Origin of the sequence: Bacillus sp. FSL R9-9492, assembly GCF_038007365.1 — a bacterium.
Taxonomy (GTDB): Bacteria; Bacillota; Bacilli; order Bacillales; family Bacillaceae_G; genus Bacillus_A; species Bacillus_A mycoides.
In genome coordinates this window covers 317,501-432,843 of record NZ_JBBOXC010000001.1, presented here as the reverse complement: position 1 = coordinate 432,843, position 115,343 = coordinate 317,501, and the positions used below count along the sequence as shown (strand labels likewise).

The window sequence follows — 115,343 nt, the reverse complement described above, 5'->3', positions numbered from 1 at the left end:
GTGCTTTAGTGCCACTTGGACTATCACTTGGTATTCCGCCGGCATTACTTATTGCGATGTTCCCTGCAGTAAATGGATATTTCTTCATTCCAAACTACGGGACAATCGTTGCTGCAATTAACTTTGACCGTACTGGTACAACAGGAATTGGTAAATATGTTTTAAATCATAGCTTTATGATTCCGGGCCTGATCGCAACCTTTACTTCTATTGGAATTGGAATGCTCTTAATTTCAATTATGTTTTAAATAAACGCACAAACCTACAATTTTAAAGGGTTTGTGCGTTTTTGATCAAACGTTTGTTTAATTTTTTTCAATCAATAACTTCTACAACATACCCTTTCTTTTTTAAACCACCCAATATTTCTTCAATATGATTTCTATTTTTCGTTTCTAATGACAAGTGCAATTGCGCATATCCTGGAAATACCTTTGTACCAATCCGTTCTAAATGTATATTTAATACATTCGCTTCAAAACTTGTTACAATCTCAAGTAAATGTTGCAAATAGCCTGGCTTATCTTTAATCATTGTCGCAATGTGAATGAAGCGTCCTGCTTCAACCATTCCATGCTCAATAATACGCGAGATAAAGTTTACATCGACATTTCCACCACTTAGTACGGATACGACCTTTTTTTCTCTTATTGGGATTTTGTGATAAAGCAAAGAAGCTAATGAGCTCGCACCAGACCCTTCAACCAACAATTTATTCCGTTCAAGAAGCATTAACATCGTTCGTGCGATTTCCATTTCATCTACACAAAACACATCATCCACATAGCGTTGTACAAGTTCAAAAGTTAAATCACCTGGCCTTTTAACCGCGATTCCATCCGCCATAGTTGGCGCAGAATCTACTGTTATTACTTTCTTTTCCTCAAGTGATTGTTTCATTCCTGGGCAAGCAAGTGTCTGCACACCGTATATTTTTACTGATGGCTTTTGTTCTTTAATTGCCATCGCAACCCCTGCAATTAATCCCCCACCTCCAATAGGACAAATAACAGCCTCTACATCTTCCAGCTGTTGTAATATTTCCAGACCGACTGTACCTTGACCAGCAATTACTGCTTCATCATCAAATGGATGTACAAATTTCGCTCCTGTCTTCTCTTTTAAATCTAGTGCAAAAGCTAATGCATCATCAAATACATCACCTTGCAATTCTACACGCGCGCCATACCTTTTTGTCGCAAGCACCTTACTTAACGGAGCACCTTTTGGCATCACAATCGTACAAGGAATACTAAGCATATTACTAGAATAAGCGACTCCTTGCGCATGATTTCCAGCAGATGCCGCAACAACACCATTTTCTAAATCACCTTTCTCAAGAGAAACCATTTTATTATAAGAACCACGTACTTTAAAAGAGCCTGTCTTTTGTAAATTCTCCAGCTTTAAATACACTTCATTCTGTGATAATTCACTAAATGTACTTGAATAATCTAATGGTGTCATATGTACAATGCCCTTCATTTTTTCATACGCAGCTATAATATCCTGAAATACAATCATGCTTTCGCCTCCGAAACAATCTATGTTTATACATACTAGTTTAGGCGGCATATTTTATTTTATACGACAAAAGACCACGCAGTATTTTCATACTACATAGTCTTTTATCTACAAACTCTTATTTACTTCCTCAGCTAATTTCTTCGTACTTTCATACGCAGATTCCGCTAAGCTAATCGCTGAAATAACTGAAACACCATCCGCACCCGCTTCTATAACAGAAGCTGTATTTTCAATTGTAATCCCACCAATCCCAACGATCGGTATTGTAATCCCTTGTTCCCTAAAATACTTTAGACCTTCCGTTCCTTGAACCGCTTTCGTATCTTTTTTCGTACTCGTCGGGAAAATTGGACCAACTCCTAAATAATCAGCTCCATTTTCAATCGCCCAGCGTGCCTCTTCAATTGTATGTGTAGATACTCCAATAATCTTATCTCCCATTTTTTTACGAACAGATGTAATTCCTTCATCATCTTGTCCAACATGCACGCCATCTGCATCTAACTCGAGGGCTAGTTCCACATCATCATTTACGATGAATGGTACACCGTACTCCTTGCAAAGCGCTTGTTGTTCTTTCGCAAAATCAATACGTTTCTCTCCCGTTAAAGCCCCTTCTCCCTTTTCACGAAGTTGAAAAATTGTTATACCGCCTTCTAGTGCCTCTCTCAATACTTGTAGTGGCTCCTTCGTACAATTGTTACTTCCCATAATAAAATATACTCGTAATAACCTAGACATTTCATCCATTGTAATACGCGACATCTAGTTCCCCTCCTTACTGTATAACCTCAATCTTTCCATACTTCTCAATATCATCTGAAGTTGTATTCGCTAACTGATTTAAAAATTCAATTTGGAAGCTTCCTGGTCCATTCTCTACTGTTTTCGAAGCCGCTATTTCTGCTGCTACTCCATAGAATGTTAATGCGGCTACTGCTGCCTTTACATAATCCTTTTCTACCGCTACAAATGCTCCTATTACAGAAGTTAGTAAACAACCTGTTCCAGTAACTTTCGTTAAAATAGGATGGCCATTTCGAATAATAATAGCTCGCTCTCCATCTGTAACAACATCCTCTTCTCCAGTAATTACCGTAACTGTATTTAATTCATCTGCTGCCTGTTTTGCAATATTTATAACATTACCATTTCCAGTACCAGCGTCTACACCTTTAATTTCCCATTTCTCATTAATAACATTAGCAATTTCAGCTGCATTCCCGCGGATTATCGCTAAATCGATTTCAGCTGGAATATATCTCGCAACTTCTGTTCGATAAGAAGTTGCTCCTGCCCCAACTGGATCAAACAATACTGGTACATCATTCTTATTTGCTGATTTACCAGCAAGTAACATCGCTTCTACCTCTTCAGGACGAAGTGTACCCATATTTAAAACAAGGGCTCCCGCAATGCTAGCCATTTCTGCTACTTCTTCTTTTGCATACGCCATTACAGGTGATGCTCCTAATGCTAACAAACCATTTGCTGTAAAATTTGTTACAACAACATTTGTAATATTATGCACGAGTGGATTAGACTCTCTCACCAAATCCACTACTTTACTAATTTCTTTCATATTCATCCTTTTCATCTCCTAACTATAGTAATGGGAGATACACAAAAAGGCACTTTGCGCGTACGCAAAGTGCCTGAACATGTGCTTTTACACTCTCCCTACGCTGGCATTATCCAACAGGTTCAAATGGTCAATGACGGACTAGTCATACTCTCAGTTTGCATCCACAAACTCCCATGTGTTTATTATTCATCTACTTCAAAGTCTACTCTTATTCTAGTAAAATAACAAGTTCTTTACTTTTATAGAATGATAGAGATCAGAACTCTCCTGGTTCAACCATTCTTCGCCTTTATATAAGTAAAACTCTCACACGTATATTTCACCACAAATAACTCAAACCGTCAGCAAGACTGAATAGAACAAAGATGTATGCTATATTTAACGTATGGAAATTTGAAAGGATGTTTTTAAATATGGCAAAAAGTATTGTAATTGCTGAAAAACCTTCTGTTGCACGTGATATCGCACGTGTACTGAAATGTGATAAAAAAGGGAACGGCTATCTTGAAGGTAGTAAATATATTGTTACTTGGGCTTTAGGTCATCTCGTTACATTAGCTGATCCAGAAAGCTATGATGTGAAATATAAACAGTGGAATTTAGAAGATTTACCAATGCTACCGGAGCGTTTAAAACTAACCGTTATTAAACAAACAGGGAAACAGTTTAACGCTGTAAAAAGTCAGCTTCTTAGAAAAGATGTAAATGAAATCATTATAGCTACTGACGCCGGTCGTGAGGGCGAGTTGGTCGCACGCTGGATTATCGATAAAGTTAAAATGCAGAAACCGATTAAACGTCTATGGATTTCATCTGTTACCGATAAAGCAATTAAAGATGGCTTCGCAAATTTAAAACCAGGAAAAGCATATGACAATCTATACGCTTCAGCTGTCGCACGTTCAGAGGCTGACTGGTATATCGGACTTAATGCGACTCGAGCATTAACTACTCGCTTTAATGCCCAACTAAATTGTGGTCGTGTTCAAACACCTACTGTAGCCATGATTGCAAGCCGTGAAGATGAAATCAAACATTTCAAAGCTCAAACTTACTATGGTATCGAAGCTCAAACAGCTGAGAGATTAAAGCTAACTTGGCAAGATACAAAAGGAAATAGCCGTAGCTTTAATAAAGAAAAAACTGATGCAATCGTGAACAAAATTAGTAAACAAAATGCTACTGTTGTAGACATTGATAAAAAACAAAAGAAATCGTTCGCTCCTGGTCTTTACGATTTAACTGAGCTACAACGTGATGCGAATAAAATATTTGGTTACTCTGCGAAAGAAACATTAAACATTATGCAAAAATTATATGAACAGCATAAAGTTTTAACGTACCCTCGTACAGATTCACGCTATATTTCATCTGATATTGTCGGAACACTTCCAGAGCGTCTGAAGGCTTGCGGAGTTGGAGAATACCGTCCTTTAGCACATAAAGTATTGCAGAAACCTGTAAAATCTAATAAATCATTTGTTGATGATAGTAAAGTAAGTGATCATCACGCAATTATTCCAACAGAGAGCTATGTAAACTTCTCAGCTTTCACAGATAAAGAACGTAAAATTTATGACTTAGTTGTAAAACGTTTCTTAGCTGTTTTATTCCCGGCCTTTGAATATGAACAACTAACATTGCGCACGAAAATTGGTGACGAAACGTTCATCGCACGCGGAAAAACGATTTTACATGCTGGTTGGAAAGAGGTTTATGAAAATCGATTTGAAGATGATGATGCAAGCAATGATGTAAAAGAACAAATCTTACCTCGCATCGAAAAAGGCGATACATTAAACATAAAACTAATTGTCCAAACATCAGGTCAAACGAAAGCACCTGCACGTTTTAATGAAGCAACATTACTTTCAGCGATGGAAAACCCAACAAAATACATGGATACGCAAAACAAACAACTTGCTGACACGTTAAAGTCAACTGGTGGATTAGGTACTGTAGCTACACGAGCTGATATTATCGACAAGTTATTCAATTCGTTCTTGCTTGAAAAACGTGGTAAAGATATTCACATTACTTCAAAAGGCCGTCAGTTACTTGATTTAGTGCCAGAAGAACTGAAATCTCCTACACTAACTGGTGAATGGGAGCAAAAGTTAGAAGCTATCGCTAAAGGAAAATTAAAGAAAGAAGTATTCATTTCAGAAATGAAGAACTATACGAAAGAAATTGTTGCTGAAATTAAATCGAGTGATAAGAAATATAAACACGACAACATTTCAACGAAGTCTTGTCCAGACTGTGGTAAACCAATGTTAGAAGTAAACGGTAAAAAAGGTAAAATGCTTGTATGCCAAGATCGCGAATGTGGTCACCGTAAAAATGTATCCCGCACTACAAATGCACGCTGTCCTCAGTGTAAAAAGAAACTAGAACTTCGTGGTGAAGGAGCAGGCCAAATTTTCGCATGTAAATGTGGCTATCGTGAGAAACTTTCTACATTCCAAGAGAGACGTAAAAAAGAATCCGGCAGCAAAGCTGATAAACGCGACGTTCAAAAATATATGAAACAGCAGAACAAAGAAGAAGAACCATTAAACAATCCATTCGCAGAAGCATTAAAGAAATTAAAATTTGATTAAACAAAAAGGTTCCTACCACTATCGGTAGGAACCTTTTATTTTTAATGAATAATTTTACTTCCTTTTGCGTTCTCAACAAACTTTTCACTTGATTTGTTAATTGGTTTTTTCAGTACTAATGCAGCCACAACTATGACTACTACGAAAGCACTTAACACAAGTAAATCTCTAATTACTATATCCCAAAGTATTCCGCCTACTGTTTCACGAATTGCACTAATTGCATATGTGAATGGTAAGAATGGATAAATCGCTTGGAAGAATGGTGGTGTCATTTGAATTGGGAACGTACCACCCGATCCTGCTACTTGTAGTACAAGTAAAATAATCGCCATCGATTTCCCAACGTTTCCGAAAATAGAAACGAGTGAGTATACGATACAAACAAATACTCCCCCAATAAATAAACTAAATAACACAAACCAGAACTTATCGACTACGTACGTACCAAGTAAGAATATATCTCCCATTGATACGATAAACGCTTGTGAAAGACCTATCGTTAAGAATGTTAATAAACGTCCGAAGTATACTTCATGGCTCTTATAATTAGCGCCCTCTTCATGTACTTCTACCGTTAATAACGAAACCATTAATAGTGCGCCTACCCATAATGCAAGCACTGTATAGAATGGTGACATTGCTGAACCGTAGTTCGGCATCGCAAATAATTTATTCTCTTTTAAATTTACTGGATTCGCGAAGTAATCACTTTGCTTTTCAACATCATTCTTTAATAAGCTTATGATGTCTTTTATATCCTCTTCTGATTCAAAATCACGAATTTTATTTGCTAATTCTTTAATCTTTTTCTCAGTAGCTGGCATTTCAGCTTTAATATCTGCAATTTTCTTTTGACCATCTACTAAGCCTTTTGATGAGTCTTCAAGTAATTTTTTCACATCTGGAAGCTTCTTATCTGCCTCGCCTAAAATTTGAGATGTATTTTTAGACATCTCTTTTGTACGAGCAATTGCTGCATTGAAATTTGGAGTGATTTCTGAGTCATATTTAGCTAAAATGTCACCAATTTGGCCCGAAACATTTTTAGACACTTGATTAATACTTTCAATAACATCTGCTGCTGGTTTTTGACCTTTATTAATAGCGTCAATTCCTTTATCAGTTAAATCCATTCCTTTTTGCAAACCATCTTTTGCTTTATTTAACTTAGCAATTGTGCCATTAAGATTTTTATCACTATTCACATCGCCCAAAACTTTATTTGTACTTTCCATAACCGGAATCATATCATTAACTAAATTCCATCCTGCTTGGAACTGTCCATTTAAATCATTTAAGGCTACTTTTGTAGAATCTAATCCATTAACACCTTTATTATTTAAATCTTCTCTTGCTTTTTCAAGATTAGTTTTTAGTTTTGCATAATTCGTTACAGCCTGATCATAGTTCTCTCTACCATTGTTTAATATCTCATTAGCTTTGTTTATATCTTGATTTAAATTGCCTCTTAGCTGCTGAGCATCCTCTTTTACATTTTCACCCTTATTTTTCAATTGTTCAGCTGTGCTTACTGCTTTTTCAAAATCTGCTACAAACGTCGCATTATAATCTGCTTCCGCTTGATTTACCAAGCTATTTATTGCATCTAACTTTTTATTAGCGGCATCTCTTGCGTCTTGTTTCACTTCTTGCCCTGTACCAATAATATTAGCGATATCTTTAACACCGCCATTTGCATTTTCTATAGCTGATTTAAGATTCGTTAATTTATCTATTCGTTTTTGGAAGAAATCTTTTCCAGAATCAGTTGGTGCAAATTCTTTAAATTTAGTAAAGATATCAGTTAAATATGAAACACTATCTGCACGACCTTGAAGATTCTCGGAAACTTTATTAAGGTCTTGTTTTGCTTTTTCGGGATCAAAATTACCATTTTGTAACCCGTTTATAACTCCTTGTGCATAAGTTGTTCCAACACGTATTGAGCTGAAAACATTATTTACAGTTTGATCAATATTTTTAGCAATATTTTTATATCCTTCACCATTCACTTGCGGTAACTCTGGAAGCGTTGGTATTTGCGGGATGGTTACATTTGGTAACTCCGGAAGTTTAGATGGATCTGGAAGTGCCAGATTGAAATCAACTGATGGATTCTTTAAGAAATCCGTAATTGCCGCTGCACTATCTAAACCTTGTTGCATTACAATTAAATTATTCTTAATTGTTCCAGGTGCACGTTTCAATGTTTCATCATTTCTCGCAAAGAATTTATCTAAATTCCCTAACGCCTCTTGCCCATCATTCATAACACTTTCTACAACTGGCAACTCTTTTTGCGCTACTTTCACAACATCTTCTGCCCGAGTCGCATCATCTAATGCCTTATCCACAAGTGTATTCATTTCTGGGAACTGTGCTTCTAACTTAAATACAAGATCTTTTACCTTTTCGATACTTGGTAAGTTTGTTTCTAAATCGATTCCAAGGTCATTGAAGATTTTAAAAATCTCACCGTTTGCTGTTTTAACAAAGTTTTTACTAACCTCTTCTGTAAGACCCGATGCACCTTTAGCTGTAATTTTCGGTGCAATCGCATTTACTTTTTCATTTACATAGTAATCAAGTTCTGGCTTCTGTGGGTTTTCATTCAAGACTGTTGCAATCTTTTCAGAAAAATCTTTTGGAATAGTAATACTTGCGGAATAATCTCCATGCTCTACTCCATAAATTGCTTGCTTTTCATCAACAAACTTCCACCCGAAATTTTTGTCCTTCTTAAGTGAATCTACAATTTCTTCCCCGATGTTAATATCTTTCCCTCTTAAATTTGATCCAACATCTTGGTTAGAAACTGCAATCTGGATTCCTTTCATATCTCCGTAAGGATCCCAAGAAGCTTTAATGTTAAACCATGCATATAACGATGGTAAAATCATTAATCCTAAAACAATAACAATTGCAGCCCAATGTTTAGCTACATTCCGTAAATCTGTCTTATAAATACGCCAAATTTGTTTCATAGAAGTTATCACCTAATTATATATTTTTCCTTCTTTAGAAAATGATACATACATTTTGCAATTATATCACTTTCTACATCGTGTATTAACCAAAAACGAACTATTTTTTTCCATTAACTTTCACTTACTTCATTATATAACGAAGTAAGGCAAAGTATGAATACAAAATGACCAAATCGGTTTTACATTCATTAATAACAAATATATATGAAATGTCATAAAAAATACAAGTATTTTCTCTTGGAAATACTTGCATTACTAAAAAATCCTCACAGCTTTTATTCTCTGTGAGGATTTCTTCTATTATATATCCAATTGAACCTCTACACCGAAATGATCTGAAATTACATTTCTGTTTGTACCATTAAAAATAACTTTTGAAGAATGAACTTTTTTACTTTGGTTACACAATATTAAATCGATTCGCAAATTATGTTTATTTTCATCCCAACCAGCAATCTCACCTTGGACAGTTATTCCTTCATCCTTCTCTATCGCTAGTTCGTATGTGTCATATAAACCTTTTTGCATCACATACTCATAACCCTCTCCTTCCAAACGAGCATTGTTATTAAAATCACCCATTAAGAAGGAAAGTTCATTGCTATTTACACGCTCCATTAAACGATCAACTTGGTCTTTGAATGATTCTTCTTCATCATTCCACCAACCGAGATGGCAAGAATAAAACGTTATATTCTTATCATTATAAGCAATTGTTGCACTTACAATTTTGCGTGTTTTCCAATACGTTGTATCCTTATTTTCTGAGACAAAGAACGTATCTTCCTTTACAATGTTGTGCTTTGTTATAATTGCTAATCCTTCTTCGTACACATCATATCCAATATGAGAGAAATCCCAAATAATATTGTATTCTTTTACATTTAATGCTCTTAACTCTTCTAGCAGTAAAAGCCCAAAATTATCTTTTTTCTTGTTACCGCATACATTTTCAGCTTGTATAGACTGACTTACTTCTTGCAATGCGATCACATCATAATCTTCTTCTTGAATTGCTTTAGCAAGATACTTTATTTTTTCAATTTGATTCTCTTCTTGCCAAGAGTGACAATTTAAAGTTAGCAATTTCATATTATTACGCACCTAACATATCTTGAATGTCTGACTTTAGTACATCAGCTTTCGGGCCATATACTGCTTGTACACCTTTATCTTTTACAATAAGTCCTAAAGCACCATTTTGTTTCCATTTTGCTTCTGGTGCAACGGCATCTAAATCTTTTACTGTTACACGTAAACGTGTCATACAAGCATCTACGTCAGCAATATTATCTTTTCCACCCAATAAATCAATAACTTTTGTTGCTAATGAACCATCTTGTACATTTCCTGTTCCTTCTGTTGACTCATCTTCATTATCAATATAGTTACCTGCACGCCCTGGCGTTGGTAAATTGAATTTTTTAATTAAGAAGTTGAATAACGTAAAGTTAAGGCCGAAGAACACTAATGAAACAATGACAAAGTTGATTAAATCTCTCGTTAAACCTGCATTGATCATCATTGGTGTACGTGTAATTAACTCAATAAATCCAAATGCATGAACACGTAAATTAATTAAATCCGCTAATGCGAATGCAAGTCCTGTTGTAATTGCATACACAACATATAATACTGGTGCAATAAACATGAACATGAATTCAATTGGTTCTGTTACACCTGTTAAGAATACTGCTAATGCAGCTGATAAGAACATTGGTTTATATTTTGCACGTTTTTCTTTATCAACATTACGGAACATCGCAAACGCAATCCCCATTAACGCTGCCGTTGAGCCGATAACTTGTCCAGCTTTGAAACGAGCTGGTACAACGTTATTTAATAAATCGTTATATGCTTTCGTATCTCCATTTGCTAATAAGTTATTTAAATCTGTAATCCATGCAAGCCATAACGGATCTTGTCCCGCTACAATTTGTCCAACCTTTGAGCCTGTTAACATCGTATATGTTCCGCCTAGCTCTGTGTAGTTCATCGGAATCGTTAACATATGATGTAATCCAAATGGTAATAATAAACGTTCTAACGTTCCATATACAAACGGTGCAATAACTGGTGCACTATCTTTAGATGCTGCAATCCAGCGACCAAATTCATTTAATCCACTTTGGATAAATGGCCATACAAGTGATAATACAATCGCAGTGACTGTAGACCAAACAATTACAACGAATGGTACGAATCGTTTTCCATTAAAGAATGCTAATGCCTGTGGCAGTTTATTATAATTGTAGTATTTGTTATATAAAGTAGCTCCTAAGAAACCTGTGATAATCCCTACGAAAACTCCCATGTTTAATGCTGGTGCACCAAGTACAGAAGTAAAGTAATCTTTTACAAGTAAATCTCCTGCTAAAAATGAAGAAACTGTCGCTTTTGAATCCGTTAACATTTGAGCGTTTACGCCAAATATAGCTCCTGTAATTCTGTTTGTTAAGACGAATGCTAATAGTGCTGCAAATGCACCACCTGCTCGATCCTTCGCCCAAGATCCCCCAATTGCTACTGCGAATAAGATGTGTAGATTTGTAATAATTGCCCAACCGATGTCTTCCATTACTCGAGCAATGGTATGAACTGCGTTAACATCCCCAGCAGACATCCCAATTAACTTACCGATGGAAATCATTAAACCAGCTGCTGGCATTACAGCTACAACAACTAGTAACGCTTTCCCGAACTTTTGCCAAAAATCAAAAGACGTAATTTTCATCTGTTTTTCCTCCCCTTTATTTATAACAACATAATGATTTAAATTATAATTTCTGTTTCTCTTATGAAAACGATTCCTTATGTTTCTTTTTCTCTTTACGCAACCGTTTTCATAAATCTATTTTAATAAAAGCGTTTTCACATTGCAATAGAAATTTATTTTTTTTCATAAAAAAAGATGCTCAAGGAGCATCTTTTTTCATTATGAAATGCGATAAACCCTTGTTTCATAAGGTTTCAACGTGATTGTAATTATTTGTTCATGTTCCGCAACTTCATAGTTATTTAAAAGCAAACGTTTGCGTTCTAATGCGAATAAACTCTCATTATACACAGATTCCTCTTTTGAGATATTACTAATTACAATGACTTTTTCATCCTGTAGCGTACGTGTATATGCATAAATTTGTGGATCGTCTTCTAAAAGTAAATCGTACGTACCGTAGTTCAGTACATCGTGCTCTTTTTTCAAGGCAATCATTTTCTTATAGAAATTGAAAATAGACTTTTCTTCATTTTTTTGCTTTTCAACATTAATTTCTTTGTAATTTGGATTCATGCTAAACCAAGGTGTACTTGTTGTGAAGCCAGCATTCATTTCATCGTTCCACTGCATAGGTGTACGTGAATTATCGCGGCAAGAAGCCCATATAATTTCCATCATATCTTGATGTGATACGCCCTCTGCAATTTTCTCACGATATAAATTTTTAATTGCTACATCATCGTAATCTTCAATATTCGGGAACTGAACATTTGTCATACCAATTTCTTGTCCTTGATAAATAAACGGTGTGCCGTGCATAAAGAAATACATCGCTCCTAAAGCCGTTGCACTTTCACGCCAATATTCTTTATCATTTCCCCAAGTAGACACAATACGTGGCTTATCATGATTTTCAATATATAAAGCATTCCATCCCTTATTTTCTAAACCTTTTTGCCACTTTGTTAATACTTTTTTCAACTCAACAACATCAAGATCTTTCTTCTTTTCTGCATCCCATAAGCTTAAATGCTCAAATTGGAATACCATATTGAATTTACCATTCTCTTCTCCAACCCAAAGATCAGCATCTTCAACTTTCACACCATTTGCTTCTCCAACAGTCATAATATCGTATTTAGCAAATGTGTTTTCTTTTAATTCTTCTAGTAATGGCTGAATACCATTTACATTCATATGTTTGTCAAAAGAAGGCACATACTTTAACCCTTTTGGATTTGGCATATCCTTGAGGCCATCTTCTTTTTTTATATGACTAATCGCATCGACGCGGAAACCATCAATACCTTTATCAAGCCACCAATTAACAGTATCATATAAAACTTCACGAACTTCTTTATTCTCCCAGTTCAAATCTGGTTGTTTACGCGAGAATAAATGTAAATAATATTGCTCTGTCACTTCATCATATTCCCATGCAGAACCATTAAAGATACTTTCCCAATTGTTTGGTTCCGCGCCGTCTTTACCATCCTGCCAAATATACCAATCACGCTTCGGATTGTCTTTAGAAGAACTTGATTCAATAAACCATGGATGTTCATCACTTGTATGATTAATAACTAAATCAATAATAAGCTTCATGTCACGCTTATGAACTTCATCTAGTAGCATATCAAAATCTTCCATCGTACCAAATTCATCCATAATATCTTGATAGTCACTAATATCATAACCATTATCGTCATTAGGTGATTTATACATTGGACAAATCCAAATTACATCTATACCTAAATCTTTTAAATAATCCAGCTTTGCAATAATCCCCTGTAAATCTCCAATACCATCACCATTTGAATCCATAAAGCTACGTGGATAAATTTGATAAGCGACAGCTTCTTTCCACCATGTCTTATTCATACTAATTCTCTCCTTTTGCATCCCATCGGATTTTTTATGCAAACGTTTTCGTAACACTATCATAACAAAATATGAATAGTTTGCAACTGTTTTCATTGAACTCTATGTAGTTTCCTTATTCTTATGCATTATTTATTTCTCACAAAGATAAAGTGAAACTTTAATCGTTAAGGAGGTGTCCATTCCCCGCTGATTATTAGCCCTTACCAATCGAGATTTTACGAGCAGCCCTATCTTCTTTTTTTCAGCCGGATTGTCTTACCGCTCGCAAATAACGGGATAAATCTAACCCTTCTCTTCTTCTCGTCCATGCGTGTTAAATACACTCTTCATATACTAATACAAGCTCATATTATTTCAGAAAGGAGATATAAATTGAAACAAACAAAATTAACTGGTCGTATCGTCGTTCCCTCGGATCCTGGGTATGACATAGCCCGAATAAATTTAAATTTAAGCATTCCAAAATTTCCTTGTATTATTGTTTTTTGTCAAAATAAAAATGATGTGTGTAACGCCTTAAAATGGGCACGTGAGCGTCATATACCATTTCGCTTAAGAAGTGGACGACATAGCTACGAAAATTTCTCTCTTTTAAATGGCGGGCTTATTATTGATGTGAGTGAAATGAAGCAAATTACGGTTAGTACAGGAAAATTAACAGCAACAATTGAAGCGGGTGCAAATCTTGGCACTGTGTACAAAAAACTTTGGAAATATGGTGTTACAATACCAGCTGGCACAAGTGCAAGTGTCGGAATTGTGGGGTTAACACTCGGCGGTGGCATTGGCATGCTTTCACGCTTATTTGGACTAACATGTGATCAATTAGTAGAAGTCGAAATGGTACAAGCGTGCGGGAAATTTGGTGCAAAAATCATTCGTGCAAATGAACAAGAAAACCCTAACCTATTTTGGGCATGCCGTGGCGGTGGCGGTGGAAATTTCGGGATTATTACTTCCTTAACCTTTCGAGTCCACCCTATTAAAAACGTATCAATTTTCTCACTTACATGGGAATGGAAAGACTTTATTGCTGCATTTCAAGCTTGGCAAAACTGGGCACCTTATATAGATGAACGTCTCACTTCATCAATTGAATTATTCTCTAAACAACGAAATAAAATCGAGGTGAAAGGTGAATTTGTCGGCTCTCCTTCTGAACTCTATCATCTATTATCTCCTCTTCTTGAAACTGGTAATCCTTCTCTCTTTATAGATGAAGTCCCGTATATAAAGGCTGTTCAATTCTTTAATAGCGGCAATATTCCTGAAAAATTCAAACGCTCTGGTTCCTACGTATATAAACCTATCCCTCTTAAAGGTATTCAAATCTTACAATATTTTCTTTCTCATGCACCAAATAAAGATGCGAGTATTTGGCACCAATCACTCGTAGGTGCTGTAGAAAACATTTCGCCTAATGAAACAGCTTATTTCCACCGCAAGGCAATTATTGCTCAAGAATATATTACTTCTTGGAAATGCAACGATGAAGAAAATCGAAATATACGCTGGGTTAAAGATTTACGGGAAAGCTTAGATCCTTACACACTAGGAGACTATGTCAATTGGCCCGATATCGACATAAAAAATTGGCAAACTAGTTATTATGGCTCTAATTTTCAAAGGTTGCGTAAAGTGAAGACAGCATATGACCCTTGTAATGTTTTTCGTTTTCAACAAAGTATCCCACCCTTTCATACGTAAAAAAGGGGATAAAATAAAAAACCATCCAATATGCCGTTACCTCACAGCATGTTGGATGATTCAAGTTGATTTTCTATATCTTTTCAAATTATTGCTCCTACTCATAAACTTTCAATTACGGATTAATTGTATTTCTCATCATTTTTATGCAATGAATGTAATTTAATATTTGGTACTTTATCTTTTTCAATACCGCTATTATAAGCAACAGGAATTTGAAATTCGAATTGTTTTGTCTCATGTTTTTGTAAATAGACTGGTTTCGGTACTGGATAACCTTTTGAATTCTCGTTTGCATTATCATATAAAACAACTTTTAATGCCTGTGAATGATTACGATAATTTTTTAAAGTCACAATGCATTTTTGTTCGATACCCTCTCCATTTTTCTCCATTCTACACTGGCTATCTTCTTTTTTATATTCTATCGCCTCTACCCCTGTTTTTCCTGCGTAGTACCATGTTTTATTCAATGTATGGAGAATGTTATTTAAAATAAACGGCATCATTAAAATCAAAATACTAATGCCTACTACTTTTATCTTATTCATTGTTCTAAATGTACTAGATTTCTTTTTTACTAGCCATTTTACAAATAATATAAATGCGATTATATGTAGTACGAAAGAAACAATTAATATATTTGAAACTTTATAACCCATATAAATATATGTATATACCGGAACCTTATAGAAATTGAATAGTTTTTCCCCAATTAATTCATTATCGTTTGGAATTTTTAATAATAACAAAACCCCTATACTGTAACAAATAGCTACTAATCGATCATACTCAATTCGAACCATTCCTTCTCCCCTTCCTTTTGCTTTTTTATTATCGATTTTAGCTATTATTACCATAATATACAATCATTTTATAGAGGATAACGTAAAAAAGTTCCTTATAAATATATAAAGAACCTTATTAATATACAATATGAATTAGAAAATCAATATGCAATTTTCACATAGAGATCTCCTCAAAATATGTTGGATTATGTATTGTAATTTTTTTATCCAGAATTGTAACAATACTATCGTTTTTTAATTGTTTTAATACGCCGCTAACCGTCTCTCGGGACGTCCCAGATATTTTTGATATTTCAATTGTTGTAAGTGGGCATGAAATTACAATCGTTTCGCCACTCTGTTCTCCTAAATCTTGCATTAAATAATTTAATGTTTGAATGACTCGATCTTGTGCATTAGGAATTGTAATATTTTGCACTCGATTTTCGTTTAGTTTTAATATTGATGATAATTGCTGAACAACGTACATTAATTGCGTCCTACTAGATTTCACCATATCTTCGAAAATTACTGCCGGAATATAATATACTTCTACATCTGTCATCGCTTCTGCCGTATAGTTATATCCTCTGTCTGTAAACATACCACCATAAGGAAAAATAGAATACCGCTTTACATAGTCATCATATAATAAATTTCCACTTTGATTTACCCGCTCTAACTTTACAAAACCATCTAACATGAAGTAAATTCTTTCTCTTGAATCCCCTTCTAAAAATAAAAATTGACCCTTTTTATAAGTTCGCCAATAGACAAACTCCGCCAAACCTTTCAATTTCTTTTCTGTTAAATGAGCAAATAATTCAAATTGTTTTAAGTCTTTAACTACGTTCCGTCTATTCATAAAATTCCCTCTCTCTTGCTGTATGTTGGAGCGAAAAATCAAGAAAGCGTATTCAAATTAAATTTTATCATAATTAACTTATATGTTAAGATTTCATCATGAAAACTTTATGAACAATGAGTACAAAAAATATTAATAAATAAAAAGAATGAAGTTACTACCTCCATTCTTTTTTTACTAATAAATAGCGCACACAATTATTTAAACATACATGCATACATTCTGTTTAGAAATAATAGTACCAGCTTTTTCTTCTAGTGCTTCATATACTTTTTCTAAAGACGTAATAATTGTTTTTCTTTTTGGATTTGTATTAACAAAATTAATAGCAGCTTCAATTTTTGGAAGCATACTTCCCGCAGCAAATTGTTTTTCCTCAATGTATTCTTCTAATTGATTCACTGTGACATGCTCTAATTTCTTTTGATTCAGTTGATTATAATTTACATACACATGATCAACTGCAGTTAAAATTACGAGCGTATCAGCATCTACTAATTCAGCTAATTTCTGCGCAGCGAAATCTTTATCGATAACCGCTTCAGTTCCTTTTAACCCTTCTTCGGAATCAATTACTGGAATTCCACCACCACCAACAGCTATCACTATATTTCCATCCTCAACTAAAGAATTAATTACTTTATGCTCATGAATACTTACAGGCTTCGGTGATGGAACAACACGTCTCCACCCTCTGCCAGCATCCTCTTTAAACACTGCTTTTGTTTCTTCCATTAATCTTCTTGCTTCTTCTTCCGTATAAAAAGGACCAATTGGTTTAGTTGGATTTTTAAATGCCTCATCTTTTTCATCCACGACAACGCGTGTTATAACCGTTGCTACGTCTTTTTTTATATTCCGTTTTTTCAATGCCTTTTCAATCGCATTTTCCATCCAATATCCAATCATCCCTTGGCTCATTGCACCACAAGTATCTAATGGCATTGCAGGTGTCTTTTCCGTTTCTGCAGCTTTTTGCTGTAATAAAATATTCCCCACTTGCGGGCCATTTCCGTGCGCAATTACTATATCTACATCATTTTCCATTATTTTCACAAGTTGTTCCGCTGTTTTTTCTAATGCTTCTTGCTGTGCCCCTGCAGTAGCTTTTCCAGACTGTATCGCATTTCCCCCTAGTGCAACTACAATTTTTCTTCGTGCCATATTTCAGCCCTCCAGTTAATTTCGCTTTCACAGCGCTTTATAAAGTAATACTGCCTGTAATTAATCCATAAATCGCAAAGAATGCTAAAGCACCAATTGCTACCGATGATGCTAATTCCACTCGAGTAAATATTTGCTTCGAACTCTTTTGCTTTTGAACATTGTAAAAAATAAAAATACCTGGCGCATATAAGGTCATTGTTAATAATAAATACTCTAAACCAGCTGCATAAACTAACCACACACCATAAATACTTGCTATCAAACCAATTATTATATTTTTATTTCGATCCACTTCTTCAGACTTTAAGCTATGCTTCAGTTGATAAAATGCTGAAAAAGCATATGGGATTAAAATAGCTGAAGATGCTAAAGAGAATGCAAAGTTATACGCCTGATCGGAAACGACGAATGTTAATAAGAACATTTGAATTAAGCCATTTGTTATCCATAATGAATTTATTGGAGCCTTATTTTTATTTTCTTTTGCAAACCATTTTGGAAATACTCCGTCTTTAGCCGCCAAATATGGAATTTCAGATGCGAGTAAAGTCCAGCCTAACCAAGCACCTAATACAGAGATGACTAAACCTAAATTAATAAAGATAGCCCCCCATTTTCCAACAACACTTTCAAATAAATAAGCCATAGACGGATTTTTCAAATTAGCAATATCTGCTTGCTGCATAAGTCCAAGAGACAGTAATGTAATTAAAATGTAAATGATGAGTGTACCAATTAAGCCAATAACCGTTGCTTTCCCTACATCACTTCTATTTTTTGCTCGACTAGATAAAACAACAGCCCCTTCTACCCCAATAAACACCCATAAAGTTACAAGCATTGTACTTTTAACTTGGCTGCCAACCGCTCCCCATGAAAAAGAACCAGTTTGTCCCCAAAATCCATCTAGAAACGTATCAATATGAAACGCGAAGATTCCTATAACCATAAATACAAATACAGGTACTAATTTTGCGATTGTAGTTACTAAATTCACAAGTGCTGCTGATTGAACTCCACGTAAAATTAACATGTGAACACACCATAATAATACGCTTGCACCAATAATGGATGCTACATTTTGACCGCCTTCAAAGATTGGGAAGAAATACCCTAATGAAGAAAACAATAATGTACCGTAAGCTACATTACCAAGCCAGGCAGATAGCCAATATCCCCACGCACTATTAAATCCCATGAAATTACCAAATCCTGCTTTTGCATAGCTAAAAATACCGCCATCTAAATCTGGCCGTTTTACAGTTAGATTTTGAAAAGATAATCCAAGCGCAATCATCCCAATTCCTGTTATAACCCAACCAATAATAACGGCTCCAGCACCAGCACCTTTTGCCATATCACTTGCTAAATTAAATGCTCCACCGCCAATCATAGACCCCACTACAAGCGCCGTTAATGTAAACAACCCTAATTTCTTATCTTCATCCATTCCACTCACCTCTCTTTAATTGCAATAAAAATACGAAAGCCATAGTGAATGATAGTGTCTAAAGGAGGAGAAAGAAGAAAGGAAGACTCCTTTTCTTCTTTACTCCATGTTTCCTAAAGTAGCTGCCATAACCGCTTTAATTGTATGCATTCTATTTTCAGCCTGATCAAATACTTTTGAATGTTTACTGCGAAATACTTCGTCAGTTACCTCCATTTCCCTCAACCCATATTTCTCATAAACTTCCTCACCATACATCGTTTCAACATCATGGAATGCGGGTAAACAATGTAAGAAAATCACATTTTCATTTCCTGTTTCTTTAATCATTTTCATATTTACTTGATAAGGTTTCAATAACTCGACACGTTCAGCAAATTTTTCTTCCTCCCCCATAGACACCCATACATCTGTATAAATTACATCTGCATTTGCAACAGCTTCTTCCACATTACTTGTTATCATTACCTGTTCATTATATTTTTTTGCTAAATCAATTACTTCTTGCTCTGGCCATAAAGATTCCGGTGTACAAATACGTACATCCATTCCAACGATCGCTCCACCAACTAGTAAGCTATTAGCAACATTATTTCGTCCATCTCCAACGTAAACGAGCTTCACATTTTTTAATTTCCCTACATGTTCTCTAATTGTTAATAAATCTGCAAGTGTTTGTGTTGGATGCCACATATCTGTTAATCCATTCCAAACCGGCACACCAGAATTTTGTGCTAAAGATTCTACAGTTTCATGATTAAATCCACGAAACTCAATTCCGTCAAACATGCGTCCTAACACTTTTGCTGTATCCTCTACGGATTCTTTTTTCCCAAGCTGAATATCACCTTTCCCTAAATATTCAGGGTTCGCCCCCAAATCTGTACATGCTACTGTAAATGCACATCGCGTACGAGTAGAGGTTTTTTCAAATAATAGCGCTACATTTTTACCTTCTAAATAATGATGCGGGACACCGTTTTTCTTTTTCTCTTTTAATTCTGCTGCTAAATCTAGAAAATATAATAATTCTTCTTGTGTAAAATCTTTTTCAGCTAGAAAACTTCTTCCTTTTAAATTTGATCTAGTCATTAACATACTTCATCCCTACTTTCTCCGTTATTTATACTAAATATCTTTACGAACAATTGGCATACTCATGCAACGTGGACCCCCACGACCACGAGATAATTCCGAACTTAGCACCTCAATGACTTCTATACCATGTTCCCGTAATAAAGTATTGGATACATAGTTGCGATCATATGTAACAACTACACCTGGCGCAATTGCTAATGTATTAGAACCGTCATTCCATTGTTCACGAGCGGAAGCAATTGCATCTCCTCCTCCACAAGGAATAAGAACTAATTCACTTAAACCTAATACCTCTTTTAATGCTGCCATTAAAGAAGTACGATGTGTAATTTTAAGAGTTTCCACATCTGGACCTTTTTCTAAAATATAAATATTCATATTTCCTTTTGGCCCTTGAATGGCTGGGTGAATTGTAAACTTGTCATAATCAACCATTGTAAACACTGTATCTAAATGCATAAATGCTCGGCATTTTGGAATTTCTATTGCTAACACTTTCTTAATCTTATTTTGTCGGCTAAAAAGATTTTTAGCTAAACGTTCAATTGCTTTAGCTGACGTACGGGCAGATACTCCAATTGCAATTGTTTCTTCATTTAAAATTAGCTCATCGCCACCTTCAATTGGAAACTTATAATCACGATCTAGCCAAATTGGCACATTGTGATTTGCAAATCTTGGATGATATTTAATGATGTACTCCATGAATAATGATTCACGTCTACGCGCCGGTTCTCTCATCTTATTTATCGTTAAACCATCGCCCACGCTAGCTGCTGGGTCACGAGTAAAATATAAATTAGGCATTGGGTCTAAGTAAAACGGATAATGATCTTCCATTAATTCGTATAAATGTGTCTTCTTACTTGTTTCAATTTCGTTTTTCCGTACACCACCCATAATTTTTTGAATTAATTCTTCATTTGAAAAGGAAAGTAAATATTCTTTTAAAGTTTGATGTGCAACATTTACGTCAGCCTGTCCTTCTTCTAAAATACGATCAACAAATTCTTCTCGAAGTTTTTTATCTACTAATGCCTCAGCAGCTAGTTTTTCTAAATAAAGAACTTCAACACCCCGATTGCGTAATGTTTGTGCAAAATAATCATGCTCTTTTTGAATAATTGGTAAGTATGGAATATCGTCAAATAATAATTGTTGCAAATAATCTGGCGTTAAGTTTTCCACTTCTTTACCAGGTCGTTTTAATAACACCGTTTGTAATTCCCCAATTTCTGAAGTAACATGTATCGGATGCTTCATTTGTTGTACCTCCTTTTAAATATGTTTGATGTCTTACAAGTACATAATAAATGCTACGCGCTTTCATCTTTGTGAAAACATCCACATTATCATTGTGAAATATTAAACAAGTTATTTTTTTAAAATCATATAAATTTGTATTTTTATAACATTCCATCCCGCTTTTTCAATAAAAAAATACATATATTACGCATATATGCTGAATATTTAACTTCCGTATTTTAAAAAAAATCCTGTTTTTAATTTTTATTAAAAACAGGATTTTGCATCTAAATAATTAAATTTAACCTTTCTTCTAAAATCTCCCTATCTGATTTCGACTGAGAAATTATAAGGCATGTATCATTTCCACATATACATCCTATTTTTTCTTTCCAATCTAACTCATCAAACAAAGCACCAATAACATGTGCATTACCGGGTAATGTTTTAATAACCATTAATTGATCTACACAATCAATTTTTACAACAACCTCTCGTAATTTTTTCTTTAACTTTATATCAGTTTGTAAATGCTCTTCTGAGAAAAATTTATATATCATTAATCCTTCTTGAGAAGGTACCTTCGTTAAGTTTAACTCACGAATATCTCGAGAAACTGTAGCTTGTGTTACTAATACATCTTTTTTTGCTAACAATTCTACTAATCTTTCTTGCTTCTCTATTTCATACTCCTTTACAAATTGTTTAATTAATCGTTGTCTTTTTTCTTTTTTCATAAAAGACACCCCTTTTAATATTATAGCTCGCTATAATTTTCATCCGAAAGGGACAGAAAAGAATGTTGCGGAAACGTTCATAGTTTATACTTTTTAACTGTAGATATTAAATCTAGCTAAAAAAGAGAAGAACAGCATTCTGTTCTTCTCTTTTACATTGAAAACCGTTCAATTGTTTGTTTTAAATCCGCTGATTGCTTCTCTAAGTCTTTTAATAATCGATCGATTACCACCATGTTTTTCGATTGTTGTCTCGTTACACGTGTCACTTCTTGTGAACCAGCTGACGTTTCCTCAGCAATTGCTGCTACAGCTTTTGTTTGTGCTCCTGTCTGACGCATGTGACTCACTTGTTCATTCATATAACTACTAATTTGCTTGGTTGCATCGGCTACTTCCATAACACTTGATGACATTTCTTTTAAAATTAATTCTGTAACTTCTCCACGTTTCGCCTCTTCTTTAGCTTTCTTCACCTGCTCTGTCATTTTCAATGCGACTTGCTGTACTTCATCTTGCATATTCCGTAATAACTGCGATATGTTTTTTGCGGAATGATCACTTTCATCAGCCAATTTACGTACTTCTTCTGCTACAACCGCAAAGCCTCTTCCATGCTCTCCTGCACGAGCTGCCTCAATAGAAGCGTTGAGTGCTAATAAATTTGTTTGGGTAGCAATCTCACTCACAACAGAAACAATGTGTTCAACTTGTTTCATTCGCTCTTCTAATTTCTGTACATTTTCCATCGAATCTTCATTTTCTCTCGCCAATGTTTGAATACCTTGAATTAAAGAAGTAAATACACGTGTACTTTGTCCTAAAGCTTGAACCATTTCTGAAGACAACTCGTCAGACTGTTTTGCTTTTCCTTCTACTTCATTTGCAATAGAAGTCGTTGTATCAACAGTAGAAACGATCGCTTGAATCGATGCCGCTGATTGCTCGGCACCGGAAGAAATCTCCGCAAGAGTTTCAGACACATCTTGTGCTTGTTTTGTCGCTTCACCTGTTTGTTTTCTAATTTGCTGAACTTGATTATTTGTATACGAAAATGTAGTATCGATATTTTTTACCATGCCCCTTAAGTTCCCTAGCATCATATTAAATGCAACACTTAAAGATTTAATCTCATCATCGGTCTTTGGCAATGGGACATCTTCACGAATATCACCTTCAGCCGCTTTCCTTGCTGCTTCTTCCAACTTTCGAAGTGGTTTAATTAAAAATATTGCTGCCCCATACGCTAAAATTCCAGACCATACTACACCTAATAACATAACGATAATATTATAAACAGTTTGACTTACATAACTTTGAAAATAATCATATATAACGTAAATGAAAATTAAACTTGTTGAATATGTAATTAAAGCTAAAACTGTAGTGAATAGCATAAGTTGTGTACGTAAGCCAAAAGAAAATGTTTTTCTTTCTTTTCCCATCTCTTCTTTCCCCCTTCTTATAAGCAATATAAGTACTACCTATATATTATTATCCATATTTTCGTTATAGAAAGATATAGGGATTTTAAAAACCATTATTTCTTTGAATATCAAATTATACGAAAAAAATAAAGGATTCTGACAATTTATGACTAATAACAGAAATACGGGGCAACATTTGTAAATATATTTTTGACTGGGGGTTTTGTATGATTCAAGTTCGAAATCTAGTAAAATCATTCGGATCACTTGATGTTTTAAAAGGAATTGATTTAGAAGTAAAAGAAAAAGAAGTTGTTGTTTTAATCGGCGCCAGTGGTTCCGGCAAAAGTACATTACTTCGCTGTCTTAACTTTTTAGAAATGTACGATGAAGGTGAAATTCACTTACAAGGTGAACGAATTGATCCAAAGCATTCAAATTTAAACAAAGTCCGTGAAAATGTCGGTATGGTTTTTCAACACTTTAACCTCTTTCCTCATATGACCTCACTAGAAAACATCATAGAAGCACCTATTCACGTAAAAAAATTGGAGACAGCAGACGCGAAGGATGTTGGGAATCAACTCCTACAAAAAGTCGGCCTACAAGATAAGGCGGATGTAACTCCTCACCTACTTTCAGGTGGTCAAAAACAACGCGTTGCGATTGCACGAGCTCTTGCTATGAATCCTAAAATTATGCTATTTGATGAACCTACCTCAGCCTTAGACCCTGAACTTGTTGGAGAAGTATTGCAAGTTATGAAAGAACTTGCTGAAGAAGGAATGACCATGATTATTGTTACTCATGAAATGAATTTCGCAAGAGATGTAGCTGATCGCGTCATATTTATGGATGACGGAAAGATTGTAGAGGACGCTCCGCCAGCACAATTCTTTTCAGCTCCATCACATGAACGAGCAAAACAATTTTTACGTAACGTTTTATAATGTAACTTCTGTTTCAAATGAAAAGAAATACATCCATACGGTGCACAACTAATTGTCCAAATAAAATATCTCAGTAACATACTTAAAACCATCCGTATGATCAATATATAGGAGGGGTTTTATGAAAAGAAAACTATTAACCATTGTTGCGAGTATTACATTATGTACATCCTTCATACTAGGAGCCTGTAGTAAGGAAAGTGCTACTACTTCTTCAAATGGTGAAAAAGAATTTCGTTATGCGATGAGTGGCTTATATAAACCTTTTAACTATAAAGAAAATGATGGAAAGCTTGCCGGTTTTGATGTGGAAATTGGTGAGGCACTTGCGAAAAAAATGAATATGAAACCCACTCCTATTACAAATCCATGGGAAACGCTAATTCAAGGTCTACAATCGAAAAAATATGATGCTATATTGGGCAGTATGGCAATTACAGAAGAACGCTTAAAAGCTGTTAGTTTCTCCAATCCTTATTATCGTTCTGGTGCCCAAATTTTTGTGGCTAAAAAGAATACATCTATCTCTTCTCCAGAAGATTTGAAAGGTAAGAAAATTGGTGTTGTAAAAGCTAGTACCTTTAAAGACCTTGTTGCAAAACATACAGATCAAATCACAGAATATGATAGCGATATTACTGCACTTATGGACTTAGAGCCTGGACGTATTGATGCAGTAATCACTGATCAAATGGTCGGTTTACGTATGATCAAAGAAGGTAAATCAAATATAAAAGAAGCTGGAAAACCATTAAATCTTGATGAAATGGGAATTGCTATTCGTAAAGATGATAAAGAAATGGTTGAGAAAGTAAATAAAGCTTTAGATGAAATCATTAAAGATGGTACGTATGAAAAGATCAGTAAAAAATGGTTTGGGCGTAATATTCTCGGTGAAGAGGAAAAAACGAAGTAAATTAGCTATTCAAATGTTTCATACATTATGCCCCACTTTTTATGTGGGGTATTTCATTCCCTACTAAAATCCATACAATATGAGGTGACACATATGTTTGAAATTTTTATGTCTACTTATCCCACACTCTTAAAGGCTACTATTGTCACATTACAATTAACACTAACATCCCTATTACTCGGTTCACTAATTGGATTACTATTCGCTTTTTTTCGAATCTCTAACAATAAGATTTTAAATAGTATTGCTCATGTATATATCGCCATTATTCGTGGTACACCTTTAATTGTTCAAATTGCCATTCTCTATTTCGGTATTACATCGATTATTGTCTTCACTCCTTTTTGGGCAGGAGCAATTGCTTTAGCAATTCATAACGGTGCATATATTACTGAAATTTTCCGCGGATCCATTCAGTCCGTTGACCGTGGACAATTGGAAGCTGCTCGCTCTTTAGGTATGCCTTACCCTTTAGCTATGCGCCGAATTATATTACCACAAGCATTTCGTCTGTCTCTTCCCCCTCTAGGGAACCAATTTATTATTGGATTAAAAGATTCTTCTCTTGTTGCTTACGTAGGATTGTCCGAATTATGGGGATCAGGTTTATCAATTGCTGCAAGTAACTTCCAACAATTAGATACATACATAATTGTTGGTTTATATTACCTCGTACTTGTTCTTCTATTTACTTATTTTGTTAATCTTTTAGAAAAACGACTTCAACGAAAAGAAAATAACTCTGTCCAGGTCAAGACGAAGAATAAGAAAGAAGTCTCTTTATAACAAAAAGCAAGCTCTAAGAGAGCTTGCTTTTTCATCGTAAAATATGTCTATTATTGATTTACTTTTTTTATAGTCTCTTTTTCCTCTATATGTTCCTCACGATATGAAATATTATGAGGATCCAATCCATTTCCTAAAGAACCATAGAAATGCTCCCTATGCGGATCAACTAATTCACTTCCGTGATAATACACACGTGGTGTATTCCAAAGTGCTGCCAAAGCTTTTGTCATCGGCATTTCGTGATAGCGTTCCGGCCACATTTCTTTAATTTTATCTTTTACTAATGGATAGTATTTAGAACTCATAGCAGGAAACAGATGATGTTCTGTATGGTATGAGAAATTGAAATGTAAAACGTCTACCCAGCGCGGTACTGTTACTGATAAACAGTTTGCTAAAGGATCATTTACTGGAACAATAGGATTTAAGCGGTGATTTGTTGCGATATACGCCATTACAATAAAGTTAGCAATTAACAACGGAATCACGTATGCAAAGAACCACTTTGTAGGTCCCATAATAAACAATAAACTAATCCAAACTGTCCAGGGCAAAAGAAGTTGAAGCCATACAGATTTTTGATTGGATGACTTAAATTCTTTTATAAAATGAAAGAACATTCGAGTCGAATGTAACGTAAATTGAATTGTTAGTGACAGGAAACTAAAGAATGAACGTACATGAAGAGGCATGCGATATACCCAACTCAAAAACTTACTCTTTTTCAGTTTCTCAAATGTCGGCCATGCATCTGGATCATTCTCTTCATGCTGTGTGTGAACATGATGCGTTGCATTATGCCACTTTCTCCAAAGTTTTGGGCCAGTTGATAATGGCATAAATGCTATCGCACCTAAAAAATCACGAAGCCATGCCTTTCTTACAACTGTTCCATGTAAAATTTCATGTCCTAAAAATCCAAGTGAAGCAAAACATAATCCAAGAACAATTGCAATTCCTAGATTTGCCCACACATTCAATTCAAATACACCGATCGTTATTAAACCAGCCAATGCCACAAGTAAATAAGCCAGTCCACCAAATAATCGATTAGGAACTGGTTTAAATGCTTTTTTCGGCAAATGTGGTGCTACACGTGCTGCATACCACCCAAACGTATGAAGCTCCTTCATCCTTTTGCCCCTTTCTTATGCCGCGCCCCGCGCAACTTGCATATATCAATTCTTGCTTCCAGATTGATTTTACTACGTGATCCAAAAAGCATTTATCATAAGGAAAATATACTCACTCTATCGTCACTTAATTTTCGCTTTTATTATCAATGAAAAACATTTCTCTTTTTACTCTCTATCAACCTTTCCACATGATGAATCATAACAATAGAATTTCTATATTGTCAACAACTTTTATGACCTAGTAATAAAAGTTGGTTATATTTTTATAATTATACTTTATTTCACTAAAGAAAAAGCATAGATTTCATAAGGCTTTATCAGGTATATATACATATCCACTTAAACAACATAGACTCTATCTTATTCAAGAACTCTCTATGTAATCAACAAATGGAATCACTTGAATTTAGCTTTATATAAATCCTACTTCTTCATACTGCCCCAATAAAATAATTATATTAAAATATTTTTTCTTTCGTTTAGTAAGAATAGAACGCTACGAAAACAACATACATGAATTCCATATAATATGGAAATATTAAAAGGAAAATTGTTCTAATTTGGAGGTTTTCAAAATGACAGATGACACATTTCCGCAGTTACCATCATCCTATTGGATTGAATCTACTCAATTTCCTACTTTTCCTCATTTATCCGAAAATATAAAGACAGAAGTTGCTGTTATCGGAGCTGGTATTACAGGCATTACCACCGCCTATTTACTCGCTAAAGAAGGAATGAAAGTCGTTTTAATTGATTCTGGTTCTGTTTTAAATGGAACAACTGGGCATACAACCGCAAAAGTAACAGCTCAACATGATCTTATTTATGATGAATTAATAAACAATTTTGGTGTTGAAAAAGCCAGGCTTTACTACGAATCAAATAGTAAAGCTCTACAATTCATAAACGAGACTGTACAAACATATAAAATCGACTGTAATTTCACAAATGAAGATTCGTATTTATATACAACTACCAATAATGGCCTGCGAAATTTAACGAAAGAATATGAAGCCTATCAAAAATTAAATATTCCTTGCGACTATGTTCAATCCCTGTCGATTCCTATTCCCGTACAATCTGCACTTGTGATGAAAAATCAAGCGCAATTCCATCCCCTCCTTTATTTAAAAGTACTTTTAGAAAAGTTTGTGGAGATGGGCGGAAAGGTTTATGAGCAAACAACAGCTATTGATGTGGAAAAAGGAGATTATCCACAAGTAATTTCAAAGGGTGACCATCGCATCACTTGTAAATATATTGTCTCTTGTTCACATTTTCCTTTTTATGATGCTAATAGCTTTTTCTTTACGCGAATGTACGCAGAACGCTCCTATGCTCTCGCAATAAAAGCAAAAACGGATTATCCAGGGGGCATGTATTTAAGTATCGATGATCCAAAACGCTCCATACGTTATACGACAAGCAATGGAGAAAAGTTGATATTGATTGGCGGAGAGAGTCATAAAACAGGACAAGGAATAAATACGATGCTTCATTACGAAGCACTCTATTCTTTTGCTGAAGCAACTTTTGGAGTAAATGAAGTTCCCTATAGATGGTCAGCACAAGATTTAATCACGCTAGATAAGCTTCCTTATATCGGACATATTAACGAAAGGAATCCAAATATATTTGTGGCAACTGGATATCGTAAATGGGGAATGACGACTGGAACTGCAGCAGCTCATTTACTGAAGGACTCCATTCTAAGAGTCCACAGTCCATATAGAGAACTGTTTGCACCATCACGCTTTCATGCAAATCCGGATATAAAAACTTTCCTCTCTCAGAACATTGATGTTGCTAAACACTTAATTGAAGGAAAAATTGAAACCGCATTACGTAAGCCAGAAAATCTTGAAGTTGGCGAGGGTTCTGTTGTACATGTCAACGGTAAACGAGCAGGTGCTTATAAAGATAAAGAAGGAAAATTACATATCGTCGATACAACTTGCACACACCTCGGCTGTGAAGTTGAATGGAATAGCGGTGATTGTACTTGGGATTGCCCTTGTCACGGTTCCCGTTTTTCAATTGATGGGGATGTTATGGAAGGTCCAGCAGATCAACCATTAAAGCGAGTTGATAACGAATAAAAAAACAAAGAAGTTCAACGGGAATCCTGTTGAACTTTTTTGTTTTCATGACACCTTTTCATATAAATTTCGACATACGCAGGGAAATATTAACATTAAATAAAATAATATATTCATCTACAAATAAAAGGAGTGAATACTATGCACCCTTCTGCTCCACCTCATCTAGAATCTACAGAAACTATCTTTTCAAGTTCTATTACAAAACTTGTTGTTTTTATTTGTTGGCTAGCCATTCTAGCTGACGGATATGATTTAGGTATTTACGGCGCCGTTCTGCCAAAGCTCCTAGAAGACAAAAGCTGGGCACTATCACCAGCCCACGCTGGAACAATTGCCAGCTATGCTTTATTTGGGATGTTTATTGGTGCTATTCTAGTTGGAACCATTACAGATCTAATTGGACGAAAATGGACACTTATATGCTGTTTAGCCCTTTTTTCTATCACAATGGGCTTAGCTGCAATTGCTCCTTCTCCTGAATTATTTGGGTTATCTCGATTTATCGGAGGAATCGGATTAGGCGGTGTTATCCCAACGGCTTCAGCACTTACTGTTGAATATTCACCCAAAAAACGGCAATCTTTTATTTATGCTCTTATGTTTACCGGCTATCCTTTAGGTATCGTGTTAGGCGCTATTTTATCCATGTTTATGCTAGAAGATTTCGGATGGAGAATTATGTTTGGCATCGGAATGATTCCGCTACTCCTCATTCCTTTCATTATTCGTTATTTACCTGAGTCCATTCAATTTTTATTATCGCGAAATCGACAAGAAGAAGTGAATAAAATTCTTAATCGCTTTCAAATTGAATTCCATGTAAAAGATGAAATTCCTGAAACACCATCTAATATACAAAAGAAAAATGGATTTCTTACGTTATTCTCAAAAGATTACATAAAAGCAACGCTACTTTTTTGGCTCACTTATATAATGGGAATGTTTTTAATATACGGTTTAAATACTTGGCTACCACAGATGATGCGCCAGGCAGGATACCCTCTTGGATCTAGTTTATCATTTCTACTTATACTAAATATTACTGCAGCTATCGGTGCATTATTTGCTGGGGCGATTGCCGATCGTATAGGAGCAAAAATTGTTATTAGTATCTCCTATCTTATGGCAGCCATATGTATTGGACTATTAACAATTAAACCATCTGTTACAATCATTTATCTTTTAATTGGTCTTGCTGGAATTGGATCAGTCGGTATTACTCAAATATTAAATGCTTATGTAACACAATACTTCCCATCACATATACGAGCTACCTCCTTAGGCTGGGGACTTGGACTTGGCCGAGTTGGTGCAATTGCTGGCCCTATTCTTGTCGGTATTATTATGACAATGCAATATGACTTGGCGTGGAATTTTTACTTATTCTCCTTTGCAGGTCTTATCGCAGCTATATCTGTTTTCTTTATTCCTACAAAATAAAGTGAAACTTTAATCAGCCCTCACCAATCGGGCGTTTACGGGCAGTTGACCTCCCACCTAACTTCTTCGCTCCAGCCGAATCTTGAGGTGGGAGTCTTACTGCCCGTTAATGCGGGATAAAAAAGAGCACAAACTCACTTGTGCTCTTTTTCATATACTTCAAACAATATATTTCGAAATAATGTATTCAAACTCTCAATATCAATCCCTAATCTCTTTTCAATGTTTTTCACATATTGCTGATAATAATTAATTTGTTCTTCTAAAAATTGATTTAACACCTGAACTTTCAATCCAACATCTAATTCCGTACCCGCTTTTTTCTTTACTAACAACTTCTCAATCTCACTCAATACACTACGTTCTATAGATAGTTCTATAAGTAATCGGTCAAATTCTACTGGAGGTAATGTCCCTTTCTCTTCTAGCCACTGACAAGCTAAAATAGGACGTAATACATAAAAGTACTTTTTCAACTTTACATTCTCGCCTTGCAAAAATTCACGATAATTTTTTGAAGCCATATGTAAGTAATGATATATCGTTGCTTTTGGATCAAAATTCTTTTCACTCATTTGCTGAAGCTGCTCTGGAAAGTTAGAGTTTTTCGAATAAAAAATTGGTGATCGAATCCACTCAAGTAAAGCTGGATTTGACTTCGCGAATAGTTGCAATGCCTTTTTAATATCCCAACCACTTATGTCTAAATCATCACTAATTGGATATTCGATTACATCACGCTTATCATGGATTGATAAATACCATTCTACAGGGTGTATATAAACAAACCTAACATCATAATCGCTATCTTTCGATGGAAATCCCCAAGCACGACTCCCTGATTCCACTGCAAATAAAATTTTCACATCATTCTCTTTTTCAATTCTTTCTAACTCTAATTCAATTTTCCCTCTCATTTCATACCATCTCCATTTTTTGATTATTTCCTTGGAAATTCGACAAATATACGACTAATTTTACTATATACCAAAACAGCTGTCAGACAATTTCTGACAGCTCAATAAAGCACTTATTTTTTCTTTTCAATTACAGTAGCAGTAATTCGTTCAAACTCTTTTTGAATTTCCTCTTTATATGCATCCACTTTTGAAAAATCCATAGCAGCAATATAAATTCGTTCTAATTTATCACGAACTGATTTTGCTTTTGCTAAGAAAGACATCGCCTCATTCATTTTTGCTTTATATTGAATGGAAACGTCACGAATTTCTGTAGCATACTTCTCATCCGTCCCTGGTTTAACAATAAGAGCATACATATCTATAATCTCATCACCTTCGCGACTTGGAAAATATTCATGTGGTGCGGTACTATCAAAAATTGCAAATCCTAATTCTCTTACGATAACCATATCAAGACTATTCGGGTCAAATCCGCAATGATATACTTCAACGTCAAAACCTTTTTCTTCTGCTGCCTTCGATAACTTTTTAAGCATTGTTGATTTTCCAGAACCCGGGCGTCCTTTTATAAAATAACGATGTGGTAATCCTTCTGTTAAATTAGGAACAAAATCAACTGCTCCTTTCGGTGTAGCAGCTCCTAAAAAACGATGTTTCACAATCGATTGTTTTCCCTTTTTATCTGCAAATAATTTCTGAATTAGCTGATCTGTTAGTTCATTTGCTTTATTAAAATCAATGTTATTAATATATATTTTCTCCCACTCATCATGTATAACTAATGCCTCTTTAAAACATCCGTAAGCAGATTTGAAAGCCTTTCCCGCTTCTGATACAAACCGTTCAATTTCTAACTTCTGCTTTCTTAATTTATCTGAGTCCCAAGCAACTCCTAAATTTATATACTCTTCAATAACTCCTGGCATTTTCGGCTCAATAACATGCGGTGATGTTCCATCAACAATTCCTACTTTTAATTTCGGAATAATCACTCCATCAACTGACTTATTATCAGAAGAACAATGCAAAAGTTCAATATCATATCCTTTTTCAACCCATTCACGACCTATTGCCTTAATTAAAGAAGATTTTCCCGTTCCTGGGCCTCCCTTTAAAATAAACAACCTGTCTAGCCCCTTCAAATTCTCTTCGTATAAGCTGTGAAATCCTCTAGCTGTATTTCCACCGGCATAATAATTCAATACATTCCCTGTCACTGCACTCACTCCTTCGCAGCATTCTACTTACATAAGCTACAATATGCGAGCAACTTTATTTGGGTGAACACCTAATTTGTATTGCGCGAAAAAAGGAAATGAATTACAATTTAAATATCACAAATATTCCGAATTTAAAACCGAATAAACCTTTAGCAAGAGAGGCAGAGGGACCGGTCCTTTGAAGCCCAGCAACCTCAGTTTATGCAAACTGGATAGGTGCTAATTCCTGCAAAATGCATTGCATTTTGGAAGATAAAACTCAACTAGTATGTAAAGCTCATCTTTCTTGATTATGAAGGGTGGGCTTTTTATTATTTGAAAAAAATATATTGGAGGTATGTAAAATGAAAGTAATTGATCTATCACAAACGTTTGAAAATAATATGTCTCAATTTCCTGGAACACCAAAAATCCAACTAGAAGCCATTACAAGCGTTGAAGAAACAGGTTATCAAGTTACGAATTTTCATTCTGTCGTTCATGTTGGTACGCATTGTGATGCGCCTGCTCATTTCATTTCAGGCGCAACCACTATTGATCAATTACCCCTAAATCAATTTGTAGGCGAAGCTGTTCTTATCGATGTGACTCATGTTCAAGAGCGAAAATTACCTAAGGAAGTATTACATACTGTCGACATAAAAGAAGGCGATATTGTCATTTTCCATTCCAATCTATCTAATAAATGGAATACCGAAGCTTATGAGAAAGAAGCGTTTTATCTTTCCGAAGAATTAGCTGAAGAACTAGTTCAATTAAAAGTAAAATCTGTCGGTTTAGATTTTATTTCTCCTGATGAGGTAACGACAGAAACATCACCGATTCATCACATACTGTTAGGAAATAATATTTACTTAATTGAAAACTTAACAAACTTAGATGCCATTAAAGCGAAACGATTCTTTTTCTCAGCAGCACCTTTAAAAATTAAAAATAGTGACGGTGCTTTCGCAAGGGCATTCGCTGTTATTTTTTAAACATGGTCTACAAAAAAAGCAAAGATCACTTTTGACCTTTGCTTTTATATTTTTTATTTAAGTTAAAAAAGAATTGCTCCACCTTTGGTCGTATCCACGCTAAATAATCTTTATCTTTCTTCTTTGTACAAGCTATCTCTTCTCCATCTACCATTTCGACAAGTTCTAGCTCTAACAGTTGCCTCGTAAATGCTACCATATTTACTTCTTCTGCTGGATATTCTTCTTTTAATTTCTCCTCAATTTCTCCCAATAAAAAACCGTCACGCATCATTGCTAGTGCATCAATCCAAAGTGGCGGCATTTCATATGTCTCTCCTGTAATCGTATCTTTTACAATATAGTTCTTTTGCTCTTTTCGAAATTGAATCGTGTGTAAACATACAGTCGAATTTAATGTTAATTCCATCATACCACCCCTTTCATCATATCCGCATAGAAAAAAGGATGCGCGTGCACCCCTTCTTTTCTTTTCATAACACTACTGAACCGTTACATGAGCTAAAAGCTCTATGTCGATATTTTCCTCCATTATAAACGAAGTTTTTTATAAAAAAAACCCTTCTTGAAACATTTTATAAAATGTTTATATTTACACAACAAGAACACTTTTCTGAAAAGTAATTTCGTCTAATGCACTACACTGTTGGTAAATAAATTTCCACTTTCGTTCCTATCCCCATACTACTTTCAATCGCGATACTCCCTTGATGTTCTTCAATAATTTTATATGTAATCATTAATCCAAGACCTGTACCATTCTCTTTTGTTGTATAAAAAGCTTTTCCGATCTTTTCTATTTTCTCATTTTCTATCCCAAGACCTTGATCTTCAACAGAAATACACAAGTTCTCTCCAGCTTTTTCATATGCCAGAATCCGAATATTCCCGCCTCCTGGCATCGATTCAATTCCATTTTTGATGATGTTTAACAACACTTGTTTTAATTGCTTATCATCACCATTTATAACGGGTAAATTTCCATCTACTTGCAAATTAAATTTAACTTTATATTGAGTCGCATAGCTTTCCATTAACTGTACAACATATAAAAGGATTTCCCCTATATTACACCATTCATAATTTGTTGGTTTCGGTTTTCCTAATAACATCAATTCACTAACAAACCCATTAATTCTCTCAATTTCTTGCAGCATAATCTCATAGCTCATCGTATCTTCAGGATTTCTTTCTTTTTGAATTTGTGTAAATCCTTTTAAAGCTGTTAATGGATTTCGAATTTCATGAGCGATTGTTGTAGACATAGTCCCAATAACCGCTAAATTTTCTGTCTCTTTCATACTGTTCATCATCTCAACAACTGTCCTTACATAAGATTGAAATCTCTTTAATAAAGAATGCGAAATGATGAAAAAGAATATACATAATACAAGCGGAATCACAACTTTTACATCTTGTAATATCAAAGCAAAAAATACATATTTTCCAATTACACTACAGGAAACGAAATAAAAATATTTTCTGTTCACGAAAATCGGTGCAAATAGAATTAAAAATATTTCAACCATATTTCCATTTTCAAAAACACGATCACTGTGTAAATAAATCATTAAGTTATTAATAAGATCAACAAGCATGTACCCAATTAAAAATAAGTATTTCACAAAATATACATAACCTTGTTTTTGAAGATATATTGAAATAGGAAATAAAGATATTACTAATATATATACACCTATTCCCATACCACCTTCTGGCCACCCTACCCTTGCTTCATTAATATTCATAGCGGGATAAACAAAATAATAGATAACGTCATATAAATAGAATATAATATAGAATAATAATATAAATACTTTTAAAGCTTCTCTTTCTTCATAAATCAAGCTCTTGTATTTGTTCATATAAAAACTCCTCTTGATCAATACAAAAAAACATTTCAAGTGTTATCTCTTTAAATTATAATTATGAAATTGCTTTCAGGGCAACATGTAACCTTCTAATACTAAAAGGAAGGAGATACAGCTCCTTCCTTTTCAGTTACAATTTATATCCATCTTACCCTATCATTTAGCAATCCATCTGTAAAATTATTATATCCTACTACAAAATCCTTCATATATAAATTTAAATATTCCCCGTACTTACTTTCAGTATTTAATAATAATTCTTCTACATAATAAGCGCCTTGTCCAAAAGTATCTAACAGTAAACTACATAAGCCAGCATAAATTCCACACCCCACTTGGAAGTACGTCGCATTTGTTTTATATTTTTGAAAAACTTGGCTACTATTCATTACATTATACATGTATGTCTCATTATGTTCATAAACGAGTAACACACCGACTAAATCTTCTCCTATAATATCATCTTCTGCTGGATTAAATACTTTACGATTCCAATTCCATAAATCTTCCACTTTGTCTAAGTTCTGTCTAATTAAGTTTGTTGTATACTCATTGATCCGATAAAGAAAACCCACTTCCATATTAAAAGATTTCCCTAAAATTAAAACTTCTTCATGTGGCATTAAGCAACCATAAAATTCTTTTTCACCTAACTTTACTTTATACTCTGAAGCATATACATCCTCATAAAAGTAAAGTGGACGATGATGACTCATATACATAGGATAACTCCATATCGCTTCATCAAGAAAACGCTCAACTGCCCATGATGCATAAAGTGTATGAGGTTTTATAAGCTCTTTATCATTCAAAAATGAATTATCATGTTCTACAATATAGCATGCTCGCGGCTTTTCATTTGGACGTTCTTTCATAAGCTCAACAACCATCCATTGAACAACACCAGGATTCATACCTGAGCCTATAATCGCTCTTGTATTTGTAAATGTTTCTTTCTCCTTTTCAAACCTCGTATACCTTTCCGTAAGCTGAAAACCAAGTAAACTATCGTCTTGATCTACTGCCTCATTTTCCAAAGCCGAATTAATATAACAAATGCCAAGGTCATTACAACAACTCAGTACCCTAATTGTATCTGCACCTGAAACATCAATAACAACCTTCGTTCTTTTTTCCTTTAAATGATGTTTAAATTTGACTACATCTTGAAGGTCTATTTCATATAAAAAAAATTGCTCTTTCAAATTTGGAAACAACTCATCATAATAACTTTTATCTTTTTGTTTTATATCCACCAAATGGAAGTTCACATTCTTTATCACTTCATAAATTGGATCTTTTTCATTTACTACCGCTTGATTCAAAATTGCTAACACTGCTTTTGCTGCTCCACCCGCACTGCCAAGTAATGTAATCGAAAACGAATCTGGAAACTGCTCCACAAACAAAACCCCTTTAATAAAGTAGTTGAGCAGCACTTCCTCAAAAGTGAGTTGAATACACCAAAAGGTAGCTCGTACATCTTTAGTACAAGATTGCCCCTTCAAAGATCACACTAACATACCTATATGATATTCAATTCATTTTCCCCCTCATATCCAAATCGAATTAAACAAATAGGCTCGACCTTTTCTTCCCTATATAAGAAAAAGCCAGCCCTTTCAACTAGTCTACGGACAATGGACAGATTTTACATGTTGAATATTTACATACATTTTTGCATCACGTGCTTTTAATATTTCAATATGCCCTTCATCAATTTTCGCCATCTTTCCGATTTTATTAGACTCTTCACCTAAATCAAACACCATAATTTTCCCAGACATTTTAATAAGCTGTTCTTCAAACGTTCTCGCTAAAGTAATATTTAATGGATTTACGGGGAGTTCATTTTTATTGAGGGAATAAGGGACTTGGTTCTCTTTATAAGGAATTAGCCATTTCAAATGCTTTAAAGATATATATACCGTTTTATAAACTGGACTATAAAAAACAATATAATCGTTCATTACACTTGTAACATAACCGTGTATCGGAACATTTCCTGCCACATAAATTTCTGTAAAAATCCCTTTAGATGTGATTAATACTTTTCTCAAAGAAATTGAAGGTGATTCCCTCTTAATTACAGAGTCCACACCAGGCTTTAATATTTCTTCATCATGCTCTCTTAAAAATTTATAATACTGGATATGGTATAAAGATATATATACATAGTCTTGTCCATTGTAAAGAACTACAATATCATTTCCTACATCAATTAATACACCTTTAAATTTTTTTTCACCGATCAATTTAACGTATATGTTTTCTCCAATATTTTTATTTAACTCATTCATCTATATCCTCCTTCCTATGAAATACTACTTTTCCTGTCTTACATTTCTAAAAAATAATCAGGGGCAATGTTCTATCTTTTAATAGTAAGAAATTCTTTTTCATATACCGCAAAATAATTGCAGCGAAATAAGAAATTATTCTTCACTTTCAATCATAATGCCCCTCTTATTTATTAAACATTATTCATCTTCATTCTTTTTACATTTAACTACTTGACTCACACTCTTAATATGATAATTAATTATATAAATGACTTCATCACAGTTTACTAGTGTAATACATTCTTCATGCACATCACTTAATAAACCTTCTACACACTCTGGTCCACCGCGATTAATCTTTACCCACTTATACTTCAGGTCACGTAATACATCGACAAAAGTATCATCATCAGAGCAGAAACATGAACTATAGCAATCGCCACATTTACTTTCTTTCACTTTCTTCACTAAACTCTTCACATGTTTCAATTGGTAATATACTAATTCACCAAGAGGAAGTTGTAATGTAAGGTAATCTCTCCCTAACGATACAAGTATCCCCACCCGACTCTCTGGTCCACCAAGATTTACTTTTACAGTCTCACCGACTAAACACTTAATTTGCTCACAGCATAATACACTCTCCAAGGTTGTATCCTCCTTTCTTATTATCTTCCTCTATTTGATTGTCTTTGTGCGCGAGCTCGACCCGAATTATCACTTTCACTATTGCTTTCACTATTACTTTCTTCGCTCTCTCTGCACTCTACTGTGACACTCTTTATATGGGACACTGCAATTAATATAATTTCTTCTTTTGCAATTAATGTCACAAACTCACAAGAAACATCTTGTAAAATACCTTCAACTTTTTCTGGACCACCGCGATTAATTTTCACCCAGCGATATTTAAAGCTTTGAAGTAGCTTTTCAAAGTCATATTCACATTCAAACCATCCACAATCATCCGCTTCACAATCTTTCGTGTTTTTTGTAATGCTTTTTAGATGGCGAAGCTGATAGTAATACAGCTCTCCTTTTTCATTCTTTAATACAAAGTAATCCGAACATACTCCAACTATTATTCCTTTTTGAGATTCTGGACCACCCCTATTTACTCTCACGTAAGATCCAATTAAGTCTTTCAAAAAATCACAATGAAATAAACTCACGAGAAAACCCCTTCCATTAATTTATAAGCTTTTGCACTGATAGTATATGTATCTGTACAGGTTATGTTCGCTATGTTTGTCCCCGCTATGAAAAAATATGCTTTTAACTAATAGTACTAATCCCTATAAAATCTTCTTTCCCTTAAAGTAACTCTAGGATTTCGGATGACTTTTTCATCCCTTAATATAAAAAGCCCCCGTATTAAGATACATTTCTGCATATCTTAATACGGGGGCTTTTTATAAATTTAATCTTCGTCTTTAACATCCATATCTTCTGGAATTGGTTCATTTAATATTTCTTCCACTAACTGCTTATATTTCTCCATTTGTTCTAAATGTGTATTAAACTGTTCCTTATTTATTAAATATTGCTCTCCATCAAACAATGTACGAACTTTCTTTTGCTGAATTAAGTCTTCAACATACGATTTTGGTAATTTCAAATACTCCGCAGCCTCTTCTATCGTTATATACAATGTGTTCATTCCTTTATTATTTTTTCATATACATAATGTATCTTACTTTATTTTTGTAAACAAATAAAAAAGATTTTGTAAATACAAATTAAAAAGCAGGTAGATGCATTCCATATATTGTATAATAGTATAGTAAGTATTTTTTTAAATATAGAATGGTATTACCCATTTACACAAAGGAGAGTTAACATATGGCTACTCGTCACATCATTACAATGTTAGAAAAAACATTACGAGTTGAAACAGAAAACACAATTTCTCATCTATCTAAATCTTTATCCGATCGTATTCTTTCACAAAGTGCAGCAGTACATGAAAATAATTGTTATCATACGATTGGTGAATGGTACAAAAATCATTTCTTATTCCAACAAGATGATTTCCTTTGGGCTAAATACGTTTTCTATGATGCATATTGTGAAGCTATAAAAAAACAAGGCAATCTTACAAAACGCGTTCGTCAAATATTAGAATCATTAGCTCGACAACATGGAAAACAATATATTATTTCTATACAAAATATTCCATTTCCTAATGAACAGGAAAAAGGGACAGCATAATTTAATAATGGTCCGCACAAACCAACTATAGATTCATTGTTTCCTAGAAAGATTTACAAATAAAATGTTCAAGTCTTTGTATTCCCTTTTTATAGAAATACATTCATATGACATGAACTAATGAAAACGGTGTCATGAAAATGATTGAAAATATAGTAAACAGGAAAAACCCCATTTGTATCTCTCATCCATAGAAATAGAGATGTAAATGGGGGTATACTTGTTCCTTTATTATTTCATCATCTGCTTAATCAATTCTCGATTTCTCTTCTTAAATACTTCATTATGGGAAGAAACCATTCCGTACTCACTTGCATCAGGTTGAATAAATTGTTTCGCTTTATTCACAGCGTTTCCAGCATCTTGGAATGCCCCTGCAATTAAATGTAATTTTCCGTCATGCTTTAAAATATCTCCAGCGGCATATAATCCGTCTACAGAAGACTCACTATTTGCATTACCTGCAATATAATAATTATCTATAATCGCAACGTCTAACTCACTATTTTCCAATAATGTAATGTCACGTTCATATCCATGATTAATAATAACTTCATCGATAGATAAATGAGAAACTTCTCCAGTTTCATGATTTGTTAATTCTACATATTCAATCGCTTCATGGTTATCACCAGCAATTAATTTTGTAATCGATGTATTAAAGAAACATTCTGCTGAACTGTTCATAAGTTGTTTTACTTGTGCTTCATGACCAGATAATTCTTCTTTTCTATATGTTAAATAAACTTTTTTCGCGATTGGTTCTAATTCGTTCGCCCAATCAATTGCGGAGTTCCCTCCGCCTGAAATAATTACCGTTTTATCTTTGAAACGTTTTAACGATTTAACTGTATAATTTAAATTTGAGACTTCGAATCTCTCAGCACCTTCAATTGATAACTTTTGTGGATTCAATATACCACTCCCAGTTGCGACGATCACTGTTTTTGAAAAATGTTCTTCCCCAGAGCTTGTTGTTAACGTAAAAATGCCATCCTGATTACGAATAATTGATTCTATTTTTGTATTCAATACAACTTCAGGCTGAAATGTTAATCCTTGTTGTACAAGTTGCTCAATTAATTTCTCACCAGTAACCGGTAATAATCCGCCAATATCCCAAATCATTTTCTCCGGATAAACATGTATTTTTCCACCTAACTGTGGTTGAAATTCTATTATTTTCGTTTTCATCTCTCTTAGTCCACTATAAAAAGCTGAATAAAGCCCTGCAGGTCCTCCGCCTATCACAGTTACATCAAACAATTCTTCTTGATTCATTCGTGTCACTCCTCAGCTACTAATAATTGATTATCATTCTCAATAAAATATAACTTGTTTTTATAAATTTTACAATCAAAATCACTATTGACAATACACCTATATAAAATTATAGTATTTAAAGAATCAATAGTGATAATCATTATCAATTTGTTAATTATTAGCAACTGTGAGGTTACATCTTCTTCTATTACTATGGTGAATACTACATGGTAAAATCTCAAGTTCAAGATTGTTAATAAGACTTTTGTATTACCACTAACTTTTCAAAAAATCAAAGCTAAACAATTTATTGTATATCACATATCATCTATCAAAAGGAGAAAGACGATGAAAAAATTATTTATTTCACTAACAGTTCTGTTCGTCCTTGTTATGAGTGCTTGTAGCAACGGTTCAACAGACAAGAAGAACGACGCAAAAGGTAAGAAATCAGAAACAATTACATACCAATCTGAAAATGGTAAAGTAGAAGTTCCAGCAAATCCACAACGTGTTGTTGTCCTATCATCATTCGCTGGTAACGTAATGTCATTAGGTGTAAATCTTGTTGGGGTAGATTCATGGTCTAAACAAAACCCACGTTTCGATAGCAAACTGAAAAATGTCGCTGAAGTATCAGATGAAAATGTTGAAAAGATTGCAGAATTAAATCCAGATTTAATCATTGGTTTATCAAATATTAAAAATGTTGATAAGTTAAAGAAAATCGCTCCTACTGTAACATACACTTACGGAAAAGTTGATTACTTAACACAACACTTAGAAATCGGTAAATTATTAAATAAAGAAAAAGAAGCAAAAACTTGGGTTGATGATTTCAAGAAACGCGCACAAACAGCTGGAAAAGACATTAAAGCGAAGATTGGTGAAGATGCAACAGTTTCTGTTGTTGAAAACTTCAACAAACAGCTTTACGTATACGGCGAAAACTGGGGCCGCGGAACAGAAATTCTTTACCAAGAAATGAAATTAAAAATGCCTGAAAAAGTAAAAGAAAAAGCTTTAAAAGAAGGATATTACGCATTATCTACTGAGGTATTACCTGAGTTTGCTGGTGATTACTTAATCGTAAGTAAAAACAAAGATACTGATAACTCATTCCAAGAGACAGAATCATATAAAAACATTCCAGCAGTAAAAAATAATCGTGTATATGAAGCAAACATGATGGAATTCTATTTCAATGATCCACTTACATTAGATTTCCAACTAGACTTCTTCAAGAAGAGCTTTCTTGGTCAATAATACAAACATGAGGAATTCTTAATTTAAGAATTCCTCTTCCTTTATTCTATGAAAAGAAAAGATGTGAAACGAATGAAAAAAGAGCAAGACAACCTACGTTCCAACGCTTTTACATACAAATTAATTTTGAGTATCATTGCATTCTTTCTTATTTTTATGTTTGCAATGGTGTTAGGCGCTGCAGATACTTCTATAAAAGACGTATGGTTAGCACTTACTTCCTCTGCTAAAGGAGATAAGCTATCCATCCTTCGTGAAATACGTTTACCACGTGAAGTTGCTGCTATTTTTGTAGGAGCTGGACTCGCTGTTTCTGGTGCAATTATGCAAGGATTAACGCGAAACCCACTTGCCGATCCTGGATTACTTGGCCTAACTGGTGGCGCAAATGCTGCACTTGCACTAACACTTGCCTTCAATCCTTCTATAAGCTACCTTTACTTAACACTAGCTTGCTTTATCGGTGCTGCAATTGGCGCTATTATGGTATTTGGAATTGGCATGGTGAAAAAGGGCGGACTTTCCCCTCTTCGAATTGTATTAGCTGGTGCTGCTGTTTCAGCATTTCTACTTGCAATCTCAGAAGGTGTTGGCATTTACTTTAAAATTTCACAAGATGTATCAATGTGGACTGCCGGGGGAGTAATTGGAACGAGTTGGAGCCAATTAAAAATTATTATTCCGGTTATTTCAATAAGTATATTTCTCGCTATCTTACTTGCGAGAAAATTGACAGTCCTTAGTTTCAGTGAAGAAGTTGCTGTTGGACTCGGCCAAAAAATTATCGTCATTAAAACAATTTTATTTATCATTATTATCTTGCTTGCAGGTGCTTCTGTAGCGCTTGTCGGAAACATGGCATTTATCGGCTTAATGATACCTCATATGGTTCGTCCAATCGTTGGACCAGATTACCGTTTTGTTATACCGATGTCAGCGATCGCTGGTGCTTCCTTTATGCTGCTCGCAGATACAATCGGACGTACAATTAACGCTCCGTATGAAACACCAGTTGCTGCAATCGTCGCAATTGTAGGATTACCATTCTTCCTATTTATTGTACGTAAAGGAGGAAGATCTTTCTCATGATGCAATCTATTCTAAAGAAACAACGCCTTATCATACTTGCATTACTCATACTTACCATCACAACAATTGTAATTGGAATGGGACTCGGTTCTGCCGCTCTCTCCTATGACAGATTAATCCCAACACTTATGGGACAAGGTACATTTAAAGAAGAATTCGTTTTATATTCTTTAAGGCTACCTAGAATCGTCATTACATTATTAGCCGGTATGGCACTCGCTTTATCAGGTGCTATATTACAAGGTATTACCCGAAATGATTTAGCTGAACCTGGTATTCTCGGCATTAACGCTGGTGCTGGTGTTGCAGTTTCTGTTTTCTTTCTATACTTCCCGATAGACGTAGGTTCATTTCTTTACCTACTACCAGTCGTTGGATTTATCGGTGCGTTTCTAACAGCTGTTCTAATTTACGTATTTTCATATAGCAAATCCACAGGCCTTCAGCCAATAAGATTAACATTAACCGGCATCGGTTTTTCATTTGCACTATCTGGCGCGATGATTGTACTTATTTCATCTGCAGATCGTATGAAAGTAGACTTTATCGCTAAATGGATTGCCGGAAACATTTGGGGAGATGACTGGACATTTGTTTTAGCAATGCTTCCATGGCTAATCGTATTAATCCCATTTGTCTTCTATAAAGCAAATCGATTAAATATACTAGCATTAAACGAACCAGTAGCAATCGGTGTTGGAATTGAAATTGAAAAAGAACGAAGATACTTATTAATCGCCGCCGTTGCACTTGCTGCCGCTGCTGTTTCCGTAACAGGAGGCATTAGCTTTATCGGACTTATGGCTCCTCACATCGCCAAATCTTTAGTAGGTCCAAGGCATCAAATATTCATCCCTATCGCCGTTTTAATCGGCGGATGGTTATTACTACTAGCGGATACAATTGGACGAAATATCGTCGAACCTAGCGGTATTCCAGCTGGTATTGTCGTTGCTTTAATTGGTGCACCCTACTTTATGTATTTGTTATTGAAGAAGGCATAGAGAAACACCCTCAAGATTTTTTTCTTGAGGGTGTTTTCATTTCATTCTACTGCTGCCCATACCCTTCAAACTTCTTCGCCAAATTCTCCATCTCGTCTTCTGGCAGTAATTTCGGTTCTCCGACACTTTTCGTTTGATAATAAATTTGAGCACAAAACTCTATTTCTTCTGCAATAGTAAACGCCATTTTTATATTATTCGCTCCGGCCATTAAACCATGGTTCGCAAGTAAAACTGCACGGCGATCAATCATGCCCTCGAAAGCAGCCTCTGCTAATTGCTCCGTACCAAATGTTTCATACGGTGCACAGCGTACATTCGGGCCTGCAAAAGCAATTAAATACGATACTGCAGGAAGTTCCCACCCTAATGATGCGATTGTCTTCGCGTAAGGAGAATGTGTATGCACAAGCGCATTTATATCTTCACGATTTCTATAATAGATAAGGTGCATATCTAATTCGCTTGATGGTTTTCTCTCTCCTTCTATCACTTCACCATCTAAATTCAATATAACTACATCTTCAGGCGTCGTTTCATAATAATCTAGACCACTTGGGCTAATTGCAACAAGACCTTGTTCACGATTGAAAATACTAATATTACCGCCAGTCCCCTTTGTTAAACCACTAGAAATCATTTTCTTTCCGTACGCTACAACTTCTTCTCTTTCTTTTTGCAGTAACATATACATCCCCCTAGTAAGAAACTTATGATGACTATTTTTCTAAAAACTATCTACTTATTGAAATAGCTTTTTTAAATTCTCCATAAACGGTGCTTTTACAATCCCTTTTTCCGTAATAATCGCTGTTACATTTTCATATGGCGTGACATCAAATGCCGGATTGTATACTTTACTTTCTTGCGGAGCAGAGTATTGTCCGAAACGATTGATCACTTCAGAAGCATCTCTTTCTTCAATTGGAATTTCTTTTCCTGTCAGTGTTTTCAAATCAATTGTCGGCGTTGGTGCTGCTACATAAAATGGAATGTTATAATATTTAGCCAAAATCGAAACACCTAATGTTCCAATTTTATTTGCTACATCCCCGTTTGCTGCTACACGATCACATCCAACGATTACTGCATCGATTTTCCCTTGTGACATGACCATTGCCGCCATATTATCTGTAATGACCGTGACATCAATTCCCGCTCGCTGCAGTTCTAATGCCGTTAACGTTGAACCTTGTAATCTAGGGCGTGTTTCATCGGAATAGATTTTTAAGTCCCATCCTTTTTCTTTCGCTAAGTACATTGGAGCTGTCGCAGTTCCATACTTAGTCGTTGCTAACGCACCTGCATTACAATGCGTTAATACCCCCATACCATCATGGAATAATGTTAATGCATGTTCTCCAATTTGACGGTTAATTTCTTCATCTTCTCTATGAATCTCTTTTGCTTCTTCTAATAATCTATCTTTCAACTGCGCAATTGATAAGTGAGCATTCTCTTTCGCGACACTTTCCATTCTTTCAAGCGCCCAAAATAAATTTACTGCCGTCGGTCTTGATGTCGCTAAGTATGCACATACCTTTTTTACTTCCGCTATGAATTCTTCCGCCGAACTTTCCGCAACTTCCTTTACTCCTAAATACACACCGTAGGCTGCTGAAACCCCTATTGCCGGCGCTCCTCGTACTTTCATTACTTGAATCGCATCCCACACACCCTCAGCCGTTTTAAAAGATTCATAGACTACTTCGTTCGGTAATACCGTTTGATCCAATAACACTAAAGCATCATCTTTCCACTGAATTGGTATTAATTGCTCTGCCATCATCTTCTCCCCTTATTTCGCACTATGCATTGACTGTTTTTTTAACGTTTCTACAAAGCTACTACCTGTTTCATATTGATTCGCTTGTAAAATAAACTTCCTCGCTGCCTGAAGACAAATCCGCTCCGCTCTAGCACGCGCTGCATCATTCTCAATACAAGTAATATCCTTTACCTTCGCTAGACCAACAATACGACGAATTAGCTCAAGACCCGTCACTGCAGATGTATCCTCTAATACAGATTGTAAATAAACTCGGTTAAAGCCTTCTTCTTTCGCCATAATCTCTGTCACATGAATATCCCAAGCATCTAAAAACTTCTTCTTAAATAAATCAATTACATCTATCATGGTAGATTCTATCCAGTTCATATATGTATCTTTCTCAATACCAGATTGCATCACTGCATCTGCATTCACCCAAGCAAACATTAAATTCGCCATTATATTCCCAACGTCATATCCCATAGGTCCATAAAAAGCAAATTCAGGATCAATAACCTTTGTAGAATCACTTTTTACAAAAACAGAACCAGTATGTAAATCACCGTGAAGCAACGCTTGTGCATTCGTCATAAAAGAAAACTTAAGTTTTGCTACTTCCATACGAAGCTCTTTATCACTATAAATATGCTCCCTAATCCATCCTTCATTTAATTGAAACAATTCGTTGCGTTTATTATGGTTTGTGAATGGCTCTGAATATACGAGGTCCTCTGTAATCTCACATAACTCAGGATTTATATAATTCTTCACGAGTTCCTTCTTCTCTTTATGATTCATTACAACATCTGATGTTAATAGAAGAGTATTTACCATAAAAGTAGTTAAATCATCAGCAAGCCTCGGAAACATTTGATGATTTATGAGTGCTGTACGCAATATTGTGTGATCTGATAAATCTTCCATCACGCAACAATTCATCACACTATCAAACAAATATACATTTGGCACGAGTCCAGATGCTAACTCTCCTTCTAATCGCAAAACATCTGATTCTATACGGATTCGATTCGTCGACAACTTAAACTCATCTGAAATACGCGCTGTATCCCCAGCTTGCTTTACAATGACAGAAATGTTCTTCTGTTCATCCCAAACGCGGAACACATAATTTAAATTACCATCACCTATTTCTTTACACTTTAGCCCCTTTGCATGCTCGAACTTAGGTAATTTCTCTTGCACATATGCAATCACATCTTTAGCTTCCATTAAAAAATACTTCGTGAACTTAGACATGGTTTCCCCTCCACACTAAATGTAAACGTTTTCTAAAAGCCGTAAAAAATAATAGACTGAAACTTTTTCAATCTATACTACATCTTCTCTATTGCAATACATATCTCGCTTTTATTATATCTTGTTAGAAATGAGCGTCAATGTTTCTATTTCTCATTGCAATATGCTTCTTATTATATATATTTATGATGACAATAATTGTTCACAAAGATTCCGATACATTTTGTTTTATTTATTACACAATTCTTTGTAAAATAGAAGTAAGCAGTTCCTTTTCAAATCCACAACTTCTAAGAAATATTTCCTTCCTAAGAATTTATACTTACACCATGTCTCTAACATACACACTACTCTTTCAAACACTCATTGAAAATTTATGACTTGAAAATTACCTTTTAATTCCCTAGCAGCCTTAATTGAGAATAAATATTAATTAAATTGGTATAAAGTTGGTCTATTCTCTTGACAAAATAACCACTTCTATATGATAATTAATATCGAATTAGAATTATTATAGTTAATTAAAAAATATATTTTATGAGCAAACTAATTTCCGATGCTCAAAACCAACCTTTAGGAGGAATTTTAATATGTTATTAATCGGCACAGAAGTAAAACCGTTTAAAGCTAATGCTTACCATAATGGAGAATTTATCCAAGTTACTGACGAAAGTTTAAAAGGAAAATGGAGCGTAGTTTGTTTCTATCCAGCAGACTTCACATTCGTTTGTCCAACTGAACTTGAAGACTTACAAAACCAATACGCAACTCTAAAAGACTTAGGCGTTGAAGTATACTCTGTATCTACAGACACTCACTTCACTCACAAAGCATGGCACGATAGCTCAGAAACTATCGGCAAAATCGAATACATTATGATTGGTGACCCAACTCGCACAATCACTACAAACTTCAACGTTTTAATGGAAGAAGAAGGTCTTGCTGCTCGTGGTACATTCATCATCGATCCAGACGGCGTTATCCAATCTATGGAAATCAATGCTGACGGTATCGGCCGTGACGCAAGCATCCTTGTTAACAAAATTAAAGCAGCTCAATACGTACGTAACAATCCAGGTGAAGTTTGCCCAGCTAAATGGCAAGAGGGTTCTGCAACACTTAAACCAAGCCTTGACCTTGTAGGCAAAATCTAAGGAGTTCGATCAAAATGATACTAGATGCAGATATAAAAACACAACTATCCCAATACCTTCAGTTAATGGAGAACGATATTTTACTTAAAGTAAGCGCAGGAGACGATAACGTATCTAAAGATATGTTATCTCTAGTAGATGAATTAGCTACTATGTCATCTAAGATTACAGTAGAAAAAGTTGAACTAGAGAGAACACCAAGCTTTAGCGTAAATCGCCCTGGCGAAGACACTGGTGTCGTATTCGCTGGTATTCCATTAGGACACGAATTTACTTCATTAGTGTTAGCTTTACTACAAGTGAGTGGACGTGCTCCAAAAGTTGAACAAAAATTAATCGATCAAATCAAAAACATTCAAGGCGAATATCATTTTGAATCTTATATCAGCCTAAGTTGTCATAACTGTCCTGATGTTGTACAAGCTCTTAACGTGATGAGCGTTCTAAACTCTGGTATTACACATACTATGATTGATGGCGCTGCATTTAAAGAGGAAGTAGAAAGTAAAGACATCATGGCAGTACCAACTGTTTACCTAAATGGCGAATCTTTCGGAAGCGGTCGTATGACACTTGAAGAAATTTTAGCTAAAATGGGTAACGGTCCAGATGCATCAGAGCTTTCTGATAAAGATCCATACGATGTTCTTGTTGTTGGTGGCGGCCCAGCTGGTGCAAGTGCAGCAATTTATGCAGCACGTAAAGGCATCCGCACTGGTATCGTTGCTGAGCGCTTCGGTGGTCAAGTAATGGATACTATGGGTATTGAGAACTTCATCAGCGTAAAACGCACTGAAGGTCCTAAGCTAGTAGCAAGCCTTGAAGAGCACGTAAAAGAATACGACATCGATGTAATGAATCTACAACGTGCGAAACGTTTAGAGAAAAAAGAACTTATTGAAGTGGAACTTGAAAACGGCGCTGTTCTGAAAAGTAAGAGCGTAATCGTTTCAACAGGTGCTCGCTGGCGTAATGTTGGCGTACCGGGTGAAGCTGAGTTCAAAAACAAAGGTGTAGCATACTGCCCACACTGTGACGGTCCATTATTCATCGGAAAAGATGTAGCGGTTATCGGCGGTGGTAACTCTGGTATTGAAGCAGCTATCGACTTAGCAGGTATTGTTAAGCACGTAACTGTTCTTGAATTCATGCCAGAATTAAAAGCTGATGCTGTATTACAAGAACGTCTTAACAGCTTACCAAACGTAACTGTTCTGAAAAACGTTCAAACGAAAGAAATCACTGGTACTGATAAAGTAAACGGTATTTCTTACATCGATCGTGAAACTGAAGAAGTACACCATGTTGAATTACAAGGTGTATTCGTTCAAATCGGTCTTGTGCCAAACACAGACTGGTTAGGCGAAACTGTTGAACGCGTTCGCGGTGAAATCGTAACAGACAAGCACGGCGCTACAAACGTACCAGGAGTGTTTGGTGCAGGTGACTGTACAAATAATCCGTACAAACAAATCATCATCTCTATGGGTTCAGGTGCGAATGCAGCTTTAGGTGCATTCGATTACTTAATCCGTAACTAATTATATAAACGTGAGTTTTAAAAAAGCAGGTGCCAAGGCACCTGCTTTTTTTATAATCCTAATGTATAAACTAAAAATCTCTCATTCCCATTCTTCTCATAAGCACCCGGTAATCTTATTTCCTTCTTCAATTCAAATGCAGTCTGATTCTCCAAGAAGAAAATATAATCTTCAGAAGGGTAGTATAAAATAATATCAATTTCTCTCTCCACCGCTTCTACTGAAAGCAAAATGTTATTTACTACGTTCATAAACACTTGTACAGAAAATGGATTGAAGAAATAAAATCGGTTATCACGCGGATCAATCTCATATTCCTGCGCTAAACAACATTCAAACCGAATTTTATCTTTACTGTTTCTCACTTTTCGCGCATAACGATCACGATTATCCATTGCTTCTTTATAAAACTCTTCATTCATTTCAATTCCAACCGCTAATGCATCGCACTTATGATGCATGTAAAAATTCAATCTCCCTTTTCCGCACCCAAAGTCTACAATTCGATCGCTACTTGTTATTTCATATTGATTCAATAACTCATCTAATCCGCTATATGGCGTCGGTTCATAACGGTGATAATGCATAGACTTATTAAATCCTTTTTGCTCGCCGACAGTTTTTATATTTAATACAGCATCGTAATATTGTTCGTTCATTCGTTTGCTCCTATTAAGAAATATTACTATTATTATACACCACGTACTGAATGCTCATTTTTATCAAATTAATTGGTACGTGAAATTATATTATCGCGAAATCGAATATATCGACTTAACAACAAATTCCTACCAAAAAAACAGGAGCTTTCTAGCCCCTGTCTTCTAATACTTTCAATACAGTTTGTTTCAATATTTCTACTCCATCCATTATACAGCTATGTTCAAACTTCATATACGGATGGTGTAATCCAGGTTGTAAGTTCGCCCCTAGTCCAAGCATGACCGCTTTTAAATGGGGTCTTTTCACTGTATAGTAATGGAAATCATCGCTTCCTGTCGTATACAGTGGTCCAGTACATCCCTCTTCCCCGTACACTTCAAGAATGCCTTTCCGCATGAAACGCTCAGCTTCTTCTGACACTTCAGCTCCTGGTGCGAGATCAATCCACTCATAAGAAAGTTTAGATCCCATTGATTCAGCTGACTGAATTACTTGCTCTATTTTTCGCTTCAATTCATCTAGTAATATGTTATTTTCTGCTCTTACATCTAAACTAAAGTGCCCGTTACCTGGAATAATATTTAGATTATCACCACCAGCTTGGCATCTCGTCATCTTAACAGAATAAGACGTCTGCGGCGGTAACCATATATTTTTCAATCCAATATTGATCATCGAAATGACATCAATTGCATTTATACCTTGATGTGGGCGTGCCCCGTGTGCATCATCTCCATGAATCATCCCTTCTAAAAATGCTGCAGCTCCGTGACGAATAGATGGGGCTGCTTGTTTCAAAGGCAGTTCTTCAATCGGCCTTAAATGAACACCAAATAAGAAATCAGCATCATCCACGGCGCCCTTCTCTACCATCTTTAAGGAACCATTTCCTTTTTCCTCTGCCGGCTGAAAAATAAATCTAACAGTACCGCTATCCCATCTCATATTTTTCAATTGTAAAATAAGGCCCATCACAATTGTCATATGAGCATCGTGGCCGCATGAGTGATTCGCTTTAAATTCTCCGTCTACTTCTTGCCATAGTGCATCCATATCAGCACGAATCGCGATAACTGGATTCCCTCTTCCGATTTCAGCAATCACGCCAGGGCAATCATCAAATATTTTATATGAAATTCCTTCTTCTTTTAGAAAGTTAGTAATATAAGCTGTCGTTTCATATTCCTTCCAGCTTACTTCAGGGTTTTCATGTAAATGCTGAAAAATTTCAGTTAAACGCTCTTGTAGTTCTAATGTTTTCAAAGCTTCATTCTCCTTCCCCTAATTACAAACCATTCAGATTAATTATACTTATGAAAAACAGATGTTTTTATGAACATATTGAATTTTAAGAAAAAAGTCAATTGTTTATTTTTTAATATCGTTAATACCCGATCTCAACTCATCTTATAAAGATATCCATACAAATAGAAGATTCGATATTTTCTGTTTTTATATTGACGCTTACATCTATTTTTAGTTATTATAATTTAATAACGTCTATTTTGCGACAATTCTAAAAATACAAACATACATAATGAGGAGGCAGTTTATGAAAAGAGAAATACCTTTTGGCATAGCAATAATCCCTATTATCATTACAGTTGCAGTTATGATGGTTACAATTGTTGTATTAGAACAAAGCCCTCACGTCCCACTTATTATCGGTACAACCGTTGCTTCGATCGTCGCTTGGCGATACGGTTACAAATGGAATGACATTGAAGAATCGATGTATAAAGGAATTCGCCTTGCATTACCCGCTATCGTTATCATTATTCTTGTAGGTTTAACGATCGGTGCTTGGATTGGCGGCGGAATCGTCGCTACTATGATTTATTACGGCTTAAAACTTTTAACTCCATCACTATTTTTAGTTTCAATTACAATTATTTGTTCTATCGTTGCATTAGCAATCGGTAGCTCTTGGTCTACAATGGGAACAATCGGTGTTGCTGGAATGGGAATTGGCCTAAGTATGGGAATCCCAGCTCCAATGGTTGCTGGCGCTATAATTTCCGGTTCTTATTTTGGCGATAAAATGTCACCGCTTTCAGACACGACAAACTTAGCAGCGGGATTAACAAATACAGATTTATTCACACATATTCGTCATATGTTATTTACTACAATTCCAGGTTTAATTATTACTCTTATCGTCTATGCTTTCTTAGGAAGAAGCTTCGGTGATAACAATATCGATGCAAAAAGCATCGATCAAACGTTACAAGTATTGCAACAAAACTTTGTTATTTCGCCTTTCCTATTAATTATACCCGTAGTCGTTATGGTATTGGTCGCTAAAAAAGTCCCTGCTATACCAGCTATTCTCGTAGGTGTTATTTTAGGATTCTTATCACAAGTCTTTATTCAAGGTGGCTCTGTCTCATCAGCTGTCGGTGCACTCCAAAGTGGATTTGTCATAGACACTGGAAACAAGCTAGTAGATGAACTATTTAACCGTGGTGGCTTAAGCTCTATGATGAATACAGTTTCTATGACAATTGTCGCTATGACTTTCGGCGGAGTACTAGAACATACTGGCATTCTTCGCTCAATTGTAAATCAAATTTTAAAATTAGCGACATCATCAAAAGGACTTATCGCTTCTACCATCGCATCTTGCTTTGCAACGAATCTTACTTGCTCTGAACAATATATTTCGATTGTTGTTCCTTCAAGAATGTATGCAAATGCGTACACAGAAAAAGGACTACATTCTAAAAACTTATCCAGAGCATTAGAAGATGGTGGAACATTAACTTCTGTTTTCGTACCTTGGAATACATGTGGTGTATTTATACTCGCAACACTTGGAGTCGGTGCATTCGAATATGCTCCTTATGCTATATTGAATTTCATCGTACCTATTATCTCAATCATTTATGGTATAACTGGCTTCACAATTACGAAGCTATCTGATATTGAAAAAGCAGACCTACTGAAAAAACAAAAAGCACAACTAGAAGCTTAAAATTTTTGAAACGAATACAACGGTAAATTCAGCTCATATATTGCACGAGGGCGCCCTTGTTGATAGGGCATTTCCTCGCCGCAAATATTAGCATATCTGTAATCAACTAATTTCTTTAACAGCCTTTCCGTCGATCGCCGAGTCACTTGTAAGTACTCAGAAAGATCCGCCGCTGTAAATTTCAATGATGGATGCGATTGACTAAACTGAATAATTTTTGACAAGTTTGCAGGACTAAGCTTCGTTTCCTTCGCTATTTTCATTAATTCAGGATTATCATTTTTTAAACTTTGTACTCTCTGTTCTTTCGGGAACGGACCAAATAATTCTTTATCACTTGTTAGTATATAAAAGCAGCTTTCTATCGGATTATTCTTTGCGAAACCTCGAGCGATTTTTGCATTTTGTTCCGCTTCATTTACTGTTTTTCCGTAACCAAATCCAATAGATACTGCGCCTTCTATATTCATAAATAAACGATCTATCGTATTTGTTTTTATACTCAATTCAATATCACCACGAGTTGTATACAAAATAAAAGTCATTTCATCAACTTGTTTAAATGAACCACGTAATTCTTTTGAAATTACATTTAATTGTTCAAGCGAGCTTTCTTGTAACTCTATAAAGGATATAATACAAGCACCAACAGTAGCTGAATGGCTTTTTGCTAACTCAGCTTTTATTTTTGCATCTTTTAACCCATGTATAATTGATTGCGTTGGATCTATCATACGCTCTGAAGGAATCCCTATTTTTTGAAGTTCATCGTAGACAGCGTGAATACTAGTTAAAGCTAAATCAACCTCTCCAGATTGATATTTAGCTAAATGAAAATCAATGATTCTCTTAATTTCATCATTACTCCATAACATATTTTCATAATCCATCACTTGCGGCGTTTCTTTTAGACCGATGTCATGGAACACATTTGTAATAAACGAACGATCTACTAAATCAATTGAAATTTTATGAGGTTGAATACTTTGATGGTATATTATAGAAAGGAGTGAAGATGCGACAGTTGTCTCGTCTTGCTGCAAATATACACTTGGAATTGGTAATTGTTCTCTTATTTCTTTTGCCATATAATAAGGTAGGGCACCCGAGAAAAAGATAGCATCACAAGGTTTTAAACGCTTTAATAGTTCAGAAGATTCTGCTGGATGAAGGTAAATATATGGATCAATCTCTATTTCTTCTAGTTTATGAGCAATAGGTAAAAGATTCTCCATAAACTCTTTTGAACCGACAACTGCAATTTTTATCATCATTTTCTCTAACTCCTTATCATTAATTAACGACTATTTAACGTCAACTATATCAAATGTACAAAACCATTGTAAACAGGAAGGGGTCTTTATTCAATGAAAATTACAGCTATTCATCTTTACGCAATTCGTTTACCACTTCGCGATCCGTTTGTTATTAGTTATGGTTCTTATTCTGATATGCCTTCTATTATCGTCAAAATGGAAACAGATGAAGGCATTATCGGTTACGGTGAAGGCGTTGCTGATGATCACGTTACAGGTGAATCATGGGAAAGTACTTTCCATGTTTTAAAACATACACTAGCTCCTGCTCTAATTGGGAAAAATCCAATGAATATCGAGAAAATACACGATATGATGGACAATACGATTTACAGTGTTCCTACAGCGAAAGCTGCGATTGATATCGCTTGTTTTGATATAATGGGCAAAAAATTAAATCAACCTGTATATCAATTAATTGGCGGACGCTATCATGAAGAGTTTCCTGTCACTCACGTCTTAAGTATTGCAGATCCAGAAGACATGGCTGAAGAAGCTGCCTCTATGATTCTAAAAGGTTACCAATCTTTCAAAATGAAAGTCGGTACAAATGTAAAAGAAGATGTAAAACGAATTGAAGCTGTACGTGAACGTGTAGGAAATGATATCGCGATTCGCGTTGATGTAAACCAAGGCTGGAAAAATAGCGCAAACACATTAACAGCACTTCGTTCATTAGGTCATTTAAACATCGACTGGATTGAACAACCTGTTGTAGCGGATGATATTGATGCAATGGCTCATATTCGTTCGAAAACAGATCTTACGCTTATGATTGATGAAGGACTAAAAGGCTCTCGTGAAATGCGCCAAATTATTAAATTAGACGCAGCTGATAAAGTGAATATAAAACTAATGAAATGCGGCGGCATATATCCAGCTGTAAAACTCGCTCATCAAGCTGAAATGGCAGGCATTGAATGCCAAGTTGGATCCATGGTCGAATCATCTGTTGCCTCTTCCGCAGGATTCCATGTCGCTTTCTCAAAAAAAATCATTACTAGTGTCGAGCTAACGGGACCATTAAAATTCACGAAAGACATCGGAAACTTACATTACGACGTACCATTTATTCGCTTAAACGAAAAGCCGGGACTCGGCATTGAAATAAACGAAAATACATTACAAGAATTAACCGTCTTTCAAGACGTTGTACGCTAAAGGAGGACTAACACATGACGACTCTTTACGAAGGAACATTAAAACAAAACAACGATTCATTTCACGTTACATTACTATCTTTAGAACATATGGAACAAATTTTATCACTACAAAACGTTATAGTTGAAGCGCTAGAAGATAAAGGTCGTTTACAACCACTCTCGCTAGAAGAATTTCAATACATTCTAGAAGGAAACGGCATGATGATCGGGGCGTTTATACAAAACGAGCTCATCGCATTTCGTGCCCTACTAGTCCCTCCTATCGACGATGAACATTTAGGGCTTGATATTGGTCTACCAGAAAGTCAGCTACACCGCGTCATCTATCAAGAAATCTCAAACGTTCATCCAAACTGCCGAGGAAATGGCATGCAAAAAATATTAGCCACAGTCATCATGGATAAATTACAAAAAGAAGACAGCCAGTACGACTATGTTTGCTGCACCGTTGCACCTTTCAACATTCCTAGTTTAAAAGATAAGTTTGCGCAAGGTATGGAAATTGCTGCGCTGAAGGAGAAGTATGGCGGGAGTATGCGGTATGTTTTTGTGAAGGAGTTGCGTGGGGATAAGGAAAGAGGTTGGTCCGATGTTAAGAGCGTTCCGATGAGTGATGCTGGTGGACAGCAGGCGTTGCTTTCGGAGGGGTATCGTGGGTATGCGATGGAGAGAATAGACGATACTTTCACTGTGAAGTTTGGACGATAATCTATGTACAAAGAGAACCCTAATTCATTAGGGTTCTACTTTATTTCATTCCACAATCTAAAGTAATAACTAAACCGTCATCTTCCAACTAGATAACGCTAACCAGTTTTCCATTTCCTTATAATCAGGCATTATCTTCCCGACAAGACGCCAAAAAGATCGATCATGATTTAAATGAACCATATGACACATTTCATGAACAACTACATAATCAATTACCCTCTGAGGTGCCATTGCTAGCTTCCAATTAAACGTTAACTGTAGATTTGAATCACAAGTTCCCCACGTACGACTACTATCTGTAATACGAATAGAACGTGGTTTTGTTTTAAAATTACTTTGATGCGCTTTAATACTCTTCTCTACTAATGCTTTGCACTGCTTATAGTAAAATCGTTTCAAAGCTTGTTGTATTTTCTCATCCTTAAGCTCATTCACATAAATGTGTAGCTTATCCCCTTCAAAAACTGCATTATCTTGCGTAATACTTGCATCTTGAGAAATCTGTATCGGATACGTATTCCCTAAATACAGAAAGCCCTCGCCTTGATCATAACCCTTTTCCTGTGGTCCAAGCGCTCGCTCCTGCATTTCCTTACGTGTTTTCTGAATCCAATCCCATTTCTCCTCTAACAATTGGACTAAGTATTCAACAGGCGTTCCTTTTGGAGCTTGCACTTCCACATTTCCGTACGAATCTACAAAAAGACGCACCGACTTTTTCTTCTTATAAGTTATATGAAAATTAATTGTCTCACCTGAATATGTATGTATCATTTCATCACCTAGCATATTTGTTTATGTTATTTTTATAAATAAAAAAGAGTAGGCTACAAACGACCTACTCTAGCTATTATACCATTTACTGTTTTAACATAAATGTTACAATGCTTATTCCTTATCCTCTATAGCTTACAGCTAATCCCTTTAAGAAATTCCTTGCGTATCTATCACCGCACTCTTTGTAATTCTTATGGCCTTCTTTTCTTAATAGAGCGCTTAATTCTCCTTTTGTTACAATGACTCCTACGTCTTCTAATATATCAAGCATATCTTCACTTGTTAATGATAGTGCTATCTTCAATTTTTTTAGAACGAGATTATTAACACTTCCATTACTCTTTAAAGACATCGCTTGTCTATCCGATTGCCCTGATTTTGGATCTTGTTTTCCTCTTTTAAAAGTAATAAAACCATTCAGAAATGACTCTAACATAACATTATTGCATTTTATTTCGTAATCATATTCAACTACATCACTATCCTCAACTTCATCATAGTAACTGTTTTTTAATTTTGTCAGCATCTTTCGCACTTCTTCTTTTGTTACTTCAACGCCACCAAGTTTAAATATCTCCACCATATCTATATCTTTTATATCCAGAGCATATCTTACTCTAATTAAAATATCATTATTGCTTATTGCCATTGTTTTTCCTCCTGAAATGTTGATTATAGTAATGCTTTTAGCATGTGTAAATTAATGTCGTTAAGTTACTACTTTAACATTTTAGGGGGAGGTTTTGTAGTCTTGGGTGGATTAATGCTTTTGGGGATGAGTTTAAAACAGCAATATATGTTGTTTAGGCACTTGGAATTATCCATTTTAAACCAATTGAATTATAATGATACTAGAGTTCATACGGGAGGGAATCAATAGTGAATTATCTAATTGGTTATAAAGATGCTGAACGAAACTTCGGACATGAGGACCCAATGCTAACAGAATATACATATGGAGAGTCAGGGGCTAATACCGAAAAGCTCCTAAAAGTACAAAAGGGAGATTTTCTATTCTTTCATAAAACAATACATAACAAGCGCTATATAACCGCATATTATCTGGTCGAAGAAGTCGTGCTTGTAAAAGATATCAAACAGAATCGTTTAATCATGAATAAATATGATAATCCTCACCTAAAGAAAGAGATTCAGCAACTGACACCAAGCGAATGTATTGCGTTTGGAAATCCTATTCAATCTAAAGTCCTTCAAGTTCCTTTGGAAATTACACCTGAATTATTGAGTAAATTATCCAGGTCTGCAAACCTTAATCCTAATCAAACTTTATTAAGTGCAATTTCTTCTGCTCTTCGTACTTGGAAAGAATTGAATCCATCTGATATCAATTTATTATTAGATTTAATTGAACAAAATGAGTCCAAGGGTAGACTTACTAATAGAGTTTTAACCGCTGAAGAAGTATTTCAAATTTTAGAAAGAGATATCGAGAAATTCATCATTTCTAACCCTTCAATACTTGATGCAAACTATACAATTGAAAAATCACAGCATATCTTCTCAGATGAATCACGTTTAGATTTGTTATTAAGAGATACTACTAATAACGAATTTATTGTAGTAGAGATTAAGAAAGGCCCTATTGATAGAAACGCTTTAAATCAAATTAAACATTATATTAAACTATGTAAAGAAGAATTAAAATTAAATACTGTAAAAGGTATTTTAGTTGGTAGTGGGACATCACCTTCCTTTGAGGATGATATTAATAAAGCAAAAAAGGATAGGATAATCGTGCGAAATTACGGATGGGGATTTACTATTAATTAACATACTTGAAAATGGACAAACCTAATATAGGTTTGTCCATTTTTTATGCAACTCAAATATGAATATTTGTGGTACAGTTCACCATAACTAATCTAAATGAGGTTATTATTCATTATTTTCATAATTAAATTTAACAAAAAAGGTAGTGCCTTCCGATCCTGTTTGAATTTCTATTTTTGCATTATGACGGGCAGCAATGGCATAACATATGCCTAACCCCAATCCAGTTCCATTATCTTTGGTCGTGTAAAATGGAGTACCCAGTTTCTCAAATACTTCAGGCCTGATACCTTTTCCTTGATCCCGCACTGCAAGCACCACACAATTTTGACCTTCCTTGTAGGTGCTAATGGTTAGAACTTTCCCTGTGCTCATCGCTTCTAAGCCATTACGGTATAGGTTTATTAATAATTGCCGTATCTCATTACGATTTAAAAGTAATTCCGGAATGTCATTTGTATCGACTTGAATATATTTATTTTGATTATACGTATCAATCTTTATTAAAGGAATAATATCGTGGATAATTGAATTTAAATCTAACATCTGCAAATCCAATTTCTTTGTATTACCCATTGAGAGAAATTCAGTAATAATAGAATTGGCACGGTCAAGTTCTTCAATCATTAAATTAAAGTACTTATTATGTTTCTCATAGGTGTGCTCTTCTTTTAATAACTGCAAAAACCCTCGTACTGTTGTCATTGGATTTCTAATCTCATGGCTGATACCTGCTGCCATTTGCCCTATTAAATCTATGTTCGATAACCTTTTCAATTCCTGCTCATATTGCTTTTTTTCCGTTATGTTTTTAAAAATACAACAAATACCATCATCATACGGGTATGCAATAACTTCGTGCCAATATTCATCAGAGGTAGAAAAAAATTCAAAATAAACTGTAGTTCGCTCTGACATTGCACGATGAAGTTCCTTATACATAACTTCTTCAACGCTACTCGGGAAAATCTCCCATATATTCTTGCCTAATACATCTTTTGCTGTTTTTCTTTGTGGAAAATATTGATGCTTATTTACGTACGTGAATTCCCATGTATTATTCAAAGTAAAAAATCCATCCGTAATACTTTCAATCACACTTGTAACCTTTTCATTAGCAACAGCTAGTTCTCTCGTTCGCTCTTCCACCATGCTTTCAAGTCGATCCATATATAACAAGTTGGAAAACGTAGGTGCTGTGGCATCAACGATAGATTTTGCCAGTTGCATTTGGGAATTATCATAATTGTGAGCTTTTCCCTCTTTGCCAACGACGATTACCCCTAATACTTCTCCCATTGAAACCAATGGAATCATCAGTAGACCCTTACTATCTATATTTTTTGTTTGAATAACCTCTTGGATCTTGGCTTCATAGCTTTTCTCCACCCAATCCGCTTCTGTCCAATCACAGTCCTTGCTTAACTTCGTTGTTTTAATCGTTGTTTTGTCTAGCGGGTCTAAAAGGTGGGCAGCCATGTTTTTACTCTCTAAAATCTGTCCTAAGTAAAGAAAACATTTATCAAAACTCTCCTGTATCGAGGAACACATTGATAAATCACGGGTAACATTTAGTAACAGCTGCTTCTCGGAAATAAGGTTTTCCTTTTGTGTTAAATTATTTGCGTTTTGAATTGCGACCGCAGCCATATTTACATAAGCTTCAACACTTTGAATTTCTGAATTTGTTAAATTCATTGGAATTCCATAATCAAATAAAAAAACCAGACCAAATAACTCTTGCCCAAATGAGATAGGTAGAGCTAATAAGGACTTAATTTTGAACGCAGCAACTGGTCTCGGATCCGGCCGATGATCCTTTGATGTATCAGGAATATAAATGGTTTTTTTGGTTTCAATAACTTCTTTTGCCAGTAAGTCTATTTCAGGATCAATTACCTGAGTATCGAGCGTTACGCCATTTATTGTCTCTGGTTTTCCTGCAAACCCTCTAAATGTTCCATCTTCCTGGGGTAAATAGATTCCAACAGCGTCGCACTTAACAATCTCCTCTGATATCGCCATTGTTACACGCTGCAATACTTCACGTAGTTCTAATTTTGTATTTATTATTTTTGTTATATTCGCGAGCCTAGAATATCTCGTCTGATCACTTACCATTCACATAGCCTCCAAGTTATAGGCATAATAAAATAAACATGATAATATCAGTGAAAATCAAGACCAACCTGCCATTTTCAATTTTCTCCTGTATTCTTTTCTTACCCTTGTTTTACATAGAATATCTCACTTACTTATGATATGGTTCACCTTAATTAAAATGAAACAAACACTCATAAAATCGCTACACCCTATCCCCTCTAACTTTCAAAAGTTACACTGTTTCACTATCTCCATCCTTATCAACACTCGCCTCAAACTTATCAAGCAACGCACGCACTTCATCAGTTGATTTCGTGTTCATCAATTGATTTCTTAATTCAGCAGCTCCAGGGAATCCTTTTACATAAATTTTGAAGAAGCGATGAAGCCCTGTGATTGAACGTGGTAGTACTTCTGCATATTGATCTTGAAGGTCAAGCTGCAGTCTTAAAAGGTCAAGGTGTTCTTGACTGCTATGCTCTCTCGGTTCTTTTTCAAAGGCAAACGGATTTTTAAAGATTCCTCGTCCAATCATAACGCCATCAATACCGTATTTTTCAGCAAGTTCCATTCCAGTTTGACGGTCAGGAATGTCTCCATTGATTGTTATTAACGTATTTGGTGCGATACGGTCACGTAACTTTTTAATTTCCGGAATTAGTTCCCAGTGCGCATCTACTTGGCTCATTTCTTCTCTTGTACGTAAGTGAATAGAAAGGTTCGCAATATCTTGTTTGAAAATGTGCGTTAACCAATCTTCCCATTCGCTTAATTCTTTAAAGCCAAGTCGTGTTTTTACACTGACAGGTAGTCCACCCGCTTTTGCTGCTTGAATAAGTTCTGCCGCAACGTCTGGACGTAGAATAAGACCACTACCTTTTCCTCTTGATGCTACGTTCGGTACAGGGCAGCCCATATTAATATCAATACCTTTAAATCCTAACTCTGCCATACCAATACTCATTTGACGGAAATATTCAGGATTATCTCCCCAAATATGCGCCACTATCGGTTGCTCATCTTCTGTAAAAATTAAACGGCCACGTACACTTTTCATACCTTCTGGATGACAATAGCTATCCGAGTTTGTAAACTCTGTGAAAAATACATCTGGGCAACCAGCTTCACTTACTACGTGACGAAAAACAACATCTGTCACATCTTCCATTGGTGCAAGTACGAAAAACGGTCGTGGTAAATCATTCCAAAAATTATCTATCATTTCAAATTCAAATCCTCTCAATATGAATACAATTTCAAACTCTCAATTTAAAAATATAAAGCCAAATAGCAAAAGTACATTTGGACATTTATATTTTGTGAAAATCAGCAATATTCATTTTAACTAAAATCGTTGCTGAATGGTATTTTTATAAACCAAAAAGCAGATGGTATAGATTTTTCTATATCAACTGCTTTTTTATTATACCAACTTAAGCCAAGCCACACACTCTACATGAGTCGTATGCGGGAACATATCAACAGGCTGTACTTCCTGTGTTTTATATCCGCCTTCTTCTAGTACTTTTAAGTCACGTGCTAATGTTGCTGGGTTACATGATACGTATACGACGCGCTTTGGCTTCATGTCGATGATTGTGTTTAGTAGTGCTTCGTCACAGCCTTTACGCGGTGGGTCTACGACCATTGTGTCGGCGATTACGCCTTCTTTGTACCATTTTGGAATGACTACTTCTGCTTCTCCTACGCCAAATTCAGCGTTTGTCATGTTGTTTAGTGCTGCGTTTCGGTTTGCGTCTTCGATTGCTTCTGGGACGATTTCAACGCCGTACACTTTTTCCGCTTTTTGTGCTAGGAATAAGGAGATTGATCCAATTCCGCAATAGGCATCAATTACTGTTTCGTTACCATTTAATTTTGCGTATTCTAACGTTTTATCGTATAGCACTTTCGTTTGTTCTGGGTTTACTTGATAGAATGAACGTGCTGAAATCGCAAATTTAATGTCACCGATAAAGTCATAAATATATTCTGATCCGTACAGTACTGTCGTTTTGTCTCCGAAAATAACGTTTGTACGTTTCGTGTTTACGTTTTGAACGATTGATTTTACTTCTGGGAATTTCGCTGCGATTTCTTCAATGATTGCTTCTTTATTTGGCAATTCAGCTGTACGTGTAATAAAGACAAGCATAATTTCCCCTGTTACTTGTCCGTAGCGAGCCATTACGTGGCGAAGTGTTCCTTTGTTACGCTCTTCATTGTAAGCCGAAATACCGTGCTTTTCACAAATACGTTTTACTTCTTGAATTAATGTATCGTTTTCTTCCGCCTGAATTAAGCATGATTCCATATTAATGATGTCATGCGTTCCTTGACGATAGAAACCAGCTACAAGTCCACCTTCACGTTCTCCAATTGGCACTTGTGCTTTATTGCGGTATACCCACGGGTTTTTCATGCCAAGTACAGGATGAACAGGAACATCACTTAATCCACCGATGCGCTGCATAACGTCACGTACTTGTTTTTCTTTCGCTTTTAATTGTCCTTCATATGTTAAGTGCTGAAGTTGACAACCTCCGCACTCGTTGTACACGGGGCATTCTGCATCTTTACGATATGGACTTTCTTGATGAAGTTTCATTAAACGACCAAACGCGAAGTTTTTCTTCACTTTAATAATTTTAATTTGCGCTTCCTCACCTGGTAATCCGTTTTTTACGAAAATAGGATATCCCTTCACTTTCGCAACACCGGCACCATCATGTGTTAAATCTTCAAACACTACATCTATAAACTCGTTTTTTTCAACTGGTGGCGTCATTTTTATACTCATTTTCCGACCTCTCTTTTTCATAACACTGCGTTACATTTTATCATACTTATATGGTCTATTTCTATTGGAAGAAAAAAAGCTATTGACGATAGTTCTCTAGTAATGTTACGCTACTACTAATTTAATACGGACGATGTTACCTCATATATAGTCGATAATATGGATCGAGAGTTTCTACCCGGCAACCTTAAATTGCTGGACTATGGGGAAAACTAATGAATATTAGCCTATGTATAAAAAAGACTCCTATTGATTAGCTTTCTCTCATAGATGAAAGTGAATCCATAGGGTCTTTTTTTTATTTTTCAAAAAGGTCAGACATCTTACGTATGACATGAAACTTCCATTACTTTATTTTTAGTAATATAACGAGCGTTTTATGTAAAAACTTTATACGAACTTCTGAAAGGGGCAACTACATGCAATATGTAATGAGCATTATCGGTATTCTTGTCGTTTTAGGTTTATGCTTTGCTTTGTCAAACAATAGAAGTAAAATCAACTTCCGTGCAATTGCTATTATGATTAGTTTCCAAATTTTAATTGGTTGGTTTATGTTTGGCACAAAGATCGGACAGCAAATTATCATCTTCATTAGTAAAGTTTTCAACAAACTAATTAAACTTGGTACGACAGGTGTCGATTTTCTCTTTAATGGAATTCAAAGAGATTTTGTCTTTTTCTTAAACGTATTACTAATTATCGTATTTTTCTCAGCACTACTTTCTATCTTTAGTTATTTAGGTGTTTTACCATTCATCGTTCGTATTGTCGGCGGTGCACTTTCAAAAATTACTGGTTTACCACGCGTTGAATCATTCCACGCAGTAAATTCTGTATTCTTTGGTTCTAGTGAAGCGTTAATCGTTATTAAAAATGATTTACAACATTTTAATAAAAACCGTATGTTTATCATTTGTTGTTCTGCAATGAGCTCAGTTTCTGCCTCTGTAACAGCATCATACGTTATGATGTTAGATGCGAAATATGTATTAGCGGCTCTTCCGCTAAACTTATTCTCAAGCTTAATCGTTTGTTCATTATTAACACCAGTTGATACGAAAAAAGAAGACGAAGTGGTTCAAAAATTTGATAGAAACCTATTCGGAGATAGCCTTATCGGCGCTATGATTAACGGTGCGCTTGATGGTTTAAAAGTAGCTGGTATCGTTGCTGCGTTAATGATTGCCTTCATTGGTGTTATGGAAGTTGTAAACTACGTAATTAGCGCTGCTTCAGGTGCAATGGGATATGCTGTTACTTTACAACAAATCTTCGGTTATATACTTTCTCCATTCGCATTCTTAATGGGTATTCCAACTCAAGATATTATCCCAGCTGGTGGTATTATGGGTACGAAGATTGTATTAAACGAGTTTGTAGCAATCCTTGATTTAAAAGGCGCTACTGCAACATTAGCTCCACGTACAGTTGGAATCGTTACAGTATTCTTAATTAGCTTCGCAAGTATTAGCCAAATTGGTGCGATTGTTGGTACAATCCGTGCCCTTTCTGAAAAACAAGGAAGCATCGTATCAAAATTCGGTTGGAAAATGCTATTTGCATCAACACTTGCTTCTATTTTATCTGCAACAATCGCTGGATTGTTTATTTAATAAAAAATCACCTTACTCTTTTAAGTAAGGTGATTTTTTGATTCTTTATGAAACCGAGTGAAATTCGACCGCTTCTTCTGTATTGATAATCCTATCTTTATATATACCTTTTATTGAAATATAAATGATAGATTTGTTTATGTTTTTTAACTTTCCTAATGAAAAATGATAAAGTAATCCATCGCTTTTTAAGGTCCACATCTTCCCACTCCATGGCCCAGTAGCTTTTTGTTCATCCGATGCCTTTATTTCACCTTCATATTCACACTCTCCAAAAGGAGTTTTAATTGTATTCTTCTCTGTATCAATTCGAATATTTTTAATTAGTTTCAAATTCTCATCAGAGAGAATTTGAATTTCATGGTCTTTCTTTTTAAAAAAGAGTTTTCCGTCTTTTGTATTTATATATTCTGCATTATTCATTTCATCTATCATAAAATCATATTCTTCTTTTGTAATACCCAAGTTTTGATGATAAGGAAAAGTTTTTTTCGGGATAATTTCTTCTTCTGCATACTTCAAATACCAATCTAAATTATTTGTAATGCTAGCGCTCATTTTATTTCCAATTTTATCTAATTTCTCTTTTATCCCATAAGGAAATTCTAGCGTCATAATATCCGCCGTAACTTCCGCATTCATAAGGCGTGATGGAATATACTCCTCCACACTATTCGCTTTACTCACTTCACTTTGACAACCGACTATGAATAGCGATATGAAAAGGATATATACTAGTTTTTTATATTTCATTTCTGTTCTCCACTCCGTACATCATTCTTACTTACATTTATAGCGGTTCTTATTATAGTCCAAGATCCTGATATTTTAATAGAAACTACTCTACATATGCAAAATTGCATATTAATAAACCTTTCTCTTACTTTAAAATTAACTTAAATCATTTACCAAAATATACAAATTACAAATGAACAATGTTATAATTTGTAAAAAATATATTGGAGGATATTATGAAAGCTCACGCCCTTTTCGACTTCTTACACTTACTAGTTTTAAGCATGAAAAGCTATTATGTATGGGGAATGCCAATCTATGTATTCATTATCCCTCTTATTTTTGTAGTAGGTTATATCATTATCAAATCAAATAAGAAACGCAAGAATACCTCTATTCAAAGTCACTAACCTACCATTCACCTAAAAATGATATGATGAACAAGGGTATATCCCCACCTCTCTTATAGCGGTGGGGATTTTAATGTAAGCATGCAACATAATACACAATAGAAGGTGATTTTATGAGAAAATACGCAGCGATTGCTTTATGTACATCTGCCATTCTAGCAGGATGTAATACTAGCAATGTAGAGCCTAAAAAAGAAAAAAAGGTTCAAGAGGTTAAGAAAAAAGAAGAGACGGTGCCGGAACAAGGTAAAATTTCTTATAATCCAATTACGCACGAATCTACAAACGCAAATATTCATATTACAGACATAAAAGATTCTTTAACCGAAGTACAATATAAAATTTGGCGCACTGCTGATGGAAAGGAAAGTGCTAAATCCTTTTCTTCTAAAGAGAAAAATCAACAATTTACACTTCCCTTTGATATAAAAGAATTTGAAGGAAAACGCGGTGAATATCAAATTGAAGCTACAGGAACAACAGAGGGCGGAAAAACTATTCCACTTACGAAATCTACTATTACTTTCGAGCAAAAAGTTCCTGTTCTTATGTACCACGCAATTGATGATTATCATGGACAAGGTATTAAAGATTTATTCGTATCGCCTGCTAACTTTGAAGCACAAATGAAGTATTTAAAAGAAAATGGTTATACTTTGTTAACGTTTGAACGCTGGGGCGATATAAATAAAGTAAACAAGCCGATTTTCGTTACATTTGATGACGGTATGAAAAATAATATGAATGCATTTCATGTTTTACAAAAACTAAAAGACGATACATTTAAACCAGCGGCAACAGAATATATGATTGTTGATAACGTTGATGTAGAAGGAGCTCTTTCTACATCTGAAATAAAAGAAATGGTTGATTCAGGTATTTTTTCTGTACAATCTCACACAGCAACACACGCAGACTTGCCGAAAATTACAAACTATGATGAAGAGTTAAAAGGATCAAAAGAAAAGCTAGAGAAAATAACAGGTAAGCCTGTTATCGCAATTGCTTATCCTTTCGGTCATGTAGATGATAAAGTTGTCGCAGAAACAAAGAAACACTATCAATTTGCAACAACAACGAAGCCAGGACAATTCATTACGAAGGGTGAACCTGATGAGTTGTTAAAAATGAAGCGTGTTCGCATACACCATACAACGACTGTAGAACAATTTGCTTCTTCGATTAAATAACTATTAGAGCTCAATACATTTTGAGCTCTCTTTTTACGTTATATTTATATATATTTTTAGAATTTTCTTGTATTATATATAGTAAGAAATCTTTCAAACTAAAGGAGATTATACATATGTCATTTGAACAAACGTTAGAGAAATATGCTGCCCTTGCAGTCAATGTTGGTGTTAATATTCAACCCGGACAAACTTTATCAATCAGTGCACCTCTTGAGGCTGTACAGTTTGTACGCCTAGTTACAGAAAAAGCATATAAATCTGGTGCAAAACACGTATATGTTGATTGGAATGATGAGACGTTAACACGCTTAAAGTTCGATCTAGCTCCTGAAGAAGCTTTCTCTGAATTCCCTTCTTGGAAAGCAAATGCTCGTGAAGAATTAGCAAAAGAAGGCGCTGCATTTATGTCCATCTATGCAGAGAATCCTGATCTATTAAAAGGTGTAGAACCAAAGAAAATTGCAACAGCTCATAAAGTAGCTGGAGAAGCGATGAAAGTATACCGTGATTATGTACAAGCAGATAAAGTAAGCTGGTGCGTAATTTCTGTTCCTACGAAAGAATGGGCTGCAAAAGTATTCCCTGACGTAGCGCCAGAAGAACAAGAAACAAAACTATGGGATGCTATCTTCAAAGCTACTCGTGCTGATTTAGAAAATCCTGTGGAAGCATGGAAAGAACATGATGAAACACTACATACAAAAGTAGATTACTTAAACGAAAAACATTATAAAGCTCTTCACTATACAGGCCCTGGAACAGACTTAACAATCGAACTTCCAGAGAAACATGTATGGGCTGGTGCTGGTAGCTTAAATGAAAAGAACGTAGCATTTATGGCTAACATTCCAACTGAAGAGGTATTTACAATGCCTCTTAAAACAGGTGTGAACGGCCAAGTATCTAGCACAAAACCGTTAGCATTTGCAGGTAATATTATCGATAACTTTACATTAACATTCGAAAACGGACGTATCGTAGACTATAAAGCTGAATCTGGTGAAGAGGCTTTAAAACATTTAGTAGAAACAGATGAAGGTTCTCACTTCTTAGGCGAAGTAGCTTTAGTACCTCATGATTCACCAATTTCAAACACAAATATTTTATTCTACAATACGCTATTTGATGAAAATGCATCTTGCCACCTTGCAATCGGAAATGCTTATGCATTTAACTTAGTTGGCGGAAAAACAATGTCTAAAGAAGAACTTGCTGAAAATGGCGCAAACGCTAGTATTACACACGAAGACTTCATGATTGGATCAGCTGAGCTTGATATCGACGGCATTACAGCTGATGGAAGACATGAGCCGATCTTCCGTAAAGGTAACTGGGCGTTTTAATAAAAATAAAAGGCTATCTTCCACGCTGGAAGATAGCCTTTTATGATGCTGATGACACTTTCAGTCCAATTACTCCTAAAACAATAAAGAGAATACAAAATGCTTGGAATAAATTAATATGCTCTTTAAAAAAGTACACACTAATGATTGTAATAAGTAGCGTTCCCACACCAGACCAAATTGCATAAGCAATGCTTAAATGAATCTTTTTAACAACGATAGCAAACACGCTGAAACAAATTCCATAGAATACGAAAATAAGTACACTTGGAACAAGCTTTGTTAAACCGTTCGATAACTTCATCGCAATCGTTCCAGCTACTTCAAAAATAATTGTTACGAGTAATAATAGCCAATATACCATACTAGAATCTCCTTCTCTGTTACCTTATAGAGATTCTAGTATACTACTTATAGTCCTAACGAAATATATTTAATTTCTAAATATTCCTCGATACCGAAATGGCCTCCTTCACGGCCGATACCACTTTCTTTAAAGCCTCCAAATGGTGCTTGTGCAACTGATGGAAGGCCATCGTTTAAGCCGATAATTCCGTACTCTAACGCTTCACTAATTTGGAATGCTTGACTAATATCTTTTGTGAAAATATAAGCAGCCAAGCCATATGGTGTATTATTTGCTCGTTCGATTACTTCTTCAACTGTTTTAAATTTAGCAACTGGTGCAACCGGTCCAAATGTTTCTTCATTCATACAAAGCATCGTGTCATTTGCCAATCCAATTACTGTTGGCTGAATGAAATAACCATCTAACTCTGCAAATTTATGGCCACCGTATAAAACTTCTCCGCCCTTTTGAATTGCATCTTCAATATGTTCTTGTACTTTCGAAACTGCATTCGCATCAATAAGTGGACCTACAGTTGTTCCTTCGCCGAATCCATCTCCGACTTTCAGCTGCTCTACAGCTGTTGTGAACTTCCCTGCAAATTCTTCATACACTTCTTCTTGAACAAAGATGCGGTTTGTACATATACACGTTTGTCCTGCGTTACGGAATTTCGAACCAATTACCGCTTCTACCGCCTTATCTAAATCAGCATCATTCATAACAATAAATGGAGCGTGACCACCTAATTCAAGCGAAACCTTTTTCATCGTTTGCGCAGCGCTAGCCATTAATTCTTTTCCAATTTCAGTTGATCCTGTAAAGGAAACTTTTCGAACGCGCTCATCTTCCATCCACGTATCAGCAATTGCTTTTGCACTACCTGTTACAATATTTATTACACCTTTTGGAATATCTGCTTCATGTGCTAATTCAACTAACTTCAATGCAGTTAATGGCGTTTGACTCGCTGGTTTCACAACTGCCGTACAGCCTGCTGCAAGTGCTGGAGCTACCTTTCTCGTAATCATAGCAGCCGGGAAATTCCAAGGCGTAATAGCTGCCATAACCCCAACTGGTTGCTTCATAACTAAAATACGCTTATTCGGATGAGAAGCAGGAATCATTTCACCGTATATTCTCTTTCCTTCTTCTGCGTACCATTCAACAAAACTATTTGCATAATTCACTTCACCAAGTGCTTCTGCAAACGGCTTCCCTTGCTCTCTCGTCATGATTGCTGCAATTTCTTCTTTATTTTCATCAATGAGCGTGAACCATTTTTTTAACTTTACTGCGCGATCCGCTGCCGTTAATTTTGACCATAATTTAAAAGCCTCATGTGCAGCATCAACTGCTTGCTTTGCCTCTGTAATCCCGCCCTTTGGTACAGTTGCAAATACTTCCTTTGTCGCTGGATTATTCACTTCGATTTGTTCTTGCAGTGTAATCCACTCACCATTTATATACATCGCTTTTTTCTCTAAGTTTACGAACGTCACTTTTTTATCCAATGTTTTCTTCCTCCTCTATAAACTTCTTAATCTTCCTAGTAGCAGCAGATTGACTTATTTGTAAAAACTCAGCCACTTTATAACTTGATCCATACGTTTTATATGCTTTAAGAATAATATTTCTCTCTACCTCTTCCAGCATTCTATAAAGACTTTGTCCGGATTGTTCAACTGTGGCCTCTTGCATAGATAGTGGCAAATCTTCTACCATTACAAAATCATCTGCAGTGATAACAATTCGTTCAATTACATTTTCAATCTCTCTATTATTTCCTTCCCAAGGGTACCCTACAAACATTTGTAACGTACTAGGTGCTAACTTCACATCACGTCCGTACTTTTTATTAAAATGCTGTAAATAATGATAGATGAGCGGCAAAATGTCTTCTGTTCTCTCCCGAAGTGGCGGAATTGAAATTGGAATGACATTCAGACGATAGTATAAATCTTTCCGGAATGTTCCTTGTTTCACCATCGTACTTAAATCTCTATTTGTTGCCGCTACAATTCTAACGTCCACCTTTTTTAATTCTCTTCCGCCTATAGGACGAAACGTTTTTTCTTGCAATACTTGCAAAAGCTTCGCTTGAATTTCAAGCGGCATTTCACCAATTTCATCTAAGAAAAGAGTTCCTTTATGCGCTGATTCTAATAGCCCCTTTTTCCCTTCACGATTTGCACCTGTAAAAGACCCACCTGAATATCCAAAAAGCTCAGATTCGATTAAATTCGTCGGCAATGCCGCACAATTAATTTCATAGAAACTTTCATTCTTCCGGTGACTCACTTCATGCAAATGGCGTACTAATCGGCTTTTCCCCACTCCAGTCTCACCTAATACGAGAACAGTACTATCTACTACAGATACTTTTTTTATTGTTTCGATTATTTTTTGCATAGCGATACTTTTAAAAATAAGTCCTTCGTGTTCATATGTTTCTCTTAATTCTTTTTTATATGTTTTTAACTGATTATCCATTTCCTCTACCTTTTGACGTAATTGATAGAGTTCTGTAAGATCACGAGAATAACTAATCACTCTTCTTAAATTTCCCTCATCATCAAAAACAGGCCTTGTACGAACATGCAAATACTCTCCTGATTTCGTTGTTTGAACAAGTTCAACTGGCCTTTTCTTTTCAATTACTTCTAACGTTGCAGACGGATAAAAAATCCCTTCTTTTTGTAGTTCTTTTACATGCTTTCCTACTAATTCCTTAGCAGAGAGCTGGTAATGTCTTTCACACATGCTATTTACACGTACAACGATTCCTTTATCATCCGTAACAAAAATTTCGTCAAATGCATATTCAAATACATCTTGTAAATCCATCAACACTCGTTCCTTTTCTGCAACCATCCTAGCCACCCCTTACTTTAAATCCATCGATTCACTTCACTACCTTTATTATAAAGTGAATTTTCTGCATTTTATATAGAGTAAGCTAGAATGTTTTCAATTTGTTATTTATACAAATCTATTTATATTTTTTCAACACATAATTCGCTGCCTTGAAAAATACAGAATGCCATCGCAACCACACCCTCACTTTGTTTTAGCTTGGCATGGGGCAGGAAAAGGGGCTGACCGATTCTATGCATGGCCAGATGCTCTCTTTCGCCTAAAAAGAAAAGCTTTATGCCCTTTTTTAAGTTATCCCAATTCTTTATACACGAGCGATATTTGCTTGCTCATAACAAGCTTGCAATGATTCTTCAATTATTGTTAAACCTTCCTCAAGTTGCTCATCTGTAATCACTAATGGCATTAAAACACGAATAACATTTCCATATGTTCCTGCTGATAGTAGAAGTAATCCATGCTTATTTGCCTCTGCACATAAATTAGACGCTAATGTTTTATCAGGCGCTTTCGTCTTGCGATCTTGAACGAGCTCGAATGCACACATTGCACCTAAGCCGCGCACATCACCGATGCAATTATATTTGTTTTTCATCTCTTGGAATCGGTTCATTACGACTTTCCCTACTTCTATCGCTCTATCATTTAATTTCTCTTTTTCTATTACATCAAGCACAGCTAATGCAGCCGCACATCCTAGTGGGCTTCCTGCATATGTTCCGCCCAGTTCTCCCGGTGCAGACTCATTCATAATTTCTTTACGTCCAATGACACCACTTATCGGTACACCAGCACCTAATGATTTAGATACCGTAATTAAGTCTGGAACGACATCATAATGATCAATTGCAAAGTATTTTCCGGTACGACTAAAGCCTGTTTGAATTTCATCAGCTACAAATAAAATACCGTTCTCTGAACAAATGCTGCGTACTTCTTGAACGAATTTCTTACTTGGAACGATAAATCCGCCTTCCCCTTGAACAGGTTCCATTACAACTGCTGCAATTGTTTCTGGTGCTACTTCTGATATGAAGAAGTTCTTGAACTCTTCAATGATAAAGTCATCATACTGCTCTTCTGTTAAACCTTCTGGGCGACGGTATTCATATGGGAATGGCGCTTTATATACTTCTGGAGCAAATGGGCCAAATCCAAATTTATATGGTTTTACTTTACTTGTCATCGTCATTGTCATTAATGTACGCCCATGAAATCCTTTAGAAAATGCGATAATTCCAGGTCTCTTCGTATATTTACGAGCAATCTTCACTGCATTTTCAACCGCTTCTGCCCCACTATTTAAAAACAGCACTTGTTTATCGAAATTACCTGGCGCTAATGCGGCCAGCTTTTCTGCCAATTCAATATACGGCTCATACATCATCACATTAAATCCAGTATGAATATATTGATCTACTTGTTTATGAAGCGCTTCTTTAACAGCTGGATGACAGTGTCCTACATTAATTGTCCCAATTGCTCCTGCGAAATCAATGTACTGATTTCCATCCACATCTGTTACGAGTGCACCATTTGCAGACTGTACAAATGTTGGAATACCATTACTTACTCCTTTTGGTACTATATTTTGGCGGCGTTCTAATAAAGACGCTGCTTTCGGTCCTGGAATTTGTTCATTTACTTTAGCAAATTTTTTTGTGTTCATTGTGTACCCCATCCTTTTCTATACAATGTTTTCTCTTTATATTGCAAGATGTATGCCAACTCCCTCTTTCTAGTATTCATCCCATTCTCTTACTATCTCGGCATAAAAAAATAAGTCTATAAAGACTCATATAGAGTCCTTATAGACTTATTCATTTATACATTAGACTTTCCTTGTTCCCAAATAAACTCACCTGAATGAGAAATTAAATCTTCAACAGATTGTAATACTAAATCTGCAAGTGGTTCTAGCGTTTGACGATCACCCGTACCAGATAGTACGCCAATCGCATAACAGTCGCCACCATTTTTCGCTAAATATAAATCCGTCGGTGTATCCCCGACGACTGCTACTTCACATGTCTCTAAATTAAATCTCTCACAAAACGATTCTACAATTTTTTTATCTGGCTTCTGTGCTGGAAATGTATCTGAAGCTATAACACAATCAAAAAAAGCTTCCAATTGATATTGCTTTAAAAATAATTCTGTCGGCGCGAAATCATCAGCTGTAACGACACCTAGAATAAACCCTCTATCCTTTAACGCTTGTAAAACTTTCGGTAAATCTGCCGTCATTCTCATATGTGAACGATGCTCGTACATAAGAGCAAACAACTTTTCACTCACCCATTGATGCATCTCTTCTTCTCTAGATGATGCAATATACTTACAAAGCCCCTTGGCCACATCAAGACTCGTTCCAGCAGCGAGCGCACTACGCGGATGAACAAATGCTCCATCTACGCCAATCTCTTTTAATAAAGCCTGCTGCATTGATTCTGGTAATTGATATAAATTTATACATTCTGCAACAAGCTCTTCAGCTACTTTTATCCAAATTGAATGAAAATCCATTAATGTCCCATCTTTATCAAATAGTATTGCTTTTACCTTCTCCATAGCATCCTACCTCTCATTTCTTATCTCTTCCAGTGTATCAATAAAATATGGATATAAAATAAACGGATTGTAAAAATACCATAAAAATCAAACTAACTTACAATTTACAATTCATCTGCACATAGAGAAACTTTAATCAGTGGGGGAATCTTATTGCTCGCAAATAGTGAGGTGAAAGCAAAAAAAGATGCCTTTACAGGGCATCCTCTTGATGTTCAGGAACAAATAGTTCCAGACAATGATATATATTTTCAAATTCCATTGGTGCATCTCCGCCATATTCACCATCTAAGTTGATCATTAATTTATCAGGTGAATGCACTTTAATACGATTCGCTTGTGTATATAGTACTTTCGGATTGTTAATATGTTCCCCACGCTGCGCTTGTGTTGCTGCTTTAATTAAATCAGCGATAGAACCTTTTTTCAGTACTAATAAATCAAATAATCCATCGTTAATAGATGCATATGGTGCTACTTTTTCGAATCCACCAACTGAACGAGTATTCGTAATTAAAAACATCGTAATTTCTTCTTGTAGCAACTTCCCATCATACTCAATTTCAACATATGTTGGATGTAATGATGGTAACATTTCGATTCCTTTTAAATAGTAAGCAAGTTGGCCTAATACCGTTTTTAGCTTGCTTGGTACTTCATATGTTAATTCTGTAATACGGCCGCCACCAGCGATATTAATGAAATATGTATCATTTGCTCTACCAAGATCTAACGGTACCGTTGTTCCTTTACAAATAATATCCGCAGCCTCTTCAATAACACGAGGTACACCGATCGCACGCGCAAAATCATTTGTCGTTCCAACTGGAATAATTCCAAACTTTGGACGATGCTCATGTCCTACTAAACCGTTCACTACTTCATTTAACGTACCATCACCACCAGCTGCGATAACAACATCAAACTTACGATCCGCAGCTTGCCTCGCTGCCACAGTCGCATCTCCAGGACCAGTTGTCGCATGACAAGACGCTTCATATCCAGCTTGTTCTAATTTTTGTAATACTTCTGGTAAGCTCTTCTTAAATAGCTCGCGCCCAGAAGTAGGATTATAAATAATTCTTGCTCGCTTCATCATTTATTAGCACAGGAAATTCCTTATTCATTGAAAAACGAATACACCGAACCCTTATTCAGTATCCCTATGCTTACCTCCTCTCATCTTCCTATCCTTCTTTAATTCCGCTCAAACAGGCAGTAAGAACCCGATTCGTGTAGCCCATCAAAAGTAACTATTCACTCCTGATAGTTTTGCTTTATTTAACCAAGAAATTTATCCCGCTATTTACGGGCAGTAAAACTCTCACATCAATTTACATATAATGAATAATAATTATCTATTATTTCATGAGATGAAAAAACTCTCTATGTCTAGATTTATCATTATTCCCACCTTTTTGCAACTATCATACCATAGTTGCTATACAAACATTTTTTCACTTTTGACAGTTAATCAAACGTTTGTTTAAATTATTTTTCACCATTTAAACAAACGTTTGATTAACTCAGAAAAAACACCCAAATACGGGTGTTTTTTCTGTTTAATCTTTAAGAATCTATACTATTTTAGCGTTCAAAAATAAGAATTCTTCTCTTTTTTTAGCGCTTATTAATCTCTTCAAGTAAGATTTTATTAACAAGCGGTGGATTTGCTTGTCCTTTTGTAGCTTTCATAATTTGACCAACTAAGAAGCCAATTGCACGGTCTTTACCGTTTTTAAAGTCTTCAATAGATTGCTCATTATTATCAAGAATTTCTGTTACAACCTTACGAAGTGTTCCTTCGTCAGAAATTTGAACCAGACCTTTTGCTTTAACGATTTCTTCTGGGTCTCCACCTTTTTCAATTAATTCATTAAATACTTTCTTCGCGATTTTAGAAGAAATTGTACCTTTTTCAATTAATTGAACCATTTTAGCTAAGCCAGCTGGCGTTAATGCAACGTCTTTTAATTCTTTTTGTTGTTTGTTTAAGTATGCAAGTACTTCACCCATTAACCAGTTTGATGTTAATTTCGCATCAGCACCGTCTGCAACTGTTGCTTCAAAGAAATCAGACATCTCTTTCGTTAATGTCAATACATGCGCATCATAAGCTGGTAAGCCAACTTCTTCAACATAGCGAGCTTTACGTGCATCTGGAAGTTCTGGAATAGAAGCACGAATTTCTTCTTTCCACTCATCGTCGATGTAAAGTTCAACTAAGTCTGGCTCTGGGAAGTAACGGTAATCGTCAGATCCTTCTTTTATACGCATTAAGATTGTTTTCTTCGTTGCTTCATCATAACGACGTGTTTCTTGTTGGATGATACCACCAGATAATAATTCTTTTTCTTGGCGCACTTGCTCATGCTCAAGACCTTTTTGCACGTAAGTGAAAGAGTTTAAGTTTTTCAGTTCTGCTTTTGTACCGAACTTCTCTTGTCCAACTGGACGAAGTGAAATATTCGCATCACAACGAAGAGAACCTTCTTCCATCTTACAATCAGATACACCTGTATATTGAATGATTGATTTTAACTTCTCTAAGTACGCATATGCTTCTTCTGGAGTACGCATATCTGGCTCAGATACGATCTCGATTAAAGGCATACCTTGACGGTTGTAGTCTACTAATGAACCGTCAGCTACATGCGTTGATTTACCAGCATCTTCTTCTAAATGAAGACGTGTAATACCGATACGTTTCTTTTTACCGTCTACTTCGATTTCAATCCAACCATTTTCACCAATTGGCTTATCAAATTGAGAGATTTGGTAAGCTTTCGGATTATCTGGGTAGAAATAGTTTTTACGGTCGAACTTCGTTTCCGTTGCGATTTCACAGTTTAATGCCATTGCGGCTTTCATTGCAAAGTTAACTGCTTCCTTATTTAAAGTAGGAAGTACCCCTGGGTATCCTAAGTCAATTACACTTGTTTGTGTATTTGGCTCCGCTCCGAATTCTGTTGGACTCGCAGAGAAAATTTTCGAATTTGTTTTTAACTCAACGTGAACCTCTAAACCAATAATTGTTTCTAAATTCATCTATGCTCGCCTCCTTACAGACTTGCTTTTTTTGTATGATAGTCTGTTGCTTGCTCAAACGCATGTGCAACGCGGTAAATCGTCGTTTCATCGAAGTGTTTACCAATGATTTGTAGACCAAGTGGCATGTTGTTAGCACCGAATCCACATGGAACAGAAATCGCTGGAACACCCGCTAAGTTTACTGGAATTGTTAAAATGTCATTTGCATACATTGTCATTGGATCGTCCACTTTTTCGCCCACTTTAAATGCTGGAGTTGGCGTTGTTGGTCCAATAATAACATCGTAGTTAGCAAATACATTTTCAAAGTCATTTTTAATTAATGTACGTACTTGTTGTGCTTTTTTGTAATATGCATCATAGTAACCAGAGCTAAGAGCAAATGTACCAAGCATAATACGACGTTTTACTTCATCACCGAAACCTTCGCTACGTGTATTTTTGTAAAGATCTAATAAGTTATTTACATTATCAGAACGAACACCGTAACGTACGCCATCAAAGCGTGAAAGGTTCGCAGATGCTTCAGAAGAAGATAATAAGTAATACGTTGCTAGAGCGTATTTAGAGTGCGGAAGAGATACTTCCTCCCAAGTTGCGCCCATACCTTCTAACACTTTTAAAGCAGCTAGTACTGACTCACGAGCTTCTTCGCCAACACCTTCGCCTAAGTATTCTTTCGGTACAGCAATACGTAAACCTTTAACATCGCCTGTTAAACCAGCTAAGTAGTTTCCTACTTCAACGTTTGCAGAAGTTGCATCCATACGGTCAATACCTGAAATAGCTTGTAATAAGTATGCATTGTCTTCTACTGTACGTGTAATCGGTCCGATTTGGTCAAGTGAAGATGCGAATGCTACTAATCCGTAACGAGATACGCGTCCGTAAGTTGGTTTTAAACCTACAACGCCGCAATATGCAGCTGGCTGACGGATAGAACCACCCGTATCAGAACCTAGAGAGAATAATACTTCTCCTGCTGCTACTGCTGCTGCAGAACCACCACTAGATCCGCCTGGAACGTAATCTAAGTTCCATGGATTTTTTGTAGCGTAGAAGCCTGAGTTTTCATTTGAAGAACCCATTGCGAACTCGTCCATATTTAATTTACCGATTGTAACTGTGTCAGCAGCTTTTAGCTTTTGTACAACTGTCGCATCGTAAATTGGATCGAAGTTTGCTAATATTTTGCTCGCACAAGTTGTACGAAGACCGTTAGTTACAATGTTATCTTTTACACCAATTGGCATACCGAATAATAAACCATTATCCTCAGCACCAATCTTTGCATCTAATTCTTTCGCTTTCGCGCGTGCATTTTCTTCATCTAATGTAAGAAAAGCCTTTACGTTATCTTCAACATCCGAAATACGTTTGTAAGATTCTTCTACTAAATCCGTAACGGAAATTTCTTTGTTGTTTAACTTCTTATGTAACTCTGATACAGAATGATCAAATAATGACATCGAAATTCCCTCCTCTATTCTAATACTGCTGGAACACGGATTTGATTATCTTTGTGATCCGGTGCATTTTTTAATACTTCTTCTACTGGTAAACCTTTTTCTGGCACATCTTCACGCATAACATTTTTCATAGTTAATACATGAGTTGTTGGTTTTACATCAGTTGTATCTAATTCATTTAACTGTTCTGCAAATGTAACAATTGCATCTAGTTGTTTTTGAAATTTTTCTGCTTCTTGATCAGTAATTGCAAGACGTGCTAAATGTGCTACGTGCTTTACATTCTCAACGGAAATTCTTGACACGGCTAGGCCACCTCCATAATATATCGTTCAATCTACAATACTATTGATGATACCAAATTTTCAGTACTTCAAGCAAGTCAACACACGGCACTTACGGCATTTTTACATAAAAAAAGAAAGGCAAGTGCCTTTCTTTACAATTTACTCTTTATCTAACGATTTATTTTTCGGAAATCTTTCATTATCTTCCTCATTATCACGAATTGTTTTTTGTAATACAAAACAAGACATCGTTAAAAATAATGTTCCGATTAAATAGTACCCTTTTACACTAAGCGTTTCATCTAGCGTATAAATCCCAATTAGCATTCCTGAAAGCGCACAAACAAATGAAGTCCATGCTAAAAACGTGAACGCTTGCGTATTTCGTCTTCTCATCGTTCTCCCCCTCGTTAGCTGTACACCTATTATAGATAAATATATTTATCACAATGGGTTTTTATGTAAAATCATTTTTCTATTTATTAATCTATCACAAAAAATTTCTATTTTGAAGATAATTTTCTTTCAAATCTGAAAAAACAGTTAAAAACATTGACATTTATTTCAATTCCACATAAAATAAAAACAAATATTACGAACCTCGAAATATACGGGAGTGGAAATAATTGTTACAATATGAACATTTTTTAGACTTACTGCTAGATAACGCCAAGAAACTTTTCTATCCTGAAGAATGGGTAAGCCTTGATTTAACACTTTCCAAGACAGAAGTATTTTGTTTACTTTGGATGGAGCGAAATACGGATATTACAATGACAAAAATTGCTGATCTTCTTGATATACCGATGAGTACAACAACGGGCGTTGTAAATCGCCTTGTAAAAAAGGGATATATTGAACGCTACCGGAATGAAAGCGATCGACGCATTGTATTAATTCGTTTAACAGAAAACGGCGTAATGCTCGTTCAAGAAGTAAAACAAAATGCGGCCCATTACTTTAGCCTAGTGACAGATGCATTGTCAGAAGAAGAAAAAGCATTCTTACTACAAATATTCCAAAAGATCATGAATCACATTGCTACGTCACAGCAAAAAACAGAAGAAAAGATTTCTACACCTAAAATGAAAAACATTCCGATTGAATAAGACCCTAGTTGGGTTTTTATTCAATTGAATATTTCGACACTCGTAATATTCGACATTCGAAACAAAGGGGATATTAATGATGAGAATTATTCTGTATACAGGTAAAGGCGGCGTAGGAAAAACTAGCATTTCAGCAGCAACAGCAATCCAAAGTGCAAAACAAGGATTAAAAACATTAGTAATGAGTACAGATCCTGCTCATAGTTTAGGGGATTCATTTGGCATAAAACTATCTTCTGAGCCACTAGAAATTCGTGAAAACTTGTGGGCACAAGAAATTAACACTATTTATGAAATGGAAAAAGGCTGGGGGAAATTGCAGAAATACATTACACTACTCTTCACTTCAAAAGCAGCTGATGATATTACAACAGAAGAATTAACGATGTTCCCTGGTATGGAAGATTTAATTAGCTTACTTCGAGTACTCGATTACTATAAACACAACACTTACGACGTCATCATTATTGATTGCGCACCGACTGGAGAAACTTTAGCAATGCTTAGCTTTCCAGACATGCTCGGCTGGTGGATGGAAAAACTCTTTCCTATTAAAAGGAAGATTTTAAAAGTTGTTCGTCCTGTAGCTCAACCACTTCTTGGTGTCCCCCTTCCAACTGATGATATTATGGACGAATTAACGAATACGCTTGAACAGCTCGGAGAAATGAGAGATATTTTATCAAACCGAAAAGTAACGAGTATTCGCGTTGTTGTAAATCCTGAAAAAATGGTCATTAAAGAAGCTCAGCGTAGTTTTACTTATTTAAACTTATACGATTATAACGTAGATGCCATTATGATTAACCGCGTCATCCCTAACACTGTTACCGACCCTTACTTTCAGGCATGGAAAGATACACAAAAGAAATATAAGGCGTTAATTAAAGATAGTTTTCAGCCACTTCCTATTTACGAAGCTCCCATGTTTGAACAAGAAGTTGTTGGTTTAGCTATGTTAGAGCGTGTAGGAAATGCTTTATTTAAATCAGACCCTTCTCCTACTGAAGTGAAATTTAATGGCCGCACACAATATGTAAAAAAAGATGGCGATGAGTATATTTTCGTTCTGTCCATTCCCTTCTCAAACAAAAGTGAACTTTCATTAAATCAAAAAGGTGATGAACTTATTATTCGAGCCGGCTCTATGAAGCGAAATATCACCTTACCAAAAACATTAACACACCTTTCTATTCAAGGAGCTAAGTTTGAAGATGATGTACTAAACATTCGGTTTGGAGGTGTAGTACATGCATGATGAATTACTAAGAAAGGTAATTCGTACAAAAATAAAAATCGGTATGCGTATATTAGAAGAGCTACCGAATCCGATTCAGCAATCAGCTAAGCACGCACTAAATATTTTGCAAGAGGAGCTCTCCTCCTATGCTGAAGAACAACCGCAACCTGAGAGTAATTTAAAAAGCATCATAATTGAATAACTATACCCTTGTAGAAAGCCTTTTCTTATAGGCTTTCTATCCCTTTATTGGAGCTGATATAAGTTGATAAAAACATCTTCAACAAGACATTTCACCACTAATACAATCTGGCTAATCCCCCTTCTATTCTTTTTTCATAACCTTGAAGAAGCTTTCCAAATGCCACAATATATCGCTAATCGATTTTCGATCCATTTTATAACTAACAAACAATTTTTCATTGCAATTTCCATATTAACAACCTTCGTCTTACTCATAGTCATTCTATATCAATTAAGCATCATATCTTCTATTTATTTGATCATTTTTATACAGGGCTGTATCTTCTTTAACGCCGTTCAGCATATTATCTTGTATTTCATTTATCGTTCTTATAATCCAGGAGTAATCTCAGCATCTATCATTATCCTATTTTCTCTTTTCTTATTTTCATCAAAGAAACTATTAATCCCTAAAAAGAAATTAGCAAGTACACTCATTTTTAGTTTAATCTCTTACCCAATCATAATTTGGATTTCCTTATTATTAGCCAGCTGCTTTAATTAAAAAAAGACCAGGAAAACTCCTGGTCCATCACTCTACTTAACAAACATTGGATTCTATGTTATACAAAATTAGAAGGTACAGAATTAGGGTTTTGTTTGTTAAGTAGATTATATGTTGAACGAGCTAACAGCGGAGGGGTTCCTACTGTTAGTCGTTAAACTCAATAATTATTTTACGATTTTTTCAAGCTCATCAAGTGAAAGATCTACTGAAATTGAACCATCATTTGTTTCTTTCTTAATTGCATCTGTTACTTCTTTTGAATGGTATAACTCAATTACTTTTTTCAGTGTTGGATCATTTTTATCTTTCGTACGAGCTGCGAAAATATTAATATAGGCCTTTGCATTTTCATTATTTGGATCTTCTAAGAAAATTGGATCCTTCGCTGGGTCTAATCCAGCTTGACCAGCAACACCGTTATTAATAACTGAAGCCGCTACATCTTTTAACACACGAGGTGTTTGCTGTGCGATAACCGGTGTAACTTTTAGCTTCTTCGGATTTTCAGCGATACCGCTTGGATCCCCAAATAGACCAAAATCTTTCTTAAGCTTTAATAATCCAGCTGCATCAAGAAGTTTTAATGCACGTGCTTGGTTCGTTGGATCATTCGGAATAGCAATTTCCGAACCATCTGGGATTTCATTTGCTTTCTTATATTTTTCAGAGTATAAGCCCATCGGTGCAATTTGCGTTGTACCAACAGCTGTAATATCTAACTTATGCTCCTTTTTAAATTGCTCTAAGAAAGCAATGTGCTGGAATGAGTTTAGTTCAATATCTCCATCAGCTAACGCTTTGTTGGGTGTTGTGTAATCAGAGAACTCAACCAGTTTAATTTTAATCCCTTCTTTTTCAGCTTTTTTCTTTAAAATTTCCCAAACGTCTCCATCTGTTCCAGTTACACCGACGCGAACTACTTTCTCTTTCGCTCCTGCACCTGTGTCTCCACCTGAGCAGCCACTTAATGCTGTAATTCCTACGATCGCTGATAATGCAAATGCTAAAATTTTCTTCATTTTCTTTTCCCCTCTTCCTTTTTATGATCTGCGTAAAAAGACTTTCGCAAAGTAGTTCCCTAAATTTTGAGCCACCTGTACAAGAATAATAAGTAAAACGACCGTTACAAACATAACTGACGTATCAAAGCGTTGGTAACCATATGTCATTGCTAAGTCACCAAGACCGCCACCACCGACAAGTCCTGCGACTGCAGAAAATTCAATTAAACCGACCGTCATAAACGTGACACCTAGGATCAATGGTGCTAAAGCTTCTGGTACGAGGATTTCAAAAACAATTCTAAGTGGTGAAGCGCCCATTGCTTGTGCTGCTTCAATTACTCCTTTCGGAACAGAAACAAGATTGGTTTCAACCATTCTAGCAATACCAATTGATGCAACTAACGTCATTGGGAAGATTGCTGCAGCCGTTCCAATCGTCGTTCCAATAACACTTCTTGTTAGCGGGCTTAAAGCTACTAAAAAGATAATGAATGGAACCGGACGAATTGTATTAATTATGATATTAAGAATAGAAAAGACCCATTTATTTTCTAAAAAATTTCCTTTTCTCGTTACATATAACAGTAAACCTAGAGGTATACCGAGAATTGTAGCGAATATAAGGGTTACAATTACCATTAAGAGGGTATCCCCCGTCGCATCTAATATGCGAGGCCAAAATATACTCCAATCAACTCGCATGAGCTTCTACCTCCTTCAGCTGCACTTGCAGTCTTAGATGTTGTAATGCTTTTTGAATTTCTTTCTGTTCACCTTGTAGTTCTACAAGAAGATTTCCAAATAGCACATTTTGGAGTTCAATAATATTTCCATAAAGAACATTTACATCGACGTTATAGTTTTTCGCAATATATGATAGTACAGGCTGCCCTGTCTCTTCCCCAGTAAAAGTCAGGCGATAAATCTGACCTCCGTTTTGAATTTTCGCTAGAACACTTTCTGGTAAGTGATCATTAATAACAGAGCGTACAAAATTTTGAGTTGTCTTTGTTTTTGGTTGTGTGAAAACGTCAAACAGTTTTCCTTCCTCAATTACTTTTCCTTTTTCCATAACGGCTACACGGTGACAAATTTCTTTCACAACGTGCATTTCATGTGTAATAAGTAGGATCGTTAAATTGTACTCTCTATTTACTTTCTTTAATAAATTTAAGATTTCTGTTGTTGTTTCCGGATCTAAAGCTGATGTTGCCTCATCACATATGAGAATATCCGGTGATGTCGCAAGTGCTCTTGCAATCCCAACACGCTGCTTTTGTCCACCTGATAACTGTTCTGGATAATAGTTCGCTTTATCTTCTAAACCAACAAATTTTAGTAGTTCATTCACTCTTTCTTTTATCTCATTCTTCGGCAATTTCGCTAACCTTAATGGATAAGCAATGTTCCCAAACACCGTTCTTGAATTAAATAGATTGAAACTTTGGAAAATAATCCCAATTCTTTGTCTTAGTTTCCGTAATTCTTTCGCCGATAATGATGTAATATCTTTATCATCTATTGAAATTGTTCCTGCAGTTGGTCTTTCTAACATATTTACTAAACGTAATAACGTACTCTTTCCAGCACCACTAAATCCGATAATGCCAAAAATTTCGCCCTTTTCAACTGACAGCGTTACATCCTCAACCGCATGAACAGATTGCCCACCTGATTCATATACTTTACTTACATTGTTAAAAGAAATCATTTTCTTCCCTCCTATATGCTGTAAAAACTTGAAGTAGAGCTTTCGAGGTAAAATAAAAAGTGCTCTCCTTCTTATCAGTAATAAAAGATAAGAAGGAGAGCACTTTTATATGTACTCATTCACATCTTCTCATCTTCCAAGCCTTTATAGGCTTGCTGGAGTTAGCACGGTATTAAAAAACCCGTTGCTGAGGTATCGTAGGGCCAGTCCCTCCACCTCTCTGGATAAGAGTGTATCGATTTAATTGTCGTTTAATTAAGTCTTATTATAGAACTCAGAATAATGAGAGTCAATACATTTTTCGGAAAAATATTAATTATTTCTCTATTTGAATTTTAAAATAAGAAGTAACAATACAATAGTGATTTTTAAAGTTATGTAAAATCCTTCTCACTCATACTTTTAAAAAGGAGAATCTTCTCTACTCATTGAATAACATTATTTGAATATGAAATCGGAGGAAGATAGATATATGAAAACAGCTCTTTTGCTCGTCGACATTCAAAATGATTATTTTCCAAGCGGAATGATGGAATTACGTAATCCAGTAGAAGCAAGTGAATATGCTAGTCAGCTACTACAACATTTTAGAATAAGAAACGAACCTATTTTTCATATCCAACATGTAGCTATAAAAGATAGCGCTACTTTTTTCCTACCCAATACAGAAGGTGTCCATATTCACGAAAATGTCCGTCCACTTAGAGAGGAAACCGTTATCCTTAAACATTATCCAAATAGCTTCCGAGAAACTGATCTTCTAGAACAATTACAACGTTCAGGAATTGAGCACGTCGTAATATGCGGGATGATGACCCATATGTGTATTGATGCTACAGTAAGAGCTGCTTTTGATTTTGGCCTTCACTGTACCGTAATACACGATGCTTGTGCTACAAAAGATCTTTCATTTAAGAATGCTACTATACCAGCTGTTTATATTCATAATACAATTTTGGCGAGTTTAAATGGAGTATACGCAAATATAATGAGTACAGAAGAGTTTTTAGCGACCTAAAAAAAACACTCCTTTCAGTTAGCAAAGCCGAAAGGAGTGTTCTCTTGTCTAACCATAGATTTTCTTTCAAATTGTATTATACAGGAAATCCTCAAAATGAATACTAAAAAATATGACTAATAAGTCAATTTTTCTCGCTGTTTTGTTTCTATTTTCATGTTTATCCCGATATTAATAGGGTTTAACTAATTCAAAAGAACAAATAGTAATATTTGGCAACCTTTTCTTGATTGAAATTAACTAGCTTCTATAAAATCGATTACTTCTGCTATAGAGAGTTTCTCAAAAAGAAAAGATCTTCACAGTCTGTGAAGATCTTTTCTACTATTTCTTATAAAGTTTCAGAAGTAGTTTTTGCTTGCATGTGAAGTGCTAAGTAGTCAGGGCCACCAGCTTTAGAGTCTGTACCAGACATGTTAAAGCCACCGAATGGTTGGTAACCTACGATTGCACCAGTACATCCACGGTTGAAGTATAAGTTACCAACGTGGAAGTCTTCGCGTGCTTTTTCAATATGGTCACGGTTGTTAGAAAGAACTGCTCCTGTTAAACCGTATTCTGTATTATTTGCAATTGCAAGTGCATGATCAAAGTCTTTTGCTTTACAGAATGCTACTACTGGTCCAAAGATTTCTTCTTTCATTAAACGAGCATCTTCTGCAACGTCAGCAACGATTGTTGGTTGGATGAACCAGCCTTTAGAATCGTCTCCTTCGCCACCTGATACGATTTTACCTTCTTCTTTACCAATTGCAACATAGCTCATTACTTTATCGAATGCAGCTTGGTCATTAACAGGTCCCATGTTGATATCTTTTGCATCTGGGTTACCTACTGTTAATTCTTTTGTTAATTCAACAGCACGATTTAATACATGATCGTATACATCTTCATGGATTACTGCACGAGAACATGCAGAACATTTTTGTCCTGAGAATCCGAATGCTGATGCAACGATAGATTTAGCTGCTAATTCAAGATCTGCCTCTTTATCAACAACGATTGTATCTTTACCGCCCATTTCAGCGATAACACGTTTTAACCAAATTTGTCCTGGGTTTACTTTTGCTGCACGTTCGTAAATACGAATACCTACATCGCGAGATCCAGTGAAGCTAACGAAACGTGTACGAGGGTGATCTACTAAATAGTCACCAACTTCAGAACCATTACCTGGAACGAAGTTTACTACGCCAGCTGGTAAACCAGCTTCTTCTAATACTTCCATAAATTTCGCTGCTACTACAGGAGTTGTACTAGCTGGTTTTAGTAATACTGTGTTACCAGAAACTACAGCAGCTGTTGTCATACCTGCCATAATTGCGAATGGGAAATTCCAAGGAGAAATGATAACACCTACTCCTAATGGAATGTAAGAGAAACGATTATATTCAATTGGACGGCTTTCTACTGGAATACCGTCTTTTAATTTCAACATTTGACGAGCATAATATTCCATAAAGTCGATTGCTTCTGCTGTATCAGCATCTGCCTCATTCCATGGTTTACCTGCTTCTTTTACAAGAATAGCAGAGAACTCATGTTTTCTACGACGAACGATTGCTGCAGCACGGAATAAAATATCTGCACGCATTTCTGGTTTTGACTTTCTCCAAGTTTGGAATGTTGCATCCGCTACTTGCATTGCTTTTTCAGCTAATTCACGGCTTGCTTTTGAAACACGACCAACAAGTTCCTCTTTATTTGCAGGGTTTACAGAAACAATTTTGTCTTCTGTAGTGATTTTTTCTCCCCCGATAATTAATGGATAGTCTTGTCCAAGATAAGATTCTACTTTCTTTAAACCCTCTTCAAACGCTAATTTGTTAGCCTCTACTGAAAAATCTGTAAATGGCTCATGTTTGTATGCTACTACCATCTTTTTAGCCTCCCCTTAGAAAAACGTTTACATTTTACAACATTATTCTACACGATAATTTAGATTTATTCAAATATTCCTAGACTTATATTTTAAAAATTAATAAATTTTTAAAATATAATAAAAAAAAGAGATTCATACATACGTATGAATCTACAAAATATGAGTATATTCCAAAACATTTTTCCCGATTAATAAAATAGTAACTAATAAAAATAAAGTCCTTACATATCCAACACCTTTTTGAACCGCAAACTTCGATCCAAAATAAGCACCTAAAATCATTGATAAGCCCATAATTATACCGTATTCAAAATGAATCACATCTAAAAATAAAAAAGTAATTAAAGATACGATATTACTAACGAAGTTCAAAAGTTTTCCAGATGCTGCCGCTTGAATAAAATCCAAACCAATTAATAAAAATGCAAAAATTAAAAAGGATCCTGTCCCTGGTCCAAAAAATCCATCATAAAATCCTATCATTAAAATAACAAAGAAAAACATTAATGTTTTTCCTTTTGTCATCTTTTTATAGGTAGATGCACTTCCCCAATCTTTTTTCGCAATAATATAAATGGCAATAAAAACCAACATTATGAGCACTAGTGGACGCAAAATATCAGGCGGAATAAACTTTACTACTAAAGCCCCTGCGACTGCTCCAATAATAGTTAACGGGATTAACTTTCCTACAATCCGAAAATTCACCTTACCTGATCGAATAAAATAAATTGTGCTCGTAAGCGTCCCCATCGTTGCAGCTAATTTATTCGTTGCGATTGCCGAAGCTGGTGATAAACCAACAAACATAAGTGCAGGAAGCGAAATTAACCCTCCCCCTCCAACAACCGAATCAATAAAAGCAGCTAAAAATCCGAATGCAATTAATAAAATAATGACTTGAAAGCTTAGTTCTTCCATGAATTTGCCCCTTACCCCTTTATTTGTAACATTTAAAATTATAACAAAATTTTTCAAGAAAAAAAGCTGTTCCTTTATGGAACAGCTCTCATCTTTAATCTAAAATTTTCACAAACGGTTCATCTTGCTTCGCTTCACGTATAATAATTGCTTCTGGGCGTTCTACAGATTTAATTGTTACTTGTACTTTCATATAATTCGGGAAGTATTCCATAACAAGTCCAGCTACATATTGTGTAAAACCAATCACTTCAGCTTTCCCATTGAATTGGACAGGAATATCGAGCTTCATTTCTCTTAATTCATCATCTCTATACATTCCAGTACCGATAACAGCTGTATAATCGCCTTGGAAATACTCACTTAACTTCGCTTTAAAGTTTGAAACCCTTGCAAGGTCTTCACGTTTATTATCCGCTTTTGCCTGTTCTGACGGGAACAAATAATATTTCTCATTGATTGGTTTCCAATCCTCAACCGTTTCACTACCTTTTTCTACCTTAGCATAAGAAACAAAATTCCCTGGTACAAGCGAAGACTTTGGACCTTGACGATAAATCGCAAATGTAACCGGAATATTTTTTATTTCAGGCTTTTTTTGCTGCATTACTTTCAAGATTTCTTGGGCCATCCTTTTCCCTTCAGCTAACATTTTTACATCTGGAATTGCAGCCTCACGCGGATAACCATGCTCTTCCTCATAATATTGAACAGAATTCATCGCTAATCCAACTACAATGCCACCACGTTCAACATCGTTCTCACCTTTTCTTACATAATAATCATGCTCTAAAATATTTGAGATATACATTGGACTTTTTTTATTCTTTACTTCTAGCGATTCTGATCCTTCACTTAAGGCTGGATTCAACCCTACATTCGGAAATTTAACTGCATCTTTTTTCAACTTGTCCTCTAGCTCTTTTTGTTCAGCGTCTGTACGCTTTCTTTTTACAAGCATTTGAACACTTTGAGTATCTAAAACGTCTCCGCCTTTAAAGAAATAATCTTTCGTGCTAAATGATTCTTTGGCAATACGCATTAATCCTGTTTCAAATTCATCTACATCTAGACGACTATTTAAACCTTGCACAACTAAACCACGTGCAGATCCTGCATTAAATGGAACTGTTGTCTTATAATATTCATCCGAAATCGAGTATTTCGGGATAACAGCTTGCTCTTTCGCTTTCCCCGATTTCTCAACTGTTTTTTCATCTTTATTAGAACCAATGCTACACCCACTTACAAGTAGGCTAAGACTTAATACTGCTAACGCTATTTTTTTCATCGTAAGTTTGCACCTCTTACTTATTCAGCTCTTGTAAGAACCTCTCTTCATTCCAAACTTCAACATTGTGCTTCTCTGCTTGCGCTAATTTCGAGCCTGCAGCTTCACCAGCAACAAGTAAATCCGTACTTTTACTAACACTTCCTGTTACTTTTCCACCTAATGCCTCAATTTTCTTCTTCGCTTCACTGCGGCCCATAACTTCTAATTTCCCTGTTAAGACGACAGTTTTTCCTGCGAAGTACGATTCAACATTTTGTAAATCAGCAATTTTTATACCTTTGTATGCCATGTTCACGCCATACTCTTTAAATTGTTGTAATAGCTCTAATACGTCTTCATTATCGAAATACGTTACAACGGATTGAGCCATTTTTTCACCAATCTCATTAATTGTTTTTAATTCTTCTTCCGTCGCTTTCACAAGCTCATCCATCGTTTCGAAATGCTCAGCAAATGTACGTGCCGCTTTCGCACCGACATGACGAATACCAAGACCGAATAATAATCGCTCTAATGAGTTTTCCTTAGAATTCTCAATTGCTTGGACTAAATTTGTTGCTGATTTTTCACCGAAACGTTCTAGTTCTAATAATTGCTCTTTCGTCAATGAATATAAATCAGCAAACGTACGAATATAATCCGCATCAAAGAGTTGTGTAATTACACGTTCTCCAAGTCCATCAATATTCATTGCATTTCTTGAAACGAAATGGATTAATCCTTCACGAATTTGAGCTGGGCAAGTCGGATTTATACATCGAAGTGCTACTTCTTCTTCTAAACGAACAAGTTCACTCTCACATGCTGGACAATGCGTTGGCATATGATATTCTTCTTCCTCACCAGTACGCTTATCAAAAATAACGTTCACAACTTCAGGAATGATATCTCCAGCCTTTTTCACAACAACGTAGTCACCAATTCGAATATCCTTTTCACGAATTAAATCTTCGTTATGTAAAGAAGCACGACGAACGATAGTACCAGCCACTCTAACTGGCTCGAGCTCTGCAGTTGGTGTTACAACTCCTGTGCGGCCGACACTTAATTCAATCCCTGTTAATCTCGTCACAACTTCTTCAGCTGGGAATTTATAAGCTATTGCCCATCTTGGACTCTTTGCTGTAGTTCCTAAGCTTTCTTGAATAGCAACATCGTCTACTTTTATAACGATTCCGTCAATCTCATAATCAAGATGCGGGCGTTTTTCTTGCCACTCTTCTACATAGGCTATTACGTCTTCAATTGTTTCACATGTACGACGATTTGGATTCGTCTTAAATCCAAGCTCACCTAAGAAATCCAGTGATTCACTGTGGGATGGAATTGTTTTTTCTTCTACATTAGCAAGACCATACACAAACATAGATAAGTTACGCTTCGCTGCAATTTTCGGATCAAGTTGGCGTATCGATCCTGCTGCCGCATTACGTGGATTCGCAAATACATCTTCACCATTTTGCTCTTTTTCTTCATTTAATTTAACGAATGAACGCTTCGGCATATAAGCCTCGCCTCGTGCTTCTAACGTTACTTCTTCATTTAAACGCAGCGGGATAGCTTTAATCGTTTTTAAGTTTTGGGTAATATCTTCACCCGTTATACCATCACCACGTGTTGCTCCTTGAATGAAGCGCCCTTTTTCATAATGAAGTGAAACAGCAAGTCCGTCAATTTTTAATTCGCATATATATCTTACATTCGCATCATCAATTCCCTGATGTACTCTTCGATCAAAATCACGCAAATCTCCTTCATTAAACGCGTTTCCTAAACTTAACATTGGTGATTTATGCGTTACCTTTTCAAATATATCAAGAACAGTCCCCCCAACGCGAATGGAGGGAGAGTCTTCACTCATAAACTCTGGGTTCTCTGCTTCTAATTTTATAAGCTCCTGCATATCACGGTCATATTCCGCATCAGAAACAGAAGGATTGTCTAATACGTGATATTGATAGTTAAATGTATTTAACAAATCACGCAGTTCTTCTATACGTTTTTTGGCTATCTCTTTTGACATATCCTCAGTCCTTTCCTATTGTTTCGTCACAGGTGCAAATTTTGCTAATAAACGTTTAATACCAATTGGGCTTGGGAATGCAATATCTAATTCTTTTGAATCACCTTCACCCTTTACACTTACAACTGTACCGACTCCCCACTTCTGGTGAGCTGCTTTATCGCCTATTCCCCAGCCAATTTGCTCGCCACCTGTCGTCTTAACAGCCGGACGCGCGAAAGCTGAACGAGAACGTGTTGTAGTTGCGCTTGTCGTTCTTCCCTTTGCACCAAACGAAGTTTCACGCTTCGGTGCTGTTTCGTTTAATGGTTCTACTAATTCTGCCGGAATTTCTGTAATAAATCGAGATGCTGCATTCATACTTGTTCTACCAAATAAAGTACGCATTTGAGCATTGGATAAGTATAGCTCTTCTTCTGCACGAGTAATACCTACATAGGCAAGACGACGCTCTTCTTGCATTTCATCCTCTTCCATAAGAGAACGAGTATGCGGGAATATCCCTTCCTCTAAGCCAACAATAAAGACAACTGGGAACTCTAATCCTTTTGCTGAGTGCATCGTCATTAAAATAACTTCTTCACCAGCAGTTGGATCTTCATCTACACGATCAATATCAGCAACAAGAGCTAAGTCTGTTAAGAATGCAACAAGGCTCTTATCTTCGCTTTGGGATTCAAATGTTTGTGTAACAGATAAAAACTCGTCTAAGTTTTCTAAACGACCTTCTGCTTCTAAAGATCGCTCATTTTTCAGCATATCGCGATAGCCTGTCTTTTCAATAACTTCTTCTACTAATTCTGTAACAGATAAATACTCTTGCATATTTACCCAGTTGTGTAATAAACTTGCGAATTCTTTTACTGCTTTTGTTATTTTTGCACTTACACCAACATGCTCAATCTCATCAAATACAGCAGTTAATGAGATTCCGTTTTGCACACCATAATTAATAATTTTATCGATAGAAGTCGCACCAATCCCGCGCTTTGGCATGTTAATAATACGTGCAAAACTAATCTCATCATCTGGATTCCCAATTAAACGTAAGTACGCCAAAATGTCTTTAATCTCTTTACGATCATAGAACTTAGTACCGCCGACAATTTTGTAAGGGATATTAGATTTTAGGAAAATCTCCTCAATCATACGAGACTGGGCATTTGTACGATATAACACTGCAAAATCAGTATATTTTCGGTTCCCCATTTGAATATCGTCACGAATTTTTTTCGCAACAAAATACGCTTCGTCCTTTTCGGTTGCAGCACGATAATACGAGATTTTGCTTCCAATTTGATTTTCTGTCCATAATTTCTTCGGTTTACGGTTTGAATTTTTTTCAATTACAGCATTAGCTGCATTTAAAATATTTTGTGATGAACGATAGTTTTGTTCTAACAGAATAACTTGTGCATTCTCATAGTCTTTTTCGAATGACAAAATGTTAGAAATGTCAGCCCCGCGCCAGCGGTAAATAGACTGATCCGAATCACCAACAACACAAAGGTTTTTAAAACGTGATGCCAAATGTTTAACAAGAAGGTACTGAGCTTTGTTCGTATCTTGATACTCATCAACGTGAATATATTGGAATTTACGCTGATAAAACTCTAGTACTTCTGGAACACGTTCAAATAGCTGAATCGTCGTCATAATTAAATCATCAAAGTCTAATGAGTTATTTTTCAAAAGACGTTTTTGATATTCTGTATATACATCGCTCGTTAATTTTTCATATGGATCAGCGGTTGTAATTTTTTTTGCATATTTATCTGCAGATAACAGTTCATTTTTCGCATTGCTAATACCCGCTAAAATAGAGCGCGGCTCAAACTTCTTCGGGTCAATATTGCGCTCCTTCATAATTTTTTTTACTACAGTTAACTGATCACCTGAATCTAAGATTGTAAAGTTACGATTAATACCAATGCGGTCAATATCACGTCGTAAAATACGTACGCACATAGAGTGGAACGTAGAAATCCAAATATCTTCTGCTTCTGGTCCAACAAGTTTATCAATACGCTCACGCATTTCACGAGCAGCTTTATTTGTAAAGGTAATTGCTAGTACATTCCATGGCGCCACACCTTTTTCACCAAGTAAATATGCAATACGGTGTGTTAACACACGTGTTTTCCCACTACCTGCGCCTGCCATTAATAGAAGTGCTCCATTTGTTGTTTGTACTGCTTTTTGTTGCTGCGGATTTAAACCATTTAATAACTTATCTGTCGTACTCATATGTGCCTGCACCTACTCTCCTTTTACTGCTTTAACTGTTTTTAATGCCGATTTTATATCATCATAAATAATATTTCCAACAACTACTGTATCAGCATACTGTGCCATTTCTTTCGCTTGTTCTGCATTAGAAATACCACCGCCATAATATAGCTTAGCTTGTTTCAATTCTGCTTTTACATTTTTAACAAGCTCAATGTCTCCATACGTCCCGCTATATTCTAAATAGAATATCGGTAAATGTAATAGCTTGTCTGCTAAACGCGCATATGCAATAACATCATCTTCTGTTAAATCACATTTTGCATCTGTAAGCTGGGCTACTTTCGCTTCTGGGTTTAAAACACAATACCCTTCCATGTAAATTTCGTCCCAGTCCATAATATCCCCAAATTCTTTCAATGCCTCATGATGAACACCTGTTACCCATTCTACTTTTCGGCTATTTAAAACACTTGGGATGTAATAAAAATCAAATCCTGGTGTAATTGCCTCCACATCAGAAACCTCTAACACACAAGGCACTGCATATCTACGAATGCTAACTAGCATGTGTAATACGTTATCAATTGTTATACCGTCACTTCCGCCTACAATAACAGCATCCGTTCCAGATTCACAAATCATTTCTAAATGTTCGTCACTTAACTCCTTATTTGGATCAAGCTTAAATACATGTTTCCATTTGGAAATATCGTACATGAAAACACCCTTTCTTTTCTCTAGTTATATAATTTCTGTTCAAAATAACAGTTAATTTTTATCAAGATTTTTTACATTCCTTGCTATATCTTTACCGGACTGGCGTATGCAACGATGAAATACGACAGCTATCTTTACCGGACTTTTTGAACTTCCCTACTATATTTGTTCAAAAAGGAGGATATAGAGAGCCGAGCAGATCGAGGCGCATTCGCCAGGAGGAACGGAATGTAGTTTTCCCTACATGAGTACCGGACTGGCGTATGCAACGATGAAATGCGACAGCTATCTTTACCGGACTTTTTGAACTTCCTTTTACGCATTCTTTCATTATAACAAAAAAAACTACCTACACACACGCCCAATCCAACATCTTTTTCAACGTCAAATGTTGGATTACATATCAAAAAACTTATACGGAATACTAACAAATGAAATAGTATTTTCTATTTCGAAGTTAATTAAAAAGGAGTGTTTTTCTAATGAAGCAAAACATCGGCACAATTAGTGCTCTAATTCGAATTACACTCGGACTCATCCTCTTCGGTTGTAGTACAGCTAAACTCGTACGTAAACCTTGGTGCACTTGGTCTAAAGTTTTGCTATGGATTGGTGCCATGAAAATTGCGGAGGGGATCGTTCGTTTCTGCCCTATTGTTGAAGCCTGTAAGTTTGGAAAATATATGAATATGAGCGCATTTAAAATGCCTAGCATGAATTTCACTGAAAAAGGACATAATAAAGAAGAAGTTAATTCAGCTTCCAGTCATGACAAGCCAAAGGCAAAGTCAGATGGAAGTTATGACACTTCTGACAAAGAGATTGAGTCAGCGATTGAAGAATTAATCCTGGCAAAACCGCTTTGAATCATTTGTCACGATGCAAGATGCTCTCAAAGGGACTTAGCTGCTGCAGTGGGCAGCTAAGTCTTCTTTATTTTACCACGAAACAGAACGTACATTCTTGTTTTTGCCCTTAAAACGTACATAAAAGATATCAAACAATAAAATTCAGAAAATTAGGTGTAACCCTCTTGCATGTAATGATATAAAAGTGATATCATTTTTATATCAAGGAGGCGATCATATGAAAGAAAAACAAGTATTTTATGTTAATGGATTTCTCGGCGTTATTGGAATTTTAGTTTTAGCCGCTATCGGTGTATTTTGCCTTGTACAAGAAATGTTTGTAATAGCTATTTTAGCTCTCATATTAGCATCTGTTTTAGCTACAGGTATCGGTATCGTTCAACCGAATCAAGCGAAAGTTATTACGTTCTTCGGTAGTTATTTAGGAACAATTCGTCAAAATGGTTTATTTTTAACAATTCCATTCGCTTTTCGTCAAACTGTATCTTTACGTGTTGAAAACTTTAACAGTAAGAAATTAAAAGTAAACGATGTTGAGGGCAATCCAATTGAAATTGCAGCCGTTATCGTATATAAAGTTGTTGATTCCGCAAAAGCAATGTTTGGTGTTGAGCATTACGATCGATTCGTAGAAATTCAAAGTGAAACAGCAATCCGCCACGTTGCTACAAAATATCCTTATGATAATTTCCAAGATGAAACTTGCATCACGTTACGAGGAAATACTGAAGAGATCTCTGAAGAATTAAAGCGTGAGTTAGAAGCACGACTTGAAATCGCTGGCGTAGAAGTATTAGAAACTCGTTTAACACATTTAGCTTACGCAACAGAAATTGCCCATGCAATGCTCCAGCGTCAACAAGCAAAAGCAGTATTAGCTGCTAGAAAAGAGATTGTTGAAGGTGCTGTGAAGATGGCGAAAGATTCAATCCATATGTTAGATGAAGAAGGCGTACTGGAACTCGATGACGAGCGTAAAGCAAATATGGTGAACAATTTATTAGTTGCCATCGTTTCAGATAAAGGTGCGCAACCAGTTATTAATACAGGAAGCCTATACTAAAGGTTGTAAGTGATTATGGCCAAAAAGAAAAGCTTTCCATTACGTATTGATCCTGAATTACACGCAGTCATCGAAAAATGGGCGAATGATGAGTTTCGTAGCGTCAATGCACACATCGAGTATTTACTTCGAGAAATGGCAAAGCAAAAAGGGAAATTAAAAAAAGATAAAGATGCATAAAAATCCCGCTGAGAAATCAGCGGGATTTTTTATACATTAGCTTTTCATCATCTCATGCCCAATTGCACGATATCCTATATCACTTCGGTAAAATAGACCATCACTCTCAATTTTACCGATTTCTTTATATACTTTATCTTTCGCTTCTTGTAAACTATTCGCCTTGCAAGCAACAAATAATACACGGCCACCGTTTGTTACAAAGTCACCATGTTTCATCGCTGTACCCGCATGGAAAACTATTACATCTTGCAGTGCATCTAATCCGTTAATAATTTCACCTTTTTTATATGCTTCTGGATATCCTTTCGAAGCAAGTACGACACCAATAACTGCTTCCTTTGACCATTGTAACGTTAATTCACTTTCATCTAATACAGCGTTACATACATCAACTAAATCATTTTCTAAGCGTGGTAATACAACTTCCGTTTCAGGATCGCCAAAGCGTGCATTGAACTCAATTACCTTTGGACCATCATTTGTTAAAATAAGACCTGCGTATAAAATACCTGTAAACGAACGGTTTTCTGCAATCATCGCCTTGGCAGTTGGGTGTAATACTGTTTGAATCGCTTCTTGAACTGCTGATTCTGGAATTTGTGGTACTGGAGAATATGCACCCATTCCGCCTGTATTCGGACCTTTATCAGCATCAAAAGCGCGTTTATGATCTTGAGCAATTACCATCGGATGTACGGTTGTTCCATTTACGAATGCCATTAATGAAAATTCTTGTCCATCTAGAAACTCCTCAATAACGACCTTCTTGCTTGCTTCACCGAATTTCACATCTTGCAGCATTTCTTTCACAGCTTGTAATGCATCTTCAAGCGTCATTGCTACTGTTACACCTTTACCAGCAGCTAAACCATCTGCCTTAATTACAATCGGTGCACCAACTTTTTGAATATACTTTACTGCTTCTTCATAGTCTGTAAAAGTTTCATATGCCGCAGTTGGAATATCATACTTTTTCATCAATTCTTTCGTAAAAGCTTTACTACCTTCAATAACAGCAGCCGCTTTATTAGGTCCAAATACACGAAGTCCCTCTTCCTTAAAGCAATCAACGATTCCATTCATAAGTGGAATTTCTGGTCCAACGAAAGTTAAGCCTACATTGTTTTCTTTTGCGAATAAGACTAATGCATCAAAATCATTCTCATCAATATCAACTGGTGTTGCAACGTCTCGCATACCTTCATTACCTGGCGCTACATATATTTTTTCTACCTTTTCAGATTGTGCAAACTTCCAAGCTAAAGCATGCTCACGTCCACCACGGCCAATTACTAAAACATTCATATTTCATCCCCCAATAATTAAATAAGTACAAACTAGAAGCTATGCTCCTAGTTTGTTTTCATATCAATAAAAGTTTAAAAAGGAGGATCAAGAGAACCGAGCAGGTCAAGGCGCATTCGCCAGGAGGACACGGAGTGTAGCTTTCCTACATGAGTACCGCACTGGCATTGCAACGACGACATGCGACAGTTATCTTGACCGGAATTTTTTAACAACCGTATCAATAGAAAGTTAAAAAGGAGGATCAAGAGAACCGAGCAGGTCAAGGCGCATTCGCCAGGAGGACACGGAGTGTAGCTTTCCTACATGAGTACCGCACTGGCATTGCAACGACGACATGCGACAGTTATCTTGACCGGAATCTTTTAACAACCGTATCAATAGAAAGTTAAAAAGGAGGATCAAGAGAACCGAGCAGGTCAAGGCGCATTTGCCAGGAGGACACGGAGTGTAGCTTTCCTACATGAGTACCGCACTGGCATTGCAACGACGACATGCGACAGTTATCTTGACCGGACTTTTTTAACATCCTCTATTAGTGTTTGAAATGACGTACGCCAGTGAACACCATAGTAATCCCATACGCATCTGCCATTTTAATAGAATCTTCATCACGAATCGATCCGCCTGGTTGGATGATTGCTGTAATTCCAGCTTTTGCTGCTTCTTCTACTGTATCTGGCATTGGGAAGAAAGCATCAGATGCAAGTGCGCTACCTTGTGCTTTTTCGCCAGCTTGTGTAATTGCGATTTTTGCAGAACCTACACGGTTCATCTGTCCCGCACCTACACCAACTGTCATGTTATCATTCGCTAAAACAATTGCATTTGATTTCACATGTTTTACAACTTTCCAAGCTAGTTTTAAATCTTTCCATTCTTGCTCTGATGGTTCACGTTTCGTTGGAATTGAAATTGCGTCCTCATCTAATGATAACGTATCTTCTTCTTGAACAAGAAGACCACCTTGTACAGAAGTTAGTTTTTTGCTTGCACTTGTCGCTTTTTCAATATTTACAGTTAGTAAGCGTAAGTTCTTCTTACTTTGCAATACTTCTAAAGCTTCTTGTGAGAAAGAAGGTGCGATAACAATTTCTAAGAAAATTTCGTGTAACTTTTCTGCTGTAGCTTTATCAATTTCACGATTCGCTGCAATAATGCCTCCGAAGATTGATACTGGATCTGCTTCATAAGCGCGTGTGTATGCTTCATGAATATCCGTACCCACTCCAACACCACATGGATTCATATGTTTTACCGCTACTACTGCTGGTTCTGTAAATTCTTTCACGATGCTAAGTGCTGCATCCGCATCGTTGATATTGTTGTAAGATAATTCTTTACCGTGTAATTGTTCTGCATATGCAACAGAAGAAGTTGCTGCGAATGGCGCTTTATAGAACGTTGCTTTTTGATGTGGATTTTCGCCATAGCGTAAATCTTGTTTTTTCTCAAATGTCACCGTTAACGTTTCTGGGCTTTCTTCGCCCATTTGCTTTGTTAAGTAGTTAGAAATTAACGCATCATATGCCGCTGTATGACGGAATACTTTCGCTGCTAATTTACGTTTCGTTTCCTCTGTTACTTCACCGTTCTCTTTCAGTTCTGCTAATACAACATCATAATCTACTGGATCTACAACTACCGATACATATTTATGATTTTTCGCAGCAGAGCGAATCATTGTTGGGCCACCGATATCAATATTTTCAATTGCATCAGCAAATGTTACATCAAGCTTAGCGATTGTTTCTTTAAATGGGTATAAGTTAACAACAACAAAGTCAATTGGTTGAATACCTAATTCATTCATTTGCGCTACATGCATTTCATTATCACGAACTGCTAATAGACCACCATGAATATTTGGATGTAATGTTTTTACACGACCATCCATAATTTCTGGGAAACCAGTTACTTCAGAAATACCAATTACTTGCAAGCCGTTTTCTTCTAATAATTTTTTCGTACCACCTGTTGAAATAACTTCAATCCCTTGTTCAAGTAAACCTTTAACAAATTCTACTACCCCTGTTTTATCTGAAACACTTACTAATGCACGCTTTTTCATTTATCCTTCACCCCTGGTTGTATGTTAGTTAACAGTTGGTTTTTTCACAGACTGAACAATTTGATTCACTGTATTTACGTATAATTTATGTTCAACTTGTTGAATTTTCTTTTGTAAGCTTTCTCTCGTATCCCCTTCAGAAACAACTACTGCTTCTTGCGCAATAATTGGACCTGTATCCATACCTGCATCTACATAGTGAATCGTTACTCCGGTTACTTTCACACCCGCTTCTAACGCTTGACCAACAGCATCTTTCCCTGGAAAACTCGGTAGTAGTGATGGATGAATATTAATAATTTTCCCGCCGTACGCTTCTAGTAAAGTCGTTCCAATTAAACGCATATATCCAGCTAAAATAACATAATCAATTTCGTACTCTTCTAGCTTTTTTAATATCTCTTTTTCAAATGCTTCTTTTGACTCATATGCTTTCGCTGAAAAGGAAAAACACGGAATATGGTGATAGTGTGCCCGTCCAATAGCGCGTGCCTCTGGTTTATCACATACTAATAAACTAATATCTGCATCCAATATTTTGTCTTCTACCGCATTAATGAGAGATTGAAAGTTAGAGCCGCTCCCAGAAGCAAAAACTGCTAATCTACTCATACTTCTGTTCCCTCAATAAAGGTAACACCAGACCCTTGTACAGTGTGTCCAATAATATGAGCTTTCTCGCCTTGTTCCTCAAGAAGACGAACAATATCTTTTGCCTCTTCTTCCTTTACTGCTACTACCATACCAATACCCATGTTAAAAATATTGAACATTTCTTTCTCTTCTAGTTTTCCAACCTCTTGAAGTAAACTAAAAATCGGTTGAACTTGCCAAGATCCTAATTCAATTTCCGCACCGATTCCTTCTGGCAACATACGTGGAATATTTTCAATGAACCCGCCACCTGTAATATGCGCCATACCGTATACTTCATGTTTCTTCAATAGTTCTAAAATAGGTTTGACATAAATTTTCGTTGGTTTTAATAATTCTTCACCAAGAGGTAGTTCTAAGCGGCCGTAAATACGGTCTAAAGATAGTTCTCCATCTTCTAGTAATACTTTTCGTACTAAAGAATAACCGTTACTATGAATACCGCTAGATGCTAAGCCAATTAATACGTGACCAGCTTCAATTTTTTCACCTGTTACAATTTTCTTTTTATCAACAATTCCAACTGTAAAACCAGCTAAATCGTATTCTTCCGTAGAATACATTCCTGGCATTTCAGCTGTTTCTCCACCAATTAATGCACAACCAGCTTGGCGACAGCCCTCTGATATACCTTTGACGATGTTTTCAATTTTACTAGGTTCAGCTTTACCACAAGCAATATAATCAAGGAAGAAAAGCGGCTCTGCTCCTTGGACAACAATATCATTTACACACATTGCTACTGCATCAATACCAATTGTGTCATGTTTATCTGCCATAAAAGCGAGCATCAATTTCGTTCCCACGCCATCTGTTCCAGATACTAATACAGGTTCTTCTAATGCAAATTTTGATAGATCAAACATACCTCCAAAACCGCCTAAACCGCCTAGCACTTCTTTTCTCATTGTTGTTTGTACGTGTTTTTTCATGCGAGATACCGCTTCATATCCAGCTTCAATATCTACTCCTGCTTGCTTATATGCGTTCGCCATCGTTTTTTACACCTCGTCTTTTAATTTCTCCCCATCCAGGGCGGCCGTTTTAAGAAAGAAGCTAGCTTCTACATCAAAAGAAGTAGAAGCTTTTTTCTTCTTATTTCATACTTTCTAAAAGCTCTTGCTCATAATCATAAAGAGCTGTTGGATAGTCTCCATTGAAGTAAGCCATACATAGACCACCGTATTTCCCTTCATATGGGCGTCCAATTGCATCTACTAATCCATCTTCACTTAAAAATGTTAGTGAATCTGCTCCGATGATTTGACGGATTTCTTCTATTGAATTATTTGCTGCGATTAATTCTTTTCTCGTTTGAATATCAATGCCATAGAAGCATGGATACTTAAGAGGTGGTGAAGCAATTCTTACATGGACTTCTGTCGCTCCAGCCTCGCGAAGCATACGAACAATTCGTTTACTTGTCGTTCCTCTTACGATAGAATCGTCAATCATAACAACTCGTTTTCCTTCAACTACGCCTCTTACTGCTGAAAGCTTCATCTTAACCCCTTGCTCACGCAGTTCTTGAGAAGGTTGAATAAACGTACGTCCAACGTAACGATTTTTAATTAACCCTAACTCATACGGAATCCCTGTCGCCTCCGCATAACCAATTGCTGCTGAAATACTAGAGTCTGGTACACCAGTAACAACATCAGCTTCAATAGGAGCTTCCGCCGCTAAACGTTTCCCCATGTTTTTACGTGCTGCATGAACATTAATACCAGCTATATTAGAATCTGGACGTGCAAAGTAAATGTATTCCATACTGCAAATCGCATGGTCTACTTCATTTGTAAAACGATCTACGTGAATTCCTTCATCATTGATAATAAGCAATTCACCAGGTTCTACATCACGAATGTATGTTGCACCAACTACATCGAAAGCACATGTTTCCGATGCTACAACGTAAGCATCCCCCATCTTTCCAATTGAAAGAGGACGGAATCCATTTGGATCTAGCGCAACGATCATTTCATTTCCAGTTAGTAAAAGATATGCAAACGCACCTTTCACTTTATTTAGAGCCTCTTTTACACTATCAATTAAAGAATCTTTTGTACTACGCTTAATGAGGTGTAAAAGTACTTCTGTATCTGAACTTGTTTGAAAAATACTTCCCTCTGCCTCTAATTCACGACGAAGCATTTTTGCATTAATTAAATTTCCGTTATGAGCTAACGCCATGCTATGATCAGAAAAACGGAATAATAATGGTTGAACGTTAGCAACTTCACTTCCACCAGCTGTTGCATATCGTACGTGTCCAATTGCTGATTTCCCGTTTAATCCCTCTAGCTCACCTCTTGAAAACACTTCTGATATTAAACCTAACCCCTTGTGACCGATGATTTTTTCCCCATTATTTACAACAATGCCTGCGCCCTCTTGCCCACGGTGCTGCAAACTGTGCAATCCGTAGTACGAAACTTGTGCTGCATTTTCATGCCCCCAAATTCCAAAAACGCCACATTCTTCATTTAACCCCTTTATTTCAGCAAGCATGGGATTGCCCCTTTCCAAGCCTTTCTCATTTCATCTACATTTGCTGTAAGTAATACTTCATTTTCTTCATTATGAATTGTTACTTCATTTGTATTTGTCACTTCTCCAACTTGAATTGCTTCAACCACTTTCTCAAATGCTTCTTTATTTTCACGTTTTACAGTTATAACGAAGCGAGATTGTGATTCTGCAAATAATACTGCTGTTGCTTCCCCATCTAATTTCACAGTAGCACCTAAACCGTTAGCACCAATTGCACTTTCAGTAATTGCAACTGCTAAACCACCTTCTGCAACATCATGTGCAGATTGAACAAGGCCAGCTTGAATTGCTGCTAGTACTTGCTTTTGGCGTTTTAATTCTACATCTAGATCGATGCTTGGTGATTGACCGAAAATTTTTCCGTAGATCATTTTCTGTAATTCACTTCCACCAAACTCAGCTTTCGTCTCTCCGATTACATAAACTAAATCGCCAGCTTGTTTAAATTCTTGTGTTGTTACGTGTTTTAAATCGTGTACAAGTCCAACCATCCCAACAGTTGGTGTTGGATATACAGCTTCACCACTACGCTCGTTATACATTGATACATTCCCGCCGATAACTGGCGTTTGTAACTTGCGGCAAGCTTCACTCATACCGTCTACTGATTTCTCAATTTGCCAGAAGATCTCTGGTTTTTCTGGGTTACCGAAGTTTAAGCAATCTGTAATTGCAAGTGGCTCCCCGCCAGAACATACGATATTACGTGCTGCCTCTGCCACTGCAATTTTACCGCCCACTTCTGGATCTAAATAAATGTAGCGAGAGTTACAATCTGTCGTCATTGCTAATCCTTTTTCTGTGCCGCGTACACGTATAACCGCTGCATCTGAACCTGGTGTAACGATTGTGCTAGTGCGCACTTGATAATCATATTGATCATATACCCACTCTTTACTTGCAATCGTTGGTTGTTGTAATAGAGCTAATAACGTTTCTTTATAATCTTCTACTTTTGGTGTTTCCATTTTCATCTGCTGGAACTCAGCAAAGTATGCTGCTTCTTTTGACGGTTTATGATAAATTGGTGCTTCTTCTGCAAGAGCATCCGCTGGTACTTCAGCTACCATTTCATCTTTATGGAATAATCGAAGCATTTTATCTTCAGTTACTTTCCCCATCGTAACTGCTGCAAGACCATACTTCTCAAATAAATCTACTATTTCTTGCTCTCTACCTTTTTTCACAACGATTAACATACGCTCTTGTGATTCAGATAACATCATTTCATATGGAGTCATTCCAGTTTCACGCTGTGGTACATCATCTAAGTACATTTCAATACCCATACCTGCTTTACTTGCCATTTCTGCAGAAGATGATGTTAAACCAGCAGCTCCCATATCTTGAATTCCAACAAGTGCATCAGACTGAATAAGTTCTAAACATGCTTCAATAAGAAGTTTCTCCATAAATGGATCCCCTACTTGAACTGCCGGACGCTTCGCTTCTGAGCTTTCAGATAACTCTTCAGATGCGAATGTTGCACCGTGAATACCATCACGACCAGTTGATGCTCCTACGTACATTACTGTATTACCAGCACCATGTGCTTGCCCTTTTTTTATATCTTCATGATTAATTAGGCCTACACACATTGCATTTACAAGTGGATTTCCTTCATAACATGGATCAAACTGTACTTCGCCGCCAACAGTAGGAATACCAATGCAGTTACCGTATCCTGCGATTCCTGCTACTACTTCTTCAAATAAATATTTCACGCGTGGTGATTGTAATTCACCGAAGCGAAGTGAGTTTAATAGAGCTACCGGACGTGCTCCCATAGAGAATACATCGCGAATAATACCACCGACACCTGTCGCTGCCCCTTGATATGGCTCAATTGCAGAAGGATGGTTATGACTTTCCATTTTAAATACAACCGCTTGATTATCACCGATATCTACAATTCCAGCGCCTTCTCCAGGTCCTTGTAAGACACGCTCACCTGTCGTTGGAAACTTACGAAGAACTGGCTTTGAATTTTTATAACTACAATGTTCAGACCACATAACAGAGAATAATCCCGTTTCTGTATAATTCGGCAAACGGCCTAAAATCTTTTCAACCATGGCAAACTCTTCGTCTGTTAGCCCCATTTCCGCATATATACGCTCTTCTTTAATTTGTGTTGGATTTGGCTCAAGCATTAACGACATATGTTTCCCTCCACTGTTTTAAGATAGATTGAAAGACTTTTAAACCTTCAGCACCGCCAAGTAATTCATCTACAGCACGCTCTGGGTGTGGCATCATACCAAGAACATTTCCTTTTTCATTTACAATACCTGCAATATCTGAAACGCTTCCATTCGGATTTTCTACGTAACGGAATGCGATTTGATTATTCTCTTCTAATTGTTTAAGAGTTGCTTCATCACAATAGTAATTCCCCTCACCATGTGCAATTGGAATATTGATTACTTCATTTTTTTCATATTGTGATGTAAACATAGTTTCATTATTTTCAACACGTAACTGAACCGTACGGCACATAAACTTTAAGTTTTCGTTTCTCATTAATGCTCCTGGTAGTAATCCTGATTCAACAAGAATCTGGAATCCATTACACACTCCTAAAATTGGCTTTCCTTGCTCAGCAGCTTTTTGCACTGCTTTCATTGCGTTAGCAAAGCGAGAAATAGCACCACAACGTAAATAGTCACCGTAAGAGAATCCACCTGGTAGTAAAATTGCATCATATTCATCTAAATTCTCTCTATCGTGCCAAACGTAATCTACTTCTTCACCAAGCTCATCTTTAATTGCATGGAACATATCGACATCACAGTTCGAACCTGGGAATACTATGACTGCAAATTTCACTGTGCGACAACCTCCTCAACTTCATAACGGAAGTCTTCCATTACAACGTTTGCTAATAATTTTTCACACATTTCTTTTACCTTGCTATCCAGATCAGATACTGATTTATCAATTGTTAATTCCATATATTTTCCGATTCGAACGTCTTGTACTTCTGTAAATGAAAGACTATGAAGCGCTCCCTTTACCGCAGTTCCTTGTGGATCTAATACACTTTCTCTTAACGTTACATATACCTTAACTTTATACATGTGAAGCTCCCCCTAAACGTTTTAAAATTTCTTCATATGCTTCTGTTAAATTCCCAAGATCACGACGGAATACATCTTTATCAAATTTTTCATTGCTCGTTTCATCCCATAAACGGCAAGTATCTGGTGAAATTTCATCTGCTAATATGATTTCCCCTTCTTCTGTTACGCCAAACTCTAATTTAAAATCTACTAATCTTACACGACAGCTTGCGAAATGCTCAATCATCACTTGATTGATTTGTAGAGCTGCATCTCGTAATACGCTTACTTGCTCTGGTGTTGCAACATTTAACAAACGAATATGATCTTCCGTTACAAGTGGATCTCCTAAATCATCATCTTTGTAGTAAAATTCTACGATTGGTGTTGTAAGAGCAGTTCCTTCTTCCATTCCTAGTCTTTTTGAAAGACTACCTGCAATTACGTTTCTTGTGACAACTTCTAATGGAATAATACTCACCTTTTTGACAAGTTGTTCTGTATCAGATAACTTCTCCACAAAGTGTGTTTTAATTCCAACTTCTTGTAACTTTCTGAACAATAAAGTTGTAATCTCATTGTTCAAACGACCTTTTCCTGTAATTGTCGCTTTTTTCTCCCCATTGAAAGCAGTCGCACTATCTTTGTACTCTACCCAAACCATATCTGCTGCTTCTGTACGATAAATTCTTTTTGCCTTACCTTCATACAGCAATTCTAGCTTTTGCATTTCGCAAGCCCCCTGTAGTTTGAAAAATGTGAATAATATTTTTATAAAGAATGGCACAGAATGACTCTATTCTGTGCCATATGAAATTTTACGCTTCGTTTAATCCAAGGCGTTCAAAGATTGTATCAACGTGTTGCATATGATGTTCATAATTGAAACATTCGTTAATTTCTTCTTGCGTTAACTTACTTGTAATACGCTCGTCAGATTCTACAAGCTCTTTAAATTGTACTTGTGTTTCCCAAGCTTCCATTGCTTTAGGCTGTACGATATCATAAGCTTCTTCACGTACCAGACCTTTGTCAATTAGTGTAAGCATTACGCGCTGAGAGTAAATTAAGCCGTATGTTCTTGTCATATTGCGTTTCATATTCTCTGGGAATACAGTTAAGTTTTTAACGATATTACCAAAGCGATTTAACATGTAATTTAACGCGATTGTAGCATCTGGTAAAATTACACGTTCTGCAGAAGAGTGAGAGATATCACGCTCATGCCATAACGGAACATTCTCGTAAGCTGTCATCATATAACCGCGGATAACACGAGCTAAACCAGTCATATTTTCAGATCCAATTGGATTACGTTTATGTGGCATTGCAGAAGAACCTTTTTGACCTTTTGCGAAAGCCTCTTCAACTTCACGTGTTTCACTCTTTTGTAAACCACGAATCTCAACTGCCATCTTTTCAACAGATGTTGCGATTAGTGCAAGTGTTGACATGTAATGTGCATGACGATCACGTTGCAATGTTTGTGTTGAAATTGGTGCTGCTTCTAATCCTAAGTTTTCACAAACATACTTTTCTACGAATGGATCAATATTTGCATATGTACCAACCGCACCAGATAATTTACCAACGCGAACTGTATCAGCAGCTTGTTTGAAACGCTCTACGTTACGTTTCATTTCTTCATACCAAAGACCAAGTTTTAAACCAAATGTTGTTGGCTCTGCATGTACACCGTGTGTTCTTCCCATCATGATCGTGTATTTATGCTCTTTCGCTTTATTAGCTAAAATACTAACAAAGTTTTCTAAGTCTTTTAACAAGATTTCATTTGCTTGTTTTAAGATATAAGATAACGCTGTATCTACTACGTCTGTAGATGTTAAACCGTAATGAACCCATTTACGTTCCTCGCCTAATGTTGGTGTTTCTGATACAGCACGAGTGAAAGCAACTACGTCATGACGTGTTTCTTTTTCAATTTCATAAATACGATCAATATCAAATGATGCATGTTCACGAATTTTTTTCACATCTTCTTTTGGAATATCGCCAAGCTCAGCCCATGCTTCACACGCTAAAATCTCAACTTCTAACCACGCTTTAAATTTGTTCTCTTCCGTCCAAATCGCACCCATTTCAGGGCGTGTATAACGATTAATCATCTTTTTCCCTCCAACAGTTGTTCTTGATGGTCCCAAATATGCAAACTCTTCGCTTTTTCTAGAGCGACTTCAATATTATCATTTAAAATATTAACATGCCCCATTTTCCGCTGTGCTTTTGCTTCTTCTTTTCCATACAAGTGTAAATAGCACCCGGTTAGTCTATTCACTTGTCCTAGGACCCCTTCTATATGTTCGCCTAAAATGTTAACCATGACAACTGGTTTTAACAAATTTGTTTCTCCAAGAGGTAAATTACAGATTGCTCGAATATGTTGACCAAATTGACTCGTTTCACATGCATCCTGTGTATAGTGTCCTGAATTGTGAGGTCTTGGTGCTAATTCATTAATGTAAATCTCATCGTCAGCTGTAGCAAACATCTCTACCGCTAGTGTTCCCACAAGTTCTAGTTCATCCGCAAGTACCTTTGCGTAAGCAATTGCTTTTTGAGAAAGTTCTTCTGTAATGCGGGCTGGAACGATAGATTCATGCAAAATGTTATTTACATGAATATTTTCCGCTACCGGAAATACTTTCGTTTCACCACTTACACTACGAATTACAATAACTGATACTTCTTTTTCAAAAGGCACCCATTTTTCTAGAATGCACTCTGCTTTATTAGTAAGTTCTTTTGCTCTCACAACATCAGCTTCACTCTTTAAAACCACTTGCCCTTTACCATCGTATCCACCTGTCGTTGTTTTTAAGACAGAAGGGAAAGATAACTCTTTAATTGCTTCTGTAAGTTGATCTTGATTTTGAACCAATCTATACGATGCTACTGGTAACCCAGCTTTTTCAATTGCATTCTTTTCTGTAAAACGATTTTGCGTTTTATTTAACAACTGACTACCTTGTGGTAAGTAAGCATGTTTTTCAAGCCATTGTAAACATCTATAATCAATATTCTCAAATTCATATGTGACAACGTCGCTTATCTCTGCTAAATGCTGAATTGCTTTTAAATCGTCATATGGTGCAACGACTTCAACATCAGCAACTTGTGCACATGGTGAATGCTTTGTAGGATCTAAAACAGCAATTTTATAACCCATTTCCTTAGCTGCCAACGCCATCATTCTTCCAAGCTGGCCGCCTCCAATAATGCCGATTGTTTTTCCAGGTAAAATGATTCTCGTCATACTAGCTCACTACCTTCACGCACAGTTTTCTCAATAGCTTCTCGTCTCAACTCTAATGCATCATGTATATCATCATGAAATGATCCAAGTATTTGTGCAGCAAGTAATCCAGCATTCGTTGAACCAGCCTTACCAATTGCAACAGTTGCAACTGGAACCCCTCCTGGCATTTGGACAATGGATAATAACGAATCTAGGCCGTTTAACGCCTTTGATTGAACTGGAACACCAATTACAGGAAGATTTGTCTTCGCTGCAACCATTCCTGGTAAATGCGCTGCTCCACCAGCTCCAGCAATAATAACTTTTACTCCACGTTCACGAGCTGTTTCTGCATATTCAAACATATAATCCGGAGTCCGATGAGCGGATACAACTTTTTTCTCATACGGTATATTTAATTCATCTAAAATGTCACAAGCATATTTCATTGTTTCCCAGTCTGACGTGCTTCCCATTATGACTCCAACTAGTGATTTCATATTAGAATCCCCCCGATTCAAATAAAAAAAGCCTGAAATAGAACAGTTTCTCTTTTACTATGAGAGAAAGTGCTCTACTCAGGCATACGTATCCCTTGTGAATAGAAAAATACCGAGTGACTTTCCCTCATAGTCTAACGAATAACGGTCGTTAGGTAGAGACTTGCAGGCCATATCCCCGCGATTATATGAGGTCTTATATATTATTGTTTCTATGGCTATATTAACAATATTTCATAAACAATGTCAATAAATAATCGAATGTTTTTTTATTAGTCATCGATAACGTTCGTGTTTTAGTTATATTCAAAAGAAGAATTGCAACTATATGCAAGAAGGAAAGGGAATTAGAATATATATTTCTAGAGATCTATTTTACGTATAACTATTTATATAATACTTCAGTATGTTTTAATCAATATATATACTCTCTTGTGTTCTATACATCGATAGAACCTATATTATAACGATTTAATTTCAAAGGAGGAATAACCGTGAAAAAAAATAACTGTGCTATTATCCTATTTATTTTTCTCCATCGCAGTAATTGCTGTAATTATTGAATGCTTATTTATATCATCCCATTTTTTCTACTCTCATTATTATGATAGAAATAATCTTTCCTATTCTTAGGGATTATTTTAGGAGCATTCGAAAAATCCGGAGCATAAAAAATCATTACCATTATTTTAAACTGCCTCTATTTCATTCTTTTTTCGTCTTTAGGATTATTAAATTTATGGATTTTAACCTTCGGTAAATAAAAATAAACACAAAAAAACCTAAGTCGAAACGACTTAGGTTTTTGCTTGGCGACGTCCTACTCTCACAGGGACAAGGTCCCAACTACCATCGGCGCTAGAGAGCTTAACTTCCGTGTTCGGTATGGGAACGGGTGTGACCTCTCTGCCATCATCACCAAACTGATGAAGGTATATTCCTTCAAAACTAGATAACATTAGCTTCATATTATATGGTTAAGTCCTCGATCTATTAGTATTCGTCAGCTCCACATGTCACCATGCTTCCACCTCGAACCTATCAACCTGATCATCTTTCAGGGATCTTACTAGCTTACGCTATGGGAAATCTCATCTTGAGGGGGGCTTCATGCTTAGATGCTTTCAGCACTTATCCCTTCCGCACATAGCTACCCAGCTATGCCCTTGGCAGAACAACTGGTACACCAGCGGTGCGTCCATCCCGGTCCTCTCGTACTAAGGACAGCTCCTCTCAAATTTCCTGCGCCCACGACGGATAGGGACCGAACTGTCTCACGACGTTCTGAACCCAGCTCGCGTACCGCTTTAATGGGCGAACAGCCCAACCCTTGGGACCGACTACAGCCCCAGGATGCGATGAGCCGACATCGAGGTGCCAAACCTCCCCGTCGATGTGGACTCTTGGGGGAGATAAGCCTGTTATCCCCGGGGTAGCTTTTATCCGTTGAGCGATGGCCCTTCCATGCGGAACCACCGGATCACTAAGCCCGACTTTCGTCCCTGCTCGACTTGTAGGTCTCGCAGTCAAGCTCCCTTATGCCTTTGCACTCTACGAATGATTTCCAACCATTCTGAGGGAACCTTTGGGCGCCTCCGTTACACTTTAGGAGGCGACCGCCCCAGTCAAACTGCCCACCTGACACTGTCTCCCGGGTCGATAAGACCCGTAGGTTAGAATTTCAATACAGTCAGGGCGGTATCCCACCAGCGCCTCCACCGAAGCTAGCGCTCCGGTTTCAATGGCTCCCGCCTATCCTGTACAAACTGTACCAAAATTCAATATCAGGCTACAGTAAAGCTCCACGGGGTCTTTCCGTCCTGTCGCGGGTAACCTGCATCTTCACAGGTACTATAATTTCACCGAGTCTCTGGTTGAGACAGTGCCCAAATCGTTACACCTTTCGTGCGGGTCGGAACTTACCCGACAAGGAATTTCGCTACCTTAGGACCGTTATAGTTACGGCCGCCGTTTACTGGGGCTTCAGTTCAGAGCTTCGCTTACGCTAACCCCTCTCCTTAACCTTCCAGCACCGGGCAGGTGTCAGCCCCTATACTTCGCCTTACGGCTTCGCAGAGACCTGTGTTTTTGCTAAACAGTCGCTTGGGCCTATTCACTGCGGCTTTCCGTTAAGAAAGCACCCCTTCTCCCGAAGTTACGGGGTCATTTTGCCGAGTTCCTTAACCAGAGTTCTCTCGCACACCTTAGGATTCTCTCCTCGCCTACCTGTGTCGGTTTGCGGTACAGGCACCTTTTATCTCGCTAGAAGCTTTTCTTGGCAGCGGGGAATCAAAGACTTCGCTCCATAAGGAGCTTCCCCATCACAGCTCAGCCTTCACGATAAGCGGATTTGCCTACTTATCAGCCTAACTGCTTGGACGTGCACAACCAATCGCACGCTTCTTCTATCCTTCTGCGTCCCTCCATTGCTCAAACGATAAAGAGGTGGTACAGGAATATCAACCTGTTGTCCATCGCCTACGCCTGTCGGCCTCGGCTTAGGTCCTGACTAACCCTGAGCGGACGAGCCTTCCTCAGGAAACCTTAGGCATTCGGTGGACGGGATTCTCACCCGTCTTTCGCTACTCATACCGGCATTCTCACTTCTAAGCGCTCCACCAGTCCTTCCGGTCTGACTTCACTGCACTTAGAACGCTCCCCTACCACTGATACCATTGGTATCAATTCGCAGCTTCGGTGGTGTATTTAGCCCCGGTACATTTTCGGCGCAGAGTCACTCGACTAGTGAGCTATTACGCACTCTTTAAA

General features: G+C 36.2%; 99 protein-coding genes, 2 rRNA genes, 1 pseudogene and 5 riboswitches (2 of these 107 running past the window's edge). Of the genes and pseudogenes, 31 read left to right on the top strand and 71 right to left on the bottom strand.

The genetic code is table 11. From position 1 onward, the window contains the following. Positions 1 to 248, top strand: partial view of an anaerobic C4-dicarboxylate transporter family protein gene (locus MKY70_RS02245; RefSeq protein WP_002091236.1) — the end only. 1,066 nt of this gene lie to the left of the window's left edge; only the last 248 of its 1,314 coding nucleotides appear in the window; its start codon lies off the left edge, out of view; it ends in the stop codon at positions 246 to 248. A 67-nt stretch (positions 249 to 315) separates the two neighbouring features. On the opposite strand, the gene ilvA is transcribed toward MKY70_RS02245, so the two are convergent. The 3 genes from ilvA to thiM form a co-directional block, all read right to left on the bottom strand. Next, on the bottom strand, positions 316 to 1,524 hold the full coding sequence (gene ilvA, locus MKY70_RS02240) for a threonine ammonia-lyase (RefSeq protein WP_088031685.1): 1,209 nt from the start codon (positions 1,522 to 1,524) through the stop codon (positions 316 to 318). A 108-nt stretch (positions 1,525 to 1,632) separates the two neighbouring features. Beyond that, the gene (thiE, locus tag MKY70_RS02235; protein ID WP_341022952.1) at positions 1,633 to 2,292 is read right to left on the bottom strand and encodes a thiamine phosphate synthase; all 660 of its coding nucleotides are present in this window, start codon (positions 2,290 to 2,292) and stop codon (positions 1,633 to 1,635) included. Between the two features lie 13 nt (positions 2,293 to 2,305). Continuing rightward, complete coding sequence (thiM, locus tag MKY70_RS02230) at positions 2,306 to 3,115, bottom strand: hydroxyethylthiazole kinase (protein ID WP_088031687.1); 810 nt, start codon at positions 3,113 to 3,115, stop codon at positions 2,306 to 2,308. 72 nt (positions 3,116 to 3,187) lie between these two features. After that, a riboswitch (TPP riboswitch) is annotated at positions 3,188 to 3,297 on the bottom strand. A gap of 228 nt (positions 3,298 to 3,525) precedes the next feature. On the opposite strand from thiM, the gene topB reads away from it, so the two are divergent. Further along, positions 3,526 to 5,715 carry a DNA topoisomerase III gene (gene topB, locus MKY70_RS02225; protein ID WP_341022948.1) on the top strand — a complete coding sequence of 730 codons (2,190 nt, stop codon included), beginning with the start codon at positions 3,526 to 3,528 and terminating at the stop codon, positions 5,713 to 5,715. A 41-nt stretch (positions 5,716 to 5,756) separates the two neighbouring features. On the opposite strand, the gene MKY70_RS02220 is transcribed toward topB, so the two are convergent. The 4 genes from MKY70_RS02220 to MKY70_RS02205 form a co-directional block, all read right to left on the bottom strand. Next, positions 5,757 to 8,702, bottom strand: coding sequence for a YhgE/Pip domain-containing protein (locus MKY70_RS02220; protein ID WP_341022945.1), 2,946 nt, complete (start codon positions 8,700 to 8,702; stop codon positions 5,757 to 5,759). A gap of 303 nt (positions 8,703 to 9,005) precedes the next feature. After that, positions 9,006 to 9,797, bottom strand: a complete 792-nt coding sequence (locus MKY70_RS02215; protein WP_088031689.1) for an endonuclease/exonuclease/phosphatase family protein — start codon at positions 9,795 to 9,797, stop codon at positions 9,006 to 9,008. 4 nt (positions 9,798 to 9,801) lie between these two features. Further along, complete coding sequence (locus MKY70_RS02210; protein ID WP_002016687.1) at positions 9,802 to 11,439, bottom strand: PTS transporter subunit IIBC; 1,638 nt, start codon at positions 11,437 to 11,439, stop codon at positions 9,802 to 9,804. 201 nt (positions 11,440 to 11,640) lie between these two features. Beyond that, positions 11,641 to 13,305: a glycoside hydrolase family 13 protein gene (locus MKY70_RS02205; protein WP_140152328.1), complete on the bottom strand. Its 1,665-nt coding sequence runs from the start codon at positions 13,303 to 13,305 to the stop codon at positions 11,641 to 11,643. Between the two features lie 375 nt (positions 13,306 to 13,680). Here MKY70_RS02205 and MKY70_RS02200 point away from each other — a divergent pair, with 375 nt between their 5' ends. Next, complete coding sequence (locus MKY70_RS02200) at positions 13,681 to 15,015, top strand: FAD-binding oxidoreductase (RefSeq protein ID WP_088031690.1); 1,335 nt, start codon at positions 13,681 to 13,683, stop codon at positions 15,013 to 15,015. Between the two features lie 122 nt (positions 15,016 to 15,137). Here MKY70_RS02200 and MKY70_RS02195 read toward each other — a convergent pair whose 3' ends face one another. The 8 genes from MKY70_RS02195 to MKY70_RS02160 form a co-directional block, all read right to left on the bottom strand. Then, on the bottom strand, positions 15,138 to 15,821 hold the full coding sequence (locus tag MKY70_RS02195; protein WP_060751225.1) for a hypothetical protein: 684 nt from the start codon (positions 15,819 to 15,821) through the stop codon (positions 15,138 to 15,140). A gap of 157 nt (positions 15,822 to 15,978) precedes the next feature. Beyond that, positions 15,979 to 16,668 carry a Crp/Fnr family transcriptional regulator gene (locus MKY70_RS02190; protein ID WP_088031691.1) on the bottom strand — a complete coding sequence of 230 codons (690 nt, stop codon included), beginning with the start codon at positions 16,666 to 16,668 and terminating at the stop codon, positions 15,979 to 15,981. 201 nt (positions 16,669 to 16,869) lie between these two features. Then, the gene (arcC, locus tag MKY70_RS02185; RefSeq protein ID WP_002139469.1) at positions 16,870 to 17,832 is read right to left on the bottom strand and encodes a carbamate kinase; all 963 of its coding nucleotides are present in this window, start codon (positions 17,830 to 17,832) and stop codon (positions 16,870 to 16,872) included. A gap of 37 nt (positions 17,833 to 17,869) precedes the next feature. Continuing rightward, complete coding sequence (gene arcD, locus MKY70_RS02180) at positions 17,870 to 19,285, bottom strand: arginine-ornithine antiporter (RefSeq protein WP_341074447.1); 1,416 nt, start codon at positions 19,283 to 19,285, stop codon at positions 17,870 to 17,872. 99 nt (positions 19,286 to 19,384) lie between these two features. Continuing rightward, a complete protein-coding gene (argF, locus tag MKY70_RS02175; RefSeq protein ID WP_088031692.1) occupies positions 19,385 to 20,383 on the bottom strand; it encodes an ornithine carbamoyltransferase in 999 nt (332 codons plus the stop codon). Positions 20,384 to 20,413: 30 nt separating this feature from the next. After that, positions 20,414 to 21,646, bottom strand: a complete 1,233-nt coding sequence (arcA, locus tag MKY70_RS02170) for an arginine deiminase (protein ID WP_088031693.1) — start codon at positions 21,644 to 21,646, stop codon at positions 20,414 to 20,416. A gap of 269 nt (positions 21,647 to 21,915) precedes the next feature. After that, entirely contained in the window at positions 21,916 to 22,365 is a 450-nt protein-coding gene (gene argR, locus MKY70_RS02165) for an arginine repressor (protein WP_033708744.1), read from the bottom strand. A 152-nt stretch (positions 22,366 to 22,517) separates the two neighbouring features. Further along, the gene (locus MKY70_RS02160) at positions 22,518 to 23,810 is read right to left on the bottom strand and encodes a methyl-accepting chemotaxis protein (protein ID WP_088031694.1); all 1,293 of its coding nucleotides are present in this window, start codon (positions 23,808 to 23,810) and stop codon (positions 22,518 to 22,520) included. Between the two features lie 209 nt (positions 23,811 to 24,019). Here MKY70_RS02160 and MKY70_RS02155 point away from each other — a divergent pair, with 209 nt between their 5' ends. From MKY70_RS02155 to MKY70_RS02145, 3 genes are all read left to right on the top strand, one after another. Continuing rightward, positions 24,020 to 24,742, top strand: coding sequence for an amino acid ABC transporter ATP-binding protein (locus tag MKY70_RS02155; RefSeq protein ID WP_002029539.1), 723 nt, complete (start codon positions 24,020 to 24,022; stop codon positions 24,740 to 24,742). Between the two features lie 121 nt (positions 24,743 to 24,863). Beyond that, positions 24,864 to 25,658 (top strand): ABC transporter substrate-binding protein, encoded by a 795-nt coding sequence (locus MKY70_RS02150; RefSeq protein WP_002016697.1) that lies wholly within the window; start codon positions 24,864 to 24,866, stop codon positions 25,656 to 25,658. 93 nt (positions 25,659 to 25,751) lie between these two features. Next, on the top strand, positions 25,752 to 26,444 hold the full coding sequence (locus MKY70_RS02145) for an amino acid ABC transporter permease (protein ID WP_002029538.1): 693 nt from the start codon (positions 25,752 to 25,754) through the stop codon (positions 26,442 to 26,444). Between the two features lie 50 nt (positions 26,445 to 26,494). On the opposite strand, the gene MKY70_RS02140 is transcribed toward MKY70_RS02145, so the two are convergent. Then, a complete protein-coding gene (locus tag MKY70_RS02140; RefSeq protein ID WP_002091268.1) occupies positions 26,495 to 27,580 on the bottom strand; it encodes a fatty acid desaturase family protein in 1,086 nt (361 codons plus the stop codon). A 578-nt stretch (positions 27,581 to 28,158) separates the two neighbouring features. Between MKY70_RS02140 and MKY70_RS02135 the strand changes: the two genes are divergently transcribed. Together MKY70_RS02135 and MKY70_RS02130 are read left to right on the top strand one after the other, a co-directional pair. Beyond that, positions 28,159 to 29,685, top strand: coding sequence for an FAD-dependent oxidoreductase (locus MKY70_RS02135; protein ID WP_088031695.1), 1,527 nt, complete (start codon positions 28,159 to 28,161; stop codon positions 29,683 to 29,685). Positions 29,686 to 29,826: 141 nt separating this feature from the next. Next, a complete protein-coding gene (locus MKY70_RS02130; protein ID WP_088031696.1) occupies positions 29,827 to 31,128 on the top strand; it encodes an MFS transporter in 1,302 nt (433 codons plus the stop codon). Between the two features lie 134 nt (positions 31,129 to 31,262). Here MKY70_RS02130 and MKY70_RS02125 read toward each other — a convergent pair whose 3' ends face one another. Beyond that, a complete protein-coding gene (locus MKY70_RS02125; RefSeq protein WP_341022930.1) occupies positions 31,263 to 32,045 on the bottom strand; it encodes a nucleotidyltransferase domain-containing protein in 783 nt (260 codons plus the stop codon). 113 nt (positions 32,046 to 32,158) lie between these two features. After that, entirely contained in the window at positions 32,159 to 33,268 is a 1,110-nt protein-coding gene (locus tag MKY70_RS02120) for a PRK06851 family protein (RefSeq protein ID WP_088031342.1), read from the bottom strand. Between the two features lie 149 nt (positions 33,269 to 33,417). Beyond that, positions 33,418 to 33,530, top strand: a riboswitch (SAM riboswitch). An 85-nt stretch (positions 33,531 to 33,615) separates the two neighbouring features. Here MKY70_RS02120 and MKY70_RS02115 point away from each other — a divergent pair. After that, positions 33,616 to 34,248 carry a cyclase family protein gene (locus MKY70_RS02115; protein ID WP_002091277.1) on the top strand — a complete coding sequence of 211 codons (633 nt, stop codon included), beginning with the start codon at positions 33,616 to 33,618 and terminating at the stop codon, positions 34,246 to 34,248. A gap of 25 nt (positions 34,249 to 34,273) precedes the next feature. Here MKY70_RS02115 and MKY70_RS02110 read toward each other — a convergent pair whose 3' ends face one another. The 7 genes from MKY70_RS02110 to MKY70_RS02080 all read right to left on the bottom strand — a co-directional run bounded on the left by MKY70_RS02110 (position 34,274) and on the right by MKY70_RS02080 (position 40,061). Beyond that, positions 34,274 to 34,657 (bottom strand): hypothetical protein, encoded by a 384-nt coding sequence (locus tag MKY70_RS02110; protein WP_033715352.1) that lies wholly within the window; start codon positions 34,655 to 34,657, stop codon positions 34,274 to 34,276. A 229-nt stretch (positions 34,658 to 34,886) separates the two neighbouring features. Continuing rightward, a complete protein-coding gene (locus MKY70_RS02105; RefSeq protein WP_341022925.1) occupies positions 34,887 to 36,113 on the bottom strand; it encodes an ATP-binding protein in 1,227 nt (408 codons plus the stop codon). A gap of 143 nt (positions 36,114 to 36,256) precedes the next feature. Then, on the bottom strand, positions 36,257 to 37,522 hold the full coding sequence (locus tag MKY70_RS02100; RefSeq protein WP_341022923.1) for an S-adenosylmethionine decarboxylase related protein: 1,266 nt from the start codon (positions 37,520 to 37,522) through the stop codon (positions 36,257 to 36,259). Between the two features lie 228 nt (positions 37,523 to 37,750). Further along, on the bottom strand, positions 37,751 to 38,419 hold the full coding sequence (locus MKY70_RS02095) for a DUF2642 domain-containing protein (protein WP_088031345.1): 669 nt from the start codon (positions 38,417 to 38,419) through the stop codon (positions 37,751 to 37,753). A gap of 180 nt (positions 38,420 to 38,599) precedes the next feature. Further along, a complete protein-coding gene (locus MKY70_RS02090; RefSeq protein WP_088031346.1) occupies positions 38,600 to 39,049 on the bottom strand; it encodes a spore coat protein in 450 nt (149 codons plus the stop codon). Between the two features lie 20 nt (positions 39,050 to 39,069). Next, complete coding sequence (locus tag MKY70_RS02085; RefSeq protein WP_088031347.1) at positions 39,070 to 39,573, bottom strand: spore coat protein; 504 nt, start codon at positions 39,571 to 39,573, stop codon at positions 39,070 to 39,072. Positions 39,574 to 39,821: 248 nt separating this feature from the next. Next, complete coding sequence (locus MKY70_RS02080; protein WP_341022918.1) at positions 39,822 to 40,061, bottom strand: helix-turn-helix domain-containing protein; 240 nt, start codon at positions 40,059 to 40,061, stop codon at positions 39,822 to 39,824. 182 nt (positions 40,062 to 40,243) lie between these two features. Between MKY70_RS02080 and MKY70_RS02075 the strand changes: the two genes are divergently transcribed. Next, positions 40,244 to 40,612, top strand: a complete 369-nt coding sequence (locus MKY70_RS02075) for a hypothetical protein (protein ID WP_002139452.1) — start codon at positions 40,244 to 40,246, stop codon at positions 40,610 to 40,612. Positions 40,613 to 40,843: 231 nt separating this feature from the next. Here MKY70_RS02075 and MKY70_RS02070 read toward each other — a convergent pair whose 3' ends face one another. After that, positions 40,844 to 41,893, bottom strand: coding sequence for an NAD(P)/FAD-dependent oxidoreductase (locus tag MKY70_RS02070; protein WP_033708740.1), 1,050 nt, complete (start codon positions 41,891 to 41,893; stop codon positions 40,844 to 40,846). 330 nt (positions 41,894 to 42,223) lie between these two features. Between MKY70_RS02070 and MKY70_RS02065 the strand changes: the two genes are divergently transcribed. The 3 genes from MKY70_RS02065 to MKY70_RS02055 are packed head-to-tail and all read left to right on the top strand — an operon-like array spanning position 42,224 to position 45,234. Continuing rightward, the gene (locus tag MKY70_RS02065) at positions 42,224 to 43,141 is read left to right on the top strand and encodes an iron-hydroxamate ABC transporter substrate-binding protein (protein ID WP_000732562.1); all 918 of its coding nucleotides are present in this window, start codon (positions 42,224 to 42,226) and stop codon (positions 43,139 to 43,141) included. 48 nt (positions 43,142 to 43,189) lie between these two features. Then, positions 43,190 to 44,230, top strand: a complete 1,041-nt coding sequence (locus MKY70_RS02060; protein WP_140152309.1) for a FecCD family ABC transporter permease — start codon at positions 43,190 to 43,192, stop codon at positions 44,228 to 44,230. Continuing rightward, a complete protein-coding gene (locus tag MKY70_RS02055) occupies positions 44,227 to 45,234 on the top strand; it encodes a FecCD family ABC transporter permease (protein WP_033708739.1) in 1,008 nt (335 codons plus the stop codon). The genes MKY70_RS02060 and MKY70_RS02055 overlap by 4 nt, the downstream gene beginning before the upstream one ends. Before the next feature lie 46 nt (positions 45,235 to 45,280). On the opposite strand, the gene MKY70_RS02050 is transcribed toward MKY70_RS02055, so the two are convergent. From MKY70_RS02050 to mtnK, 3 genes are read right to left on the bottom strand one after another with little or no spacing between them, the layout of a single operon-like run. Beyond that, positions 45,281 to 45,922, bottom strand: coding sequence for an L-fuculose-phosphate aldolase (locus MKY70_RS02050; RefSeq protein ID WP_002029515.1), 642 nt, complete (start codon positions 45,920 to 45,922; stop codon positions 45,281 to 45,283). Positions 45,923 to 45,976: 54 nt separating this feature from the next. Further along, positions 45,977 to 47,020: an S-methyl-5-thioribose-1-phosphate isomerase gene (gene mtnA, locus MKY70_RS02045; protein ID WP_033708738.1), complete on the bottom strand. Its 1,044-nt coding sequence runs from the start codon at positions 47,018 to 47,020 to the stop codon at positions 45,977 to 45,979. A 12-nt stretch (positions 47,021 to 47,032) separates the two neighbouring features. Beyond that, positions 47,033 to 48,262, bottom strand: a complete 1,230-nt coding sequence (gene mtnK / locus MKY70_RS02040) for an S-methyl-5-thioribose kinase (protein ID WP_088031349.1) — start codon at positions 48,260 to 48,262, stop codon at positions 47,033 to 47,035. Between the two features lie 590 nt (positions 48,263 to 48,852). Here mtnK and ahpC point away from each other — a divergent pair. Both ahpC and ahpF read left to right on the top strand, forming a co-directional pair. Next, positions 48,853 to 49,416 carry an alkyl hydroperoxide reductase subunit C gene (ahpC, locus tag MKY70_RS02035; RefSeq protein ID WP_000924420.1) on the top strand — a complete coding sequence of 188 codons (564 nt, stop codon included), beginning with the start codon at positions 48,853 to 48,855 and terminating at the stop codon, positions 49,414 to 49,416. Positions 49,417 to 49,430: 14 nt separating this feature from the next. Continuing rightward, a complete protein-coding gene (gene ahpF, locus MKY70_RS02030; RefSeq protein WP_002029512.1) occupies positions 49,431 to 50,957 on the top strand; it encodes an alkyl hydroperoxide reductase subunit F in 1,527 nt (508 codons plus the stop codon). Between the two features lie 50 nt (positions 50,958 to 51,007). On the opposite strand, the gene MKY70_RS02025 is transcribed toward ahpF, so the two are convergent. Together MKY70_RS02025 and MKY70_RS02020 are read right to left on the bottom strand one after the other, a co-directional pair. Continuing rightward, positions 51,008 to 51,616, bottom strand: a complete 609-nt coding sequence (locus MKY70_RS02025) for an SAM-dependent methyltransferase (RefSeq protein ID WP_002029511.1) — start codon at positions 51,614 to 51,616, stop codon at positions 51,008 to 51,010. Between the two features lie 151 nt (positions 51,617 to 51,767). After that, on the bottom strand, positions 51,768 to 52,883 hold the full coding sequence (locus MKY70_RS02020) for a M20 peptidase aminoacylase family protein (protein ID WP_002029510.1): 1,116 nt from the start codon (positions 52,881 to 52,883) through the stop codon (positions 51,768 to 51,770). Between the two features lie 289 nt (positions 52,884 to 53,172). On the opposite strand from MKY70_RS02020, the gene nhaC reads away from it, so the two are divergent. Next, positions 53,173 to 54,594, top strand: a complete 1,422-nt coding sequence (gene nhaC / locus MKY70_RS02015) for a Na+/H+ antiporter NhaC (RefSeq protein ID WP_002010164.1) — start codon at positions 53,173 to 53,175, stop codon at positions 54,592 to 54,594. Here nhaC and MKY70_RS02010 read toward each other — a convergent pair. Then, positions 54,591 to 55,868: a hypothetical protein gene (locus tag MKY70_RS02010; RefSeq protein WP_016126495.1), complete on the bottom strand. Its 1,278-nt coding sequence runs from the start codon at positions 55,866 to 55,868 to the stop codon at positions 54,591 to 54,593. The genes nhaC and MKY70_RS02010 overlap by 4 nt on opposite strands. Positions 55,869 to 55,961: 93 nt before the next feature. On the opposite strand from MKY70_RS02010, the gene MKY70_RS02005 reads away from it, so the two are divergent. Both MKY70_RS02005 and MKY70_RS02000 read left to right on the top strand, forming a co-directional pair. Further along, complete coding sequence (locus MKY70_RS02005) at positions 55,962 to 57,071, top strand: mandelate racemase/muconate lactonizing enzyme family protein (protein WP_088031350.1); 1,110 nt, start codon at positions 55,962 to 55,964, stop codon at positions 57,069 to 57,071. A gap of 14 nt (positions 57,072 to 57,085) precedes the next feature. After that, positions 57,086 to 57,781 (top strand): GNAT family N-acetyltransferase, encoded by a 696-nt coding sequence (locus MKY70_RS02000; protein WP_341022907.1) that lies wholly within the window; start codon positions 57,086 to 57,088, stop codon positions 57,779 to 57,781. Between the two features lie 69 nt (positions 57,782 to 57,850). Here MKY70_RS02000 and MKY70_RS01995 read toward each other — a convergent pair whose 3' ends face one another. Together MKY70_RS01995 and MKY70_RS01990 are read right to left on the bottom strand one after the other, a co-directional pair. Next, positions 57,851 to 58,558 carry a M48 family metallopeptidase gene (locus MKY70_RS01995; protein WP_088031352.1) on the bottom strand — a complete coding sequence of 236 codons (708 nt, stop codon included), beginning with the start codon at positions 58,556 to 58,558 and terminating at the stop codon, positions 57,851 to 57,853. 121 nt (positions 58,559 to 58,679) lie between these two features. Then, the gene (locus tag MKY70_RS01990) at positions 58,680 to 59,210 is read right to left on the bottom strand and encodes a YehS family protein (RefSeq protein ID WP_088031353.1); all 531 of its coding nucleotides are present in this window, start codon (positions 59,208 to 59,210) and stop codon (positions 58,680 to 58,682) included. Positions 59,211 to 59,440: 230 nt separating this feature from the next. Here MKY70_RS01990 and MKY70_RS01985 point away from each other — a divergent pair, with 230 nt between their 5' ends. Further along, positions 59,441 to 60,352, top strand: a complete 912-nt coding sequence (locus MKY70_RS01985) for an endonuclease NucS domain-containing protein (protein ID WP_088031355.1) — start codon at positions 59,441 to 59,443, stop codon at positions 60,350 to 60,352. 105 nt (positions 60,353 to 60,457) lie between these two features. Here the strand turns inward: MKY70_RS01985 and MKY70_RS01980 are convergent, their stop codons facing one another. From MKY70_RS01980 to rlmD, 3 genes are all read right to left on the bottom strand, one after another. Then, positions 60,458 to 62,473 carry a GAF domain-containing sensor histidine kinase gene (locus MKY70_RS01980; RefSeq protein WP_088031356.1) on the bottom strand — a complete coding sequence of 672 codons (2,016 nt, stop codon included), beginning with the start codon at positions 62,471 to 62,473 and terminating at the stop codon, positions 60,458 to 60,460. A 214-nt stretch (positions 62,474 to 62,687) separates the two neighbouring features. Beyond that, positions 62,688 to 63,677 carry a tRNA dihydrouridine synthase gene (locus MKY70_RS01975; RefSeq protein ID WP_061676137.1) on the bottom strand — a complete coding sequence of 330 codons (990 nt, stop codon included), beginning with the start codon at positions 63,675 to 63,677 and terminating at the stop codon, positions 62,688 to 62,690. A gap of 201 nt (positions 63,678 to 63,878) precedes the next feature. Beyond that, positions 63,879 to 65,255: a 23S rRNA (uracil(1939)-C(5))-methyltransferase RlmD gene (gene rlmD, locus MKY70_RS01970; RefSeq protein ID WP_088031357.1), complete on the bottom strand. Its 1,377-nt coding sequence runs from the start codon at positions 65,253 to 65,255 to the stop codon at positions 63,879 to 63,881. A gap of 121 nt (positions 65,256 to 65,376) precedes the next feature. Further along, a riboswitch (purine riboswitch) is annotated at positions 65,377 to 65,478 on the top strand. Between the two features lie 196 nt (positions 65,479 to 65,674). Here rlmD and MKY70_RS01965 point away from each other — a divergent pair. Further along, positions 65,675 to 66,871: a NupC/NupG family nucleoside CNT transporter gene (locus tag MKY70_RS01965; protein WP_002010061.1), complete on the top strand. Its 1,197-nt coding sequence runs from the start codon at positions 65,675 to 65,677 to the stop codon at positions 66,869 to 66,871. A 45-nt stretch (positions 66,872 to 66,916) separates the two neighbouring features. Here MKY70_RS01965 and MKY70_RS01960 read toward each other — a convergent pair whose 3' ends face one another. Further along, the gene (locus tag MKY70_RS01960; protein ID WP_044444282.1) at positions 66,917 to 67,624 is read right to left on the bottom strand and encodes a hypothetical protein; all 708 of its coding nucleotides are present in this window, start codon (positions 67,622 to 67,624) and stop codon (positions 66,917 to 66,919) included. A 505-nt stretch (positions 67,625 to 68,129) separates the two neighbouring features. Here MKY70_RS01960 and MKY70_RS01955 point away from each other — a divergent pair. Both MKY70_RS01955 and MKY70_RS01950 read left to right on the top strand, forming a co-directional pair. Next, complete coding sequence (locus tag MKY70_RS01955) at positions 68,130 to 69,206, top strand: polysaccharide deacetylase family protein (protein ID WP_088031358.1); 1,077 nt, start codon at positions 68,130 to 68,132, stop codon at positions 69,204 to 69,206. A gap of 116 nt (positions 69,207 to 69,322) precedes the next feature. After that, on the top strand, positions 69,323 to 70,552 hold the full coding sequence (locus MKY70_RS01950) for an aminopeptidase (RefSeq protein WP_002029496.1): 1,230 nt from the start codon (positions 69,323 to 69,325) through the stop codon (positions 70,550 to 70,552). Between the two features lie 40 nt (positions 70,553 to 70,592). Here MKY70_RS01950 and MKY70_RS01945 read toward each other — a convergent pair whose 3' ends face one another. The 10 genes from MKY70_RS01945 to MKY70_RS01900 form a co-directional block, all read right to left on the bottom strand. Next, positions 70,593 to 70,916: a DMT family transporter gene (locus MKY70_RS01945; RefSeq protein WP_000263259.1), complete on the bottom strand. Its 324-nt coding sequence runs from the start codon at positions 70,914 to 70,916 to the stop codon at positions 70,593 to 70,595. 47 nt (positions 70,917 to 70,963) lie between these two features. After that, on the bottom strand, positions 70,964 to 72,415 hold the full coding sequence (gene gabD, locus MKY70_RS01940; protein WP_088031359.1) for an NADP-dependent succinate-semialdehyde dehydrogenase: 1,452 nt from the start codon (positions 72,413 to 72,415) through the stop codon (positions 70,964 to 70,966). Beyond that, a complete protein-coding gene (locus tag MKY70_RS01935; protein ID WP_002167042.1) occupies positions 72,408 to 73,775 on the bottom strand; it encodes a sigma-54 interaction domain-containing protein in 1,368 nt (455 codons plus the stop codon). Before MKY70_RS01935 ends, gabD begins: the two co-directional genes overlap by 8 nt. A 307-nt stretch (positions 73,776 to 74,082) precedes the next feature. Next, positions 74,083 to 75,447, bottom strand: a complete 1,365-nt coding sequence (gene gabT / locus MKY70_RS01930) for a 4-aminobutyrate--2-oxoglutarate transaminase (protein WP_176280907.1) — start codon at positions 75,445 to 75,447, stop codon at positions 74,083 to 74,085. 155 nt (positions 75,448 to 75,602) lie between these two features. Continuing rightward, entirely contained in the window at positions 75,603 to 76,349 is a 747-nt protein-coding gene (locus MKY70_RS01925; RefSeq protein ID WP_002029491.1) for an HAD family hydrolase, read from the bottom strand. Positions 76,350 to 76,542: 193 nt separating this feature from the next. After that, positions 76,543 to 77,448, bottom strand: coding sequence for a diacylglycerol kinase (locus MKY70_RS01920; RefSeq protein WP_088031362.1), 906 nt, complete (start codon positions 77,446 to 77,448; stop codon positions 76,543 to 76,545). A 521-nt stretch (positions 77,449 to 77,969) separates the two neighbouring features. Next, complete coding sequence (gatB, locus tag MKY70_RS01915; protein WP_341022770.1) at positions 77,970 to 79,397, bottom strand: Asp-tRNA(Asn)/Glu-tRNA(Gln) amidotransferase subunit GatB; 1,428 nt, start codon at positions 79,395 to 79,397, stop codon at positions 77,970 to 77,972. 14 nt (positions 79,398 to 79,411) lie between these two features. Then, positions 79,412 to 80,869 carry an Asp-tRNA(Asn)/Glu-tRNA(Gln) amidotransferase subunit GatA gene (gatA, locus tag MKY70_RS01910; protein ID WP_002010048.1) on the bottom strand — a complete coding sequence of 486 codons (1,458 nt, stop codon included), beginning with the start codon at positions 80,867 to 80,869 and terminating at the stop codon, positions 79,412 to 79,414. A gap of 14 nt (positions 80,870 to 80,883) precedes the next feature. Beyond that, the gene (gene gatC / locus MKY70_RS01905) at positions 80,884 to 81,174 is read right to left on the bottom strand and encodes an Asp-tRNA(Asn)/Glu-tRNA(Gln) amidotransferase subunit GatC (RefSeq protein WP_000086999.1); all 291 of its coding nucleotides are present in this window, start codon (positions 81,172 to 81,174) and stop codon (positions 80,884 to 80,886) included. Positions 81,175 to 81,315: 141 nt separating this feature from the next. Next, a complete protein-coding gene (locus tag MKY70_RS01900; RefSeq protein ID WP_002029490.1) occupies positions 81,316 to 81,552 on the bottom strand; it encodes a YiaA/YiaB family inner membrane protein in 237 nt (78 codons plus the stop codon). Positions 81,553 to 81,782: 230 nt separating this feature from the next. Between MKY70_RS01900 and MKY70_RS01895 the strand changes: the two genes are divergently transcribed. The 4 genes from MKY70_RS01895 to MKY70_RS01880 all read left to right on the top strand — a co-directional run bounded on the left by MKY70_RS01895 (position 81,783) and on the right by MKY70_RS01880 (position 84,253). Further along, a complete protein-coding gene (locus tag MKY70_RS01895; protein WP_002140201.1) occupies positions 81,783 to 82,265 on the top strand; it encodes a MarR family winged helix-turn-helix transcriptional regulator in 483 nt (160 codons plus the stop codon). Between the two features lie 76 nt (positions 82,266 to 82,341). Further along, positions 82,342 to 83,523, top strand: coding sequence for an ArsA family ATPase (locus tag MKY70_RS01890; RefSeq protein ID WP_002140199.1), 1,182 nt, complete (start codon positions 82,342 to 82,344; stop codon positions 83,521 to 83,523). Beyond that, positions 83,516 to 83,707 carry a DUF3926 domain-containing protein gene (locus MKY70_RS01885; protein ID WP_002091335.1) on the top strand — a complete coding sequence of 64 codons (192 nt, stop codon included), beginning with the start codon at positions 83,516 to 83,518 and terminating at the stop codon, positions 83,705 to 83,707. Before MKY70_RS01890 ends, MKY70_RS01885 begins: the two co-directional genes overlap by 8 nt. A 63-nt stretch (positions 83,708 to 83,770) precedes the next feature. Further along, a complete protein-coding gene (locus MKY70_RS01880; RefSeq protein WP_002091337.1) occupies positions 83,771 to 84,253 on the top strand; it encodes an HXXEE domain-containing protein in 483 nt (160 codons plus the stop codon). 167 nt (positions 84,254 to 84,420) lie between these two features. On the opposite strand, the gene MKY70_RS01875 is transcribed toward MKY70_RS01880, so the two are convergent. From MKY70_RS01875 to MKY70_RS01865, 3 genes are read right to left on the bottom strand one after another with little or no spacing between them, the layout of a single operon-like run. Further along, entirely contained in the window at positions 84,421 to 85,275 is an 855-nt protein-coding gene (locus tag MKY70_RS01875) for a MetQ/NlpA family ABC transporter substrate-binding protein (RefSeq protein ID WP_002029488.1), read from the bottom strand. Positions 85,276 to 85,296: 21 nt separating this feature from the next. Next, positions 85,297 to 85,962 (bottom strand): methionine ABC transporter permease, encoded by a 666-nt coding sequence (locus MKY70_RS01870; RefSeq protein WP_002091343.1) that lies wholly within the window; start codon positions 85,960 to 85,962, stop codon positions 85,297 to 85,299. Beyond that, positions 85,952 to 86,971 carry a methionine ABC transporter ATP-binding protein gene (locus MKY70_RS01865; protein ID WP_341022764.1) on the bottom strand — a complete coding sequence of 340 codons (1,020 nt, stop codon included), beginning with the start codon at positions 86,969 to 86,971 and terminating at the stop codon, positions 85,952 to 85,954. The genes MKY70_RS01870 and MKY70_RS01865 overlap by 11 nt, the downstream gene beginning before the upstream one ends. A 126-nt stretch (positions 86,972 to 87,097) precedes the next feature. Further along, positions 87,098 to 87,202: riboswitch (SAM riboswitch) on the bottom strand. Positions 87,203 to 87,443: 241 nt separating this feature from the next. On the opposite strand from MKY70_RS01865, the gene MKY70_RS01860 reads away from it, so the two are divergent. Then, the gene (locus tag MKY70_RS01860; RefSeq protein ID WP_002091344.1) at positions 87,444 to 87,989 is read left to right on the top strand and encodes a cysteine hydrolase family protein; all 546 of its coding nucleotides are present in this window, start codon (positions 87,444 to 87,446) and stop codon (positions 87,987 to 87,989) included. 331 nt (positions 87,990 to 88,320) lie between these two features. On the opposite strand, the gene pruA is transcribed toward MKY70_RS01860, so the two are convergent. The 6 genes from pruA to MKY70_RS01830 all read right to left on the bottom strand — a co-directional run bounded on the left by pruA (position 88,321) and on the right by MKY70_RS01830 (position 97,058). Continuing rightward, positions 88,321 to 89,868, bottom strand: a complete 1,548-nt coding sequence (gene pruA, locus MKY70_RS01855) for an L-glutamate gamma-semialdehyde dehydrogenase (protein WP_002029484.1) — start codon at positions 89,866 to 89,868, stop codon at positions 88,321 to 88,323. A gap of 153 nt (positions 89,869 to 90,021) precedes the next feature. Further along, on the bottom strand, positions 90,022 to 90,792 hold the full coding sequence (locus MKY70_RS01850; RefSeq protein WP_341022759.1) for a TSUP family transporter: 771 nt from the start codon (positions 90,790 to 90,792) through the stop codon (positions 90,022 to 90,024). Positions 90,793 to 90,886: 94 nt separating this feature from the next. Next, positions 90,887 to 92,083: a CamS family sex pheromone protein gene (locus tag MKY70_RS01845; protein WP_063217654.1), complete on the bottom strand. Its 1,197-nt coding sequence runs from the start codon at positions 92,081 to 92,083 to the stop codon at positions 90,887 to 90,889. A gap of 16 nt (positions 92,084 to 92,099) precedes the next feature. Further along, on the bottom strand, positions 92,100 to 94,109 hold the full coding sequence (gene ligA / locus MKY70_RS01840) for an NAD-dependent DNA ligase LigA (protein WP_002010032.1): 2,010 nt from the start codon (positions 94,107 to 94,109) through the stop codon (positions 92,100 to 92,102). A 15-nt stretch (positions 94,110 to 94,124) separates the two neighbouring features. After that, positions 94,125 to 96,356: a DNA helicase PcrA gene (gene pcrA / locus MKY70_RS01835; protein ID WP_060748969.1), complete on the bottom strand. Its 2,232-nt coding sequence runs from the start codon at positions 96,354 to 96,356 to the stop codon at positions 94,125 to 94,127. A gap of 12 nt (positions 96,357 to 96,368) precedes the next feature. Beyond that, positions 96,369 to 97,058 (bottom strand): heptaprenylglyceryl phosphate synthase, encoded by a 690-nt coding sequence (locus MKY70_RS01830; RefSeq protein WP_002029470.1) that lies wholly within the window; start codon positions 97,056 to 97,058, stop codon positions 96,369 to 96,371. A gap of 482 nt (positions 97,059 to 97,540) precedes the next feature. On the opposite strand from MKY70_RS01830, the gene MKY70_RS01825 reads away from it, so the two are divergent. From MKY70_RS01825 to MKY70_RS01815, 3 genes are all read left to right on the top strand, one after another. Continuing rightward, entirely contained in the window at positions 97,541 to 97,924 is a 384-nt protein-coding gene (locus MKY70_RS01825) for a YgaP family membrane protein (RefSeq protein ID WP_002167052.1), read from the top strand. A gap of 220 nt (positions 97,925 to 98,144) precedes the next feature. Next, a complete protein-coding gene (locus tag MKY70_RS01820; RefSeq protein WP_002063557.1) occupies positions 98,145 to 98,990 on the top strand; it encodes an SPFH domain-containing protein in 846 nt (281 codons plus the stop codon). Positions 98,991 to 99,005: 15 nt separating this feature from the next. Then, the gene (locus tag MKY70_RS01815) at positions 99,006 to 99,170 is read left to right on the top strand and encodes a toxin-antitoxin system HicB family antitoxin (RefSeq protein ID WP_001085171.1); all 165 of its coding nucleotides are present in this window, start codon (positions 99,006 to 99,008) and stop codon (positions 99,168 to 99,170) included. A 36-nt stretch (positions 99,171 to 99,206) separates the two neighbouring features. Here the strand turns inward: MKY70_RS01815 and purD are convergent, their stop codons facing one another. From purD to purE, 12 genes are all read right to left on the bottom strand, one after another. Further along, a complete protein-coding gene (gene purD / locus MKY70_RS01810; RefSeq protein WP_341022752.1) occupies positions 99,207 to 100,478 on the bottom strand; it encodes a phosphoribosylamine--glycine ligase in 1,272 nt (423 codons plus the stop codon). A gap of 535 nt (positions 100,479 to 101,013) precedes the next feature. After that, the gene (purH, locus tag MKY70_RS01805; RefSeq protein ID WP_341022749.1) at positions 101,014 to 102,549 is read right to left on the bottom strand and encodes a bifunctional phosphoribosylaminoimidazolecarboxamide formyltransferase/IMP cyclohydrolase; all 1,536 of its coding nucleotides are present in this window, start codon (positions 102,547 to 102,549) and stop codon (positions 101,014 to 101,016) included. Positions 102,550 to 102,573: 24 nt separating this feature from the next. Continuing rightward, positions 102,574 to 103,161 carry a phosphoribosylglycinamide formyltransferase gene (gene purN / locus MKY70_RS01800; RefSeq protein ID WP_002124872.1) on the bottom strand — a complete coding sequence of 196 codons (588 nt, stop codon included), beginning with the start codon at positions 103,159 to 103,161 and terminating at the stop codon, positions 102,574 to 102,576. Continuing rightward, entirely contained in the window at positions 103,158 to 104,198 is a 1,041-nt protein-coding gene (gene purM, locus MKY70_RS01795) for a phosphoribosylformylglycinamidine cyclo-ligase (protein ID WP_002010019.1), read from the bottom strand. Before purM ends, purN begins: the two co-directional genes overlap by 4 nt. Positions 104,199 to 104,298: 100 nt before the next feature. Then, positions 104,299 to 105,714: an amidophosphoribosyltransferase gene (gene purF, locus MKY70_RS01790; protein ID WP_002124870.1), complete on the bottom strand. Its 1,416-nt coding sequence runs from the start codon at positions 105,712 to 105,714 to the stop codon at positions 104,299 to 104,301. Beyond that, positions 105,699 to 107,918 carry a phosphoribosylformylglycinamidine synthase II gene (gene purL / locus MKY70_RS01785; protein WP_061676125.1) on the bottom strand — a complete coding sequence of 740 codons (2,220 nt, stop codon included), beginning with the start codon at positions 107,916 to 107,918 and terminating at the stop codon, positions 105,699 to 105,701. The genes purF and purL overlap by 16 nt, the downstream gene beginning before the upstream one ends. Then, on the bottom strand, positions 107,902 to 108,585 hold the full coding sequence (purQ, locus tag MKY70_RS01780; RefSeq protein ID WP_002140189.1) for a phosphoribosylformylglycinamidine synthase subunit PurQ: 684 nt from the start codon (positions 108,583 to 108,585) through the stop codon (positions 107,902 to 107,904). The genes purL and purQ overlap by 17 nt, the downstream gene beginning before the upstream one ends. Further along, positions 108,582 to 108,836, bottom strand: coding sequence for a phosphoribosylformylglycinamidine synthase subunit PurS (gene purS / locus MKY70_RS01775; RefSeq protein ID WP_000278823.1), 255 nt, complete (start codon positions 108,834 to 108,836; stop codon positions 108,582 to 108,584). Before purS ends, purQ begins: the two co-directional genes overlap by 4 nt. Further along, positions 108,829 to 109,548, bottom strand: coding sequence for a phosphoribosylaminoimidazolesuccinocarboxamide synthase (gene purC / locus MKY70_RS01770; RefSeq protein ID WP_002029482.1), 720 nt, complete (start codon positions 109,546 to 109,548; stop codon positions 108,829 to 108,831). The genes purS and purC overlap by 8 nt, the downstream gene beginning before the upstream one ends. Before the next feature lie 88 nt (positions 109,549 to 109,636). Beyond that, on the bottom strand, positions 109,637 to 110,944 hold the full coding sequence (gene purB / locus MKY70_RS01765; protein ID WP_002139387.1) for an adenylosuccinate lyase: 1,308 nt from the start codon (positions 110,942 to 110,944) through the stop codon (positions 109,637 to 109,639). Continuing rightward, on the bottom strand, positions 110,941 to 112,092 hold the full coding sequence (gene purK, locus MKY70_RS01760; protein WP_341022741.1) for a 5-(carboxyamino)imidazole ribonucleotide synthase: 1,152 nt from the start codon (positions 112,090 to 112,092) through the stop codon (positions 110,941 to 110,943). The genes purB and purK overlap by 4 nt, the downstream gene beginning before the upstream one ends. After that, positions 112,089 to 112,574, bottom strand: coding sequence for a 5-(carboxyamino)imidazole ribonucleotide mutase (purE, locus tag MKY70_RS01755; RefSeq protein WP_002167058.1), 486 nt, complete (start codon positions 112,572 to 112,574; stop codon positions 112,089 to 112,091). Before purE ends, purK begins: the two co-directional genes overlap by 4 nt. A gap of 110 nt (positions 112,575 to 112,684) precedes the next feature. Next, positions 112,685 to 112,786: riboswitch (purine riboswitch) on the bottom strand. A gap of 298 nt (positions 112,787 to 113,084) precedes the next feature. On the opposite strand from purE, the pseudogene MKY70_RS01750 reads away from it, so the two are divergent. Beyond that, positions 113,085 to 113,338: pseudogene (locus MKY70_RS01750) on the top strand (hypothetical protein). Positions 113,339 to 113,381: 43 nt separating this feature from the next. Here MKY70_RS01750 and rrf read toward each other — a convergent pair. Together rrf and MKY70_RS01740 are read right to left on the bottom strand one after the other, a co-directional pair. After that, positions 113,382 to 113,497: ribosomal RNA gene (gene rrf / locus MKY70_RS01745) — 5S ribosomal RNA — on the bottom strand. 50 nt (positions 113,498 to 113,547) lie between these two features. Continuing rightward, positions 113,548 to 115,343 (bottom strand): 23S ribosomal RNA (locus MKY70_RS01740); it runs 1,126 nt beyond the window's last position.

Excerpts from the sequence above, each read along its gene's own strand:
- ilvA (WP_088031685.1), bottom strand. The coding sequence starts at position 1,524 with ATGATTGTATTTCAGGATATTATAGCTGCGTATGAAAAAATGAAGGGC.
- thiE (WP_341022952.1), bottom strand. The coding sequence starts at position 2,292 with ATGTCGCGTATTACAATGGATGAAATGTCTAGGTTATTACGAGTATAT.
- thiM (WP_088031687.1), bottom strand. The coding sequence starts at position 3,115 with ATGAATATGAAAGAAATTAGTAAAGTAGTGGATTTGGTGAGAGAGTCT.
- topB (WP_341022948.1), top strand. The coding sequence starts at position 3,526 with ATGGCAAAAAGTATTGTAATTGCTGAAAAACCTTCTGTTGCACGTGAT.
- MKY70_RS02220 (WP_341022945.1), bottom strand. The coding sequence starts at position 8,702 with ATGAAACAAATTTGGCGTATTTATAAGACAGATTTACGGAATGTAGCT.
- MKY70_RS02215 (WP_088031689.1), bottom strand. The coding sequence starts at position 9,797 with ATGAAATTGCTAACTTTAAATTGTCACTCTTGGCAAGAAGAGAATCAA.
- MKY70_RS02210 (WP_002016687.1), bottom strand. The coding sequence starts at position 11,439 with ATGAAAATTACGTCTTTTGATTTTTGGCAAAAGTTCGGGAAAGCGTTA.
- MKY70_RS02205 (WP_140152328.1), bottom strand. The coding sequence starts at position 13,305 with ATGAATAAGACATGGTGGAAAGAAGCTGTCGCTTATCAAATTTATCCA.
- MKY70_RS02195 (WP_060751225.1), bottom strand. The coding sequence starts at position 15,821 with ATGGTTCGAATTGAGTATGATCGATTAGTAGCTATTTGTTACAGTATA.
- MKY70_RS02190 (WP_088031691.1), bottom strand. The coding sequence starts at position 16,668 with ATGAATAGACGGAACGTAGTTAAAGACTTAAAACAATTTGAATTATTT.
- arcC (WP_002139469.1), bottom strand. The coding sequence starts at position 17,832 with ATGGCACGAAGAAAAATTGTAGTTGCACTAGGGGGAAATGCGATACAG.
- arcD (WP_341074447.1), bottom strand. The coding sequence starts at position 19,285 with ATGGATGAAGATAAGAAATTAGGGTTGTTTACATTAACGGCGCTTGTA.
- argF (WP_088031692.1), bottom strand. The coding sequence starts at position 20,383 with ATGTTAATGACTAGATCAAATTTAAAAGGAAGAAGTTTTCTAGCTGAA.
- arcA (WP_088031693.1), bottom strand. The coding sequence starts at position 21,646 with ATGAAGCATCCGATACATGTTACTTCAGAAATTGGGGAATTACAAACG.
- argR (WP_033708744.1), bottom strand. The coding sequence starts at position 22,365 with ATGAAAAAAGAAAAAAGACAACGATTAATTAAACAATTTGTAAAGGAG.
- MKY70_RS02160 (WP_088031694.1), bottom strand. The coding sequence starts at position 23,810 with ATGGGAAAAGAAAGAAAAACATTTTCTTTTGGCTTACGTACACAACTT.
- MKY70_RS02155 (WP_002029539.1), top strand. The coding sequence starts at position 24,020 with ATGATTCAAGTTCGAAATCTAGTAAAATCATTCGGATCACTTGATGTT.
- MKY70_RS02150 (WP_002016697.1), top strand. The coding sequence starts at position 24,864 with ATGAAAAGAAAACTATTAACCATTGTTGCGAGTATTACATTATGTACA.
- MKY70_RS02145 (WP_002029538.1), top strand. The coding sequence starts at position 25,752 with ATGTTTGAAATTTTTATGTCTACTTATCCCACACTCTTAAAGGCTACT.
- MKY70_RS02140 (WP_002091268.1), bottom strand. The coding sequence starts at position 27,580 with ATGAAGGAGCTTCATACGTTTGGGTGGTATGCAGCACGTGTAGCACCA.
- MKY70_RS02135 (WP_088031695.1), top strand. The coding sequence starts at position 28,159 with ATGACAGATGACACATTTCCGCAGTTACCATCATCCTATTGGATTGAA.
- MKY70_RS02130 (WP_088031696.1), top strand. The coding sequence starts at position 29,827 with ATGCACCCTTCTGCTCCACCTCATCTAGAATCTACAGAAACTATCTTT.
- MKY70_RS02125 (WP_341022930.1), bottom strand. The coding sequence starts at position 32,045 with ATGAGAGGGAAAATTGAATTAGAGTTAGAAAGAATTGAAAAAGAGAAT.
- MKY70_RS02115 (WP_002091277.1), top strand. The coding sequence starts at position 33,616 with ATGAAAGTAATTGATCTATCACAAACGTTTGAAAATAATATGTCTCAA.
- MKY70_RS02110 (WP_033715352.1), bottom strand. The coding sequence starts at position 34,657 with ATGGAATTAACATTAAATTCGACTGTATGTTTACACACGATTCAATTT.
- MKY70_RS02105 (WP_341022925.1), bottom strand. The coding sequence starts at position 36,113 with ATGAACAAATACAAGAGCTTGATTTATGAAGAAAGAGAAGCTTTAAAA.
- MKY70_RS02095 (WP_088031345.1), bottom strand. The coding sequence starts at position 38,419 with ATGAATGAGTTAAATAAAAATATTGGAGAAAACATATACGTTAAATTG.
- MKY70_RS02080 (WP_341022918.1), bottom strand. The coding sequence starts at position 40,061 with ATGAACACATTGTATATAACGATAGAAGAGGCTGCGGAGTATTTGAAA.
- MKY70_RS02075 (WP_002139452.1), top strand. The coding sequence starts at position 40,244 with ATGGCTACTCGTCACATCATTACAATGTTAGAAAAAACATTACGAGTT.
- MKY70_RS02070 (WP_033708740.1), bottom strand. The coding sequence starts at position 41,893 with ATGAATCAAGAAGAATTGTTTGATGTAACTGTGATAGGCGGAGGACCT.
- MKY70_RS02065 (WP_000732562.1), top strand. The coding sequence starts at position 42,224 with ATGAAAAAATTATTTATTTCACTAACAGTTCTGTTCGTCCTTGTTATG.
- MKY70_RS02060 (WP_140152309.1), top strand. The coding sequence starts at position 43,190 with ATGAAAAGAAAAGATGTGAAACGAATGAAAAAAGAGCAAGACAACCTA.
- MKY70_RS02055 (WP_033708739.1), top strand. The coding sequence starts at position 44,227 with ATGATGCAATCTATTCTAAAGAAACAACGCCTTATCATACTTGCATTA.
- MKY70_RS02050 (WP_002029515.1), bottom strand. The coding sequence starts at position 45,922 with ATGTTACTGCAAAAAGAAAGAGAAGAAGTTGTAGCGTACGGAAAGAAA.
- mtnA (WP_033708738.1), bottom strand. The coding sequence starts at position 47,020 with ATGGCAGAGCAATTAATACCAATTCAGTGGAAAGATGATGCTTTAGTG.
- mtnK (WP_088031349.1), bottom strand. The coding sequence starts at position 48,262 with ATGTCTAAGTTCACGAAGTATTTTTTAATGGAAGCTAAAGATGTGATT.
- ahpC (WP_000924420.1), top strand. The coding sequence starts at position 48,853 with ATGTTATTAATCGGCACAGAAGTAAAACCGTTTAAAGCTAATGCTTAC.
- ahpF (WP_002029512.1), top strand. The coding sequence starts at position 49,431 with ATGATACTAGATGCAGATATAAAAACACAACTATCCCAATACCTTCAG.
- MKY70_RS02025 (WP_002029511.1), bottom strand. The coding sequence starts at position 51,616 with ATGAACGAACAATATTACGATGCTGTATTAAATATAAAAACTGTCGGC.
- nhaC (WP_002010164.1), top strand. The coding sequence starts at position 53,173 with ATGAAAAGAGAAATACCTTTTGGCATAGCAATAATCCCTATTATCATT.
- MKY70_RS02010 (WP_016126495.1), bottom strand. The coding sequence starts at position 55,868 with ATGATGATAAAAATTGCAGTTGTCGGTTCAAAAGAGTTTATGGAGAAT.
- MKY70_RS02005 (WP_088031350.1), top strand. The coding sequence starts at position 55,962 with ATGAAAATTACAGCTATTCATCTTTACGCAATTCGTTTACCACTTCGC.
- MKY70_RS02000 (WP_341022907.1), top strand. The coding sequence starts at position 57,086 with ATGACGACTCTTTACGAAGGAACATTAAAACAAAACAACGATTCATTT.
- MKY70_RS01995 (WP_088031352.1), bottom strand. The coding sequence starts at position 58,558 with ATGATACATACATATTCAGGTGAGACAATTAATTTTCATATAACTTAT.
- MKY70_RS01990 (WP_088031353.1), bottom strand. The coding sequence starts at position 59,210 with ATGGCAATAAGCAATAATGATATTTTAATTAGAGTAAGATATGCTCTG.
- MKY70_RS01980 (WP_088031356.1), bottom strand. The coding sequence starts at position 62,473 with ATGGTAAGTGATCAGACGAGATATTCTAGGCTCGCGAATATAACAAAA.
- MKY70_RS01975 (WP_061676137.1), bottom strand. The coding sequence starts at position 63,677 with ATGATAGATAATTTTTGGAATGATTTACCACGACCGTTTTTCGTACTT.
- rlmD (WP_088031357.1), bottom strand. The coding sequence starts at position 65,255 with ATGAGTATAAAAATGACGCCACCAGTTGAAAAAAACGAGTTTATAGAT.
- MKY70_RS01965 (WP_002010061.1), top strand. The coding sequence starts at position 65,675 with ATGCAATATGTAATGAGCATTATCGGTATTCTTGTCGTTTTAGGTTTA.
- MKY70_RS01960 (WP_044444282.1), bottom strand. The coding sequence starts at position 67,624 with ATGAAATATAAAAAACTAGTATATATCCTTTTCATATCGCTATTCATA.
- MKY70_RS01955 (WP_088031358.1), top strand. The coding sequence starts at position 68,130 with ATGAGAAAATACGCAGCGATTGCTTTATGTACATCTGCCATTCTAGCA.
- MKY70_RS01950 (WP_002029496.1), top strand. The coding sequence starts at position 69,323 with ATGTCATTTGAACAAACGTTAGAGAAATATGCTGCCCTTGCAGTCAAT.
- MKY70_RS01945 (WP_000263259.1), bottom strand. The coding sequence starts at position 70,916 with ATGGTATATTGGCTATTATTACTCGTAACAATTATTTTTGAAGTAGCT.
- MKY70_RS01935 (WP_002167042.1), bottom strand. The coding sequence starts at position 73,775 with ATGGTTGCAGAAAAGGAACGAGTGTTGATGGATTTACAAGATGTATTT.
- gabT (WP_176280907.1), bottom strand. The coding sequence starts at position 75,447 with ATGAACACAAAAAAATTTGCTAAAGTAAATGAACAAATTCCAGGACCG.
- MKY70_RS01925 (WP_002029491.1), bottom strand. The coding sequence starts at position 76,349 with ATGGAGAAGGTAAAAGCAATACTATTTGATAAAGATGGGACATTAATG.
- MKY70_RS01920 (WP_088031362.1), bottom strand. The coding sequence starts at position 77,448 with ATGATGAAGCGAGCAAGAATTATTTATAATCCTACTTCTGGGCGCGAG.
- gatB (WP_341022770.1), bottom strand. The coding sequence starts at position 79,397 with ATGAATTTAGAAACAATTATTGGTTTAGAGGTTCACGTTGAGTTAAAA.
- gatA (WP_002010048.1), bottom strand. The coding sequence starts at position 80,869 with ATGTCATTATTTGATCATTCTGTATCAGAGTTACATAAGAAGTTAAAC.
- MKY70_RS01900 (WP_002029490.1), bottom strand. The coding sequence starts at position 81,552 with ATGAGAAGACGAAATACGCAAGCGTTCACGTTTTTAGCATGGACTTCA.
- MKY70_RS01890 (WP_002140199.1), top strand. The coding sequence starts at position 82,342 with ATGATGAGAATTATTCTGTATACAGGTAAAGGCGGCGTAGGAAAAACT.
- MKY70_RS01885 (WP_002091335.1), top strand. The coding sequence starts at position 83,516 with ATGCATGATGAATTACTAAGAAAGGTAATTCGTACAAAAATAAAAATC.
- MKY70_RS01875 (WP_002029488.1), bottom strand. The coding sequence starts at position 85,275 with ATGAAGAAAATTTTAGCATTTGCATTATCAGCGATCGTAGGAATTACA.
- MKY70_RS01870 (WP_002091343.1), bottom strand. The coding sequence starts at position 85,962 with ATGCGAGTTGATTGGAGTATATTTTGGCCTCGCATATTAGATGCGACG.
- MKY70_RS01865 (WP_341022764.1), bottom strand. The coding sequence starts at position 86,971 with ATGATTTCTTTTAACAATGTAAGTAAAGTATATGAATCAGGTGGGCAA.
- MKY70_RS01860 (WP_002091344.1), top strand. The coding sequence starts at position 87,444 with ATGAAAACAGCTCTTTTGCTCGTCGACATTCAAAATGATTATTTTCCA.
- pruA (WP_002029484.1), bottom strand. The coding sequence starts at position 89,868 with ATGGTAGTAGCATACAAACATGAGCCATTTACAGATTTTTCAGTAGAG.
- MKY70_RS01850 (WP_341022759.1), bottom strand. The coding sequence starts at position 90,792 with ATGGAAGAACTAAGCTTTCAAGTCATTATTTTATTAATTGCATTCGGA.
- MKY70_RS01845 (WP_063217654.1), bottom strand. The coding sequence starts at position 92,083 with ATGAAAAAAATAGCGTTAGCAGTATTAAGTCTTAGCCTACTTGTAAGT.
- ligA (WP_002010032.1), bottom strand. The coding sequence starts at position 94,109 with ATGTCAAAAGAGATAGCCAAAAAACGTATAGAAGAACTGCGTGATTTG.
- pcrA (WP_060748969.1), bottom strand. The coding sequence starts at position 96,356 with ATGAGTACGACAGATAAGTTATTAAATGGTTTAAATCCGCAGCAACAA.
- MKY70_RS01830 (WP_002029470.1), bottom strand. The coding sequence starts at position 97,058 with ATGTACGATATTTCCAAATGGAAACATGTATTTAAGCTTGATCCAAAT.
- MKY70_RS01825 (WP_002167052.1), top strand. The coding sequence starts at position 97,541 with ATGAAGCAAAACATCGGCACAATTAGTGCTCTAATTCGAATTACACTC.
- MKY70_RS01820 (WP_002063557.1), top strand. The coding sequence starts at position 98,145 with ATGAAAGAAAAACAAGTATTTTATGTTAATGGATTTCTCGGCGTTATT.
- MKY70_RS01815 (WP_001085171.1), top strand. The coding sequence starts at position 99,006 with ATGGCCAAAAAGAAAAGCTTTCCATTACGTATTGATCCTGAATTACAC.
- purD (WP_341022752.1), bottom strand. The coding sequence starts at position 100,478 with ATGAATGTTTTAGTAATTGGCCGTGGTGGACGTGAGCATGCTTTAGCT.
- purH (WP_341022749.1), bottom strand. The coding sequence starts at position 102,549 with ATGAAAAAGCGTGCATTAGTAAGTGTTTCAGATAAAACAGGGGTAGTA.
- purN (WP_002124872.1), bottom strand. The coding sequence starts at position 103,161 with ATGAGTAGATTAGCAGTTTTTGCTTCTGGGAGCGGCTCTAACTTTCAA.
- purM (WP_002010019.1), bottom strand. The coding sequence starts at position 104,198 with ATGGCGAACGCATATAAGCAAGCAGGAGTAGATATTGAAGCTGGATAT.
- purF (WP_002124870.1), bottom strand. The coding sequence starts at position 105,714 with ATGCTTGCTGAAATAAAGGGGTTAAATGAAGAATGTGGCGTTTTTGGA.
- purL (WP_061676125.1), bottom strand. The coding sequence starts at position 107,918 with ATGTCGTTAATGCTTGAGCCAAATCCAACACAAATTAAAGAAGAGCGT.
- purS (WP_000278823.1), bottom strand. The coding sequence starts at position 108,836 with ATGTATAAAGTTAAGGTATATGTAACGTTAAGAGAAAGTGTATTAGAT.
- purC (WP_002029482.1), bottom strand. The coding sequence starts at position 109,548 with ATGCAAAAGCTAGAATTGCTGTATGAAGGTAAGGCAAAAAGAATTTAT.
- purB (WP_002139387.1), bottom strand. The coding sequence starts at position 110,944 with ATGATTAATCGTTATACACGCCCTGAAATGGGTGCGATTTGGACGGAA.
- purK (WP_341022741.1), bottom strand. The coding sequence starts at position 112,092 with ATGACGAGAATCATTTTACCTGGAAAAACAATCGGCATTATTGGAGGC.
- purE (WP_002167058.1), bottom strand. The coding sequence starts at position 112,574 with ATGAAATCACTAGTTGGAGTCATAATGGGAAGCACGTCAGACTGGGAA.